The sequence below is a fragment of the Pseudomonas sp. AM8 genome, from assembly GCF_036346475.1.
Lineage (GTDB): Bacteria > Pseudomonadota > Gammaproteobacteria > Pseudomonadales > Pseudomonadaceae > Aquipseudomonas > Aquipseudomonas marginalis.
On record NZ_JAOTNX010000019.1, the window covers coordinates 1 to 85,957 of the forward strand.

General features: G+C 60.6%; 77 protein-coding genes, 4 tRNA genes and 1 riboswitch. Of the genes, 17 read left to right on the forward strand and 64 right to left on the reverse strand.

The features are described 5' to 3' along the window. Window positions 1-109: 109 nt before the first annotated feature. Complete coding sequence (locus tag V3W40_RS31420) at window positions 110-931, reverse strand: SDR family oxidoreductase (protein WP_330216321.1); 822 nt, start codon at window positions 929-931, stop codon at window positions 110-112. Between the two features lie 238 nt (window positions 932-1,169). Continuing rightward, window positions 1,170-1,649 carry a GNAT family N-acetyltransferase gene (locus tag V3W40_RS31425; protein ID WP_027607824.1) on the reverse strand — a complete coding sequence of 160 codons (480 nt, stop codon included), beginning with the start codon at window positions 1,647-1,649 and terminating at the stop codon, window positions 1,170-1,172. 199 nt (window positions 1,650-1,848) lie between these two features. Between V3W40_RS31425 and V3W40_RS31430 the strand changes: the two genes are divergently transcribed. Beyond that, complete coding sequence (locus tag V3W40_RS31430; protein ID WP_092490123.1) at window positions 1,849-2,181, forward strand: hypothetical protein; 333 nt, start codon at window positions 1,849-1,851, stop codon at window positions 2,179-2,181. Between the two features lie 51 nt (window positions 2,182-2,232). After that, window positions 2,233-2,499, forward strand: a complete 267-nt coding sequence (locus V3W40_RS31435) for a hypothetical protein (RefSeq protein ID WP_027607822.1) — start codon at window positions 2,233-2,235, stop codon at window positions 2,497-2,499. 62 nt (window positions 2,500-2,561) lie between these two features. On the opposite strand, the gene V3W40_RS31440 is transcribed toward V3W40_RS31435, so the two are convergent. The 20 genes from V3W40_RS31440 to V3W40_RS31535 form a co-directional block, all read right to left on the reverse strand. Continuing rightward, window positions 2,562-3,479 (reverse strand): PfkB family carbohydrate kinase, encoded by a 918-nt coding sequence (locus tag V3W40_RS31440; protein ID WP_065947750.1) that lies wholly within the window; start codon window positions 3,477-3,479, stop codon window positions 2,562-2,564. Then, window positions 3,472-4,938: a purine-cytosine permease family protein gene (locus V3W40_RS31445; protein ID WP_065926344.1), complete on the reverse strand. Its 1,467-nt coding sequence runs from the start codon at window positions 4,936-4,938 to the stop codon at window positions 3,472-3,474. The genes V3W40_RS31440 and V3W40_RS31445 overlap by 8 nt, the downstream gene beginning before the upstream one ends. A gap of 59 nt (window positions 4,939-4,997) precedes the next feature. Further along, a complete protein-coding gene (locus V3W40_RS31450) occupies window positions 4,998-5,999 on the reverse strand; it encodes an ADP-ribosylglycohydrolase family protein (RefSeq protein WP_330216322.1) in 1,002 nt (333 codons plus the stop codon). Then, on the reverse strand, window positions 5,996-6,709 hold the full coding sequence (locus V3W40_RS31455; RefSeq protein ID WP_330216323.1) for a GntR family transcriptional regulator: 714 nt from the start codon (window positions 6,707-6,709) through the stop codon (window positions 5,996-5,998). Before V3W40_RS31455 ends, V3W40_RS31450 begins: the two co-directional genes overlap by 4 nt. Window positions 6,710-6,779: 70 nt before the next feature. Further along, entirely contained in the window at window positions 6,780-7,340 is a 561-nt protein-coding gene (locus V3W40_RS31460) for a DUF1285 domain-containing protein (RefSeq protein ID WP_065939054.1), read from the reverse strand. A gap of 16 nt (window positions 7,341-7,356) precedes the next feature. After that, the gene (locus V3W40_RS31465; RefSeq protein ID WP_027607816.1) at window positions 7,357-7,962 is read right to left on the reverse strand and encodes a DUF4823 domain-containing protein; all 606 of its coding nucleotides are present in this window, start codon (window positions 7,960-7,962) and stop codon (window positions 7,357-7,359) included. Window positions 7,963-8,106: 144 nt separating this feature from the next. Further along, window positions 8,107-9,075 carry a GTP 3',8-cyclase MoaA gene (locus V3W40_RS31470; RefSeq protein WP_065926347.1) on the reverse strand — a complete coding sequence of 323 codons (969 nt, stop codon included), beginning with the start codon at window positions 9,073-9,075 and terminating at the stop codon, window positions 8,107-8,109. A 114-nt stretch (window positions 9,076-9,189) separates the two neighbouring features. Then, window positions 9,190-9,858, reverse strand: a complete 669-nt coding sequence (locus tag V3W40_RS31475; RefSeq protein WP_027607814.1) for a TetR/AcrR family transcriptional regulator — start codon at window positions 9,856-9,858, stop codon at window positions 9,190-9,192. A gap of 445 nt (window positions 9,859-10,303) precedes the next feature. After that, a complete protein-coding gene (locus V3W40_RS31480; RefSeq protein WP_323146244.1) occupies window positions 10,304-11,089 on the reverse strand; it encodes a TatD family hydrolase in 786 nt (261 codons plus the stop codon). Window positions 11,090-11,152: 63 nt separating this feature from the next. Further along, on the reverse strand, window positions 11,153-12,142 hold the full coding sequence (locus V3W40_RS31485) for a DNA polymerase III subunit delta' (protein WP_074847484.1): 990 nt from the start codon (window positions 12,140-12,142) through the stop codon (window positions 11,153-11,155). After that, window positions 12,135-12,767: a dTMP kinase gene (tmk, locus tag V3W40_RS31490; RefSeq protein ID WP_330216324.1), complete on the reverse strand. Its 633-nt coding sequence runs from the start codon at window positions 12,765-12,767 to the stop codon at window positions 12,135-12,137. Before tmk ends, V3W40_RS31485 begins: the two co-directional genes overlap by 8 nt. A 19-nt stretch (window positions 12,768-12,786) precedes the next feature. Then, entirely contained in the window at window positions 12,787-13,908 is a 1,122-nt protein-coding gene (mltG, locus tag V3W40_RS31495; protein WP_330216325.1) for an endolytic transglycosylase MltG, read from the reverse strand. A 1-nt stretch (window position 13,909) separates the two neighbouring features. Then, the gene (gene pabC / locus V3W40_RS31500) at window positions 13,910-14,725 is read right to left on the reverse strand and encodes an aminodeoxychorismate lyase (protein ID WP_330216326.1); all 816 of its coding nucleotides are present in this window, start codon (window positions 14,723-14,725) and stop codon (window positions 13,910-13,912) included. Further along, window positions 14,725-15,969 (reverse strand): beta-ketoacyl-ACP synthase II, encoded by a 1,245-nt coding sequence (gene fabF, locus V3W40_RS31505; protein WP_065926163.1) that lies wholly within the window; start codon window positions 15,967-15,969, stop codon window positions 14,725-14,727. Before fabF ends, pabC begins: the two co-directional genes overlap by 1 nt. Before the next feature lie 127 nt (window positions 15,970-16,096). Beyond that, window positions 16,097-16,333: an acyl carrier protein gene (acpP, locus tag V3W40_RS31510; RefSeq protein ID WP_003442511.1), complete on the reverse strand. Its 237-nt coding sequence runs from the start codon at window positions 16,331-16,333 to the stop codon at window positions 16,097-16,099. 191 nt (window positions 16,334-16,524) lie between these two features. Further along, window positions 16,525-17,268: a 3-oxoacyl-ACP reductase FabG gene (fabG, locus tag V3W40_RS31515; RefSeq protein ID WP_330216327.1), complete on the reverse strand. Its 744-nt coding sequence runs from the start codon at window positions 17,266-17,268 to the stop codon at window positions 16,525-16,527. 24 nt (window positions 17,269-17,292) lie between these two features. Next, a complete protein-coding gene (gene fabD / locus V3W40_RS31520; RefSeq protein ID WP_330216328.1) occupies window positions 17,293-18,231 on the reverse strand; it encodes an ACP S-malonyltransferase in 939 nt (312 codons plus the stop codon). 125 nt (window positions 18,232-18,356) lie between these two features. Further along, the gene (plsX, locus tag V3W40_RS31525; protein WP_074847485.1) at window positions 18,357-19,367 is read right to left on the reverse strand and encodes a phosphate acyltransferase PlsX; all 1,011 of its coding nucleotides are present in this window, start codon (window positions 19,365-19,367) and stop codon (window positions 18,357-18,359) included. A gap of 4 nt (window positions 19,368-19,371) precedes the next feature. Then, a complete protein-coding gene (gene rpmF, locus V3W40_RS31530; RefSeq protein ID WP_008152339.1) occupies window positions 19,372-19,554 on the reverse strand; it encodes a 50S ribosomal protein L32 in 183 nt (60 codons plus the stop codon). Window positions 19,555-19,567: 13 nt separating this feature from the next. Next, on the reverse strand, window positions 19,568-20,098 hold the full coding sequence (locus tag V3W40_RS31535) for a YceD family protein (protein WP_027607804.1): 531 nt from the start codon (window positions 20,096-20,098) through the stop codon (window positions 19,568-19,570). A gap of 105 nt (window positions 20,099-20,203) precedes the next feature. On the opposite strand from V3W40_RS31535, the gene V3W40_RS31540 reads away from it, so the two are divergent. Then, entirely contained in the window at window positions 20,204-20,782 is a 579-nt protein-coding gene (locus V3W40_RS31540; RefSeq protein WP_065926167.1) for a Maf family protein, read from the forward strand. Window positions 20,783-20,845: 63 nt separating this feature from the next. On the opposite strand, the gene V3W40_RS31545 is transcribed toward V3W40_RS31540, so the two are convergent. Genes V3W40_RS31545 through rluC form a run of 3 tightly spaced genes read right to left on the reverse strand, consistent with a single transcriptional unit; the run spans window position 20,846 to window position 23,459 of the window. After that, window positions 20,846-21,829 carry a S49 family peptidase gene (locus V3W40_RS31545; protein ID WP_027607802.1) on the reverse strand — a complete coding sequence of 328 codons (984 nt, stop codon included), beginning with the start codon at window positions 21,827-21,829 and terminating at the stop codon, window positions 20,846-20,848. A gap of 21 nt (window positions 21,830-21,850) precedes the next feature. Beyond that, window positions 21,851-22,513: an HAD-IA family hydrolase gene (locus V3W40_RS31550; RefSeq protein WP_074847487.1), complete on the reverse strand. Its 663-nt coding sequence runs from the start codon at window positions 22,511-22,513 to the stop codon at window positions 21,851-21,853. Then, window positions 22,500-23,459 carry a 23S rRNA pseudouridine(955/2504/2580) synthase RluC gene (gene rluC / locus V3W40_RS31555; RefSeq protein ID WP_053140114.1) on the reverse strand — a complete coding sequence of 320 codons (960 nt, stop codon included), beginning with the start codon at window positions 23,457-23,459 and terminating at the stop codon, window positions 22,500-22,502. The genes V3W40_RS31550 and rluC overlap by 14 nt, the downstream gene beginning before the upstream one ends. 768 nt (window positions 23,460-24,227) lie before the next feature. On the opposite strand from rluC, the gene rne reads away from it, so the two are divergent. Continuing rightward, a complete protein-coding gene (gene rne / locus V3W40_RS31560) occupies window positions 24,228-27,428 on the forward strand; it encodes a ribonuclease E (protein ID WP_330216329.1) in 3,201 nt (1,066 codons plus the stop codon). Between the two features lie 63 nt (window positions 27,429-27,491). Here the strand turns inward: rne and V3W40_RS31565 are convergent, their stop codons facing one another. The 3 genes from V3W40_RS31565 to V3W40_RS31575 all read right to left on the reverse strand — a co-directional run bounded on the left by V3W40_RS31565 (window position 27,492) and on the right by V3W40_RS31575 (window position 30,567). Next, a complete protein-coding gene (locus V3W40_RS31565) occupies window positions 27,492-28,079 on the reverse strand; it encodes a nucleotidyltransferase family protein (protein ID WP_330216330.1) in 588 nt (195 codons plus the stop codon). Next, window positions 28,079-29,065, reverse strand: coding sequence for an XdhC family protein (locus V3W40_RS31570; protein ID WP_315872378.1), 987 nt, complete (start codon window positions 29,063-29,065; stop codon window positions 28,079-28,081). The genes V3W40_RS31565 and V3W40_RS31570 overlap by 1 nt, the downstream gene beginning before the upstream one ends. A 170-nt stretch (window positions 29,066-29,235) precedes the next feature. Beyond that, window positions 29,236-30,567, reverse strand: a complete 1,332-nt coding sequence (locus V3W40_RS31575) for a dicarboxylate/amino acid:cation symporter (protein WP_074847492.1) — start codon at window positions 30,565-30,567, stop codon at window positions 29,236-29,238. 339 nt (window positions 30,568-30,906) lie between these two features. Here V3W40_RS31575 and V3W40_RS31580 point away from each other — a divergent pair, with 339 nt between their 5' ends. Next, window positions 30,907-31,905, forward strand: a complete 999-nt coding sequence (locus tag V3W40_RS31580; RefSeq protein WP_330216331.1) for an AraC family transcriptional regulator — start codon at window positions 30,907-30,909, stop codon at window positions 31,903-31,905. Between the two features lie 137 nt (window positions 31,906-32,042). On the opposite strand, the gene V3W40_RS31585 is transcribed toward V3W40_RS31580, so the two are convergent. Genes V3W40_RS31585 through V3W40_RS31595 form a run of 3 tightly spaced genes read right to left on the reverse strand, consistent with a single transcriptional unit; the run spans window position 32,043 to window position 34,390 of the window. Further along, complete coding sequence (locus V3W40_RS31585; protein ID WP_330216332.1) at window positions 32,043-33,389, reverse strand: ATP-binding protein; 1,347 nt, start codon at window positions 33,387-33,389, stop codon at window positions 32,043-32,045. Then, window positions 33,386-34,063 (reverse strand): response regulator, encoded by a 678-nt coding sequence (locus V3W40_RS31590; protein ID WP_017138377.1) that lies wholly within the window; start codon window positions 34,061-34,063, stop codon window positions 33,386-33,388. Before V3W40_RS31590 ends, V3W40_RS31585 begins: the two co-directional genes overlap by 4 nt. 18 nt (window positions 34,064-34,081) lie before the next feature. Next, window positions 34,082-34,390, reverse strand: a complete 309-nt coding sequence (locus V3W40_RS31595) for a hypothetical protein (RefSeq protein WP_065926176.1) — start codon at window positions 34,388-34,390, stop codon at window positions 34,082-34,084. A gap of 136 nt (window positions 34,391-34,526) precedes the next feature. Here V3W40_RS31595 and V3W40_RS31600 point away from each other — a divergent pair, with 136 nt between their 5' ends. Beyond that, window positions 34,527-35,252, forward strand: coding sequence for a 4'-phosphopantetheinyl transferase family protein (locus V3W40_RS31600; protein ID WP_330216333.1), 726 nt, complete (start codon window positions 34,527-34,529; stop codon window positions 35,250-35,252). A 105-nt stretch (window positions 35,253-35,357) separates the two neighbouring features. Here the strand turns inward: V3W40_RS31600 and V3W40_RS31605 are convergent, their stop codons facing one another. Both V3W40_RS31605 and V3W40_RS31610 read right to left on the reverse strand, forming a co-directional pair. Then, on the reverse strand, window positions 35,358-36,968 hold the full coding sequence (locus V3W40_RS31605) for an ATP-binding protein (protein WP_065926178.1): 1,611 nt from the start codon (window positions 36,966-36,968) through the stop codon (window positions 35,358-35,360). Next, on the reverse strand, window positions 36,965-37,690 hold the full coding sequence (locus V3W40_RS31610) for a response regulator (protein WP_330216334.1): 726 nt from the start codon (window positions 37,688-37,690) through the stop codon (window positions 36,965-36,967). Before V3W40_RS31610 ends, V3W40_RS31605 begins: the two co-directional genes overlap by 4 nt. 736 nt (window positions 37,691-38,426) lie before the next feature. On the opposite strand from V3W40_RS31610, the gene V3W40_RS31615 reads away from it, so the two are divergent. Further along, window positions 38,427-41,321, forward strand: a complete 2,895-nt coding sequence (locus V3W40_RS31615) for a ribonucleoside-diphosphate reductase subunit alpha (protein ID WP_065947763.1) — start codon at window positions 38,427-38,429, stop codon at window positions 41,319-41,321. Window positions 41,322-41,455: 134 nt separating this feature from the next. Here V3W40_RS31615 and V3W40_RS31620 read toward each other — a convergent pair whose 3' ends face one another. From V3W40_RS31620 to V3W40_RS31650, 7 genes are all read right to left on the reverse strand, one after another. After that, a complete protein-coding gene (locus tag V3W40_RS31620) occupies window positions 41,456-42,541 on the reverse strand; it encodes a hypothetical protein (RefSeq protein ID WP_330216335.1) in 1,086 nt (361 codons plus the stop codon). Between the two features lie 140 nt (window positions 42,542-42,681). Continuing rightward, complete coding sequence (gene flgE, locus V3W40_RS31625) at window positions 42,682-43,986, reverse strand: flagellar hook protein FlgE (RefSeq protein ID WP_065926182.1); 1,305 nt, start codon at window positions 43,984-43,986, stop codon at window positions 42,682-42,684. Between the two features lie 31 nt (window positions 43,987-44,017). Next, window positions 44,018-44,743: a flagellar hook assembly protein FlgD gene (gene flgD / locus V3W40_RS31630; RefSeq protein ID WP_027607786.1), complete on the reverse strand. Its 726-nt coding sequence runs from the start codon at window positions 44,741-44,743 to the stop codon at window positions 44,018-44,020. Between the two features lie 16 nt (window positions 44,744-44,759). Then, on the reverse strand, window positions 44,760-45,203 hold the full coding sequence (gene flgC / locus V3W40_RS31635; protein ID WP_024076985.1) for a flagellar basal body rod protein FlgC: 444 nt from the start codon (window positions 45,201-45,203) through the stop codon (window positions 44,760-44,762). 3 nt (window positions 45,204-45,206) lie between these two features. Beyond that, window positions 45,207-45,614 (reverse strand): flagellar basal body rod protein FlgB, encoded by a 408-nt coding sequence (flgB, locus tag V3W40_RS31640; protein ID WP_003175633.1) that lies wholly within the window; start codon window positions 45,612-45,614, stop codon window positions 45,207-45,209. Between the two features lie 310 nt (window positions 45,615-45,924). Then, the gene (gene cheR, locus V3W40_RS31645; RefSeq protein ID WP_065947764.1) at window positions 45,925-46,752 is read right to left on the reverse strand and encodes a protein-glutamate O-methyltransferase CheR; all 828 of its coding nucleotides are present in this window, start codon (window positions 46,750-46,752) and stop codon (window positions 45,925-45,927) included. Window positions 46,753-46,793: 41 nt separating this feature from the next. Then, on the reverse strand, window positions 46,794-47,726 hold the full coding sequence (locus V3W40_RS31650; protein ID WP_027607784.1) for a chemotaxis protein CheV: 933 nt from the start codon (window positions 47,724-47,726) through the stop codon (window positions 46,794-46,796). Window positions 47,727-47,819: 93 nt separating this feature from the next. Between V3W40_RS31650 and flgA the strand changes: the two genes are divergently transcribed. The 4 genes from flgA to V3W40_RS31670 all read left to right on the forward strand — a co-directional run bounded on the left by flgA (window position 47,820) and on the right by V3W40_RS31670 (window position 50,414). Further along, entirely contained in the window at window positions 47,820-48,584 is a 765-nt protein-coding gene (flgA, locus tag V3W40_RS31655; RefSeq protein ID WP_330216336.1) for a flagellar basal body P-ring formation chaperone FlgA, read from the forward strand. A 141-nt stretch (window positions 48,585-48,725) separates the two neighbouring features. Beyond that, window positions 48,726-49,049, forward strand: coding sequence for a flagellar biosynthesis anti-sigma factor FlgM (flgM, locus tag V3W40_RS31660; RefSeq protein ID WP_065939081.1), 324 nt, complete (start codon window positions 48,726-48,728; stop codon window positions 49,047-49,049). A 48-nt stretch (window positions 49,050-49,097) separates the two neighbouring features. Then, entirely contained in the window at window positions 49,098-49,568 is a 471-nt protein-coding gene (locus tag V3W40_RS31665; protein WP_330216337.1) for a flagella synthesis protein FlgN, read from the forward strand. A gap of 96 nt (window positions 49,569-49,664) precedes the next feature. Then, complete coding sequence (locus tag V3W40_RS31670) at window positions 49,665-50,414, forward strand: flagellar brake protein (RefSeq protein ID WP_065926185.1); 750 nt, start codon at window positions 49,665-49,667, stop codon at window positions 50,412-50,414. A 58-nt stretch (window positions 50,415-50,472) separates the two neighbouring features. Here V3W40_RS31670 and V3W40_RS31675 read toward each other — a convergent pair whose 3' ends face one another. After that, complete coding sequence (locus tag V3W40_RS31675) at window positions 50,473-51,855, reverse strand: MFS transporter (RefSeq protein WP_065926186.1); 1,383 nt, start codon at window positions 51,853-51,855, stop codon at window positions 50,473-50,475. Window positions 51,856-52,143: 288 nt separating this feature from the next. Then, a tRNA-Arg gene (locus V3W40_RS31680) sits at window positions 52,144-52,220 on the reverse strand. 326 nt (window positions 52,221-52,546) lie between these two features. On the opposite strand from V3W40_RS31680, the gene V3W40_RS31685 reads away from it, so the two are divergent. From V3W40_RS31685 to V3W40_RS31695, 3 genes are all read left to right on the forward strand, one after another. After that, the gene (locus tag V3W40_RS31685) at window positions 52,547-52,777 is read left to right on the forward strand and encodes a hypothetical protein (RefSeq protein WP_330216338.1); all 231 of its coding nucleotides are present in this window, start codon (window positions 52,547-52,549) and stop codon (window positions 52,775-52,777) included. An 11-nt stretch (window positions 52,778-52,788) separates the two neighbouring features. Then, window positions 52,789-52,968, forward strand: a complete 180-nt coding sequence (locus V3W40_RS31690; RefSeq protein WP_330216339.1) for a PA3371 family protein — start codon at window positions 52,789-52,791, stop codon at window positions 52,966-52,968. A gap of 398 nt (window positions 52,969-53,366) precedes the next feature. Continuing rightward, window positions 53,367-53,693 (forward strand): Arc family DNA-binding protein, encoded by a 327-nt coding sequence (locus V3W40_RS31695; protein ID WP_003175643.1) that lies wholly within the window; start codon window positions 53,367-53,369, stop codon window positions 53,691-53,693. Between the two features lie 106 nt (window positions 53,694-53,799). Here V3W40_RS31695 and mgtE read toward each other — a convergent pair whose 3' ends face one another. From mgtE to ltaE, 8 genes are all read right to left on the reverse strand, one after another. Next, complete coding sequence (gene mgtE, locus V3W40_RS31700; RefSeq protein ID WP_065926188.1) at window positions 53,800-55,242, reverse strand: magnesium transporter; 1,443 nt, start codon at window positions 55,240-55,242, stop codon at window positions 53,800-53,802. A 340-nt stretch (window positions 55,243-55,582) separates the two neighbouring features. Then, window positions 55,583-55,659, reverse strand: a tRNA-Arg gene (locus V3W40_RS31705). A gap of 72 nt (window positions 55,660-55,731) precedes the next feature. Then, a tRNA-Arg gene (locus tag V3W40_RS31710) sits at window positions 55,732-55,808 on the reverse strand. 108 nt (window positions 55,809-55,916) lie between these two features. Beyond that, window positions 55,917-56,007: transfer RNA gene (locus V3W40_RS31715), tRNA-Ser, on the reverse strand. 62 nt (window positions 56,008-56,069) lie between these two features. Then, entirely contained in the window at window positions 56,070-56,258 is a 189-nt protein-coding gene (gene csrA, locus V3W40_RS31720) for a carbon storage regulator CsrA (protein ID WP_003233512.1), read from the reverse strand. Between the two features lie 175 nt (window positions 56,259-56,433). Further along, on the reverse strand, window positions 56,434-57,675 hold the full coding sequence (locus tag V3W40_RS31725; RefSeq protein WP_027607775.1) for an aspartate kinase: 1,242 nt from the start codon (window positions 57,673-57,675) through the stop codon (window positions 56,434-56,436). A gap of 94 nt (window positions 57,676-57,769) precedes the next feature. Then, entirely contained in the window at window positions 57,770-60,388 is a 2,619-nt protein-coding gene (alaS, locus tag V3W40_RS31730) for an alanine--tRNA ligase (protein ID WP_330216340.1), read from the reverse strand. A 145-nt stretch (window positions 60,389-60,533) separates the two neighbouring features. Next, window positions 60,534-61,538, reverse strand: coding sequence for a low-specificity L-threonine aldolase (gene ltaE, locus V3W40_RS31735; RefSeq protein ID WP_137212976.1), 1,005 nt, complete (start codon window positions 61,536-61,538; stop codon window positions 60,534-60,536). A gap of 191 nt (window positions 61,539-61,729) precedes the next feature. After that, window positions 61,730-61,899: riboswitch (FMN riboswitch) on the forward strand. A gap of 113 nt (window positions 61,900-62,012) precedes the next feature. Between ltaE and V3W40_RS31740 the strand changes: the two genes are divergently transcribed. Beyond that, a complete protein-coding gene (locus V3W40_RS31740) occupies window positions 62,013-62,522 on the forward strand; it encodes a 6,7-dimethyl-8-ribityllumazine synthase (RefSeq protein ID WP_065926190.1) in 510 nt (169 codons plus the stop codon). Window positions 62,523-62,593: 71 nt separating this feature from the next. Here the strand turns inward: V3W40_RS31740 and astE are convergent, their stop codons facing one another. The 7 genes from astE to V3W40_RS31775 form a co-directional block, all read right to left on the reverse strand. Continuing rightward, on the reverse strand, window positions 62,594-63,598 hold the full coding sequence (gene astE / locus V3W40_RS31745) for a succinylglutamate desuccinylase (RefSeq protein ID WP_065926191.1): 1,005 nt from the start codon (window positions 63,596-63,598) through the stop codon (window positions 62,594-62,596). A gap of 11 nt (window positions 63,599-63,609) precedes the next feature. Continuing rightward, the gene (locus V3W40_RS31750; RefSeq protein WP_027607770.1) at window positions 63,610-63,900 is read right to left on the reverse strand and encodes a hypothetical protein; all 291 of its coding nucleotides are present in this window, start codon (window positions 63,898-63,900) and stop codon (window positions 63,610-63,612) included. A 38-nt stretch (window positions 63,901-63,938) separates the two neighbouring features. After that, window positions 63,939-65,285 (reverse strand): N-succinylarginine dihydrolase, encoded by a 1,347-nt coding sequence (gene astB / locus V3W40_RS31755; RefSeq protein ID WP_065926192.1) that lies wholly within the window; start codon window positions 65,283-65,285, stop codon window positions 63,939-63,941. A gap of 156 nt (window positions 65,286-65,441) precedes the next feature. Further along, entirely contained in the window at window positions 65,442-66,911 is a 1,470-nt protein-coding gene (gene astD / locus V3W40_RS31760; RefSeq protein WP_330216343.1) for a succinylglutamate-semialdehyde dehydrogenase, read from the reverse strand. After that, window positions 66,908-67,933, reverse strand: a complete 1,026-nt coding sequence (gene astA / locus V3W40_RS31765) for an arginine N-succinyltransferase (protein ID WP_027607767.1) — start codon at window positions 67,931-67,933, stop codon at window positions 66,908-66,910. Before astA ends, astD begins: the two co-directional genes overlap by 4 nt. Window positions 67,934-67,982: 49 nt before the next feature. Then, window positions 67,983-69,002, reverse strand: coding sequence for an arginine/ornithine succinyltransferase subunit alpha (aruF, locus tag V3W40_RS31770; protein ID WP_003175655.1), 1,020 nt, complete (start codon window positions 69,000-69,002; stop codon window positions 67,983-67,985). Between the two features lie 207 nt (window positions 69,003-69,209). Then, a complete protein-coding gene (locus tag V3W40_RS31775; protein WP_027607765.1) occupies window positions 69,210-70,430 on the reverse strand; it encodes an aspartate aminotransferase family protein in 1,221 nt (406 codons plus the stop codon). A gap of 303 nt (window positions 70,431-70,733) precedes the next feature. On the opposite strand from V3W40_RS31775, the gene V3W40_RS31780 reads away from it, so the two are divergent. After that, window positions 70,734-76,661: a dermonecrotic toxin domain-containing protein gene (locus V3W40_RS31780; protein WP_330216341.1), complete on the forward strand. Its 5,928-nt coding sequence runs from the start codon at window positions 70,734-70,736 to the stop codon at window positions 76,659-76,661. Between the two features lie 10 nt (window positions 76,662-76,671). On the opposite strand, the gene argR is transcribed toward V3W40_RS31780, so the two are convergent. The 7 genes from argR to acs all read right to left on the reverse strand — a co-directional run bounded on the left by argR (window position 76,672) and on the right by acs (window position 84,689). After that, complete coding sequence (gene argR / locus V3W40_RS31785; RefSeq protein ID WP_065947832.1) at window positions 76,672-77,652, reverse strand: transcriptional regulator ArgR; 981 nt, start codon at window positions 77,650-77,652, stop codon at window positions 76,672-76,674. 218 nt (window positions 77,653-77,870) lie between these two features. Continuing rightward, window positions 77,871-78,635: an ABC transporter ATP-binding protein gene (locus V3W40_RS31795; RefSeq protein ID WP_010208310.1), complete on the reverse strand. Its 765-nt coding sequence runs from the start codon at window positions 78,633-78,635 to the stop codon at window positions 77,871-77,873. Between the two features lie 27 nt (window positions 78,636-78,662). Continuing rightward, window positions 78,663-79,775: a succinylglutamate desuccinylase/aspartoacylase family protein gene (locus tag V3W40_RS31800; protein WP_065926196.1), complete on the reverse strand. Its 1,113-nt coding sequence runs from the start codon at window positions 79,773-79,775 to the stop codon at window positions 78,663-78,665. 1 nt (window position 79,776) lies between these two features. Further along, a complete protein-coding gene (locus tag V3W40_RS31805; RefSeq protein WP_053140043.1) occupies window positions 79,777-80,475 on the reverse strand; it encodes an ABC transporter permease in 699 nt (232 codons plus the stop codon). After that, entirely contained in the window at window positions 80,472-81,161 is a 690-nt protein-coding gene (locus V3W40_RS31810) for an ABC transporter permease (RefSeq protein WP_010208305.1), read from the reverse strand. Before V3W40_RS31810 ends, V3W40_RS31805 begins: the two co-directional genes overlap by 4 nt. Before the next feature lie 91 nt (window positions 81,162-81,252). Next, a complete protein-coding gene (locus V3W40_RS31815) occupies window positions 81,253-82,038 on the reverse strand; it encodes an ABC transporter substrate-binding protein (protein WP_065926197.1) in 786 nt (261 codons plus the stop codon). Window positions 82,039-82,733: 695 nt separating this feature from the next. Continuing rightward, entirely contained in the window at window positions 82,734-84,689 is a 1,956-nt protein-coding gene (gene acs / locus V3W40_RS31820; RefSeq protein ID WP_330216342.1) for an acetate--CoA ligase, read from the reverse strand. A gap of 411 nt (window positions 84,690-85,100) precedes the next feature. Here acs and V3W40_RS31825 point away from each other — a divergent pair, with 411 nt between their 5' ends. Continuing rightward, on the forward strand, window positions 85,101-85,370 hold the full coding sequence (locus V3W40_RS31825) for a DUF2790 domain-containing protein (RefSeq protein WP_027607759.1): 270 nt from the start codon (window positions 85,101-85,103) through the stop codon (window positions 85,368-85,370). Window positions 85,371-85,957 lie beyond the last annotated feature (587 nt).

The following is an 85,957-nucleotide window of genomic DNA, read 5'->3' on the forward strand; positions in this document are numbered from 1 at the left end:
CTCGGCAAATGCGAAAGTACTGAGGCCGCTGAGCACGGCGGCAGCTGCCAGTACGCGTATTGCTTTTTTCATGAACGGCACCTCTTGTTGTTATTGGGAGTGGCAAGTTCTAGTCGTGGTACATCACCGACCGCCCGCCATCGATCATCAGGCAGGTGGCATTGATAAAGGGCGCCTCGTCGGTCGCCAGGAACAGCGCCGTCATCGCCACCTCGATGGGCTGGCCGATGCGCTTGGGCGGGTGCAGGTCGAACGCACGCTGGCGTTCGGCGTGGGGGTCGGGGAAACCGTTCCAGTAGTCGACGTTGAGCTGGGTCTCGATATAGCCAGGAGCGATGGCATTCACGCGGATGCCCTTGGACGCGTATTCGATACCCAGGGCGCGGGTAAGGCCGAGCAGGCCGTGCTTGGCGACCGGGTAGGGAAAGCAGCCGGGAATGATGTGGCTGGAATGGGTGGAGGCGATATTGATGATGTTGCCGATGCCCTGCTCGATCATGTGTGGCAGCACCGTGCGGCAGCCGTACCAGGCGCCGTCGAGGTCGATGGCGAAGCAACGGCGCCAGTCTTCGTCGCTCATCTCCAGCGGGTCGCGGAACACGTTGACCCCGGCGCAATTGACCAGCACATCCACCCGGCCGAAGCGCTCAATGGCCACATTGACCAACGCCAGCCATTGCGCTTTGGAGGTGATATCGACGGGTTGGGCGTAGATCTCGGCGCCGCGTTCGCGCCAGTGGGCAGCGACTTTCTCGACCTTTTCGCCCTGGATATCGGCGATCACCAGGCGCGCCTGCTGGGCCTGGAAACACGCGACGATCGCCTCACCAATGCCCTGGGCGGCGCCGGTGATGATCACCACCTTGTTCTTCAGGCGCTCGCCGTAGGTTGGCTCGGGCACGGCGGGTAATGACAACGGTTGGGCCTGCATCGCTTCACCTGTTTTATTTTTGGTAGTGAGTGCTGATGCGGACGACTATAAACCCATCATTTGAAATATCTCAATATATAAATTTGCATCCCATATATTGAACAAAAGCAAAAAATAATGTGGGAGGGGGCGTGCTCCCGATAGCGGCACGTCAGCTACACAAAGCCTGACTGATTCACCGCTATCGGGAGCAAGCCCCCTCCCACATTTGATCTACAGTGTGTTCAAGAAGGTGGCTTCAACCGAGAGCAAAATCCCGCAGCGCATCACCTTCCATGCGATAGCGCACCCACTCCTCCTGCGGCTGGGCGCCGATGGATTTATAAAAGGCAATCGCCGGCTCGTTCCAGTCCAGCACGCTCCACTCGAAGCGCGCGCACCCGTTATCAAAGGCAATCTTCGCCAAATGACGCAACAGCTTCTTGCCCGCCCCGCCACCACGTTGTTCCGGGTTGATGTACAAGTCTTCCAGGTACAGGCAGTTGCTGCCCAGCCACGTGGAATAGCTGAAAAAGAACACCGCAAACCCAATCGGCAAGCCATCCCGCGAGCAGATCAGGCCATGGGCGGTGGCGCCCTCGCTGAACAGGCTGCGCTGGATGTCCACCACGCTGGCGATCACTTCATGCCGGGCTTTCTCGTACTCGGCGAGTTCGGTGATGAAAGTCAGGATCTGCGCAGCATCGCTGGGCACGGCGGGGCGAATCTCGATGGTCATGGGCGAGCCTTGGGCAATTTCAAAGCACACATACTAAGGCGCTTTGATGACTGATTGCAGTGCAATTTATGGGGAGCCCGGCAGCCGACACACAAAATCTTACAGGTGCCAAGGCACCGTTCGTCGCCACCCAGGCACGATCATCAAGGCACAACTGACCAATAGAGGGTAAGGACATCAATCATATGGAGACACCCTCATGAAGCATTCCAAGTTTGCCGCCCTCGCATTTGCCGGCCTGTTGTCTTCGGTTTCGCTGAGTGGTTTCGCTGCCACGTCGTCCACCGGTCCTACCAACCCGGACGCCACCAGCGAATCGCAGAAATCCATGGGCACCGGCCTGGACACCAACGGTGGTGCGGTCATCGATAACACCAATGGTGCCGACCCGCATACCCAGGGTCACGATACCCAACGCCAGGCGCCAGCGGCCGTCGGCAACGGCAAAATGGGCCCTTCGGTGAATGAGCCGAAGATCAATAAAGGTGATGACTCGAACCTGCCAGGCGCGCCGAAACAGCCTGCGCCTTAACGCATCAAATGCAATCGCAACACCCGATCATTCCCCAATGAAGAGGTACGCATGAACGTCGATAAAGACCTTGAAAAAGAAGTCCTCACCCGCCTGCTGCACGCTCATCCCCAGGGGCTGGGCAAGGAAGTGCTGGATAACTACCGCGGAGAGAAAGTGGTCGCCAGTGCGTTGGCATTTCTGCAAGACCGCGGGTTGATAAAGGATGGGCATGTGACCACCGACGACGCCGGTGAATACTCGCTGAATCTGCCGATCAAGTTGACGGCGTCGGGTGTGGACGAGGCGCGCAAACTCGAAGGTGAGACGCGCCAGTAGTCCTCATGTAAAACCCAATGTGAGAGGGAGTAAGCCTTCCTCTCACATGCTTGGGCCTATGTTCAGTCAGTAAGTAATGCGTCGACTTCAGCGGTGCCAGGGGAAGTTGCCGGGCCCCAACGCGTCACCGCCAGGGCCGCCGCTGCGTTCGCCCGCTGTGCTGCCGCAGCAGGTTTCAACCCAGCCGCCAACCCCGCAATAAACACGCCCGCATGCGCATCGCCCGCGCCATTGCTATCCACCGCCTGCACCTTGAAGCCCGGCACATGCTCGATCTGACCCGCACGCCCCACCCAGCAGCCATTCGGTCCGTCACGCACCACCAATAGCGTCTCGGCGCGCAGGTGCTGGCTGAGCGCCGGCAACGCTGCAGCGATGTCCGCCGCGCCGGTAAACGCCAAGGCTTCAGGACCATTGCTGGTCCAGATATCGATACGTGGCAACAGCGCACCCATCAAGGCCGAATCCGGCGCTTTGACCAGCGGCCCCGGATCGAACACCACCACGACTTCCCGGGGCAGTGCCAGCAGCCAGTCGATCAGCGCCTGGGCCTTGCCTTCCAGGAGCAGGCTGTAGCCACTGACGTAGACGTAGTCGTCGACACGCGGTACGACGGTGGTCAAATCCTCCTGGCTGAGTTCACCCTCGACGCCGATATGGGAAATGAACGTGCGCTCGGTAGTGGCTTCGGTCAGGGACACGCACAAGCCAGTGTCCTTTGCGCTGCTGGCCGCCAGGGCCATGTCAATGCCCTCGGCCTGCATCGCTGCGCGGGCCAGGTCGCCGAAGCGGCCAGTGCCGTGACGGCCCAGATAGACCACCGGCAAGCCATTGCGCCGCGCCGCCGCCATCACGTTGAAACCACCGCCGGCTTCGAAGCTGGCGGACTTGGCCAGAACGTCGCCGCCGGTCGCAGGCAAGGTGTCGAGGGCCATGACCAGGTCGACGATGACCTGGCCGGTGTGCAGCAATCTAGACATTAGGGCTCTCTACCAACGCCGGACGACGGTCAGCCGCGCCGCCCAGTACCGCATAAATCCCACCGGCAACCAGGAAAGTGACGATCCAGCCCAGGCCATTGTGGCCGAGCCAGGAGTCGGACAACGGCCCGGCGAACCAGATATTCTCGGCGGTGGTGCCGATGGTGGTGAAGCTGAAACCCAGCACGATGGCCACGGCCCAGGCGCCGAAGGCGCGCCATTCCACACCGCCGCGATACCAGTAGGCGCTGCTCGGGCTCACGTCCAGCAGGTCCTTGGGGCTGTAGTAGTGACGATGGATCAGGTCGACCACGAAGATCCCCACCCACGCGGTGATCGGCACCGCCAGCAACGAGATGAAGGTGATGAACGGGCCGTAGAAACTGTCGGCGATCAGCATGAAGTAGATGGAACCGGCGAAGATCGCCACGATGTCGACGATCACCGCATGCACGCGCTTGACCTTCAGGCCAAGGGTCAAGGTGGTGAGGCCGGCCGAATACACCGACAGGTTGTTCGACAGCAGCAGCCCGCCAAACGCGGTGATCAGGTACGGCACCGCCATCCAGGTGGGCAGCATGTCGCGGATCGCGATGATCGGGTCAGTGGCCGCGGCCAGGTCGTTGTTGCCAACCGACAGCAGGCCGCCGAGGGTAATCAGCAACACCAGCGGAATGCCCGCACCAAATGCCGCCGACGCCACCAGGCGCACGGCCGTGACGCTGCGGTGCTGGTAGCGCGACATGTCGGCACCGGCGTTGGCCCAGCCGATACCGGTACCGGCGGCCATGGTGCCGATGCCGATGATCATCGCGCTCAGGGGAGCCGGGGTGGCGTTGAACACCGCACTCCAGTCGATGGTGGCGCAGAGGAAACCGCCCACCAGGATATTCAACGCGCCGAACACGTAGGTGGCCCACTTCTGGATCACCAGCAAGGTGGCGTGGCCCAGGCCCGATACGGCCAAGGTCAGCAACACGAACATGCCGATGAAGATCAGGGTGAGGACCGGTGCGCTTTTCGCCTCCACCGCAGAGCCGAACAGAATTGAACACAACGACAGCAACACGAAGGCCGCCGTGGTGGTGTTGACGGTTTCCCAGCCCAGGCGCGACATCAACGACACCAGCGTCGGGCCGATATTGCCGCGCACGCCGAAGATGGCGCGGGACAAGGTCAGGCTGGGGGCACGACCGCGACGGCCGGCGATGGAGATGATGCCCACCACGGCGAACGAGCCCGCGGCGCCGAGGATCGCGACGATGATCGCCTGCCAGATGGCCAGGCCGCGAAACGCCACGAGGGTGGCGCCGAGGGGCAGGCCGAGGATGCTGATATTGGCGGCGAACCACACCCAGAACAGTTGCAGTGGATGGCCGTTGCACTCGCCTTCAGGGACCGGTTCGATACCGCGGGTTTCCAATTGCCCGGCGCTTTGGCCGGAAGAAGTGCTGCTCATGAGTGGTGCTCCTGGTGCCTGTATTGTTGTGGTTGTGGCGGATACGCGGTCTTCCTGACTCAGCGCAATGCGAGCAAGCCTTGAACCAGCGGCTGCAGATCGAGGCCGTTGACCTGCTTGACCTGTTTGATCATCGATTCGGGCCAGCACTGCAGGCCGAGGCAGGCACCGAGCATCGCGCCGAGCATCGCGGCAATCGTGTCGGTATCGCCGCCCAGGCTGGCGGCCAGGCAAAGGGCTTCGAACGCGTTCATGGCCCCCACCGCCACTTGCTGGGCGAGGGCAAACGACACCACCACCGATTCCTGGGAGGCGACGGAGGTGCCAATCAATTCATACAGCAGGTCGGCGAACAGGGCTGTGTCGCCGCTGCCGACGCTCAGGGTGCGCGCCCAACTGATACGGGTGGAGATGCGCCCGCCGGCAATCCAATGGCCATGGCCTTCCGCCTGTTGAGCCACCTGGGTGCCGATATTCAAGGCTTCACCCAAGTCCACACCGTTGATGCCCGCGGACACCACCGCCGCCACTGCCGCGGCGCTGGAGATGCCCAGGTTGGTGTTGTGGGTGACCTGGCAGGCCTGGATCACCGCCTGGATAAATCGCGCCGGGTCGCTGACATCGGCGGCGATTCCCACTGGGGTGATGCGCATGGCGGCGCCATTGGTGGTGCCGTAGCGCCCGGATTCTTCCGGGGTATGGCCGTTGAGGATCATGTCGATTGCACGCTTGGTCGACGGGCCGAGCAGATCCTGGGAGCCCTTGGCGCGCATCACCGCTTCCCAATCGATCAGGCGCCGGGCGAGCACGGCGGGGTCGATCTTGCCTCGGCCCTCGACCAGCAGCTCACCCACCAGGATCGCTTGCTCGGTGTCATCGGTGATGGAGCCCGCCGGCATATTGGGCGCGATGGGTTGGTCGGCGTCGGCATCTTCCAGGCCGGTAATGGCACCGAAGCGCTGTTGCACTTGCTCACGGCTCAGGGATTGGGTGGGCATGCCCAGGGCATCGCCCAACGCCAGGCCGTAGAAAGCGCCGAGGGCGCGGGTATTCGGGGTCATTTCGAAGATCCAAACTGCAGGTGCAGGCGAAAGTGCAGAGGGTCGAGCAGGCTTTCGACGTACTCCATGAAGCGCTCGCGGCGATCGTAGGTGGTGCGCGAGGCCTTGAGGAACACCGTGCCCACCGGGCGGCCAAGCAGCTCGGCGTCTTCATCGCTGAGGGGCTCGGCGCCGATCCACTGGTCACCTTCGGCACCGACGTAACCGTAGGCTGCCAGGGTGATGGTCAGGGAATTGTCGATCAGCCCAACGCGCGGCAGGCTTTCCACGCCACCGGACGCGGGCATCAGCGAGCGCTCAAGGGAAACGGCCGTGCCATCAGTCGTGCGGCGACGGCGGTCGAGGGCGATAAATTGGTCGGTGCCGAAGCGACTGAACAGATCGGCGCGCGTCACCGCTTCCAGGCGCAGAATATCGGTGGTCACCAGGGCCCCGGTGTCCGCCAGGGCCTGGGCCCAACCGCTGGTTTGATCCAGCGCCATGCCATCAAATGTGACGATGGAGCCCACGCCGCTCTGGGTCGCGATGTAATTGCGCCTTTTGAGTTCGGCGAGGGCTTCACGCAGCGTGCCCCGGCTGACCGCAAACTCTTCAGCCAGTTGATGCTCGCCCGGCAACAGGAAACCGTCGGCCATCACCCCTCCCTCGATACGGCGGATGAGCTCGTCGACGACGCGTTTTTTCTTATCAAATCGGACATGTCTAATCATGTACAAATTGATAACCGAAAGCGGCCATTTGCAGCAAGCGAATTATTTCAGGGAGATGAAAAAACCGGTCTCACGGCTCCAGGCCAATACGGAAAAACTCGCCGCCGCTCCATACGCCAAGCCAGTTCTGACCATTGATCGGGCGACTCACTGCCAACTCCACCAATTGGTAGAACACATTGCGATGCACCAGGGCTTCGAGGTTGGTACGCACGCGCAGATAGGGGGACGGTTCCTGGGTGACGGGATCGATCACCACCCGCAGTGGATGCTCAATATCGGCTGCAACCTGCTCGTCGACGTTGGTGGTGAAACGCAGCACCTGGCTTTCGCCCTGCCCTTCGACGTCGAGAGTAACCGCGACAAAGGGCGCATCATCGACGGTGATACCGACTTTTTCCACTGGGGTGATCAGGAAGTAATCATCGCCATCTCGGCGGATGATAGTAGAGAACAATTTGACCATCGGCTTACGCCCGATCGGCGTGCCCTGGTAGAACCAGGTGCCGTCACGGGCGATGCGCATGTCGATGTTGCCGCAGAAATCCGGGTTCCACAGATGCACCGGCGCCGGTCCCTTGCCCTTGGGCAACTGAGCCAACAGATCGTTGGCCTTGGCGGAATCGGTCATGGTGTTCTCCTTGGTGTTACTGATCGCCCATGCCCAACAGGCCTCGGGCGTACTGCGCCAAGGGGCGGGCAATCAGGTCTTCTGGCTTGTTGTCGTGGAACGTCAGTAAACCGCCACGACTGCGAATACGTGCAGTATCAATCAAATACTGGGTGCTGGTCTCGATCAACATGATCTGGATTACCCCGTTGTCCAGGCCAAGCCGGTCCAGCGCCTCTTGATCAGCCCATTCGTCGGCGTTGCCGATACGGTCATCGGCCTTGGCGAAACGGCAGTACAGCAGGTAGTGGGCACCCGCCGCACGGGCCTCGGCCATCGCCTGCTCCAGGCCTTCCGGCTGACGAGCACGACGCACCATGGGGAAGTATTCGACGAAACCGTTGAAGGCTTCCTCGGCCACCACATTCGGCCGCGGGTAGGCGCTGCCGGGCGGTACAAATGCACCCTGGGCGATAAAGACAAAGGAATCCGGCTGTATGCGCACCGAGGCGGTACGACGAGTGTCGCTGTGGTCCAGCAACCCGGCGTCGCTCATCTGATAACGGGTGCCTTCGGCCATATCGCTGACGGTCATGCAACCACTCAGCGTCAACGACGCCAGCAACAAAACCAGACTACGCATCCTAATCCTCCAGAAGCCGGTGACGGAAAACCGGCGAATGGACACGAGATGCAGAATCCGCGCCATTTGGAAACAACGCAGAACTAAATGTGGGAGGGGGCTTGCTCCCTCCCACATTGGATGATGTTTAATCTTGGGAAAGCATTATCCGCCAATGATCTTCATGATCGTCGCACCGCCGGAGAAGGCCACTTCCTGCTTATCGCCCAAGGCCTTCATCAGCAGGCCTTGCAGGGCCGGCAGCGCCTGGTGGCGAGGCTTGTCCAACAGGTCGCCGACATAGTGACGGTTGCTCGACGACAGGCAGCCATGCAGCCAGCCGGTCGACGACAAGCGCAGCCGTGAACAGGTGCGGCAGAACGGTACGCTTTCGTTGGCGATCACGCCGAAGAAGCCTTTGCCCGGCACTTCGTAGCGTACCGCCGTGGCGTCCACGGGAGCGTTGGCTTGCAGGTATTCGTGGTGTTCGCCGATCAGGCCGAGCAGTTGTTGCAGGCTGACGAACTGCTGCAGGAATGCATTGGAGTCCTTGGCCAGGTGGCCCATGCGCATCAACTCGATAAAACGCAGCTCGTAGCCACGCTCCAGACAGTAGTCGAGCAGCGGCATCACCTGGTCGAGGTTCTGGCCGCGCAACGGCACCATGTTGACCTTGATCTTGATCCCGGCAGCACGCGCCTGGTCCATGCCATCGAGCACGGTCGCCAGGTCGCCGCCACGGGCGATGCTGCGAAAGGCGCCGGCATCCAGGGTATCGAGGGAGACGTTGATACGCCGAATCCCCGCATCCACCAGCAGCGGCAGTTTGCGCGCCAGCAACTGGCCGTTGGTGGTCAGGCTGATGTCGCTGAGGCCCATGCCGCCCACGGCGCCCATGAAGGCTTCCAGCTTGGGGCTGACCAGCGGCTCGCCACCGGTGATGCGCAAGCGCTCGATGCCCGCCGCCTCGATCAGGTAGGCCACGCCACGGGCCATGGCCTCGGCCGAGAGTTCGTCCTGGGCAGCCACCAGCCGCTTGCCGTTCGGCACGCAGTAGGTACACGCGTAATTGCAGGCTGAGGTCAGGCTGATCCGCAAATTGCGAAAACGCCTGCCTTGACGATCAACGATCATGGATCACTCCGGCAGAGGATGATTCGGGCGTGCTAAAAACTGACTGATAAATCAGCTTTTAGCAATATCCTTGCCTGAGTATATTCCTGGGTTACTGCGCCTGGCAGCAAATCATTACGTGGCCGGGGTTTCGACGGGGGCCGCTTCAACCAGTGCCGGCTCGGAGCTGTGCTTGCGCTTGTTGCCCATGCGCACACCGATATCCATCAGGAACTGGAAGAAACCTTCCTGGTCTTCCAGCACATTGCTCCAGAACGGCGAGTGGTACAGCGCCACGGCGCCGTGCACCAAGGCCCAGGCGGCGCAGTAGTGGAAATACGGCGGTACGTCTTCAAGCTTGCCTTCGCTGATGCGGCCCTTGATCAGCAGGGTCAGGCGCTCGAAGTTCGAGGCGCGAATCTTGTGCAGCTCCTCGACCATCTCCGGCACTTGATGGCCCTTGACCACCTTCTCTTCCAGGCGGTCGAACAGGCGGTAGCGCTGCGGGTCGCGCATGCGGAACTCGAAGTAGGCCCGGGACAGGGCCTCCTTGTCCTTGTCGACATCGGCCGAATGCAGCAGCTCGTTCAAGTCGCGCTCGTAGTCGAGCATGAGGCGCAGGTAGATCTCGGCCTTGGACTTGAAGTGCTTGTAGATCGTGCCTTTGCCAATACCCACGGCATCCGCGATCATCTCGACGGTGACGCTGTCTTCGCCTTGTTCGAGGAACAACTTGAGTGCGGTGTCGAGAATTTCCTGCTCACGGCGGCGAAACTCACGGACCTTACGGGGTTCTTTGTGCATGAGGAAGAGGTCTGCAAAGGTCGGAATAGGGAGGGCTGCGCAGGGCCACGAATACATGGCGATACGATTTACCCAGTGCGAGGGATTATCCCGACTGAACGGTCGTTGGGCAACGTCTATGTGAACCCGCCCTGCACTTTACTTTCAAGGCGCCAACGTTTTCATGCCTATCAGTCAGAAATAATACGCAACAACTGCACCCGTGCACCTGCCCAATGAGAACTCAAGCGAAGCGCATGTATTCCAAATCTGTTTAAAAAACGATCAGTCGCGACTGGACTGAATCAGATACTGATCAATACTTGAACTGTCGGCGTGACATCTCCCCCAAGTGAAGCGCCGACCTGGGTACCGACGGACTGTGTGCCCTTGTTTTACTCCTAATGGTCTTAACCCGGATTCACCCCCCAGAACCCGGGTTTTTTTTGCCTGCGATTCAGTCGTGTCATGCGGCGACGTGGGCCAGCGGGAACAGGCGCTTGAAGTTCTCGGTGGTCTGCTCGGCAAAGCGCTCATAGGACTCACCGCGCAGCATCGCCAGGTAGTCCGCCACATCCCGTACATATTCGGGCAGGTTCGGTTTGCCACGATGGGGAATCGGCGCCAGGTACGGCGAGTCGGTTTCCACCAGCAGGCGGTCGGCTGGCACTTGGCGCGCCACGTCGCGCAGGGCATCGGCATTGCGGAAAGTGACAATGCCCGACAGGGAAATATAGAACCCCAGGTCGAGCGCTGCCCTGGCCATGTCCCAATCCTCGGTAAAGCAATGCAACACGCCGGCCTGGGGCAACGCGGCTTCGCGCAACAGGGCCAGGGTGTCGGCACGGGCACCACGGGTGTGGACGATCACCGGCTTGCCGGTTTGCCCGGCGGCCTGCAAATGCAGGCGAAACGAGGCCTGCTGCAACTCGGCGGCTTCCGGCTCGTAATGGTAGTCCAGGCCGGTTTCGCCAATGGCCACCACGCGCGGGTGATTGAGTTCGCCCAGCAGCCAGTCGAGGGCCGGGGCTTCGCCGGGCTTGAGGTCCAGCGGGTGGATACCCACCGAGCAATCCACATCGGCATAACGCTCAGCCAAGGCTTTGACGTCGGCAGCATTTTCGGCGCTGACGCCAATGCACAGGAAATGCCCTACCCCACGCTGGCGTGCAGCGTCGAGGGCAGCATCCAGGGAGCCGCCATGCTGGGCAAGGTCGAGGCGATCAAGGTGGCAATGGGAATCTACAAGCATAGGAAATTACGACTTAGGTCACGGAAAGTGTCTGGCCAACGATACACCCGTCGGCCAAGGAAATTAACGGCGGCCGAGCAAGCCAACCCACTGCACCAGCAGCGCTTCAAGCAACAGCACGCGGTTGAGGTTGGCCTTGCCGAGCACCTTCTGGCGCTGGGCGAGGATCCAGTCCTGGATAGTCAGCACCTTGTCCTGGGCACTTTTCTGCGCGAGGTATTGCACCACCTTGCGCATGTCCGGCAGGCCCAGGCCGTTTTCATCCTGGGTCAACTGGTAGCGCAGGATCAGGCTCGACCAATCACAGAACCAGTCGAACAGCAGCAGCAAGGGAATGTCCTTCCAGGCGCTTTCAGCCAACTGGGTGGCGGACAGCTCTTGCTTGAGCAGTTTTTTCACCCCATCCACAACCAGGGCGCGTTGCTCACGTACGCCCTGGGCTTGCAGCTTGACGGCCGCCAGCGGGGAACCGGCCGCCAGGGTCAGCAACTCGATCCGCTCCTCTGCGGAGCAATCCGGCAGCGCCTTCGCCAGCCATTGCAGGCTCATGGCTTCGCTGGGCAACGGGCAGGCCTGCTGTACACAACGGCTGCGAATGGTCGGCAACAAGCGGCTGGACTGGTGGCTCACCAGCAACAGCACCGTGTCGCCGGAGGGTTCTTCCAGGCTCTTGAGCAAGGCATTGGCGGCGTTGATGTTCATCGCCTCCACCGGCTCGATCAGCACCACCTTGCGCCCGCCCATCTGCGCGGTCTGCACCACGAAACTGACGAGGTCACGCACCTGGTCGACCTTGATCGCCTTATCGGCCTCCTCGGGTTCGAGCAGGTAGTTGTCCGGGTGGCTGCCGGCCTTGAGCAACAGGCAGGATTTGCACGCGCCGCAGGCTTCAAGGTTGACCGGGCGCTGGCACAGCAGGCTGGCCATGAGTCGCTCAGCCAGATCGCGCTTACCAATCCCGATCGGCCCATGCAGCAGATAGGCGTGGGCGTGCTGGGCACGGCCGGCCAACTGCTGCCAGAGACTGTCCTGCCATGGGTAGGCTTCAGCCACGGGCGCGCTCCAACAGCTTGGGTAACAGGGCGTCGATGGCCTGCTGCACCTGCGTCAACGGCTGGGCCGCGTCCAGCAGGTGGTAGCGCGCCGGTTCAGCCTGGGCGCGCTTGAGAAACGCGCTGCGCACAGCATTGAAAAAACCCTGGCCTTCCAGTTCGAAACGGTCGAGACGCCCACGGGCGCTGGCGCGGGCCATGCCCACTGCCACCGGCAGGTCGAACAACAGGGTCAGGTCGGGACGTAGATCACCCTGCACAAAGGTTTCCAACGTGGCGATACGCGCCAGGGACAAACCCCGGCCACCGCCCTGGTAGGCATACGTGGAATCGGTAAAACGGTCGCAGATCACCACGGCACCGCGGGCCAGGGCCGGACGAATCACCTCGGCCAGGTGCTGGGCACGGGCAGCGAACACCAGCAGCAGCTCGGTGTCCGGGTTCATCTGTTCTTCGCCTGGGGCCAGCAACACGTCACGGATGCGCTCGGCCAGGGGTGTACCGCCGGGCTCACGGGTCAACACCACCTCGACACCTTCAGCGCGCAAGCGGCCGGCCAGGTAATCGCGGTTGGTGCTTTTGCCGGCGCCTTCGGGGCCTTCCAGGGTAATAAACAAGCCAGTCACAGGCAGTCCTTAGTCAGAGTCATTGCGGGCTTTGCGGCGCGGCGGCATCCAGCGCGGGCTCGGCGGGTGCATCAGCAGGCGGCGCTACGTCTTCCGGCGGTTTTACCAGCGGTGCCGGGCTTGAGCGGTAATCGGCACGGCGCTTGAGCTGGAACTCACGCACAGCGGCATTATGCGCACCCAGGTCATCGGAGAAAATATGGCTGCCGTCGCCACGGGCGACGAAATACAGGCTGCTGCCCGGCACCGGGTTCAACGCGGCATGGATCGCCTCGCGGCCGACCATGGCGATGGGTGTCGGCGGCAGGCCGGCAACCATGTAAGTGTTATAGGGGTTGGCTTCCTTGAGGTGCGCACGGGTCAACTTGCCGTTGTAGCGCTCACCCAGGCCGTAGATCACGGTGGGGTCCGTCTGCAGCAGCATGCCGATCTTCAGGCGGCGTACGAATACCCCGGCAATCTGCCCGCGCTCTTCCGGCACACCGGTCTCTTTCTCCACCAGGGAGGCCATGATCAAGGCTTGATAGGGGTCGGTATAGGGCGCGTCGGCAGCACGCTTGCTCCACTCCTGGGCGAGTACATCATCCAGGCGGTTATAGGCTTTCTTCAGGAACTCGACATCGGTCATGCCGCGCACGAAGCGGTAGGTATCCGGGAAGAACCGACCTTCGGGGAACACGCCAGGATGGCCGAGCTTGTCCATCACTTCGCTGTCACTCAGGCCCGCCAGGGTCTGCACGATCTTTTCATGCTTGGCCAGGGCCGAACGCACCTGGCGGAAATTCCAGCCCTCCACCAGCGTCAGGCTGTATTGCACCACTTCGCCGCGCTGCCACAGGCCGATCAGGCCTTCGGCGGTCATGCCCGGGGTCATGCGGTATTCACCGCTGTGCAGCGGTTGACCGTCCAGGTTGAAGCGCCAATACAGGCGCAACCAGAACGCGCCGTCGAGCACGCCATCGGCTTCCAGGCGATTGAAGGTCCCGGTGGGCGTCGCCCCGGCCGGCACATCGAGCAATTGCTCCTGGGTCAGATTCAACGGCTGCTTCAAGGCAGCGTCATATTTCCACGCGGAAAACCCCAACAGCAAAGCCGCCGAGAACAGACCGATCAGCAGCAGTACAACCAGTTTTCGTATCAACTCAAATATCCAATAGCGCGCGAACAATGCCCTGCAGTTTACGGGTGAGCGGCCCAACCGACCAGCTCATCGCAGCGCACCCACGCACCGGCCAAATGCCATATACGCTGTTGCACATAAAGACTTCGTCAGCCTCCCGCAATTGCTCAAGGCTGATGTCAGCCACGGCTACCGGGATGCCCAGGGCGCTCGCCTGAGCCAGAATCTCGGCGCGCATGACGCCTGCAACGCCGCAACGATTCAGATCGGCGGTTAGTAACAAGCCATTACTTACCAGGAACAGGTTGCTGAATACGCCTTCGATGACACGCCCGGACACATCCAGCATCAACCCTTCGGCATATTCGGCATCCTGCCATTCCGCACGGGCGATCACCTGCTCGAGGCGATTGAGGTGCTTGAGACCGGCCAGCAGCGGCTGCTCGGCCAGGCGGGTGGCGCACGCAAACAGACGAACACCGTCGGCTCCATGGGCCTGGGGATAGGTAGCAGGCGGATTGCCCTGCAAGATACGACGCACTGGCGCCTCGGGGTTGATGCCATAACCGCGCAGGCTGTCGCCGCGGGTGAGGATCAGCTTGAGGACACCGTCGCCGAGAGCGGCGGCATAGGCCTGCACTTCGCTGCGGACCAACGTCTGATCCACAACGAGAGCGAGGCGCCTGCAGCCCTCATCCAGGCGTTGCAGGTGACGGTCAAGCAGCACGGGCTGCCCGGCCTTGACGGCGATGGTCTCGAACAGGCCATCACCGTACGCCAGGCCGCGATCTTTCAGGGGCACGCTGTCCGCTGGCTGACCGTCGACCCAGCTGTGCATCACTCGGCGAACCGGCGGAACACCAAGGAACCGTTGGTGCCACCGAAGCCGAACGAGTTGGAAATCGCAACGTCGATCGGCATCTGTTGCGGCTCATGCGGCACGAAGTTCAGGTCGCAGCCTTCGTCCGGCTCATCGAGGTTGATGGTCGGCGGAGCGACCTGGTCCTTGATGGCCATCACGCTGAAGATCGCTTCTACCGCGCCCGCCGCACCCAAGAGGTGGCCGGTCATGGACTTGGTAGAACTGACCGCCAGCTTGTAGGCGTGCGCGCCGAACACCGACTTGATGGCTTCGGCTTCCGCCAGGTCGCCCGTCGGGGTCGAGGTGCCATGGGCATTGATGTACTGCACCTGGTCCGGGTTGACCTTGGCATCGCGCAAGGCGTTGGTGATGCAACGCGCAGCGCCGGCACCGTCGGACGGTGGCGAGGTCATGTGATAGGCGTCGCCACTCATGCCAAACCCGATCAACTCGGCATAGATGGTGGCACCACGCGCCTTGGCGTGTTCCAACTCTTCGAGCACCAGGGCACCGGCGCCGTCGGCCAGTACAAAGCCGTCACGGCCCTTGTCCCACGGACGGCTGGCACGGGTCGGCTCGTCATTGCGGGTCGACAGCGCACGGGAGGCGCCAAAGCCGCCCATTCCCAGGCCACAGGCGGCCATTTCAGCACCACCGGCGATCATCACGTCGGCTTCGTCATAGGCGATGTTACGCGCCGCCATGCCGATGCAGTGGGTACCCGTGGTGCACGCGGTAGCAATCGCGTAGTTAGGCCCCTGCGCCCCCAAGTGGATGGACAGGAAACCGGAAATCATATTGATGATCGAGCCAGGCACGAAGAACGGTGAAATTCGACGAGGGCCGGAATCATGCAGCGTGCGGCTGGTTTCTTCGATATTGGTCAAACCGCCAATACCCGAACCCATGGCCACGCCGATGCGCTCACGGTTGGCGTCGGTCACTTCCAGGCCAGCGTTACGCACTGCCTGGAAACCGGCTGCCAGGCCGTATTGAATGAACAGGTCGAGCTTGCGGGACTCTTTGATCGAGAGATATTCCTCGACATTGAACCCCTTTACCGAGCCGCCAAAACGGGTGGAATAGGCAGAAAGGTCCGTGTGTTCGATCAGACCAATACCACTGCGGCCAGCCAGAATGCCCTGCCAACTGCTCGGCACATCCGTACCCAGTGGCGACAACATACCCATACCGGTGACTACGACGCGTCTACGCGACACAGCACTCTCCTTTTTCTAATGACGACACTTTGCTTCAGAGCTTACTTTTCATCAGCGCTAAAGAAAAAACCGCACGCCGTTACAGCAGTGCGGTTTTTCCCTAACAGCAGGCGACGACTACAAACTATTACGCCTGGTGGTTCGTAACGTAGTCGATAGCAGCTTGAACAGTAGTGATTTTTTCAGCTTCTTCGTCCGGGATTTCGGTCTCGAATTCCTCTTCCAGAGCCATCACCAGCTCAACGGTGTCAAGGGAATCGGCACCCAGGTCTTCTACGAAGGAAGCAGTGTTGACCACTTCTTCTTCTTTGACGCCCAGTTGCTCGGCAACGATTTTCTTGACGCGCTCTTCGATGGTGCTCATACCTTGTTTAACTCCTAATGGACAAATTCAGGCAGCTGGCCAGTGGGTAAGTGTATAGAAAGCCTTTTCAGCTTTTCAACTGAAAGCTTCACCCTGTACCCGGTTTGCCACCTGCCTATAAATTAAGTTGCAGCTTTATAACGGATTTTAGACAGCTCGTATGACATTTTTTTGAAGCGATCCGTCACAATTTAGCTCATGTACATCCCGCCGTTCACCGGGATTGTAGCCCCAGTCACGTATGCCGCACCGTCGGATGCCAGGAAAGCGACCACATTCGCGATCTCTTGAGCCTGGCCCAGACGGCCCAGCGGAATCTGCGTCAGCAAGCCTTCACGCTGTGCTTCCGGCAGTTCGCGGGTCATATCGGTGTCGATGAACCCTGGGGCCACCGAGTTGACCGTAATCGACCGCGAACCGACTTCACGCGCCAATGCACGGCTGAAACCTTCCAGGCCGGCCTTGGCGGCTGCATAGTTTACTTGGCCTGCGTTGCCCATGGCACCCACTACGGAGCCAATATTGACAATTCGACCCCAACGGGCCTTGGTCATGCCGCGCAAAACCCCCTTGGACAGGCGAAACAGACTGTTCAGGTTGGTATCGACCACGTCGTACCATTCGTCGTCTTTCATGCGCATCATCAGGTTATCGCGGGTGATACCGGCATTGTTCACCAGAATTGCCGGCGCACCGAACTGTGCGGTGATCTCGGCCAGTACGGCAGCCACGGACTCATCGCTGGTCACGTTCAGCTCAAGGCCGGTGCCTTGAACGCCGTTTTCCTTCAGGGTCGCGGCGATACGCTCGGCGCCCGAAGCAGAAGTGGCGGTGCCGATCACGACGGCGCCCTGACGGCCCAGTTCCAGGGCGATGGCCTGGCCAATGCCACGGCTCGCGCCGGTAACCAGTGCAACTTTACCTTGCAGACTCATGCAGGCTTCTCCTAAGTTCGGGGATCAGGCCAGCGCCGCACGAGCGGCAGCGAAGGCATCCGGGGTATTGAGGTTGGCAGTCGACACGCCGTCGGCGCAGCGTTTGTTCAGGCCAGCCAGGACTTTGCCCGGGCCGCACTCGACCAGCTCGGTGGCGCCATTGGCGGCCAGGGTCTGGACCGACTCGACCCAGCGCACAGGCTTGTAGAGTTGCTCCAGCAGGTCGCGCTTGAGGGTGTCGAGGTCGGCGGCCACGGCTGCGCTGACGTTCTGCACCAGCGGGATCTGTGGCGCCTGCCAGTTGATGGCAGCAATGGACTCGGCAAAACGCTCGGCAGCCGGGCGCATCAGCTCGCAGTGTGACGGCACGCTCACCGGCAACGGCAATGCACGCTTGGCACCCCGCGCCTTGCAGCCTTCGATGGCACGCTCGACGGCCGCCCTGGCACCGGCGATCACCACCTGGCCTGGGGAGTTGAAGTTTACCGCGCTGACCACTTCGCCCTGGGCCGCTTCGGCGCAGGCTTCGATCACGACGGCATCGTCCAGCCCCAGGATAGCGGCCATGCCGCCCTGCCCGGCCGGAACGGCTTCCTGCATCAGCTGTCCACGACGCTCGACCAGCTTGACCGCTTCAGCAAGGGTCAGGCTGCCCGCCGCCACCAGGGCGCTGTATTCGCCCAGGCTATGACCGGCCACGAAAGCCGGACGCGCACCGCCTTCGGCCAACCACAAGCGCCACAGGGCTATCGAAGCGGTCAGGATGGCTGGCTGGGTTTTATCGGTTTGATTGAGCTGCTCTTCCGGCCCCTGTTGGGTCAGCGCCCACAGGTCGTAACCCAGGGCCTCGGAAGCTTCCTTGAACGTGTCCAGGATCAGCGGGTATTGCACGCCCAGCTCGGCCAACATGCCGAGGGACTGCGAACCCTGCCCTGGAAAGACGAATGCGAGGGATGTAGACATGTAACAAGCCCCTAATGATCTGGTCGTCGGAAATGGTCGCTCCTCGGTGGGAGCGCACGAAACTGACAGATTGGATGGTCAATTGAACTGGCCGGTCACATTTAAGCATTCCCCGGCCGATTCGCCTAAGGCAACAGGTCCTCGAGACGGCCGTGCAAGCGTTGCGGCAGGTTTTCCTGGATCTCGATCACCGCCCGCGCAATCGCACTCTGGAAGCCTTCGACCCCGGCCGAACCGTGGCTTTTCACCACGATGCCCTGCAACCCCAGGAAGCTCGCACCATTATGCCGCGCCGGGGCCAGATCGGCCTGCAGGCGACGCATCAACGGCAGCGCCAGGGCGCCCACCAGGCGCGATACCAGGTTACGCCTGAACAAGGCCTCGATACGCGAGGCGATCATGGTCGCCAGGCCTTCACTGGACTTGAGCAGGATATTGCCGACAAACCCGTCGCACACCACCACATCCGCCTCGCCTCGGTACAACCCATCACCCTCGACAAATCCGATGTAGTTCAGGCCTCGCGCACCTTGCAGCAAGGTGGCGGCAAGCTTGACCTGCTGGTTGCCCTTGATGTCTTCGGTGCCGATATTCAGCAAGGCCACCCGCGGCCGGGCCACGCCCAGCGCTTCGGCGGCCACCGAGCCCATCACGGCAAACTGGAACAGGTGCTCGGCACTGCAATCGACGTTCGCCCCCAGGTCCAGCAACTGGCAATAGCCCTTCTGCGTCGGAATCGCCGCCACCATTGCCGGCCGATCAATGCCAGGCAGCGTCTTGAGCACATGCCGCGACAACGCCATCAGGGCGCCGGTGTTGCCGGCACTGACACAGGCTTGCACCTTGCCATCACGCAGCAGCTCCAAGGCCACCCGCATCGACGAGTCAGGCTTGCCACGCAGGGCTGTCGCCGGTTTCTCATCCATGGTGATGGTTTCGCTGGCTGGCGTAATCGTCAGGCGCGCGCGATCCACCGCCGGATGGCTGGCAATCAATTCTTCAAGGAGGGAGGGTTGACCGACGAGGGTCAGATGCAGCGAGGGCGTGGCAGACAGGCTGGCAATGCAGGCCTGAACAATGCTGCGGGGACCGAAGTCCCCGCCCATTGCGTCAATCGCGATGACTTGAGCAGACAAGTGATTACTCGTCAGCGCCCTTGTCGATCACTTTACGGCCACGGTATACGCCTTCTGGCGATACGTGGTGACGCAGGTGAATTTCACCGGTGGTTTTTTCTACAGACAGAGTGCTTGCCGTCAGGGCATCGTGGGAACGACGCATGTCACGGGCAGAGCGGGATTTTTTGTTCTGCTGAACAGCCATAATTGATTAACTCCTAAACGTTTGGGTCACGCTTTAACTGCGCCAATACACTGAACGGGTTGGACCGCGTTACCTCGTCCTCGCTCGGTTCGGACTCGTCATCGAGACCCGCCGGCTGCTGGCATTCTTCCGGATGATGAGCAGGCACAATGGGCAAGGCGAGCAGAAGCTCCTCCTCGATCAGTGCATGCAGATCCAAAGGATCTTCGCCCAGTTCCAGCACGTCATAACCTTTCGGCAACGACTGGGTATTCGCACCCTCCTTTACCACAGCATAACTGCACTCGCTGTGAATCGGCAGGGTGACCAGCTCAAGACAACGCTGGCAAACCATTTTGACCTCGGTGTCGATAAAACTGTGAATTACCACAGATTTACGTTCATCTCGTTCAAAAACGAATTTGGCCTGCACCGTACCGACAGTGTCGGAAAGCGGGTCGCAGAGTCTCTCCAAATCGGCCAGCAGCAACTCACCTTGAAGGGAAGTGCCACGATCAGCCAATTTGCGCGGGTCAACGTGAGGTGGAATCGGGTCATTCAACATAGGCGCAGCATTATAGGGATGCACCCAGCCATGTCAAAGGAAATTCAGCCCTGTGCGTCGGCCGGTCGCCCCGCTAGAATCGGCGGCTGCCTTGAGGAGACGTATATGCTGCCTTTATTACTCGCTTCCAGCTCGGTTTATCGCCGGGAATTGCTCAGCCGCCTGCACCTGCCATTCATCTGCAGCTCGCCGGATATCGACGAAAGCCATGCTGCACATGAGTCCGCCATCGAACTGGTCAAGCGCCTGGCCGAAGCAAAGGCCCGCGCCCTCGCCGCCAGCCACCCGGGACACCTGATCATCGGCTCAGACCAGGTCGCCGCGCTGAAAGGCCGCATCATCGGCAAGCCTCACACCTTCGAAAATGCGCGCGAGCAGTTATTGGCCGCCAGTGGCAAGCGTGTCAGCTTCCTCACCGGCCTAGCCCTGTTGAACAGCGAGACGGGGCACTGCCAGGTCGACTGCGTGCCCTTTACCGTGCACATGCGCGAGCTGGATGCAGCGCGCATCGAGCGCTACCTGCGGATCGAGCAGCCGTATGACTGCGCGGGCAGCTTCAAGGCGGAAGGGTTGGGCGTGAGCTTGTTCCAAAGCACCGAAGGGCCGGACGCAACCAGCCTGGTCGGCTTACCGCTGATTCGGCTGGTGGATATGCTACTCAGCGAGGGCGTGCAAATCCCTTAAGAACACAACCAAATGTGGGAGGCGGCTTGCCCCCTCCGACATTTATCCATACTGACTAAAATCTCAGCGCAGCGCCGGGCCCTGGAAGCCCATGTACAGCGCCAGCTTCTCAGCCACGCTGGCGCCGAGCTTCTTGGAGAAACGATCAAACGGCGACTCTTCAACGGTGAAGTCCACCAGTTCTTTCTCGCCGACCACATCCCGTGCTACCGAACTGGCACTGCCCAAACCATCGATCAGCCCCAGCGGCAACGCCTGCTCGCCCGACCACACCAACCCGGAGAACAACTCCGGATGATCTTTGTCCTTCAGGCGATCCCCACGGCCCTGCTTCACGCTGGCGATGAACTGGCGATGGGTGGTATCGAGCACTCCCTGCCAGAACTGGGTTTCATCGGCCTTTTGCGGCTGGAACGGATCAAGGAACGACTTGTGCTCGCCCGAGTTGTAGGTACGACGCTCAACCCCCAGCTTCTCCATGGCACCGACAAAGCCGTAGCCAGCCGCCGTCACACCAATGGAGCCGACAAGACTGGCCTTGTCGGCGTAGATCTGGTCGGCGGCACTGGCAATGTAATAGGCACCCGAAGCCCCCAAATCGGAAATCACCGCGTACAGCTTGATATCCGGGTGCAGGCCGCGCAGGCGGCGAATCTCGTCATACACATAACCCGATTGCACCGGGCTGCCGCCTGGGCTGTTGATGCGCAGGATCACGCCCTTGACCTTGGGGTCTTCAAACGCGGCACGCAGACTGCTGACGATATTGTCGGCGCTGGCAGGTTCCTTGTCGGCAATCACCCCCCGCACTTCGATCAACGCGGTGTAGTTGGCGCCACGGGTCGCGCTCTTTTCCATGTCCATCAGCGGGCTGAACAGCGCCAGCATGAGCAACAGGTAAGTGAAGGTCAGCAACTTGAAGAAAATCCCCCAGCGCCGCGCACGGCGTTGCTCCTGGACACTGGCCAGCAGCGTCTTCTCCAGCAGTTTCCAGCTCTTGTCGTCACCGCTTTCAGCCTTTTCAGGCGCTTTCCACTCGTCACTCATGCCATCAACCCCAGCAAAGACTTATTGGGCCCGACCGAGCCAGGCCTGCAATTCAGAAAAATGATCAATCGTGACCCTCGGCTCGTATTGCTGCAACGCCTCGGGGGACTGGGCGCCATAGCTGACTGCCACGCTGTCCATGCCGGCGTTGCGCGCCATCATCAGGTCGAAGGAAGCATCACCTACCATCAGCGCCTCACGCGGCGACACACCGCAATGGGCAAGGATCTGCTCCAACATCAGAGGGTGAGGTTTGCTGGCGGTTTCATCTGCGGCACGGGTGATGTCGAAATAATCTTCAAAACCGTGGGCACTGAGCACCCGATCCAGGCCGCGACGGGCCTTGCCGGTGGCGACGGCCAGGTGATAGCCCTCGGCGCGAAAAGCCTCCAGCGACTGCGCCACACCCTCGAACAACGGCGAAGGTGTGGCTTCCAGCGCAATGTAGTGATCCGCGTAATGCTCGCGGAACGTCACCAGTTCAGCGTCGCTGATCTCGGGGTACAAGGTGCGGATCGCCTCAGGCAAGCCCAGGCCGATAATGCCTTTGACCGCCAGGTCAGTGCACAACTCGAAGCCCGAGCGGGTCGAAGCCCTGTGCATCGACTCGACAATCCGACCGATGGAGTTACACAGGGTGCCGTCCCAATCGAAAATCAGCAGCTTGTAGTCAAGGTGCGACACTCAAACGCTCCACGGTCTTGGCCCACATCTCATCGACCGGCGCCTGCAGCTTCAGCTCGCCGCCGTCAGGCAGCGGCACGGTGAGCATGTAGGCGTGCAGGAACAGGCGCTTGCCGCCCAGGTCGCGGATTTCCTTGGAAAAACCCTCGTCGCCGTACTTGGTATCACCGGCGATGCAGTGACCGGCGTGCAGGGTGTGCACACGAATCTGGTGGGTACGCCCCGTCACCGGCTTGGCCTCGACCATGGTGGCGAAATCACCAAAGCGACGCAGCACCTTGAACAGGGTCAGGGCTTCCTTGCCCTCCTCGTCCACTTCGACCATGCGCTCGCCAGAGCGCAGGTTGCTCTTCTGCAACGGCGCGCGGACGCTCTTGATCGAGCTGGCCCAGTTGCCGCGCACCAGCGCCATGTAGCGCTTGTCCACGCCATCGCCGCGCAGGGCGGTGTGCAGGTGGCGCAACATGCTGCGTTTCTTGGCGATCATCAACAGGCCGGAGGTGTCGCGGTCCAGGCGGTGAACCAGTTCCAGCTCCTTGCAATCCGGGCGCAGCTGACGGAAGGCTTCGATCACGCCGAAATTCAGGCCGCTGCCACCGTGAACCGCAATACCGCAGGGCTTGTTGATCACAATCAGCTTGTTATCTTCGAAGACAATCGATGCCTCAAGGCGCTGCAACAGGCCCTGGGCCAATGGCACGGGCTCATCGCGCTCAGGTACGCGCACGGGCGGCACACGGACAATATCGCCCGCCTGCAACTTGTACTCAGGCTTGATGCGGCCCTTGTTCACGCGCACTTCGCCTTTGCGCAAGATGCGGTAGATCAAGGTCTTGGGCACACCCTTGAGCCTGGCCAGGAGAAAATTATCGATGCGTTGGCCGGCATATTCCGGCGAGACCTCGAGCAGCTGGACGCTGGGGGTCTGGGGGGCGGTAGTCGTCATGGCGGCGATGATAACAATTTTTTATGGAATTGAAGCACTTAATCATTACTGCTATAGTCGCGAACGCCGCCAAAAGCGGCCTGGGCAGAGGACTAGCGGCAAACTGCCGGCCCTGACCATCGCAATTCATCAGGACGCGAGGCCGTCCTACGGGGCTTTCGCCACCCTGGAAGGCTCGAGATTGTAACAAGCGCAGGTGACATGAGGCCTGAAGCGAGTGCAGAAAGCAGAGTGAATACTCGCGTTCTGCGCCGATATTTACGGCCAGTTCACAAAGTGCAGTCAGTCTTGAGCCAGACCACGGCGAATGCTTCGGAAACAACGCCTGTTAAGAGCTGAGTGAGAGCGCAATCGCCCCTTACTCAGTCTTGTTTAGCCATGAGCGTGGACTCCCCATTGGAGAACACGGTAAATGCCAACCCGCTGCGGATTCTGCGCGCGGCAGCACCCGAATTATCAGGGATACGTGTAGGGTGGAGATGCACAACCGTCGGACCGTGTAGCACTAGGCTTATATTTAGACGCTTCATCTCGTCCACAGTCGCCGGTTGATTCCTCCTCCTGACCTTAGCTTTTGTTGAAGTGGTGCCTTTGTCACCACCGCTAACAAGCAGGACGCGTCCGTCGCGATACCGGCCCAATTGGCCGATTTTGCTGGACACTGGAGTGGCCAACCACTCTTGACGCACCTGACACCGACCGTGAGAAGTCGTGTGTGCCGAACGCCGTTTCCGGCAGCCCGGAAACCGACGGTACAACATGAAAAGAATGCTGATTAACGCAACTCAACCCGAAGAGTTGCGTGTTGCACTGGTAGATGGCCAACGCCTCTACGACCTGGACATCGAATCCGGTGCACGCGAGCAAAAGAAGGCCAACATCTATAAAGGCCGTATTACTCGCATCGAACCAAGCCTTGAGGCTGCCTTTGTCGATTTCGGCTCCGAGCGCCACGGCTTCCTGCCCCTCAAAGAAATCTCCCGCGAATACTTCAAGAAATCCCCCGAAGGCCGCGTAAACATCAAGGACGTCCTGAGCGAAGGCCAGGAAGTCATCGTTCAGGTCGAAAAAGAAGAACGTGGCAACAAGGGCGCCGCCCTGACCACCTTCATCAGCCTGGCCGGCCGTTACCTCGTGCTGATGCCGAACAACCCACGTGCCGGCGGCATCTCCCGTCGCATCGAAGGCGAAGAGCGCAACGAACTGCGTGAAGCGTTGAACGGCCTGATCGCACCGGCCGACATGGGCCTGATCGTGCGCACTGCCGGCCTGGGCCGCAGCAGCGAAGAAATGCAGTGGGACCTCGACTACCTGCTGCAACTGTGGACCGCCATCAAAGAAGCCTCCCTGGATCGTTCCGCGCCGTTCCTGATCTACCAGGAAAGCAACGTGATCATCCGCGCCATCCGCGATTACCTGCGCCAGGACATCGGCGAAGTGCTGATCGACAGCGTTGAAGCCCAGGACGAAGCCCTGACCTTCATCCGCCAGGTGATGCCGCAGTACGCCAGCAAGATCAAGCTGTACGAAGACAGCGTTCCGCTGTTCAACCGTTTCCAGATCGAAAGCCAGATCGAGACCGCTTTCCAGCGCGTCGTCGAACTGCCTTCCGGTGGTTCCATCGTGATCGACCCGACCGAAGCCCTGGTGTCCATCGACATCAACTCGGCGCGCGCCACGAAGGGTAGCGACATCGAAGAAACCGCCCTGCAGACCAACCTGGAAGCGGCTGAAGAAATCGCCCGCCAGCTGCGCCTGCGCGACATCGGCGGCCTGATCGTGATCGACTTCATCGACATGACCCCCGCCAAGAACCAGCGCGCCGTGGAAGAGAAAGTCCGCGAATGCCTGGAAGCTGACCGTGCCCGCGTGCAAGTCGGCCGCATCTCGCGCTTCGGCCTGCTGGAAATGTCCCGTCAGCGCCTGCGTCCCTCCCTGGGCGAGAGCAGCGGCATCGTCTGCCCGCGTTGCAACGGCACCGGCATCATCCGTGACGTTGAATCGCTGTCCCTGGCGATCCTGCGCCTGATCGAAGAAGAAGCCCTGAAAGACCGCACCGCCGAAGTCCGCGCGCAAGTGCCGATCCCGGTCGCAGCCTTCCTGCTCAACGAAAAACGTAACTCGATCACCAAGATCGAACTGCGCACCCGTGCTCGTATCGTGATCCTGCCGAACGATCACCTCGAGACGCCGCACTTCGAAGTACAGCGCCTGCGTGACGACAGCCCGGAAGCCCACAGCGGCCAGTCCAGCTACGAAATCGCTGCCGCCGCCGCCGAAGTGGAAGAAGTCCAGCCAGCCGCCGCGACCCGCACTCTGGTGCGCCAGGAAGCCGCCGTGAAAACCGCGCCAGCCCGTGCCAACGCACCGGTGCCGGTTGAAGCCGCCGCCCCGGTTGCCGCACCCGCCGCCCTGCCTGAGCCAAGCCTGTTCAAGGGCCTGGTGAAGTCGCTGGTCAGCCTGTTCGCCACCAAGGAAGAGCCTGCGGCACCGGTCGTGGTTGAAAAACCTGCGACCGAACGCCCAGCACGCAACGAAGAGCGTCGCAACGGTCGCCAGCAGAGCCGTAACCGCAACGGTCGCCGTGACGAAGAGCGCAAGCCGCGTGAAGAACGTGCGCCTCGCGAAGAGCGCGCACCACGTGAAGAGCGTGCACCTCGCGAAGCGCGTGAAGAAACCCCGGCCGTAGCCCGTGAAGAACGTGCACCGCGTGAAGAGCGCGCACCACGTACCCCACGTGCGCCGCGTGAAGATCGCAAGCCGCGTGGCGAGCGTGAAGAACGCGTGCGTGAACTGCGCGAGCCATTGGATGCCGCCCCTGCCGTTGCAGGTGTTGCAGCCACTGCCGCTGAAGAGCGCCCAGCTCGCCAGCCGCGTGAAGAGCGTGCACCACGTGAAGAGCGCCAGCCGCGCCCACCGCGTGAAGAGCGTCAACCACGTGCCGAGCAAGCCGCTGCCGCCAGCGAAGAAGAAGAAGTACTGACCGGCGAAGAGCAACTGCAGGAAGACGGCCAGGACAACGCCGAAGGCGATCGTCCACGTCGCCGCTCCCGTGGCCAGCGTCGTCGCAGCAACCGCCGTGAGCGTCAGCGTGATGCCAATGGCAATGTGATCGAGGGCTCGGAAGAGGCCGGCGAGAACGCAGAAGGCGCCACCCACGAACCGACCGGTGCCGAACTGGCTGCCGGCCTGGCCGTTACCGCAGCGGTTGCCAGCTCGGTGATCAGCGCACCGGCTGAAGCCCAGGCGCATGAACAGGCTGAACGCGCGACTGCCACTGTTGAAGAAACCGCTGCCGTTGAAGCGCCAGTTACCGAGACCCCAGTGGTTGAAGCACCGGTCGTTGAAGCAACTACCCCTGTCGAAGCCCCAGTGGTTCCGGAAGTGGAAGTGGCACCGATCCGCGACGCCCAGCCAGAAACCGAAGTGGTTGCAGTTGAAGCCGCTCCGGTTGTTGAGCCTCAGCCAGTAGTTGAAGCCGTCGCTGAAGCCCCGGCTGTCGAAGAAGCTGCCCCGGCAGTGCGTGAAGTTCGCGAAGAACAGACCGCCTTCCAGTGGACTGCCGAGCCTGCCGCCCCGGTTGAAGCACCAGCGCCTGCACCGGTGGTAGAAGAAGCGCCTGCGCCGGTTGCCGAAGTAGTGGTTGCCGAGCCTGCGCCAGCCGTCGAGTCTGCACCAGTGGTTGTTGAAGCACCGGTGGTAGCCGAAGTCGAAGCACCAGTGGTAGAAGCGGCACCGGCCAGCGCCCTGACCGAAAACGGCCGTGCGCCGAACGACCCACGTGAAGTGCGTCGTCGTCGCAAGGAAGCTGAGGCAGCTGCCGCCGCTGCTGCTGCCGCTCCAGCCGTAGTCGAAGCTGTCGAGGCGCCAGCCCCGGTTGCTGAAACCGTGGTTGAGCACACTGCTGCTGAAGCAGTGGTAGAGCACAAGGCCCTGGAAGAAGAACACGAGCCTAAACCCCTCGTCTGATTCCATCCGCCACTAAAAAGCCCCGCCTGAGTGATCAGGCGGGGCTTTTTTTATGTCCTTTACTTAGTCCGCACTAAAATTTAACCGTTTCGGCAGATCCACATCCCACAGAACACCCGCATCTTCCACCTGCACTTCCCGCACCCGGGCACGTGCGAACAATGGCTTGCCTCCACGATCCCCGGTCAGCGCCATCAGGTCCGGACCAAAAGCGCGACCAAAGGCCACTGGATGCCCATAGTCACCCGCCTGCACCGGCACGCTGATGCCATCCTCCTCCAGCGCGTCAATCACCCGTTCAATGCTCGATGATTGGATAAACGGCATATCCCCCAACACCACCAGCCAGCCATCCGCCGAGGCGCTGGCCGCGACGGCTGCGGCGATGCTCTCGCCCATGCCGGCTGACTGCAACAGTAAGACCTGGCAGCCATACACTTCGGCCAACCGAATGACCTCCGTGCGATCCGGCGAGGTCACCAGCCAGCGCGCCACCAGGCGATCCGGCAAATTCACCAATACCTGCTCGATCACCGGACGCATCACCCCATCACGGCCCAGGCAATCGGCCAGCAACTTATCCTGGTCAGCCCCCGCTTCGGCTCGGAACCGGCTGCCCTGCCCCGCCGCCAAGACAATCGCCGTCACCATTACTCAGCAACCACCGGCAGGGGCTTTTTCTGCATCGGCGCCACGCCGTTCTTGATCGCGACAATTTCCGCCATCAACGACAAGGCGATCTCCGCCGGCGTATGGCTACCGATATGCAGGCCAATCGGCCCATGTAAACGCGCAATCGCATCCGTCGACAAACCCAGCGCCGCCAGATTCTCGCGACGCGTCTGGCTATTGACCCGCGAACCCAGCGCACCGATGTAGAAGGCACTGGAGTTCAGCGCCGTCAGCAACGCCATATCATCAAGGCGCGGATCATGGGTCAGACAGACGATGGCCGTGCGCTCGTCGGTCTGGATATTCAGCACCGCCTCATCAGGCATACCCGGCACGAAGCGGCCGTGCTGCTCTTCCCAGCCGTAGACAAACTCGCTACGCGGATCGCATATCAATACTTCGAAATCCAGCAGGCGCGCCATTTCCGCCACGTAGCGCGACAGTTGCCCGGCACCGATCAACAGCAGGCGCCAGCGCGGGCCGTAGATAGCCCGCAGGCGTTCGCCATCGAAGGTGACCACATCGGTCTTGTTCGCACTGCTCAACGTGACTTCACCGGAGACCAGGTCCAGTTCCCGCGCGACAATTTCATGCGCCTCGCAACGCTCCAGCAACTGCGCGACCCAGGCCCAGTCTTGCACCCGCTCCTCGGTCAAGCGCAGGGTGCCGCCGCATGGCAGGCCGAAACGCGCCGCCTCGTCGCGCGTCACGCCGTAGGTCACCAACTGCACCGGCGGCCCGTCGTGCGTCAGACGGCCATCCTGCAAGCGGGCGATCAAGTCGTCCTCGATGCAACCGCCGGACACCGAGCCGATCACCACGCCATCCCCCCGCAACGCCAACATGGCGCCCGGTGGACGCGGCGCGCTGCCCCACGTCTGCACAACGCTATACAACACCACCTGCTGCCCGGCGCGGCGCCATTCGAGCACGCTGCGCAGGACATTTAAATCAACACTGTCCATATATCCTCCTGCCAGTCTGCGTTTGGAACATGCCGCGTAGCGCGAATTTCATCAGTCGCTGACTCTAAGTGAAAATATTGCAAAAAAGTAATCCCGCACAAACGCAAACGCCCCGAACCAGTCGGGGCGTTTGCGGATAGCTGTCAGCGTGGGTTCACGCCATCAGCGGCTTACTTGATCACCGGTGCAGGGCCTTCGGCCACGCCCAGGTCATCTTCTTCACGGGTGTCGGAGATACTGCGACCACCGGAAGCCAACTCGCTTTGCAGTTGGTCGGTGTCCAGTTCCTTGACCCACTTGGCCACAACGAGGGTGGCAACGGCGTTACCCACCAGGTTGGTCAGTGCACGGGCTTCGGACATGAAGCGGTCGATACCCAGGATCAGCGCCAGGCCGGCAACCGGCAGGTGGCCGACAGCCGACAGGGTGGCTGCCAGTACGATAAAGCCGCTACCGGTCACGCCAGCAGCACCTTTGGAGGACAGCAGCAGCACCAGCAGCAGGGTGATCTGGTGGGTGATGTCCATGTGGGTGTCAGTCGCCTGGGCGATGAACACGGCCGCCATGGTCAGGTAGATCGAGGTACCGTCGAGGTTGAACGAGTAGCCGGTCGGGATTACCAGGCCGACTACGGATTTCTTCGCGCCCAGACGCTCCATCTTGATCAGCATGCGTGGCAGTGCGGATTCGGAGGAGGACGTACCCAGAACGATCAGCAGTTCTTCACGGATGTAGCGGATCAGTTTGATCACGCTGAAACCGTGGGCGCGGCAGATACCGCCCAGCACCACCAGCACGAACAGCAGGCAAGTGATGTAGAAGCAGATCATCAACTGGCCCAACTGCACCAGGGAACCTACACCGTAGGCACCGATGGTGAACGCCATGGCGCCCAGGGCACCGATTGGCGCGAGCTTCATGATCATGTTGATGATGTTGAACATCACGTGGGCGAAGCGATCGATGAAGTCCAGGACCGGCTTGCCGTAGGCACCCAGGCGATGCAGGGCGAAACCGAAGATCACCGAGAACATCAGCACTTGCAGGATGTCGCCGTTGGCGAAGGCGCCGACGATGGTGTTCGGGATCACATTGAGGATAAAGCCAACGATGCTCTGGTCTTTACCGGCAGTGACGTAGGCCGCCACTTTGGAGGCGTCCAGGGTTGCCACGTCGATGTGCATGCCGGCGCCCGGTTGCACGACGTTCACCACGATCAGGCCGATCAGCAGTGCGATGGTAGAAACGATTTCGAAGTACAGCAGCGCGTAGCCGCCGGTTTTGCCGACCGATTTCATGCTTTGCATGCCGGCGATGCCGCTGACAACGGTGCAGAAGATGATCGGGGCGATGACCATTTTGATCAGCTTGATGAAGCCGTCACCCAGTGGCTTGAGCGCCACACCGGTCTGCGGGTAGAAATGACCGAGCAAAATACCGATAACGATTGCAACGATCACCTGGAAATACAGGGATTTGTAGATTGGCTGACGAGTCGTCATTGCAAAATTCCTCAATCGTCCCGTGTGGCAAATATCCGCCATTGCCCACGACACTTGAATTGCGAACCCTCCTGCACTGGAGGGATTTGTTGTTTGCGAAGCCTGTAGGACCAAGCCTGCGCTGTAATCCTTATCGCAAACGCCGTGCCACTTTGCTGAAACCCCCTGGGAGCCTTAAGGCATCAGGGCTGCGGATTTCAAAGCCGCCACCAATGTGCCGAATCGGCTGGCGGATTTCCGCCACGCTGCCCAATCCCGTCCTACAATTTGGCGGATATCCGCCTTGTCGCCCTGCCGAGTGATGACTACCATCCGCCATTCCATGGACGAGGGCCCCGCATGCGTGAACGTACCATCGCCAGCCATTACGCCCGGGCAGCCCTGGGCGGTGCGCGTCGAGCCGGTTACGACTATTCGGGACTGTTGCACCAGTTGGGCATCACCCCGGAACTGTTGACCGAACCTCGCGCCCGCATTGCGCCGGAGCAATTCACCCGGCTGCTGCAAATGCTCTGGCTGGCTTTGGACGATGAGTACCTGGGGTTCGCCGACGGCCCGAGCAAACGCGGCACCTTCGCCATGATGTGCCATGCGCTGATCCACTGCCGCACCCTGGAGAAGGCTCTGGAACGCGGCTTATTATTTTATAGCCTATTCCCACAAGGCCCGCGCTGGCAGCTGACACGAGAAGGCGAAATGGCCCGCCTGAGCCTGGATGATTCTCACCTGTGGGACCCGGATCACTTCCTCAGCGAATGCCTGCTGGTGATCTGGCACCGCCTGGGCAGTTGGCTGATCGGCCAGCGCATTCGTTTGCACCAGGCCACGTTCAGCTACCCGATGCCGGCCCACGCCGCTGAATATGACCTGCTGTTCCCCTGCGCCCAGGTGTTCGGTGCCCCGCACAGCAGCCTGGTGTTTCCCGCCCGCTACCTGAGCCTGCCATTGTTGCAGGACGAACGTACCCTAAAGCATTTCCTTGAGCGTTCCCCCGCCGACCTGCTGTCACGCCCGGATGAAGGCGACAGCTTGAGCAGCCAGCTGCGACGCTTGTTGAGCCGCGACCGCACGCCCTGGCCAGACCTGGAGGCCGTCGCCCAGCACTTGCACGTCAGCCCGCAAACCCTGCGCCGACATTTGCGCGAAGAAGGCACCAGCTTTCAGGCGCTTAAGGATGAATTGCGGCGGGACATCGCCATCTACCACCTGGGGCGGGCGGATTTGTCCTTGCAGGCGATCGCCGAGCAGCTGGGGTTCTCCGAACCGTCGGCGTTTCATCGGGCGTTCAAGAAGTGGACGGGACTGACACCGGGGGCCTACCGGGCGCAGGAGAGCTAGCGCTGCGTCGTGTGTGAGGGCCTCATCGGGGCAAGCCCCCTCCCACCTTTGACTGTGCTTACAAAGTTTGATCTGCGAATAAGTTCAAAATGTGGGAGGGGGCTTGCCCCCGATAGGGCCAGCCCAGCCACTACAGTTCACAAGGCCGGAAAGTGAATCTTGAACGCCGCCCCACCCAGCGGCGAATCCCCCAGGGTCAGTCGTGCGCCGTAGCTTTCTATGATGTCCTTGACCACCGCCAACCCGATCCCCTGCCCCGGATGCTGACGGTCCAGGCGCTCGCCCCGCTGCAGGATCCGTGCACGCTGGTCCGGTGGCACTCCGGGGCCGTCGTCCTCGATGCACAACTCGAGCCCTTCGGAATTTTCCACCAGGCTGACGCGCACTTCACTCAGGCACAACCGATAGGCGTTTTCCAGCAGGTTGCCGAGCAACTCAAGCAGGGCGCCCTTCTCGATCGGTACATCGCATTCGTCCGGCAGCTCAAAGGACACCGCGACGCCCTTGTCGCGGTAGACCTTGCCCAGGGTATCGCAGAGGCTTTGCACTACCGGTTCCAGGCGCACCTGATGGCGCACCAGGCCGCTTTTGCGCAGGCTGGCACGCTGCAGCTGGTAGCCGATCTGCTGGCTCATGCGTTCGATCTGGGATTGCAGCACCCAGGCCTGGTCGCGATCTTCCGGACGTTGCGCCATGTCTTCGCTCACGCTTTGCAACACGGCGAGTGGCGTTTTCAGGCTGTGGGCCAGGTCATCGAGGGAGTCGCGGTAACGTGCCCGTTGTTCGCGCTCGCTGTGCAGCAGGCGGTTAAGGGAGCCGGTGAGACGCAGCAATTCGCGCGGGTGTTGCTCGGAGAGGCTTTCGCGGGTACCGCCTTCGATCTGGTCAAGCTCCTGGCTCAATCGCCGCAGGGCCTGCAGACCCCAGGTCAGGCCCAGCCACAGCAAGGTCAGCAGCACCAGCAGTGCCGCGCCGAAGCCCAGGTAGAGGTTTTCGCGCAGGCCTTCGAGGGTCAATTGGTATTCGCGCACCGGTTGCAGGGCCACGATACTGAACGCCGCACTCTTGCCGCCGAGCAGCCTGACCTCGACGTCGTAGACGAAGAACTCCTGGCCGTCGGCCTCGCGAATCCGCGCAAACTCATTGCCGCGCCCGTCATAGCGCGGCTTGTAGTTGATGTTTTCGTCCCGGGTGGCCCGCGAACGCCACACCAGGTGTCCTTCGCGGTCATAGATATAGCCGAGCAACCGGCTATCGGTGAGGTTGAAGCGTTCATCCGGCAACTGCGCCGGCATCAGCAGGCGATTGTTTTCCACCCGCGCGGCGGAGATCAGGGTGGTGACGTCCGACGCCAGGCGCTGCTCGATGGAATCCTGCAATGCCAGGCTGAACGCGCCCTGCATGGCGGGCAACAGGCCCAGCATAAACAGCACGGCCAGGGTGGCAGCCGCCAGCATCAAGCGCACACGGAGCGAGCGAATCAACGGCAGCGCTCATTGAACAGGTAGCCCAGGCCGCGCACGGTGTCGATCGGCTTGAACCCGGCCGGGCCTTCCAGCTTGCGGCGCAGGCGGCCGACCAGCACTTCAATCACATTCGGATCGCGCTCATCGTCGTCGGGGTAGAGCTGCTCCATCAGGCGGTCCTTGGCGACGACCTGCTGGTGATGGCGCATCAGGTATTCGAGGATGCGATATTCATAGGCGGTCAATGCCAGGGGCTGTTCATCGAGGGATGCCTGCTTGCGGTTGAGGTCCAGCAGCAAGGGCCCGGCGACGATGGTCGACTGGGTAAACCCGCTGGAGCGGCGCAGCAAGGCGTTCATCCGCGCCTCCAGCTCTTCGAACTGGAACGGCTTGACCACATAGTCGTCGGCCCCGGCGGCCAGGCCTTCGACCTTGTCCTGCCAGTTGCCGCGCGCGGTGAGGATCAGGATCGGAAAGGTCTTGGCCTGGCTGCGCAGTTGGCGGATCAGGTCCAGGCCGCCCATGCCGGGCAGGCCCAGGTCGATGATCGCCAGGTCATGGTTGAATTGACCGGTCTGGTACAGGGCCTCTTCGGCATTGGCCACGGCCTCGACCACGTGGCCGCTGTCGGTCAGGCGGGTAAACAGGTGATGGCGCAACAGCGCCTCATCTTCCACCACCAGCAATTTCATAAGGCTCTCCAAAGCAAATCAACTGTCCGACAGAGGGATATCATAGCGGCCCTGCAGGTCTTGCGGGCGCAGTTTAATACCGTTGAACCGGCCGCTCAGGTGTTCATAGCCGGCGCGATAGCTCGGCTGCGGGGTGGCCTGGCCCAGGGACTGGCCCCAGGGCGTGGGCTGACTGCCAGCATCTTCGATGCTGACGCGCTGCATCAGGATGCTGGACTTCTTGGTTTTCTCACGACCGAATGCGGCAAAGGCACCATCGGAGGCCTGAACCCCGACGGTGGCACTGAGCATGGTTAAGGCCAACATCAGCTTCTTGATCGCAGTCATGGTGTTACCTCATTACGCGTTTGGCTGTGAGGCCAGACTACGCAAGCGCCCCTGAACTCCCCCTGAACAGGCTTTGAACCTCGCCTGAATCACGGCGGGCTATCCTCTCGCCCATCAACTCGGCAAAATACCGCCCATGACCCCCCTACCCGCTTGCTGCACCCCACTCGACGCCCATTGGCCGCTGCCCGCCCCCTTGCCGGGCACGGTGTTTCTCAGCACCCGGTTCGATCCTGCATTGCTGGCACCTGGCGACTTCCAGCATTGCGCCGTGCCGCCACCGGCGAGTATCCAGCGTTCGGTGGCCAAGCGTCAGGCCGAGTTTCTCGCCGGTCGCCTGTGCGCGCGCGCGGCCCTGCAACGGCTCGATCAGATCAACTGCATCCCGGCGATCGGCGAAGACCGCGCACCGGTGTGGCCCGCCCATATCAGCGGTTCCATTACCCACAGCACCGGACATGCCGCCGCGATTGTCGGGCACAAGGCGCAATGGCGCGGGTTGGGGATGGACCTGGAGAACCTGCTGAGCCTGGAACGGGCAGAGCGCCTGGCCGGGGAAATTCTGACGGTGCAAGAGCTGCAGCGTATGGCTGATGTGCCGCGAGAACAGATCGCCTTGCTGGTGACGCTGACGTTTTCGGTCAAGGAGAGTTTGTTCAAGGCGCTCTACCCGATCGTGCAGAAGCGCTTTTATTTTGAACATGCCGAGGTGGTGGAGTGGTCTGAGGCCGGGCATGTGCGCTTGCGCTTGCTCACCGACCTGTCCAGCGAGTGGTGCCACGGCAAGGAACTATCGGCGCAATACTCAGTGAATGATGGCCAACTGTTGAGCCTGGTAGCCGTAGCAGCTGTCGAGCCTTAGCGAGGCTGCGCCACGCGCAACTCGACGTTAGATCGGTAGCGCGGCCGACGCAGCCTCGCTTGCGCTCGGCAGCTGCTACGGATTTGCTCGGCGTGGGATAAGACGTCAGGGTTTGTCTTGATCTCTGGGCCAACTCAGGCTGAAGCAGGCGCCGCCCAGGTTGTTGCTCTTGCTGATCAACGCTCGCCCGCCGTGCCAATAAATGATGCGCCGCACAATCGACAACCCCAGGCCATGCCCGCCCGAGGCACGGGTGCGGCTGTCATCCAGGCGCAGGAACGGCGTGAAGATACGCTCCCAGGCACTTTCCGGGACACCGGGCCCGTCGTCCTCCACATCGATGCGACAGCGCACCTGGCCCACCTGATAACTGATCAACACCTGGCCCTGGGCGTGGCGCATGGCGTTGCTCACCAGGTTTTGCAGGGCGCGGTGCAAGTAGCGCGGTTCGGCATCGACCCAAGCGTCATCCCAATGTGCCGACGACAGGCAAATCCCCCTGGCCACGGTCACCTGCGGGCGCAGTGGCGATAATTCGCCAATCACCTGGTCAAGCAGCGCATCGAGATCGACCCGTTGGAAAATCAACGCCGGCGCACCCTGCTCAAGCCTTGCGTAGGTGAGCATTTCATCCACCAGGCCGTCTAGGTCCTGGATATCACTGTCCATGCCTTCCAGGTACTTGCGCCGCGCTTCAGGCGTGGCGGCGTCGCCGATCATCTCCAGGCCGAAGCGCAGGCGTGCCACCGGTGTGCGCAGTTCATGGGACACCGCGCGCACCAGTTCACGCTGGATCGCCAACAGTTGCTGCAGGTGCTCGGCCATGCCATTAAAGGCCGCCGCCAGGCGCCCCACCGAGTCGGCACCCCGGGCCGGCACACGCACCTCGAGATTGCCCTTGGCGATGCGCGTGGCGGCGGCTTCCAGGCCTCGGAGCCGGCGCTCAAGCTGACGCACCAATAGATAGACAATCAGGCCGATCAGGGTCAAGCCGATCAAGGCGATCAGGACCAGCCATTGCGCCGGGTACGGGCTCATCTGGTACAGCGGGCCGAGCTCCAGCACCCAGGGCGTGCCGACCATGCCGGCAAACACGCGGATCGAATCGCCGCCCTTGCCCAGGGCCATGACCGTATCGCCCTCCGATACACGGCGGCGTTGGTCGTCGTCCATATCGGCCTGATCCAGGGTCATCAGGTGCATTTCGAAACCAAAGCCCTTGGCTTCCTTTATATCCGCCAGCCGTTGCGGCTGCTCGGCCACGGGGAAGCGCACCAGTTCATCGGCCAGCAGGTAAATGGTCGCGCGGGCCAGTTGCTCGCTGATCTGCTGCACCTCCCCCGTCAGCACCCACTGTTCCTTATCGCTGACCAGGCGCAGCACCCGGGCGGCATGGGGGCCGGTCTGTTCCACCAGCACCTGGCCGCGTTGCAGGCGGGTGCGCTGGCTGAGGTCCAGTTGGGCATCGGTGAGGCCGCGCAATTCCAGGGGGATGCCGAGCAAACGTTCCCACACGGCCAGGGCGCGCTGGCGTTCGATGGGGCTCATGGGCTGCAGGTTATCGCCCATCAAGGCAAAGGTGCCGTGGGCCAGGCGCTCGCGGTATTGGCCGCTGCGCACCTCGTTGAGCAGGTGCAGGGCCAGCACGCCAAGCAGCGCCACCAGAATCAGCGCCGCGCACATGCCGCCATAGATACGCAGGAAGATCGAGTTCACAACGGCATATCGGCAGCGGCTTCAGGGACGAACAGATAGCCTTTGCTGCGGATGGTCTTGATCAGCCGTGGGTGGATCGGGTCATCGCCGATTTTCGGGCGAATCCGTGAGATGCGCACATCAATGGAGCGGTCCTGGCCGTCGTAGCCTATGCCGCGCAGGGCGATAAAGATTTCTTCGCGGGACAGGATGCGCCCGGCATTCGCCACCAGCAGCCACAGCAGGTCGAACTCGGCACTGGTCAACTCGATACCGTCACCCTGCAGCCAGGCTTCGCGCAGGGCGTTGTCCACCAGCAGCGGGCCGAATTGCAGGCGGCGCTGGCTTTCCACGCTGGCGGGTTCGACCGGCTCACTGCGGCGCAACAGGGCCTGGATACGCGCGAGCAACAGGCGCGGGCGCACGGGTTTGCACACGTAGTCGTCGGCGCCCATGTCCAGGCCGAGCACTTGGTCCATGTCGTCGGTGCGGGCGGTGAGCATCAGGATCACGCCGTCGTAGCGTTCGCGCACTTTGCGGCAAATGCTCAGGCCGTCTTCGCCGGGCAGCATCAGGTCGAGAATCACCAGGTCCGGTTGCTCGGCGAGGATCCGCGCCGCAGCCAGGGCGCCATCACCTTCCACGGAAACCCGCAGGCCGTTGCTTTCCAGGTAATCGCGGGTCAACTCGGCGAGTCGCTCGTCGTCCTCGACGATCAGGATGTGCCAGGCTTCTTGCTCCACGGGTGATCCTCGTTGTTATAAAGGGATGCGTTGGCCGAGGAGGCCACACCTTATTTGTAATGTTTTGAGGGCATAACAGAGGCCGATTGTAGTCATGCCCAAGCCCTCTCGCACAAGCCGGGAAATCCATTCGGTGATCGCGCTTTTCTGTGATAGGGTTCGCGCCCTCAAAAATCCAACCGACTGTTTTCAACTTGGAATATTCAGTGACAAACGGCCGAATCCAGCAGTGCTGCGGCCTACACGGGTGTTCCACGTTTCATACACATTTTACCCACAACGTTATCCACAGGCAGTACGTTGCTAAGCCCCCCAAAACGCATTATCTTGTAGCTCGGCGCTAAAAAAACCCTACATGTAGGGTTTTCAGCGAAAAGACCCAACACAAATCAGACAAGAAACTCAAGCCCTTTCTTGCTCCTGTTGGGTCTAATCCAAGCATTTTTTGAAAGCCCAAACCGCTCAAGCGGATGGCAGCCGTTTTCCAGCTCCAACAGCGGAAAACGGTACGGGTGTTGCAGTGCTTGAACCTGGCAACTGTCACCCACCAGGAATACGGCCAAGGGCGTTTGAGCCCCGAACCGAAGACTTCGGCATGGAAGCGGCGCGATCAGCTCCCTTCCTCCTGTCCCGAAGTTGTTATGCCAGGCCCAGGCCTGCTGTAAGTGCTTCAGGACGGAACGGTGGGCACCGTGATGGTGCCCAAATAAATATAGAAATGTGGAGACAACCCCCCATGCAAACCGACACAACTCGCGAGAACCCGCAAGGCTCCGTGCCGCAGGCCGCTGATTCGAATATGGATCTGTCCGCCACTGCACCTGGCCAATTGCGCGTGATCAAGCGTAACGGGACTGTCGTTCCTTACACCGATGACAAAATCACCGTCGCTATCACCAAAGCGTTTCTTGCAGTTGAAGGCGGCACCGCTGCTGCCTCGTCGCGCATCCACGACACCGTTGCCCGCCTGACCGAACAGGTTACCGCGACCTTCAAGCGTCGCATGCCGTCGGGCGGCACCATCCACATCGAAGAAATCCAGGACCAAGTCGAACTGGCCCTGATGCGTGCCGGCGAGCAGAAAGTGGCCCGCGACTACGTGATCTACCGCGATTCGCGCGCCAAGGAACGTGCCGTCCGCACCCCGGCCGAAGAAGCCGCCGTGCAAGCGCACCCGTCGATCCGCATCACCCTGGCCGACGGCAGCTTCGCCCCGCTGGACCTGGGCCGCCTGAACACCATCATCACCGAGGCCTGCGAAGGCCTGGAAGAAGTCGACGGTGACCTGATCCAGCGCGAAACCCTGAAGAACCTGTACGACGGCGTGGCCCTGACCGACGTCAACACCGCCTTGGTGATGACCGCCCGTACCCTGGTTGAACGCGAGCCGAACTACTCGTTCGTGACCGCGCGCCTGCTGATGGACACCCTGCGTGCCGAAGGCCTGGGCTTCCTGGGCGTGGCCGACAGCGCCACCCACCACGAGATGGCCGACCTGTACGCCAAGGCGCTGCCTGCCTATATCGCCAAAGGTATCGAATTCGAATTGCTGAACCCGATCCTGGCCACTTTCGACCTGGAAAAACTCGGCAAGGCGATCAATCACGAGCGCGACCAGCAGTTCACCTACCTGGGCCTGCAAACTTTGTACGACCGTTACTTCATCCACAAGGACGGGATCCGCTTCGAACTGCCGCAAGTGTTCTTCATGCGCGTGGCCATGGGCCTGGCGATCGAAGAGAAGCACAAGGAAGACCGTGCGATCGAGTTCTACAACCTGCTGTCGTCCTTCGACTACATGTCGTCCACTCCGACCCTGTTCAACGCCGGTACCCTGCGTCCACAGCTGTCGAGCTGCTACCTGACCACCGTGCCGGATGACCTGTCGGGCATCTACCACGCGATCCACGACAACGCCATGTTGTCCAAATTCGCCGGTGGCCTGGGCAACGACTGGACACCAGTGCGCGCACTGGGTTCGTACATCAAGGGCACCAACGGCAAGTCCCAGGGCGTCGTACCGTTCCTGAAAGTCGTGAACGACACCGCCGTAGCGGTCAACCAGGGCGGCAAACGCAAAGGCGCCGTGTGTGCCTACCTGGAAACCTGGCACATGGACATTGAAGAGTTCATCGAGCTGCGCAAGAACACCGGTGATGACCGTCGTCGTACCCACGACATGAACACCGCCAACTGGATCCCTGACCTGTTCATGAAGCGCGTCTTCGATGACGGCAAGTGGACCCTGTTCTCGCCATCCGAAGTGCCGGACCTGCACGACCTGACCGGCAAGGCCTTCGAAGAGCGCTACGAGTACTACGAAGCCCTCACCGAATACCCAGGCAAGGTCAAGCTGTTCAAGACCATCCAGGCCAAGGACCTGTGGCGCAAGATGCTGTCCATGCTGTTCGAAACCGGCCACCCATGGCTGACCTTCAAGGACCCTTGCAACCTGCGCAGCCCGCAGCAGCACGTGGGCGTGGTCCACAGCTCGAACCTGTGCACCGAGATCACCTTGAACACCAACAAGGACGAGATCGCCGTTTGCAACCTGGGCTCGATCAACCTGCCGAACCACATCGTCAACGGCAAGCTGGACACCGCCAAACTGGAACGCACCGTCAACACCGCCGTACGCATGCTCGATAACGTGATCGACATCAACTACTACTCGGTGCCACAGGCGCAGAACTCCAACTTCAAGCACCGTCCGGTCGGCCTCGGCATCATGGGCTTCCAGGACGCGCTGTACCTGCAGCACATTCCCTACGGTTCGGACGCTGCGGTCGAGTTCGCCGACAAGTCCATGGAAGCGGTCAGCTACTACGCGATCCAGGCTTCCTGCGACCTGGCCGACGAGCGCGGCGCCTACGAGACGTTCCAGGGTTCGCTGTGGTCCAAGGGCATCCTGCCGCTGGATTCGCAACAGATCCTGATCGAACAGCGCGGTCAGAAGTACATCGACGTTGACCTGAACGAATCCCTGGACTGGGCACCGGTACGTGCCCGTGTGCAGAAAGGCATTCGTAACTCCAACATCATGGCCATCGCACCGACCGCGACCATCGCCAACATCACTGGCGTATCGCAGTCGATCGAACCGACCTACCAGAACCTGTATGTGAAATCGAACCTGTCGGGCGAATTCACCGTGATCAACCCGTACCTGGTTCGCGACCTGAAAGCCCGCGGCCTGTGGGACTCGGTCATGATCAACGACCTGAAGTACTACGACGGTTCCGTGCAGCAGATCGAACGCATCCCGCAGGAACTCAAAGAGCTCTACGCGACCGCCTTCGAAGTGGACACCAAGTGGATCGTCGACGCCGCCAGCCGTCGCCAGAAGTGGATCGACCAGGCTCAGTCGCTGAACCTGTACATCGCCGGCGCATCGGGCAAGAAGCTCGACGTGACCTACCGCATGGCCTGGTACCGTGGCCTGAAAACCACTTACTACCTCCGTGCCCTGGCCGCGACCAGCACCGAGAAGTCGACCATCAACACCGGTAAGCTGAACGCTGTGTCCAGCGGTAACCACGGTGATGATTCGGTGCTCGCCGCGCCTGCCGGCCCGGCGCCAGTGCCAAAGGCCTGCGCGATCGACGAGCCGGATTGCGAAGCTTGTCAATAAGCTGAGCCGATCCCGGGGCTGAATGCCCAGGGCTTGCTCCCCCCCGATAGACCTGGATGCAGTAGGGTTTATCGGGGTGGGTTTGCAACAAACACCGCAACGGCTTTATTTGGCGCCGGCATCCGCGGCACAAGTCATATGAAACCAAAGGCTATGCCTTCAGTTGGACGCCCTCCGACCTTCCCCCACAGCTCCTTTCTGCCGTGAACCACTGCCACCGAATGCAAAGACGTGTCGGCAGTACCGACGACCCCTTTGGCCAAATCGTCCAGGCTCACTTGCCTGACGTGGTTCTTCAAGCCCAGACGATCAAAGGCTTCCTTACTCCACTCCCCATCATTTAACGAAGCAAGCGCCTGCGCGTAAGTCATCCCCCCCTTACCATCGTTGCCTTCTTCTTGGGCGCGCTTGGCACTTACGGCAAACATAAAAATGGCTTCCTTCATCAGCTCCTTATCATCACCCTTGAAGTTCGCTGCGATGGCAGCCTGCCTCAATTCATCCTTAGTGAGATGAAGCTTATAGCCGTCCCGCATGGTTACGTCGTAGCCATCCCCAGCCTCTTTCACCTCCTTAAAAACATCAGTAGCCTTCTGACCAAAATGCATCATTGACGCTTTGATCGCAGAGACGGTTCCACAGTTACCCTCGGCCCCCTGACTAAATCCGGTAAAGACGTCCTTGGGTTTTTTACCAGGGTTATCAAGAGACAAATCGGGCCGATAATCACCGAGGTCTGCCCCCCTGAAAAGCGGACCGCCAGAATTACGTGGCCCACCACCAGAATCACGTGGCCCACCACCGAAAACACTACTGTTATTCCCGTAACCGCCACTCACCCCACCACTGCGGCCATGACTACCGCCGCCTCCCGGCGCCACACCTGACTCAGAGAACCATTCCCTTAACTGCTCCCTGAGAAACCCATGGGACGCACGAGGCGCATTAGATGTTTCATCCGCCCCGATCAACTCATTAAGGATGCCCTTGAACCTTGCATCGCCGAGCTCCTCGCGTTTTTCATAAAGTTTGTCGCGCAGCTCTCTGACAAGTTGGCTCTTGCCAGTAATTTTCGCATCCTCAAGTGCCCTGAGCAGGTTTCCGACGCTGTCCTTATGCGCAGTCGGCCCACCCCCCCAAGCCGGATACCACCCCGGTCCTACAGTATGAAAATGCGAATTGCTGCTGTGATGGCCAACCTCCGATAATAAGCTCCCCATGCCCCCTCTCCCGATGTCAGATAGCTCAATGGCTTTCGGATGATGGGTGACGCGACAGGCACAGAATGTTCCATTCGATTCTTGTCAAAAAAAAACCCCTCGATCGAGGGGTTTTTAAACAAGCGCATTACGCCATGGCATCAGGTCATCTGAATGATGGTCTGCATGATGGTGCTCTGGGTGGAGATGGTCTTGGCGTTCGCCTGGTAGTTGCTCTGGGCCTTGATCAGGTCTACCAGCTCGTTGGTCAGGTTGACGTTGGAGTTCTCCAGGGAGTTGGCCACGATCGAACCAAGGGTACCGGATTGCGGGGCATCGTAACCCGGCTGGCCCGAGGCGAAGGTCTCTCTCCAGGTGGTGCCGCCCGATGGCTGCAAGCCTTGCTCGTTGTTGAAGCTGGCCAGGGAGATCTGGCCGATGGCCTTGCTCTGCTGGTTGCTGAACGTGGCGAACATTACGCCATTGCCGTCGATTTTCAGGCCGGTGATCTGGCCAGTGGCGTAACCGTCGGTGGTCGGCGGGTTGCGGTAACTGGCGGAGTTGTACTGGGTGATATTGGCCATGTTGACGGCAATGTTTGGCGCTGTAGCCTTGTTAGCCGTCCATACGCCGTTGGTCACCGAGCCCGGGATCCAACCGGTGAGCGTCAGGGTCGTGCCCGCCACACCACCGGTGCTGATACCCGTCAGTTTACCTGCACCGTCAAAGCTCAATATCGACGGCACGGGAGCAGTAGTACCGGTGGTGGTAGGCTTGGAGCCATCCAGGTTACGACCGTCAATCAGCGTGTAGGAACTCCACTGGTTGGCGTCGGTTTTCACCATGTACTGCACCATCTCGTGGGAGTTGCCCTGGGAGTCATAGAGGGTGGTGCTGTACTGGGTGGTGAAAGTGGTGGTGTCGGTCGGGTCGAACGGCTTGGTGGTCTGGTTGATCACCGGCTCCGACGAGTTCAGGTTACTGGTGGAGTCCACTTTGGTGGACGCCTTCGGTGGCAGGTACGACAGGTTCAATTGCAGGTCGGTCAAGCCGCCTTTGATGATCTTGCCGTCGTCATCTGCCGCGTAGCCCTGCAGGCGCGAGGTACCGGTGTTGTTGGTGATGTAGCCGTCTTTGTCGGCACGGAAGGCACCGCTCCGGGTGTATTCCAGCGAGCCATCGCTGCCCTTCTGCACGAAGAAGCCACCGCCCTGGATCGCCATGTCCAGCACGCCGCCGCTGTTGTTGACGTCACCCTGGGTGAACTGCTGGGACACCGCTGCCAGGTTCACACCGTTGCCGATGCTGTTCTGGCCGGTGCCCAGTTTGGACGCGGCGTAGATATCCGCGAATTCCGCACGGGACGACTTGAAGCCAGTGGTCGCAACGTTGGCAATGTTGTTGCCGGTTACGTCCAGTTGTTTGTTGGCCGCATAGAGGCCGCTAAGGCCGATATTAAAAGACATGTTTCTCTCCCTCTGCCGTATTTAGCCGGCTCTATGTACCGATAGTCTGAATTTGCGACAGCTTGACGCTGCCCATGCCACCTGCAAGGTTCAGCAGCATTTCGCCGCCGGTCTTGCTCAACGTCACGCTGGTCACCGTTGCCGGCAACGAAGTCGCCATGGCCACCGACTCACCCTTGTCGTTCTTGGTCGTCGCCGCGAAGGTGTAGGTGCCGGCCGGGGCGACCTCACCGTTCTCGTTCTTGCCATCCCAGATAAAGTCTGACGAACCCGCGCTTTGGGCACCCATATCGATAGTGCGCACCACGTTGCCGTCTTTATCGGAGATCTTGATCGAGACGTTGCCTGTCGCCGCAGTCACCGCCACCGAACCGGTCATGCTCTTGCTCGTGTCCACCAAGGCCTTGTTGGTCTGGGTGATGATCGAGCGCCCCACCAGCGACGAAGCCTGCAGCGCCTGCGACGAGCTGAAGTTACTGGAGATCGCATTGACCGAGTCGTTCAGGGTATTGATGCCTTCCAGGCTGCTGAACTGGGCCAACTGGGCCACGAACGCACCGTTGTCCTGAGGCGACAGCGGGTTCTGGTTTTTCAGTTGGGTCACCAGCAATTGCAGGAACGCGTCCTTGCCCAGGGACTGGCTGCCTGTCGCCGTCTTGGTAGCGTCGGCGACAGTGGTGTTGTCGGTGGCGGTCTTGACCTTGGAGTTGAAAAGGTCCTGGACTGCCGTGTTGGTCGTGGTATCAACGATGGCCATTATTTGGCGCCCCTTATCACTGACCCAGGGTCAGGACCTTCTGCATCATGGTTTTGGCGGTGTTCATCATTTCCGCGTTGGTCTGAAACGAGCGGCTGGCGGAGATCATGTCTGCCATTTCCTCGACCACGTTGACGTTGGGGTAATAGACATAACCCTTTTCGTTCGCGGCAGGATGGTTCGGCTCGTAACGGGCCTCGAGGTTGCTCTGGTCTTCGACCACACCGAGGACCTGCACGCCCTGGCCGGCGGCGTCCTGGTTCTGGAACAGCGAATCGCTGCCACCGCTCTGGCCGCCCTGGAACATGGTGGCGAACACCGGGTGACGGGCGCGGTAGGTCTGGTCGATGCTCGAAGACACGGTCTCGGCGTTGGCGATGTTACTGGCGACGGTGTTCAAGCGCGTGGTCTGAGCGCTCATGCCACTGCCGGCAATATTGAAAACACTGGACAGGGACATGGCTTACTCTCCACGCAGGGCTGACATCAGCCCTTTGAATTTACTGTTGAGCAGGGTAAAGCTGGCCTGAAAGTTCACCGAGTTCTCGGCATAGGCCGATTGCTCCAGCTGGGCGTCGACGGTGTTCTGGTCGATCGACGGCTGCATCGGCGTGCGATACAGCAGCGACTCGTCACCACTGCTCAGGCCTTGTGCTTCGATATGACGGCTGTTTGTCATGTTCAAGGCGAAGGTGCCGTTCTTGGTCTTGTCCTGCTGTGCGGCGAGCACGGCGGAGAAATCCAGGTCCCGAGCCTTGTAGTTCGGGGTGTCGGCGTTGGCAATGTTGTTGGCCAGGACTTCGGCACGCTGGGCGCGGAAGCCCAGGGCTTGTTCGTGGATACCGAGCGCTTTATCGAAGCTGATGCTCATGGCGGAAACCTTTAGGCTGACCTGCTGTTCGTTAACAGGGTTATAGCAAGGCGCATGCCAATATCTGATACCCCCGTAAATCAAGGGGTTGCGAAGAGCTTGCCGGCGGCAATGCCAGAAAAGCGGCAACGGGTTTCCGCGTGGCGCCAGTAAAGCGGCAATGGGGAGTTGCCGCTTTCTACACCTTTGCCGCAGAAAAAAAGTGGGAGGGGGCTTGCTCCCGATGGCGGTGAATCAGTGATAGATACATCAACTGAACCACCGCTATCGGGGTAAGCCCCCTCCCACTTTTTTGACCGCGTACGCTTTATTACTTGGCCTGGTAGATGATTCCCGGGCTGCACTGCACCATCTGGAAATGATCCGGCAGGCCATTGAGTGCCTCGGATGCACCGAGGAACAGGTAACCGCCACGCTTGAGGGTGCCGTGGATGCGCAACAGGATGTCCTTCTTCACCTCGGCCGAGAAGTAGATCAGCACGTTGCGGCAGAACACCATGTCGAACTTGCCCAGGCTGGCGTAGCTGTCGAGCAGGTTGAACGAGCGAAACTCAACACGGTTCTTGATCGGCGTCTTGACCGCCCAACGCCCTGCCCCTTTCGGGTCGAAGTAACGTTGCAGGCGTTCCTGGGACAAGCCACGGCCCAGGGCCAGACTGTCGTACTCGCCGGTCTTGCAATTGGTGAGCATGGTGCCGGACAGGTCGGTGGCGACGATCTGCGCCCCGGCTTTAAGCTGGCCCATGTTGGTCCGCTCGAACTCATCGATGGACATCGAAATCGAGTACGGTTCCTGACCCGAAGAGCAGGCGGCCGACCAGATACGCAGGCGCTGGCCCGGGCTGGCCTTGATGGCCTCCGGCAGCACTTTGCTCTTGAGCACTTCAAAGGGGTAGGTATCGCGAAACCATAGGGTTTCGTTGGTGGTCATGGCATCGACCACCATCTCTTTGAGGCCACTGCGCGGCTGGCCCTGGATCCGTTGAACCAACTCGCCCAGGGACTTGATGCCCTGCTGCTCCATCAGTTTGTTAAGACGGCTGGATACCAGGTATTGCTTGTTTTCACCGAGCAATATGCCACAGGCTTTTTCCAGGAAGACCCGGAACTGTTCAAAATCCAAATTACCCGTAGACACTGATACCGCCTCTAAAATCGTATGACCGCCAGGGGAAAACCCTAGCCGTGATCTGCTGCCTTGATCCGGTCGACTACCCGGGATGCCAGGTCATCAGGGCGGAATTTGGCCAGGAAGTCATCGGCACCGACTTTCTTGACCATCGCCTGATTGAATACGCCCGACAACGAAGTATGCAGGATGATATGCAGTTTTTGCATGCGTGGATCGCTGCGTATCTCAGCAGTGAGGGTATAGCCGTCCATTTCCGGCATCTCGATGTCAGAGATCATCATCAAGAATTCTTCTTCCGGCTTCTTGCCTTCATCCACCAGCTTACGCAGGTAATCCAACGCCTGGCGCCCGTCATTGAGGGCGACAACGTCCACGCCGACGGTTTGCAGGCAGCGAGTCACCTGTTTGCGCGCCACTGAGGAGTCATCCACCGTCAGCACACGCAGCGAGACCGCCTTGTGGGCCGTTTCGGCGTCGACCACACCCACGGAAATCGACTCCGAGGTGGGCGCCACTTCGGCGAGGATCTTCTCCACGTCGATGATCTCCACCAACTGGTTATCGACCCGCGTCACCGCCGTAAGGTAGTGATCGCGACCAGTGCCCTTGGGCGGCGGATGGATCTCTTCCCAGTTCATGTTGACGATGCGTTCCACCGAGCGCACCAGGAAACCCTGGGTCTTGGTGTTGTACTCGGTAATGATCACGAACGGGTTCTCGCGATCCTGCAGGCCAGCCGAACCGGTGGCCAGGGCAAGGTCAAGAATCGGGATAGTCGCACCACGAATATTCGCCACACCGCACACCACCGGACTGGACTTGGGCATGATCGTCAGCTTGGGACATTGCAGCACTTCCCGCACCTTGAATACGTTGATGCCATACAGCTGCTTGCCATCCAGGCGAAACAGCAGCAACTCCAGGCGATTCTGCCCTACCAGCTGTGTGCGCTGGTTTACTGAATCCATTACTCCTGCCATGCCATGACTCCTACGCTAAAACCTTTGGCTATACCTACAAGGGCGGCGCGCCCCCAACACTAAAACGGCACGAGCTTTGCTATTTGTTGAATTATGGACATTAAAACGACAGTTTCCCGACGCCTTCACCTGACACGGTTTTGCAGATTGCTCTGCGTACCGCTGGCGCTGCTTGCCTTCAGCCTGGGCACCACGGCCCGTGCAGAGAACGTCACCTTGCCTGATCTACTTATCGGCGTCACTCAAGGCTTTCTTGAGTTCACTGTAGAAGATTATCTGGCAACCACACAGACGCCGGGGCGTTATGAAATCCAGGTCAACCAGTTGGACCCGCGTCTGCGCATGCCGATGTGCGACAAGGAATTGACAGCGACCCTGGAAAGTCCCGCCCAACCCATCGGGCGCGTAACGGTAAAGGTACGCTGCGAAGGCGCCTCGCCCTGGACCGTGTTCGTACCGGCCCAGGTCAAATTGTTCCGTGACGTGGTGGTGGTTGCCCGCCCACTGAAACGCACGGGCATCATCGGTTTCGAGGACGTTGTATTGCGTGAACGCGACATCAGCCAGATCAGCCAGGGCTACCTGACATCCCTGGACCAGGCCATCGGGCAAAGATTGACCCGACCAGTGGTCACCGATCAGGTGATTACCCTGGTGCACCTGGAACAGGCCGAGGTCATCCGCAAGGGCGATCAGGTGGTGATTTCCGCGAGCAGCGGCGGCTTGAATGTGAAAATGCCGGGCGAAGCACTGTCCAACGGCGGCATGAGCGAACAGATTCGCGTCAAGAACCTCAACTCCAACCGCGTGATCAAGGCGCGGGTGACAGCCCCAGGGCAAGTCGAGGTCGCTTTATAGATTACTGGTACAGGACGCTGGGTTTTCCTACACTGTGCACGAGAGGCCCCGTGCGGAGATTTATTGTCATTCGCGCCTAAAGTTTGTCCGGGTATGGCCGAAAACATGGCAAGCGTCCAAATACCCAGAGGTTTTTTTATCATGGTCATCGATTTCAGCCGTTTGAATAACACCCCGACGACGTCAGGCACTACGCGCACCACCAGTCCCAAGGACAACGTAGAAGCCAAGGCCCCGGCGCTGCCCGCCAAGGCAGAACAGGCCAGTGCCAGCCAGAGCGGGGAATCCGTACACCTGAGCAATGAGGCTCAACAGTTGCAGAAGGTCACTGACTCGCTGCGCGATCAACCGGTCGTCAATAAAGCCCGCGTGGCCGAATTGAAACAGGCGATCGCCGATGGCAGCTATAAAGTCGACAGCAACCGTGTAGCCAGCAAGCTGCTTAACTTCGAAGCCGAGCGCTAGGCAAAGGCCTGCGCAGGGCTTTTGGACGCTTAAAACCCAAGGCCAGCCATGCATCACGACGAACATTTGCTTCAACTGATCATTGATGATCTAGCGCCGACGCAACAATTGCTCGAGCTGCTCAAAGAAGAATCACTGGCCCTCTATGGCCGGGACATGCCGCTGCTGGAAGAAATTCTGGCACGCAAGCAGTCGTTGATCGTCCTGCTGGAACAGCACGGCAAAAAACGCAGCCAGATCCTCATCAGCCTCGGCCTGCCGGCAGACCACGACGGCATGGCGCAGTTGGCCAGCCACTCCTCGGTCGGCGATCAACTGCTGGCCCAGAGCAAAGAACTCAACCAATTGCTCGCCCAGTGCCAGGAAGCCAACCTGCTTAACGGTCAGTCGATCCAGCTTCAGCAAGCCACGACCGCCAACCAGTTGCGTATACTCCACGGCGGAGAGCCTCCGGCACTCTATAACGCCCAGGGCTCCACCTCGCGCCTGGTCAAGCCAAGCACCCGCAGCCAAGCCTGACACCGGTTTACAGCGCGCCCTATCCAAGGCGCGCCACATGCTGGCAAAATGCCGGTTCTTGCGTGTAGTCGTATTTTGTCTGGAGATGGAAGAACCGTGTTCAACGCCCTTAATGCGGAAGATGCCCCGCAGCCACCCAAGGTCCTCACCACGCCTCTGGAAATCGCCGGCACCTTGCGGATGCTGCAAGACAGCCATGATCCGCTGATCATCACTTTCCACGAACGCAGCCAGCGCTTCCAGAGCTACCTGGTGGACGTCAACCGCGACAGCAACATGCTGGCGCTGGACGAAATGATCCCCCGCGACGGCGAGCGCCACCTCGAAAACGGCGAACCCTTTCGCATCGAAGGTTTCCATGATGGCGTACGCGTCGCCTGGGAAAGCAAAGGCACCCTGACCATCAGCGAAAAAGGCGGCCACCGTATCTACACCGGCAGCCTGCCGGACGAGGTGGTCTACCATCAGCGCCGCAATGCCTTCCGCGCCGCGTTGAAGCTGGCGCAACTGGTGAATATCGAGCTGGGCGGCGAGAAACTTCAGCTGCCGGTCAACGGCAAACTGCTGGATATTTCCGCCACCGGCTGCAAATTGCGTTTTGAAGGGGATATTTCCGAGCGCCTGCAACTGGGCCAGGTCTACGACCGTTTTATCGCAGCCCTGCCGTTTGGCAGCATGACCACCGCCGTCGAACTGCGATACCTGCACTTCGAAGAAAGAATCAACACGACCTTTGCCGGCGTGCGCTTCCACAACATGAGTGGTTTGGTGCAACGCCAGGTCGAGCGCTTTGTGTACCAGCTGCAGCGTGAAGCACGACGGTTCGACAAAGACGACGATTTTTGATCCTTAACGATCGCAGAAAAAAACGGGCAGACCCTTTGGGATCTGCCCGTTTTTATTTTCAGGGGCGCGCCCTGCTCAATTCGTGAGGATGCTCGTCCGGCCCCAGGGGCTCAGGTGGCCCTTCGAAGACGGGCTCATCCACCGGCGGCTCCGGATCGACCTGCGGCTCGGGATCAGGGACAGTCTGCATCTGCTCCTGCACCACCTGCTCGTCGACCCGCGGGTCCAGCGCCGCCACCAGCGGTGAACTCGACATACTGTCGGGCATTGCCACGTGATGCAGGGGGGCATCTTCCACCTGGTGCAGATTGGTCACCGCCTTAGGCCGGATTCGCCACACCAGGATCAGCGCGCACAGACTGAAAAACGCATACAGCATCTGGCTGCCGAACAGCTTCATCACCACACCCGCCAGCAACGGCCCGACGCTGGCGCCGATACCGTAGGTCACCAGCAGCATGGCCGTCAGCGATACCCGGCGATCCCCTTCCACATGGTCGTTGGAAAACGCCACAGCCAAGGGATACAGGCAAAACTGCACGAGAGAACACAGGAAGCCCGCCACGAACAGCACCTCCAGCGGCACCTGGGTCATGATTGCCAACGGCAGTGCCGCCACCGCCAGGCACAAGGCAAAGCAGCGGATCAGCAGCGCGCGATCATAACGATCCGACAACCAGCCCAGGGGCCATTGCACCAGCAACCCGGCAAAAATGCAGCTACCCATGAACAGACCCACCTGTTCGGTGCTCAGCCCTTGCTGGGAGGCATACAGCGGCGCCAGGCCGTAGAACGAACCGACGATCAACCCCGCCCCCAACACCGTACTCAACGACTGCGGCACGCGCTTGATAAAGAAGCGCGGCTCCATCGGCGCAGGATGCAAGGCCGCCGGGTGAATGCGCCGGGTCATGGCCACCGGCACCAGGCACAGGGCGAAGCACAGCGCCACCAGCATCAGCAGCTCAAGGCCAAGCTGGGGATGCATCACCAGTATCAACTGGCCCAATACCAGACCCAGGTAGGAGGCGATCATATAACCGCTGAACACTACGCCACGCTGCTTGGCATCTGCCTGCTCATTGAGCCAGCTCTCGATGACCATGTACTGGCACATCATCCCCAGGCCCACGATTATCCGCAGCACAATCCAGGCCGGCAGCCAATCGACCAGGCCATGGCCCAGCACCGCCGCACCGACAATCCCGGCACAGGTGGCATAGGCGCGGATATGCCCGACCCGGGCAATCAGGCGATGCCCGATCTTGCCGCCCAGTACCAGGCCAAAGTAGTTGGCCGCCATCAGCGCACCCACCCAAAGGCTGTCGACATGGTCGGCCGCCAGGCGCAAGGCCAGGTAGGTACTGAGCAGGCCGGAGCCAATCAGCATCATCAAGGAGGCGAAATAAAGGGCTCGAAAAGATTTCCAGATCTGGCGCATCGGCGTTCCGAGCGGCTCCTTGCGGTGAGAGACAGGGCTATCGGCATGATAGTCCGGGGTGACCGGGTCCGGACAGGCAACATGCGCTGTTTCCGGGGATTATTTTGCTTAACAGCTCAGACGCTGTCGGATGGCGCGCAAGGTACATGGTTGCGACAAATACATCACGGCACCTGCTGTGAACCTTGATCGGCGGCAAGGTTCGACCTGCGTGCAAAAAGATCGAGCACGCACAAAAAAGCCCCGCCAGGAGGTTCTGTACGGGGCTTTCTCTATGGGCTACGAATCTGGTGTCCCAGGGCCGGTTCGAACGGCCAACCTTCCCCTTAGGAGGGGGATGCTCTATCCAATTGAGCTACTGGGACAAATGACAGCCATCAGGCCAAGGGCACTGCGACGGACGGCGTGCATGTTAACGGCCGAGGTGGGTTTTGTCATGTCGTCCGTGGGCTTTTTAAGTGTAGGCCGAGCCTTGCCCGGGCAATTGCGGTTTCGCCCCGCGAATACGGGCACCTGGCCTCATCGTGCAAAATGCAACCACCCAAAATGCCAGCATTGCAAATTGCAATCCTTCAGCCCGCCAAATCAAACTCAAGCCATTGATTTTATTGAATTAATACATTGGCACGACACCTGCAACAGTTCTCCTGCAAACCCCATTCAGCCAGTGCGTTAAACGGAGAACATGACCATGAACAGTGCCATTCTGTTAGCTCTCAACACCGTCGCCCTGGCTGCACTGGTGATGTTCCACTTTCAATCGACTGGCAGCAACGACCCCGCCCAGATCAGCCAGCAGGCAGTCCCCCACCACTTGCAACAACGTCCGCAACTGGCCGTGATGACACCGAATGCACAAGCGCCAGTACTCCTGACTCAAGGCACCCAGGCCGCGCCGGCATCTGAACACTGGGTTTTTTAAGGACGCTGATCATGAGCAAATTTGCCTGGCTGTTCCTGAGCCTGACCATCGCCACTGGCCTTATGGGCCTGAGTGCAAGCTCCCATGATGGGCAAACCAGCGCATTCGTCGCCGCCGGCGTTTTCGCAGGCCTGCTTCTGTTGACGCTCGTCGTGGGTCGCCGAATCAAATTTGACCCGGTTTTACGCTGACCCCTCCCTTCTCTGCACTGCCCTCCCCCTACCTTATGTCGCCTCGTCCTAGTAAATCGGCAAATTGCCACTAGTCTTAAAACTAAGGGCAAAAGGCCACTTTGCTATAGGATGTGCGACCTCAAACCCTGTGGTGGCCTGGACTTACGGGAAGTTCCCTCGTGGAATCACTCATGGAAAAGTTTTCCAACCAGTCCGCAAAAATGCAAATGAGTGCTGGCATAAAGCCTCTAGGCAGTTCAATATTTGTCACAGAATTGACGCCAAGGAACTGGCAAATCTGAGGCATGATGCGGCCTCTTTGCAATTCGGGTTGAACTTTGGTCGTGAGTCTTGTCTTAACACTCATCTTGCGGCCAATTCCAATAACCGCTCCCCTGAACTAACCGGTTAAATATATGCGCCCATTGAAACAGGCAATTTATTCCAGCCGTACGGCTGACAAGTTCGTCGTACGTCTGCCAGACGGAATGCGGGAACGCATTGCCGAGGTGGCTCGCAATCATCACCGCAGCATGAACTCCGAAATCATCGCGCGCCTGGAGCAGAGCCTTATTCAGGAAGGTGCGCTGGGTGACGAACTGAGCATGCGCCTGGACAGCCCCGAGCTGTCGCTGCACGAACGCGAACTGCTGCAGCGTTTTCGTCAGCTCTCCCACCGCCAGCAAAATGCCCTCGTCTCGCTTATCGCGCACGACGTAGAGGCGGCCGCAGAAGCCAATTGATCCGCCACTGAAAGCCGAAGCCAGCCCTGTGCTGGCTTTTTTTTGCCCGGGATTCACAGGGCTCGACATTCTTATCACGTAGCAGAGGGCGCCCGGCCGAGACAGATCAGAGCAGGAAGATCGTCGCCAAACCGAGGAAGATGAAGAAGCCACCACTGTCGGTCATGGCCGTGATCATCACGCTGGCGCCCATGGCCGGGTCGCGCCCAAGGCGTGCCAGGGTCATGGGGATCAGCACCCCCATCAGGGCCGCCAGCAGCAGGTTGAGGGTCATGGCAGCGGTCATCACCACCCCCAGGGACCAACTGCCGTACAGCAAGTAGGCAACCACGCCAATCACCCCACCCCACACCAGGCCATTGATCAGGCCCACTGCCAACTCCTTGCGCAGCAGGCGCGAAGAGTTGGCGGTACTGACCTGGTCCAGCGCCATGGCGCGTACGATCATGGTGATGGTCTGGTTGCCCGAGTTACCACCAATGCCTGCCACAATCGGCATCAATGCCGCCAGGGCCACCAGCTTCTCGATGGAACCTTCGAACAGCCCGATCACACGGGAGGCGATAAACGCGGTAATCAGGTTAACGGCCAGCCAGGCCCAGCGGTTATGCAGGGAACGCCAGACTGACGCAAAAATATCTTCCTCTTCACGCAAACCCGCCATGTTGAGGACTTCGGTTTCACTCTCTTCACGAATCAAGTCGACGATTTCGTCGATGGTCAGACGGCCGATCAGCTTGCCGTTCTTGTCGACCACCGGGGCAGAGATCAAGTCGTAACGCTCAAAGGCCTGCGCTGCGTCGTAGGCATCCTCATCGGGGTGAAAGCTCACGGTATCGCTGGCCATCAGGTCAGCAACCTTTTTCTCCGGATCGTTGACCAACAGGCGCTTGATCGGCAGCACGCCCTTGAGAATGCCTTCATAGTCGACCACGAACAGTTTGTCGGTATGACTCGGCAGCTCTTTCAGCCGGCGCAGGTAACGCAAGACCACTTCCAGGCTGACGTCTTCGCGGATGGTGACCATCTCGAAGTCCATCAGTGCGCCGACCTGATCCTCGTCATAGGACAACGCGGAGCGCACGCGCTCACGCTGCTGGCCGTCAAGGGCCTCCATCAACTCATGGACAACATCACGCGGCAACTCTGGAGCCAGGTCGGCCAGTTCGTCAGCGTCCATCTCCCTGGCGGCCGCCAGGAGCTCGTGATCGTCCATGTCGGCGATCAGGGTTTCACGGACCGAGTCGGATACTTCGAGCAGGATGTCGCCGTCGCGGTCGGCCTTGACCAACTGCCAGAGGGTCAGTCGATCATCCAGGGGCAAGGCTTCGAGAATGTAGGCAACGTCGGCGGAGTGCAGGTCATCGAGCTTGCGTTGCAACTCGACGAGGTTCTGGCGGTGGACCAGGTTTTCGACAAGGTCGTTATTCGGACCATCCTGGCGGTGCGTGAAATCTTCGACCACGCGCTGGCGCTGCAGCAGCTCGATGACTTGAGCCAGGCGATCCTGCAGGCTTTCTTGTGTTTTCTTTACTTCTACTTCGGTCATAGGCGAACTCCACTCCCAGCAGCGGGGCACGCCGGAAGGATCAATCAGTCAATTCATGATTGGTAAAACGGGGTACTGAGTAACTACTGGGTAAGTCCATGGAGGTATTCCATAAGCCCCGGCGGGGCTGACGGGCGCAATGATACACCGTGCGTCCGGTTTTAACGTCAAAAAACTGGAAAGAACAAGCGCTTGCGAGCCAAAGTTGAGTATTGGCCACACCTATTCAACTGCGACGCCATCACCGGAATGGAAAACACATAAGGAAGGAGAAAAAGATAAGGATCCACACAAACCCCAGACGGCAAAAAGCCCGCACTAGGCGGGCTTTTTGTTTGTATGGTGCACTCGACAGGATTCGAACCTGTGACCGCTCGGTTCGTAGCCGAGTACTCTATCCAGCTGAGCTACGAGTGCATATTGTGTTTTTAGACCAGATCACAACTGGTTGAAGCCGAGCTACCTGCATTACTGCAACTAACTCTTAAATGGTGCACTCGACAGGATTCGAACCTGTGACCGCTCGGTTCGTAGCCGAGTACTCTATCCAGCTGAGCTACGAGTGCATTTGTTGCCGCGCATTATAGGCCGTTCAATCTCTATGTAAAGCTATTTTTTCGTTTAATTTCAACAACTTAACGAAAAAACCAGATTGCAACGTACTAAGCAAATAATGGCGGAGAACGGGGGATTCGAACCCCCGACACCCTTTTGAGGTGTACTCCCTTAGCAGGGGAGCGCCTTCGGCCACTCGGCCAGCTCTCCGCAACACGGGGCGTATATTAACCACGTTCATCCCCGTTTGCAAACATAAAAAACGATAAAAATTAAAGGCTTGGTTCTTCGTCCTTCTCTTTCTTGATCCGCAAGAAGATTTCCTCGCGATGAACCGCCACCTCTTTCGGAGCGTTAACCCCGATACGCACTTGATTGCCTTTGACGCCGAGCACGGTCACGGTGATTTCGCCATCACCGATAATCAGGCTTTCTGCGCACCGACGAGTCAGAATCAGCATACCTTTCTCCTCACGCATTTCATTTCAGGAACAACAGTCTGCAAAAAAAAGGCGTTCGACCTACGACTCGATAGCCATAGCCCTAACGGCCTAAGTATTGTCGAGCGCACGCAAAAGACCATGCGCCCTACAAAAAAATGAAAGGCGCGGTAAACCGCGCCTTCCTGGCATTGCATCACTCGCCCTGTCGGGCCGGAGCATCCAGCTCAAAAGCGGTATGCAGCGCGCGTACAGCCAGCTCCAGGTACTTCTCTTCAATCACCACCGAGACTTTGATTTCCGAGGTAGAGATCATCTGGATATTGATGCTTTCCTTGGCCAAAGCCCCGAACATGCGGCTGGCAACGCCGGCATGGGAACGCATGCCCACACCTACGATCGAGACCTTGGCAATCTTGGTATCGCCGACCACTTCACGGGCGCCAATTTCGCTCGCGGTGTTCTCCAGGATTTTCAACGCCGCATCGTACTCGTTGCGGTGCACGGTGAAAGTGAAATCGGTGGTGTTATCGTGCGAGACGTTCTGCACGATCATGTCGACTTCAACATTCGCATCGCTGATAGGGCCCAGAATCTTGAAGGCCACGCCCGGGGTGTCTGGCACGCCACGGATCGTCAGCTTGGCTTCATCGCGGTTGAAAGCGATGCCGGAAATGATCGGCTGTTCCATGGATTCCTCTTCATCAATAGTAATGAGGGTGCCCGGACCCTCCTTGAAGCTGTGCAATACGCGCAGCGGAACGTTGTACTTGCCGGCGAACTCCACCGCGCGGATCTGCAACACCTTGGAACCGAGGCTGGCCATTTCCAGCATCTCTTCAAAGGTGATCTTGTCCAGGCGCTGGGCCACGGACACCACACGCGGGTCGGTGGTGTAGACGCCATCCACATCGGTGTAGATCTGGCACTCGTCAGCCTTGAGGGCCGCAGCCAGGGCCACACCGGTGGTGTCAGAACCGCCACGCCCGAGGGTGGTGATGTTGCCGTGCTCGTCCACACCCTGGAAGCCCGCTACAACTACCACGCGACCGGCTTTCAGATCAGTGCGAATTTTCTGGTCGTCAATCTGCAGGATCCGCGCCTTGGTGTGCGCGCTGTCGGTGAGGATGCGCACCTGGCTGCCAGTGTAGGACACGGCAGGCACGCCACGCTTGTTCAGGGCCATGGCCAGCAAGGCGATGGTCACCTGCTCGCCGGTGGACACGATCACATCCAGCTCACGCGGCAGCGGCTGTTGCTCGCCACTGATGGCCTTCGCCAGTTCGATCAGGCGATTGGTCTCGCCGCTCATGGCCGACAGCACCACGACCAGGTCGTCACCGGCATCGCGGAATTTCTTAACCTTGTCGGCCACCTGCTCGATTCTTTCGACAGAGCCGACCGAGGTGCCTCCAAATTTCTGTACGATCAAAGCCATTTCCAAGCCGCCTCAGCCCGTAAAGGGGCGCCTAATATCCAATCAACCAGCACAGAACAGCCCGTGACTAGACCACGGGCAGGTTAACAGTGCCTTAAATACCTGCCTCGACAAATGGCACGGTCAGGGCCAGGGCCGCGTCCAGGGCACTGGCGTCTACACCACCGCCTTGCGCCATGTCCGGACGACCACCGCCCTTCCCGCCCACTGCCGCAGCGGCTTGCTTCATCAAATCACCGGCCTTGAGTTGGCCAGTCAGGTCCTTGGTTACACCGGCAACCAGCACGACCTTCTCCTCATGGACACTGCCGAGCAGGATCACTGCGCGGCCGAGCTTGTTCTTCAACTGATCGACCAGGGCCAACAGCGCCTTGCCGTCCTGACCGTCCAGGCGTGCAGCCAGGACTTTCACGTCCTTGACGTCAACGGCCGAAGCCGACAGATCGTCGCCCGCAGCGCTGGCCGCCTTGGCTTGCAACTGCTCCAGCTGTTTCTCCAGCGCACGGTTGCGCTCCAGAACGGCGGACAACTTGTCGATCAGGTTGTCGCGACTGCCCTTGACCAGGCTGGCCGCTTCCTTGAGTTGTTCTTCAGCCGCATTCAGGTAGGCCAGGGCTGCAGCGCCGGTCACCGCCTCAATACGACGCACACCCGACGCCACGCCGCCTTCGCTGATGATCTTCAGCAGGGCGATATCGCCGGTACGGTTGGCGTGGATACCGCCACACAGCTCCACCGAGAAGTCGCCGCCCATGCTCAGCACGCGCACGTTGTCGCCGTACTTCTCGCCGAACAGCGCCATGGCGCCCTTGGTCTTGGCCGTCTCGATGTCAGTCTCTTCGGTTTCTACCGGGGAGTTCTTGCGAATCTCAGCGTTGACGATGTCTTCCAGGGCCTTGATCTGCTCAGGCTTGATCGCTTCGAAGTGGCTGAAGTCGAAACGCAGGCGCTGGCTGTCGACCAACGACCCCTTCTGCTGGACGTGCTCGCCCAGCACCTGGCGCAGCGCGGCGTGCAGCAAGTGCGTGGCCGAGTGGTTCAGCGCGGTGGCATGGCGTACGTCGGCATCGACCTGGGTGTCCACCGGCGCACCGACCGTCAGGTTGCCCAGCACCAGCACGCCGTGATGCAGGAACGCACCGCCGGTCTTGGTGGTGTCGCGTACCTCGAAACGACCGGAGGTCGAGCTCAGGAAACCACAGTCACCGACCTGGCCACCGGATTCGGCGTAGAACGGCGTCTGGTCCAGGACCACAACCGCTTCTTCGCCTTCGCTCAACACGTCGACCGACTTGCCGTCTTTATAAATGGCAACGATCCTGGCCGCGCCGACGGTCGCCTTGTAACCGGTGAATTCGGTGGGCACGTCAACCTTGACCAGGGTGTTGTAGTCCAGGCCAAAGGAACTGGCGGAACGGGCGCGCACGCGCTGGGCTTCCATCTCACGCTCAAACCCGGCTTCGTCGACGGTCAGCTCGCGCTCACGGGCGATGTCGGCGGTCAGGTCCATCGGGAAGCCATAGGTGTCGTACAGTTTGAACACGACATCGCCCGGCACCACGGTGCCTTTGAGCTCGGCCAAGTCCTGCTCCAGAATCTTCAGGCCGTGCTCCAGGGTCTTGGAGAACTGTTCTTCTTCAGCCTTGAGCACACGCTCGATGTTGTCCTGCTGCTGCTTGAGTTCCGGGAAGGCATCGCCCATCTCGGCAACCAGCGCGGCCACGATCTTGTAGAAGAAGCTGCCAGTGGCGCCCAGCTTGTTACCGTGACGGCAGGCGCGACGGATGATACGACGCAGCACGTAGCCACGGCCTTCGTTGGACGGCAGTACACCGTCGGCGATGAGGAAACCGCAGGAACGGATGTGGTCCGACACCACCTTGAGGGACGACTGGCTTTCATTGGCACAACCAATGGCTGCGGCCGACGCGCTCAACAGGTTGGTGAACAGGTCGATCTCGTAGTTGGAGTGAACGTGCTGCATCACCGCACTGATCCGCTCCAGACCCATGCCGGTGTCTACCGAAGGCGCTGGCAGCGGATGCAGCACGCCATCGGCGGTGCGGTTGAACTGCATGAACACGTTGTTCCAGATCTCGATGTAACGGTCGCCGTCTTCTTCCGGCGAGCCCGGTGGGCCACCCCAGATGTCGGCGCCGTGATCGTAGAAAATCTCGGTGCAGGGGCCGCATGGGCCGGTGTCGCCCATGGTCCAGAAGTTATCGGACGCGTAAGGCGCGCCCTTGTTGTCGCCGATACGAATCATGCGCTCGACGGGCACCCCGATTTCCTTGGTCCAGATGTCATACGCTTCGTCGTCCGTCGCGTAGACGGTCACCCAGAGTTTTTCCTTGGGCAGCTTCAACACGCCGGTCAGGAAGGTCCAGGCGAAGGTAATCGCGTCTTTCTTGAAATAATCACCAAAGCTGAAGTTACCCAGCATCTCGAAGAACGTGTGGTGGCGGGCGGTGTAGCCGACGTTTTCCAGGTCACTGTTCTTGCCGCCGGCACGCACGCACTTCTGGCTGCTGGTGGCGCGGGTGTAGGCGCGTTTTTCCTGGCCCAGGAAGCAGTCCTTGAACTGGTTCATCCCCGCGTTAGTGAACAGCAGGGTTGGGTCATTGCCTGGGATCAAGGAGCTGGAGGAGACACGGGTGTGACCTTGCTCTTCGAAGAAGCGAAGGAAGGCTTCACGGATTTCTGCGCTTTTCATAGGTTCTTCCACGGAGGCTGCGGCCAAAGGCCAGTGCGCAACATCATCAGACGGAGCGACGGCAAAAGGCCGCATTATATCGGCCCTTTGCCGGTGGTACAGCGTGTTTATGCGATAGAGAGGTTCAATTAGACGGTCTGCACACTCATTTGCGCGAAAAATCGACGAATGCCTTGAGCACTTGCTCGATCTGCGCCCGGCTCACATCCAGATGCGTCACCATGCGCAGGCGCGGCGCAGCACTCAACTTGATCCCACGCTCGGCGGCAAACGCCTTCAAGGCCTGGGCCTGGTCGCCGATCTGCACGTAGACCATGTTGGTCTGCACCGGCTCCACCGCGTAACCGGCGTTGCGCAGCTCATCGCCCAGCCATTGCGCATTGGCGTGGTCGTCGGCCAGGCGCTGCACCTGGTGATCCAGGGCATACAGCCCTGCTGCCGCCAGGGAACCGGCCTGGCGCATGCCACCGCCGACCATCTTGCGCAAACGGCGTGCCTTGGCGATCAACGCCGTGGAGCCGCACAGCACCGAGCCGATCGGCGCACCGAGGCCCTTGGACAGGCACACCGACACCGAGTCGAAATGCTGGGCGATCTCCCGTGCATCGACCCCAAGCTTGACCGCCGCGTTGTAGAGTCGCGCGCCATCCAGGTGCAGGGCCAGGCCATGTTCGCGGGTAAACGCCCGCGCCTTCGCCAGGTAGTCCAGCGGCAGCACCTTGCCCTGCATGGTGTTTTCCAGGGCCAGCAGGCGGGTGCGGGCGAAGTGGAAGTCGTCGGGCTTGATGGCCTCGAGCACCTGACTCAGGTCGAGGGAGCCATCCGCCTGCACGTCCAGCGGCTGCGGCTGGATCGAACCCAGCACGGCCGCGCCGCCGCCCTCGTATTTGTAGGTGTGGGCCTGCTGGCCGACGATGTACTCCTCGCCACGCTCACAGTGGGCCATCAGCGCCAGCAGGTTGCTCATGGTGCCGGTGGGCACGAACAGCGCGGCCGCAAAGCCCAGGCGCTTGGCCAGCTCGGCCTCCAGGCGGTTGACGCTGGGGTCTTCGCCGTAGACGTCATCGCCGCTGGCGGCATTGGCCATGGCGTCGAGCATGCCGGCGGTGGGTTGGGTCACGGTGTCGCTGCGCAGGTCGATCACAGACATGAAACAAGCCTCGAAGGGGTTCATTAAGATTCTTATGAGGATGATTACTGCGGGCAAAGCCGCGGAATATCAAGCCCCACGCGTTCTCAATCGAATACCAACCAAACAAACCGATATAGCTTATCGATACGACGCTCGTGCAGTTTATGAAAAACCATGTTAAAAACTCTCCGCCACCAGGGTTCTGGTGGCAACGTTCTCAGGGCGGGGTGCAATTCCCCACCGGCGGTAATTGCACGCAAGGTGCATAGCCCGCGAGCGCTTGGCGCCTCGAACTGCTCACGCAGGACGGCGACAAGGTCAGCAGACCCGGTGTGATCCCGGGGCCGACGGTCATAGTCCGGATGAAGAGAGAACGGGATTGGCACCTAAGGGCCGCACGCCGAGCGCATGCCTGCATGACTCGGCGGTTCGTACCCTTAAATCCCATTCGATTCATAACGCCCTGTTTTTTTCTTAAACAGGAGTCAGAACATGCAACCCACCGCAATCGACAGCAAAAGCAAAAACCATCACGGCGAGCGCGTCGCGTTTATCCAGGCCTGCTGGCACAAGGATATTGTCGACCAATCCCGCAAAGGCTTCCTCGCCGAAATGATCGCCCAGGGCTACCAGGAATCGGACATCGATTTCTTCGAAGTCGGCGGCGCCTTTGAAATGCCCCTGCACGCCAAGCTGCTGGCCAAGACCGGTCGTTACGCCGGTATCGTGGCCGCCGCGCTGGTGGTGGACGGCGGGATCTACCGTCACGAGTTCGTGGCCCAGTCGGTGGTCAGCGGCCTGATGCAGGTGCAGCTGGAAACCGAAGTGCCGGTGTTCTCGGTGTCCCTGACGCCGCATCACTTCCATGCCGGCAGCGAACACACCGCGTTCTTCCATGAGCACTTCGTGCACAAGGGCCAGGAAGCTGCACGTACATGCGCCGACACCCTGCACAAGGTGCGGGCGATCCGTCGCAGCGAGCCACGGGCGGTAGCGGTCTAAGCAACACTGCAAAACAAGATGAGGGAGGGGGCTACACCCCTCCCACATTTGGACCAGGTTAAGGCTCAGATCTACGCCAGCCCGGCCTCTGTGGTTGGCACAATCAATATCCCCGCCCGCAAGCCATTCTTCACCTTCGGGTTGGGGAAGATGATGCGCGCCCCCTCCTCCTCGATCACCCAACGGGTCTTGGCCACGTCTTCGGCCAGCAGATAACCCTTTTCCAATTCCGAAAAGTTTTCCACGTCCGCCGGCAAGTGCAGCAGGAATGCATCGCTGTGCTTGATGACTTCCCGCGACACGGCGAACAGTTTCAACCCGTCCAGGCTGTCAGTCTCAGGCTCGGTGCCTTCGATGATCTGCTTGAGGCGCAGCTCCAGGCGGGAGACATTCACGCCCTGGTTGTGCCCGAACGGCCGTGCCTTGCCCAGTTCGAGGGTGAAAGCCTCGGCCTCCAGCTGCTCATAGGTAAACGCGGTAAAGGTGATCGAGCTCTTGTTCTGCAGCAGCACCGCTTCCATGCCAGCGGCGTTCAGGCGCGCCAGTTCGTGACGCGAATGCTGGCGCCCCTCCTTCCAGGGGTACAGCGCAAACTGCTCGATCTTCGAGCCGCGGATGGCGGTGTGCAGGTCGTAATGCAGGCGCGAACGGCCAGGCAAGCTGAAGAAGCTGCGGGCCAGTTGTTCAAGCTCGGCAGCGCGCATGGCTTCGGGGCCGATGTTTTTTTCATGCCGGCCGTTGAACAGCCGGTTGACGTCCAGTTCAAGGTAACGCTCGCCGCGGCGCATGGCCTCAGGGTTGCCGAACAGGAACAGAATACGGGTGCGGGGCTTGATCTCCCCACGGGCGATGCCATGCAACAGGCGGTCGAGCAATTCGATCGGCGCGGTTTCGTTGCCATGGATGCCGGACGACAGCAGCAGGTCGCTGCCATTGTCCGTTGCCTGCGGCGGGCGCACTTCGAGTGCGCCCTCGCTGAGCCAGCGCATCTGCACGCCGTCGACAGTCAGTTGAATTTTTTGCGCCGGTTCGCGACCGGCGAGGGTCAGTTCAAGCAGTTTGCCGAGGGCGAGCATACGCAGCTTCCTTAGTGGTTGCAGCCTGGGCCATGGACGTGATCGTCGTCATCACCTTCAACGTCGGCCGGTTCCATTTCCAGTTGCAGGCTCATCAGGTTGGTGGCCAGGGGGCGCATCAACAGGTTGGCGTATTCGGCGTCGCCTTCTTCCACGTCCACGCCGATCAGCAGTTGGCCACGGCCGTCGTGCTGGATCCAGATTTCCTTGCCCTGCCAGACCACGGCGACGCGGGTGCAGGAGGTTTCCAGCTGGGTACCGTCGGTGTCTTCAAGGATCAGTTGCAGGGTGTCGGTGCTCATAAATAATTCTCAGCCATAGGGTGTAAAAAGAGGTGGCGTTAATTGATCTGGAAAGGATAAACCGAGCCCAGTTTAAGGATTTGCGTCAGTTCATCCAGTGCCGTCCGGCACTCAAGCAGCAATTGCGGGTCAGCCAGGTCGGTTTCGCGCAGGCTGTCGCGGTAGTGCTTGTCGACCCATTGGGTCAGTGTGTCGTACAACGGCGCGGTCATGATAACCCCTGGGTTCACCGCTGCCAGCTCGGTTTCGTTCAGGGCCACGCGCAGGCGCAGGCACGCCGGGCCTCCGCCGTTCTGCATGCTTTGCTTGAGGTCGAAGACTTTGACTTCGCGGATCAGCCCAGCGGACGCCGTCAGGCCTTGCAGGTACTGCCAGACGCGCTCGTTGGCGCGGCACTCCTCCGGCACGATCAGCAACATCGAACCGTCGGCGCGGGTCAGCAACTGGCTGTTGAACAGGTAGGAACGCACCGCGTCCTCGACGCTGACCTGGGCACGCGGCACACACACCGCCTGGAAGTTGCCGCCCAGCTTGCCCAACTTGCCCTGCAACTCGGCCAGCATCTGTTCGGTATTGAGGAATGCGTCCTCGTGATAGAACAGCACCTCGCCGTTGCCCACCGCGATCACGTCGTTGTGGAACACGCCGGCATCGATCACCGCCGGGTTCTGCTGGGCGTAGACCACGCCTTCATCCTTCAGGCCATGCAGGCGGGCGACGGCCTGGGAGGCTTCGAGGGTCTGGCGCGCCGGGTACTTCTGCGGGGCCGGGTAACGGGGGTCGAACGCGCTGCGCCCGAACACGAAAAACTCCACGCCCGCGTCGCCGTACTCACGGCAGAAACGCGTGTGGTTGGCCGCACCTTCGTCGCCGAACTGCGCCACCGCCGGCAACGCGGCGTGGTGGGCAAAGTGCTTCTGGTCGGCAAACATCGCCCCCAGCACGCGGCTGGTGGTGGGGTGTTCGATGCTGCGGTGGTATTTGCAATTGAGGTTGGCGGCGGTGAAATGCACGCGGCCATCTGCCGTGTCGGCGCTCGGGCTGACGGTGGCGGCGTTGGCCACCCACATGCTCGATGCCGAGCAACTGGCGACCAACAACGGCATGGCCTGCTTGGCCGCCTGCTGGATGACCTGGGCGTCGGTGCCGCTGAAACCGAGGTTGCGCAACGCCGCTACGTCCGGACGCTCCTGGGGCGCGAGCACGCCTTGCACAAAGCCCATGTCCATCAGGGCTTTCATTTTCTGCAGGCCCTGCAACGCCGCTTCCCTGGGGTTGGAATGCTGCTGGCTGTTGCTCTGGGACGCGACGTTGCCGAAGGACAAACCGCCGTAGTTATGGGTCGGCCCCACTAGACCGTCAAAATTGACTTCATAGGATTTCATCGGCGAGGCTCCACGAACATCTGTTTTTATAGGCTTCAAAAATCTTCAACACACCACAAATCCAGTGTGGGAGGGGGCTTGCTCCCGATAGCAGTCTGTCAGTTGATCAATCAGGTGACTGACACACCGCCATCGGGAGCAAGCCCCCTCCCACATTTAGATCAGCGTAATGCCGGGGGTTAGCGTGGCCGGTACCACCAGGCTTGGCGTTTCAAGCGACGCCACCGGGTACGCACAATAATCCGCCGCGTAATACGCACTGGCGCGATGGTTGCCCGAGGCCCCTACCCCACCAAATGGCGCGGTGCTGGCGGCGCCGGTCAGCTGTTTGTTCCAGTTGACGATGCCAGCACGGCTTTCCAGCCAGAATTGCTGGTAACGCGCCTCGGAATCGGACAACAGGCCCGCGGCCAGGCCGTACTGGGTGTTGTTGGCTTCGGCAATCGCCGCCGCGAAATCGGCGTAGCGGATCACCTGCAACAACGGGCCGAACAGCTCTTCGTCTTCGCGCTCGGTCACGCCGGTCACGTCGATGATGCCTGGGGTCAGCAAGGCAGCCTGGTCCTGGGGCTGGGTCATCTCCAACAGCGCCACGGCGCCATTGGCCAACATCAACTTCTGGGCCTCCATCAGGGCTTTTGCCGCCGCCAGGGATATCACCGAGCCCATGAACGGCGGCGGTTGCTGGTCGAACGCGCCGACTTCAATCGTCGCACTCACCGCCACCAGCCGCGCCAGCAGCGCATCGCCCCAGGCGCCTTCCGGCACCAGCAGGCGACGGGCACAGGTGCAACGCTGGCCGGCGGAGATAAACGCCGACTGGATGATGGTGTAGACCGCCGCATCCACGTCGGCTACTTCATCTACCACCAGCGGGTTGTTGCCGCCCATTTCCAGGGCCAGGATCTTGTCCGGACGCCCGGAGAACTGCTGGTGCAGATGATTGCCGGTACGGCTGGAACCGGTGAAGAACAACCCATCGATACCGGGGTTGGCGGCCAACGCAATGCCGGTCTCGCGCGCACCTTGCAGCAGGTTCAACACGCCCGCCGGCAAACCGGCGTCGATCCAGCACTGCACGGTCAGCTCGGCGACTTTCGGGGTCAGCTCGCTGGGCTTGAACAGTACGGTGTTACCCGCCAGCAACGCCGGGACGATATGCCCGTTGGGCAGGTGACCGGGGAAGTTGTAAGGACCAAACACCGCCACCACGCCGTGGGGCTTGTGGCGCAATACGGCGGTGGCGTCGCCCAGGGGGCCGCTCTTCTCGCCGGTACGCTCGCGGTAGCTTTGCACCGAGATCGCGATCTTGTTGGCCATGCTGGTGACTTCGGTGGCCGACTCCCACAGCGGCTTGCCGGTCTCCTCGCCGATGCAGCGGGCGATTTCATCGGCGCGGCTTTTCAGGCTCGCGGCGAAGGCTTCCAGCACGCTGATGCGCTCTTCCAGCGGGCGCCGGGCCCAGGCCGGGAACGCCTGGCGCGCGGCCTGCACGGCCGACTCGACCTGCTCGACCGTGGCGCCATTACCGACCCACAGCACCTGCTGGGTCACCGGGTTACGCGATTCAAACAGTTCACCCTGGCCAGCCAGCCAGCTACCTGCGATATACAACGAATTCATTATTTCGACTCCCGAGCAGCAGACAACGGTACGGCACGCACTTGATCACCCACCACCAGTTGCAGGCGCTTGGCGGTTTGCGGATCGACCACCAGCGTGCCTGCCGCCAGGCGCGCCGGTGCGGCGGTGATGCGGCAATCTTCGCGTTTGCGGTTATGGATCAGGAACGGCGTGGCGTCGTCCCCCGGTGTGCCGATGGCCAACACCAATGATTGGCTGTCGCGCACCGCACGGATCTTGGCGGTCTCGCACTCCACCGCCGGGCCGGCGTCGAAAATATCGACGTAGCCCTGGTAGCTGAAGCCTTCGCTCTTGAGCATGCTCAACGCCGGCTCGGTGTCCGGGTGGACCTTGCCGATCACGTTGCGCGCGTCCTCGGAAAGGAAGCAGCTGTACAACGGAAACTTGGGCATCAGCTCAGCGATAAACGCCTTGTTGCCCACGCCGGTCAGGTAGTCGGCCTGGCTGAATTCCATCTTGAAGAAGTGCCGGCCCAGGCTTTCCCAGAACGGCGAACGCCCGGCGTCGTTGGACACGCCACGCATCTCGGCGATGATCTTGTTGCCAAACAGCTGTGGGAACTCGGCGATAAACAGCAGGCGCGCCTTGGCCAGCATGCGGCCGTTGAGGCCGTTGCGGTAATCGGCATGCAGGAACAACGAGCACAGCTCGGAATTGCCGGTGAGGTCGTTGGCCAGGAACAGCGTCGGAATTTCACGGTAGATATTCAGTTCCTGGGAGGCGCTGACCGTCAGGCCGACCCGGAAGTTGTACCACGGCTCGCGCAGGCCGACGGCACCGGCGATGGCGGAAATCCCCACCACGCGGCCTTCGTCGTTTTCCAGCACGAACAGGTAGTCGGCATCACCGCGCCCGGCGTCGCCACGAAAGGTTTTTTCCGCCCAGCCAACCCGGTGGGTCAGGCGCTCTTCGTTGGCCGGCAAGGTGGTGAGGCCGGTGCCGGTGCTGCGCGCCAGATCAATCAGGGCCGGTAAATCGCTGCTGCGTACGGGACGAACGATCATGCTATCTCCTCAGACGGGCCGCTGCTGCCAGCCACCCGCGACACTCTGTTTATACCGCTACCAGGCGCACACTCGCACCTTCACCAACACCCAGGGCTTCGGCGGCTGCCAGGTCCAGGGTCACCGGCTTGCCGGGCGCGTAGTCCAGCTCCAGCATGACCGCGCGGTAATCCTGCAACTGCGCGTTGCTCACCAGGTACTGGCGGCCGACACCCTTGACCATCTCGCCGATCTTCACCGGCACCACACGGCTCTGGGCGATCGAGCGAATGCCCGAGACCCGTGCGTGCAGCGTTGGGCCGCCGTCGAAGATGTCGATGTAGTGGTCAGTCTCGAAGCCTTCGCGCATCAGGATGTCGAAGGTGATCTGCGCACGCGGGTGCACCTGGCCCATGGCTTCCTGGGCTTCGTCCGGCAACAGCGGCACGTAGATCGGGTAATGCGGCATCAGCTCGGCGAGGAACGTACGGCTTTTCAGCCCGCACAGGCGCTCGGCGGCAGCGTAGTTGAGGTCGAAGAAGTTGCGGCCGATGGCATCCCAGAACGGCGAATCACCGTTCTCGTCGCTGTAGCCGACAATCTCGGTCACCACCGAGTCGGCAAAGCGCTCGGGGTGGCTGGCGACGAACAACAGGCGGCCACGGGAATTGAGTTCCGACCACGGCGAACCGACCAGCTCCGGCACCACGTAGAAGCTGGTGAGCAGGCTGTTTCCGGTGAGGTCATGGCACTGGGAAAGCACGTGGATCTTGTTGTGGATCTTCAGCTCGCGGGAGGCGTGCACGAAGGTCTCGTTACGAAAACTGTAGAACGGCTCCGAGTAACCGGCCGAGGCGACGATGGCCGAGCAGCCGGCGAGCTTGCCGGTCTCGGTGTCTTCCAGCACGAAGAAATAGCTTTCTTCACCGTTGAAACTCACCTCGGCCGCGAAGGACGCTTCGCTGGCGGCGATCTTGTCGCTCAGGCGTTCCACATCATCCGGCAAGGAGGTGACACCAATCGGGCTGTCCGCAGCCAGACGCTGTACCTCGCCCAGATCAGCCATTTGCGCGGGGCGCATCACCAGCATGGTGTCACTCCTTAACTCTAGAACTCACAGGAAAAAAATACCGAACAGGTCAGGAACACCCCATATCTTCATGTGGGGCATATTCCAGTGTGGGAGGGGGCTTGCCCCCGATAGCGGTGTATCAGTCACCAGATGCATCAACTGACAGACTGCTATCGGGGGCAAGCCCCCTCCCACATTTGATCCGGTCCGACAGACAGATATGTATCAGGCTTGGGTCAGCGTTTTTACCGCACGCTCGAAACGATCCAGGCCTTCGTTGATGTCCGCGTCTTCCACCACCAGGCTCGGGGCAAAACGCACCACGTCGGGGCCGGCTTGCAGGATCATCAGGTTTTCTTTCTCGGCCGCGTTGAACACGTCCTTGGCCTTGCCTTTGAACGCATCGCTCAGTACGCAACCGATCAGCAGGCCCATGCCGCGCACTTCGGTGAAGATGCCGTACTGCTTGCCGATCTGCTCCAGGCGCGCCTTGAACAGGTCGTGCTTGGCGTTGACGCCGGCCAGCACCTCAGGGGTGTTGATCACGTCGATGACCGCTTCGGCCACTGCGCACGCCAGCGGGTTGCCGCCGTAGGTGGTGCCGTGGGTACCGACCACCAGGTGCTTGGCCAGGTCTTCACGGGTGAGCATCGCCGCGATCGGGAAACCGCCGCCCAGGCTCTTGGCGCTGGTGAGGATGTCGGGCACCACGCCGTAGTGCTGGTAGGCAAACAGATGGCCGCTGCGGCCCATGCCGGTCTGCACTTCGTCGAAAACCAGCAGCGCATTGTTGGCGTCGCACAGTTCGCGGGCACCTTGCAGGTAAGCCAGTTCGGCCGGCAGTACGCCGCCTTCGCCCTGGATCGGTTCCAGCACCACGGCGCAGGTCTTGTCCGATACGGCGGCTTTCAGCGCTTCCAGGTCGTTATAAGGGACGTGGGTGATGCCGGTGATTTTAGGCCCGAAACCATCGGAGTACTTCGACTGGCCACCGACGTTGACGGTGAACAGGGTACGGCCGTGGAAGCTGTTCAGCGCGGCAATGATCTCGTACTTCTCGCTGCCGAAACGGTCGAACGCCACGCGACGGGCCAGCTTGAATGCGGCCTCGTTGGCCTCAGCGCCCGAGTTGCAGAAGAACACGCGCTCGGCAAACGTGGCGTCGATCAACTTATGGGCCAGGCGCAGGGCCGGCTCATTGGTGAAGACGTTGGAGACGTGCCACAGCTTGTTGGCCTGCTCGGTCAATGCACCGACCAGCGCCGGATGGGCGTGGCCCAATACGTTGACCGCGATGCCGCCGGCAAAGTCGATCAGCTCGCGACCCGCCTGGTCCCATACGCGCGAACCTGCGCCGCGCACGGGGATGAACGCAGCAGGGGCGTAGTTGGGAACCATGACCTGGTCGAAATCGGCACGTTGCACCGGGGCTTGCTCAACGGACATCGGAGTCTCCTGAAGAGGAACGCCTGCCTGGAACTGGCGGGCGATGCAGGGATTGTAAGGACAGTTTTCAGAGCGGCCTTGCCGCCAAGCGACAACTTCTTATAGCGCCAACCCGCGATTTAGGCGGGTTTACGCCAATGCGACAAATAGCGTCGCAATGGCGCAGTTTAAACCGTGTGCCGGCTCCATGGGCAGGTGATGTTCGCGAATCCGCAGAAGCACACCGCACCAACTATCTACCGCCGTCGATCGCGTGCCGACTGGTCTGCTGAAAAGACACTCACACTGTCAAGGATCGATCCCATGCCTCCCCTCCCCGCACCCGCCAACGGCGAAGTTCGCCACACCATTGTCATGCAGGCCATTCCCCACTGGCTGGGTGAAGCCACGCCAGCCAGGCGCTCCACCCTAGGCGAAGTGTCCGGGAGTTTTCCCGACTGGTACAAAAACGCCTCCGCCACCCAGCACGCCGAACTCAAGCGTCTCAACGGCGAAGCCTGGACCCGGCAGAATCAGGTAGACAAGGCTCTGGCCGGCCTCAAAAGCCCGCAAACCTTCGGCGCCGAGCTGCTGCAACCGGCGCTGAAGCGCCAATACGGCGTCGATCTGGATGTGCGCAGCACCTGGCTGCAACTCTATGTGCCATTGACGCTTGCGGGGTTTCGGGTTCAGGCCGGGGCCTCGCGTACGTGGAGCGTTTCACTGCTCAACGCCGCGCTGCACAACTTCGAGCCCGACGAAGCACAGCCCGATGCCTACGAGCGCAACTCCGGCTTCAGCAGCCAACCCAACGCCGCCGGGCATTTCCAAAGCCTGCCGGCGGTTGACGCACGCATCACCATTGCCCAATTTGCCACCCTCTGCCGTGAATTGGATATCGGCGGGCGCTATCAGCGCTATCTCGAAGATTACCTGGGGCTGGAAAACCCTGTGGCCATGGCCGCCCTGCAATACAAGGTCGAGCAGAGCCTGAGCAGCGCGCTCAAACGCTCGCTGTACATGGCACTGCTCACGGGCGACATCCCGCAAACCGGCTACGACGCGGTCCACAGCCTGATTGATCACGGACAGCACAGCCAGATGTGGGTTGCTCATGAGCTGGTGATCATGTCCAGCCGCCTGACCGGGATCGTACTGTTTTCCCAGGACCTGGATGCAAGCCGCGAGCCGGTGCCGGTGATCGCCTATATCCCTGACGACCCGCAGCACCCCATCAAGCAATACGCCAGCACGCAGGCGTTTATCCAGGCGCTCACCGAACGGTTGCGCGCCTCGGACTTTCAGCACTTCTTCAGCCGCTTTGTCGACCATGCCGACCTGGGGCGTTTTTTCGCCGACCTCACGGGCCGCCTGAGCCAAGTGACCTGGCACTCGCATACACCGGGCGATCCGCTGCCCAGTTGGCGCGGCAGCGAGGTGGAACGAGCAAACCTGCAGTTTCGTGGCATTCCCATCAAGCAGCCGCTGTTCCATTACCTGCATCAGATGAAGTTGAGCAAACTGCTGAACGACGCGCGCAGCCAGGCCGTGAGCACCGCCAGCGCCAACCAGAAAGCGCGCTGGGAGCGCTGGGACCTGGTGCAAAAAATCGCCTCGGCACTGCTGCAAGTCGTCGCCCTGATTGCCACCCCCTTTGTGCCGCCATTGGGCATGCTCATGCTCGGCTACACCGCCTACCAATTGCTGGACGAAGCCTTCGAAGGGGTTATCGACTGGGCCGAAGGCCAGGTGCAGGAAGCCTTCGGACATGCTATGGGGTTTATCGAGCAACTGGTGCAATTGGGCCTGTTTGCCACCGGCATCCCCATCGCCCAGGGCATTCTGCGCAAAGTGCTGCCGAGTGAGTGCCTGGGTTTTCTGGATGGCCTCACACCCGTGACCAGACCCGATGGCGGCGAACGCCTGTGGAAGCCCGATCTTGAGCCTTATCGTCTCAAACAGAGCCCGCCCAGCGGCGTACGTCCTGATGAGAAAGGCGTGTACCGCTTCAACGGCAAAAACCTGCTGCAGGTGGGCGACGACTATTACACCGTCCGGCAAGACCCCATCAGCCAGCGCTATTTTGTGCAGCACCCCAGCCGTGCGTCGGCCTACCAGCCGCAGGTGATCAGCAACGGCCAGGGCGCCTGGATTACCGAGTTGGACCGCCCGCTGAGCTGGGACAGCGCCACACTGATGCGGCGTCTCGGCTACCCGGCCGAAGGCCTGGATGACGCGCGCTTGCAGCAGGCGCGCAGCGTCAGCGGTACCCACGACAACGCGCTGCGCCAGATGCACCACACCGGGCAAACGCCGCCGCCGCTGCTGGCCGATACCCTCAAGCGCTTCAAGATCGATCTAGCGCTGCAAGACTTCATCACGCAACTCAACAGCGATGACCCGCTCATCTATGGCCAGGCGGACGTTCAGACACAGTTGCAGATACTCACCAGCTACGGCCTGTGGCCCGCCTCCAAGACCTTGCGGTTCCTGGATACCCAAGGGAAAACCCAATGGGAGTTTCTTGGCCGGCCCGAAGCTAGCGTGGTACAGATCCATGAAAGCCAATTGGAAAATGGTGATCTGCTACGCGTGCTGGTGGAGAGTTTGGATGAAGCCGAGCGCAAAGCACTGCTTGAAGAACCCGCCGACCAGCCCGCCTCCCATGCGTCTATTCGCGCCGCGGCCCTGCGCAAAAAGATCGCCCGCCTTGCCCACGAAAAACGCTTCTCGCTGTTCGATTCCCGCTACCGCAGCGAAGAACATAGCCCGGGGGCAGCGCTGCAAAAAATCATCGACGCCGCCCCCGAGCCCGGCCTGCCCGTCAGCGTCGCCCATGAACTGCTGGCCAATGCCACCGGCGACGAGTTGCAAGCCATCGACCAAGGCAAGGTGCCGACGCATATAGCCGAGCAAGCCGCAGCCGCCCAACTGGATGTGCGCACCACCCGTGCTTACGAAGGGCTCTACCTGGACGCCGTCGACAACCCCGACACTCACCTGCTCGCGCTGCTGTCCCTGGAGCGCCTGCCCGGATGGTCGACGCGCATGCGCCTGGAAGTCCGGCAGTACCGTAGCGACGGCCCGTTGCTGGAGGCTATCGGCGCCGAAGACGCGCCGCTCAAGCGAATCGTCATCCATACCGAATCGGGCCGCTATACGCCTGTCGGTGAACAGGGCCCGGTGTTTGGCAACACCGATTTCTTCACCGCCATCCTCCAGGCGATCCCCGATAGCCAGCGCGACGCCCTGAACATCCACATCGGCCAGGGCGAGCGCCTGCGCCAGGCGATTGGCGAGCACGTGCTCGATCGCGAGAGGCTGCGCACCTTGCTAAGCGCAGACACTTACCGCAAACCGACGTTCGACCCCACAGTCATGCGCCTGCGTGGCGGCATGGACGGTTATCAGGCAGCAGGGCCGTCACAGCCACCAGCCGCCGAGCCGCAGCCCACGCTTGAGCAGCGCGCCCAGCACTTGCTGCCCAGCCTCCCTGCGGAACAGATCGCCGACCTGGTTCAGACCCTGGAAAGCCGTCCCGGCGGCGCCTTGGCGACCCTGATAACCCTGCAGGTCGAATACAACAAACTGGACACCGACCTCGCCGTCTGGGAACACATGACGCCCACCTTCCACCCCATCACTGAAGCACCACTGACGCCCCGGGAATACCAGTACGTGCGACGCAACCGTGCCCTGTGGGCCCAGGAGGTCAGGCGCGGCTGGCGCCAGGAAACCGCGATTGATCACTACCATGACCAACTGCTCCTCAATGGCCACAAGCTGCAACTGACGATCCCGATCTACGGCGAACTGCCCAGGCTCACGGCACGCTTCGAGCACATCAGCCTGCTGGAGCTCAAGGGGCAGCACACCGCACTGGAGATCAATGACTTCGTGCAGTTGTTCCCACGCCTGCGTCACCTGAACGTCAGCCAGTTTTACCTGGGTGGCCTTGCGCCAAGCATCGCGCAACTGCCCAGCCTCGACGCGCTGATATTGAGCGACTGCAACATTACCCTGACCGAAGAAACTCGGGTGGCCCTTGGCAGCATGACTCTCCTGAAGACCCTGGACCTGTATAACAACCCTCTGGGCCTGACGCCCAGCGTTACCCACATGGCCCACCTGCAACACTTGGACCTGAGCTACACCGGCATCCGTGATTTGCCGCCAGGCCTGCTGAACCGTCCACAGTTGGAACTGGCGGTTTTGTCCAATAACCAGATCCGCGAACTGCCTCCGGCGCTGTTCGAGTTGCCGGTAGAAACCAGCCGCAAGTTCGACCTCTCCAGCAACCCGCTGTCGGGACCCACGCTGGAGCGGGTCAAGGGGTACTACCAAAGAACCGGTGGCCGCTGGGACATTGACGCGCCCGGCACCGAAATCCAAAGCGCCAGACGCCTTTACCCAACGCTGTCGGACAATGACATCAATCAGCTCATCTTCGATTTCCCGGGCAACCTGGACGCAGGCCGCGCAGCGCTGGCGCAGCTTGAAATCGAATACCCGCGGATTCGCCAAACGCTGGCACCTTGGGCCGACGACGAGCAAGTGTCCGCCCAGGAGCGCACCTATCGCTCACTGTTCGTGGACACGCTCGAAGCCGGCTGGCGTCGGGAAACCGAGCAGGACACACGCGCCCCAGGGCGTCTCCCGCGCTTCACACTCAACCTGCCCTACCCCATCAGCGGCGATATTCCCGCCCTGAGCACGCCCTTCCCCCATGTCTCATCACTGAGCCTGTCCGGCAATGCATCCACCCTGCAGCCCAACGCGTTTCTGCGCAGCTTTCCACAGTTGGAGCGCCTGTCCATCGAGCGCTATACCCTGATGCATTTGCCCAGGACCCTGCCGCAACTGGAGCGGCTGACCCATCTGCGCCTGGATCGCTGCGCCATTGAACTGAACCCCGCCAGCGCCCAGGTGCTTTCCAGCCTGACCCACCTCCAACACCTGGACCTGGCCAATAACCGCCTGGTCTGGCTACCGGACTTCAATCGCCTGACAGCCCTGACCAGCCTGTCACTGAGCAACACCGGCCTGCGGGAAATTCCACCGGCGCTGCTGGCGGGCAACATCGCCCGGACACGGGTAGACCTGAGTCACAACGCCATCGAGCAGATTCCCGATCAAGGCTTCCAACTGCCCGCCACCCTCAGCGCAGCCTTTGACCTGTCGGATAATCCGTTGTCACGGCACACCCTCGCCCGCATCAAAACCTACTGCCAGGCCACTGGCGAGCACTGGAACGCGCCGGCCCCCCAACCCCAACTGCAACAGCTACAAGCACTGTACCCAAGCCTCAACAACCGCGAGGTCAGCCGTGTGTACTTCCAGTTACCGGGCGACCTGGACACCGTAGACCTGCACATCACGCGCCTGGATGGCGAGTATCAGGACCTGCAGGCACACCTCCAAGCCTGGGCTATGGAGGTCCCCTCCAGAGACCCACTGCTCGACACCGTGCTGGACGAGGGCGCGCGGGCCGAAGAACAAATCCGTCGCCTGGGCTTCAAGGATTTGCTCGAACGCTGCTGGCGCCGGGAGGGCGAGTTGGACGACTCCAACGGTTTCACCCGCCACAGCCATAAACTGGTGTTCCACGGCCAGTTATTGGGGGACATGCCGATGCTGAGTGCGCAGTTCGATCACGTGAGCCTGCTGGAGATCATCGGAGACGGTACCAACCAGCAAGTGGACGGTCTGCTGCGCTGCTTCCCCAACCTTGTCAGCCTGACCCTCGAACGCCACACACTGCTGGATATCCCCGCCTCGGTGTTCGGCCTCCGACGCCTGCGCTATCTGAAGCTGGCGGAAAACCATATCCGTCTGACCCGCGAGAGCAAAGAGCAGCTCTCACGCCTTATCCACCTGGAATACCTGGACCTGAGTGACAACCCGCTGATATTTATTCCCGACATCCGCAACCTTGGACGGCTAGTGTCGATCTACCTGCACAACTGCGGGCTGACACACGTGCCGGAAGGCGTCTTTGCCCTGGGCCGCCTGCGGGTGCTGGACTTGAGTGACAACGAAATCGTCGACGTGCCCAGCGACCTGTTGGAAATGCCGTTGCCACTCAACGATGACTCCGACCTCAGCGGCAACCCACTGTCCGATCAGAGCATCGAGCTGCTGCGCGACTATTACCGCCAGACAGGCTACGAACTGGGCGTGGAAGAGGCGATGTTCGACGAGTTCGGCGTGGCGCTGATGGCCCCGGGAACCCCGAGACCCATGGAGGAATAAGCGAGGATGCTCAGCCGCGCTCGGACGGCACTGACGACAACTCGAACGGGCTGCTGCTGCGCCGCTGGTTGCGATCTTCACGTGGGGTGGCGCCAAAGAAGTTGCGGTAGGCGCTGGAGAAATGCGGCCCCGACGAGAAGCCGCAGGACAGGCCGATCTGGATGATCGATTTGCTGGTTTGCATCAACATCTGGCGCGCCTTGTTCAGGCGCAGTTCCAGGTAGTACTGGCTGGGAACGCGATTGAGGTATTGCTTGAAGATCCGTTCCAGTTGTCGTCGCGACACGCACACGTGCTGGGCGATCTCGTCGGTGGTAAGCGGTTCTTCGATGTTGGCTTCCATCAGCAACACCGCCTGGGTCAGCTTCGGATGGCTGGAGCCCAGGCGATTTTGCAAGGGAATGCGCTGGCGCTCGCCGCCTTCGCGGATGCGCTCCACCACCAGTTCTTCCGACACCGCGCCCGCCAGCTCGGCGCCGTGGTCGCGGGCTAGCACCGCCAGCAACAGGTCGAGTACCGACATGCCACCGCAGGCGCTCAAACGGTCACGGTCCCAGTCGAACAGGTGGCTGGTGGCAATGACCTTAGGGAAGCGCTCGGCAAAATCGTCCTGCCAGCGCCAGTGCACAGCGGCGCGGTAGCCATCCAGCAGACCCAACTGAGCCAGCGGGTACACACCCGCTGACAAGCCGCCGATCACACAACCAGCACGCACCAACTGCTTGAGCGCAGTGCTGAGCTGGGAGGCAATAGCCGTGGGCGGTTCGTCAGCCAACAGGAACAGCTTCTGGAAACCTTCCAGCTTGCCGGCCCACGGCTCACCCGGCAATTGCCAGGCCCCTTCGGTCGCCGGTTCTGCGAGCAGAAACGACAACTCGTAGACCACATCCGGATGCACCCGCTGAGCAACGCGCAAGGCCTCCTCAGCCAGCGCAAGCGTGAGTGCTTTTGTGCTGGGCCAAATCAGGAAACCAATTTTATGGGCGGTCATGGAGTGCTATCCGGAGCGAGTAACAGTAATGAAGACAGAGGCCAATGCTAGCCCGTAAACCAACACAAAGCTCAAAAACGATAAAGACCTGCTTTCCTGTAGGAGCGAGCTTGCTCGCGAAAAACCTGAGAACACCACGGGGCATCAGGCTTCCCGCGTTATCGTTGACGATCTTCGCGAGCAAGCTCGCTCCTACAGGCGGAAAGCAGCGGCCTTGATTATTTCAAGCTGCCGGACAGGAACTGCTGCAACCGCTCGGACTGCGGGTTGACCAGCACTTCCCGCGGGTTGCCACGCTCTTCGACGATGCCTTTATGCAAGAACACCAGCTGGTTCGACACTTCACGGGCAAAGCCCATTTCGTGGGTCACCACCACCATGGTGCGGCCTTCCTGGGCCAGGTCCTGCATGACCTTGAGCACTTCGCCCACCAGCTCGGGGTCGAGGGCCGAGGTGGGTTCGTCGAACAGCATCACCTCAGGCTCCATCGCCAGGGCACGGGCGATCGCCACGCGCTGCTGCTCGCCCCCGGACATGTGGCCGGGGAACGCATCCTTGCGATGGCCCACGCCGACCTTGGCCAAATAGTGCTCGGCCTTTTCACGGGCCTCTTTCTTCGACACGCCCAGCACATGCACCGGGGCTTCCATCACGTTTTCAATCGCGGTCATGTGCGACCACAGGTTGAAATGCTGGAACACCATCGACAGGCGCGAGCGCATGCGTTGCAGTTGCTTAGGGTCGGCGGCCTTCATGGCGCCGTCCTTGTTGGCCACCAGTTTCAGCTCTTCGTTATTGAGCAGGATCTTGCCGGCGTGGGGTTGCTCCAGCAGGTTGATGCAGCGCAAAAAGGTACTTTTGCCCGAACCACTGGAACCGATGATGCTGATCACATCACCGGCCGCGGCGGCCAGAGACACGCCTTTGAGCACTTCATGACTGCCATAGCGTTTATGCAGGTCTTGGACTTCAAGTTTGTACATGCGGTCGGTTCTCACAAAAACAGGTGGTCAGTCGTTGAGCAAGCGCCCGTGACGCAGCGCTTCGCGCCCCGCCACCTTGGCCAGCCAGAAACCCGCTTGGGCATAACGTAGCCGTTCAACGGCAAACAACACCCCCGAGGTGCCTGCGCAGATAATGCTCACGCGGTCTTCCAGGGGGTCAATCACTTCAAAAATCGGCTCGCCCTTCTCGATCCAGTCGCCGGCTTTACGCAGGTAACTGATCACCCCGGCGTGGGGCGCGAACAGCAATTCGGTGCCTTCGAAGGGCACGCCTTCACACGGTTCGTGTTGCGGCGCCGGCCATTCGCCCTTGATCAGGCCTTGCTCGGCGAGAAACGCGAGGATGCCTTCGGCGTGGAAGATCGCTTCGTCACGACCGGTGTCCGCTTGACCGCCCAACTCCAAGGTAGTCGCCAGGCAGGCCAGCGGGATCTGCGCGTCAGGGAAGGCGCGGGACAGACGCAGCCACGGCAACGAGCAGGCCTCATCAAACGAGCTGCCGCCGGAATCTTCCGCGAGCAGACCGACTTTCACATTCAAGTGCGCCGACAGCGAACGCCACTGCGGCCAGTGCTGGGGCAGCGCGTACATGTGCAGTGCGGCTTCGGCGTCGCAGTGCAGGTCGAGGACGATATCGGCGCTGCACGCATGGCTCAGCAGGATGCGTTGCATGCCTTGCAATTGGCTGCTCGGCTCGGGCAATGCGTTGAGCGCATCGGCCATCGCTTGGCGAATCATACGCACGTTGGCGTGAGCATCATCCCCCAGCTTGCCTGTGAGCAACTCGGCCACCGGCTCGCTCAACTCAACGAAATCGCGGTTGAAATTCTTGCCGCTGCCCACTTCGAAACGGCCCTGGTGGCTGCCTTGCAGCAACTGGCCCAGGCCCATCGGGTTGGCCACCGGCACCAGCTCGATCACGCCGTTGAGGGCACCTTGCGCTTCAAGTTCGGCGAGGCGTTTTTTCAGCTCCCACGCGGCGCGCATGCCGGGCAATTCATCGGCGTGCAGGCTGGCCTGGATATAGGCCTTGCGCTCGCCACTGCCGAAACGGAACACGCTCAGTTGGCGCTCGCAGCCCAGGTGGCCCCAGGGCAACAGGTGATCGATACGTTCCATATCAGTGCTTCCGTGGAGCCAGGTAGCTCAGCCAGCGGCGCTCGGCCAACTTGAACAGGCGCACCAGGATAAAGGTCAGGCACAGGTAGAACACGCCGGCGGTGATGTAGGCTTCGAACGGCAGGTAAAACTGCGCGTTGACCGTGCGCGCGGCACCGGTGATGTCGATCAGGGTGACGATGGACGCGAGACTGGTGGTCTGCAGCATCATGATCACTTCGTTGCTGTACTGCGGTAGCGCGCGGCGCAGGGCCGACGGCAGCAGGATGCGGCGGTACAGCTTGTAGCGCGACATGCCCATGGCCTTGGCCGCTTCGATCTCGCCATTGGGGGTGGCCTTGAGGCTACCGGCAATGATCTCGGCGGTGTAGGCGCTGGTGTTGATCGCAAAGGCCAGGCACGCGCAGAAGGTCGCACTGGACAGCAGCGGCCACAGGAAGCTCTCGCGCACCGCTTCGAACTGCGCCAGGCCGTAGTAGATCAGGAACAGCTGCACCAGCATCGGCGTGCCGCGGATCACGTAGGTGTAGAGCCAGGCCACGCCGTTGACGACCGGTTGCTTGGACACACGCATCAAGCCCAGGGGCAAGGCGGCGAGCAGGCCGAAGAACAGCGAGATGGCGAGCAGTTTCAGGGTGGTCAGCAGGCCGCCAAGGTACAGCGGCATGGCCTCCCAGATGACGTTGTAGTCGAAGATCATAGATCAGCCGCCCTTACGCCTACCGAGTAGCGCTTCTCAAGATGACGCAAGGCCAGCAACGACACACTGGTGATCACCAGGTACATCGCCGCCACTGCGAGGAAGAAGGTAAAAGGCTCGCGGGTGGCATCAGCCGCCTGCTTGGCCTTGAACATCATGTCTTGCAGGCCCACCACCGAGATCAGCGCGGTGGCCTTGGTGAGTACCAGCCAGTTGTTGGTAAACCCGGGGATCGCCAGCCGGATCATCTGCGGCACCATCACCCGGAAAAACACCTGGAAGCTGCTCATGCCATACGCCAGGCCGGCTTCGGCCTGGCCCTTGGGGATGGCCATGAAGGCGCCACGGAAGGTTTCCGACAGGTAGGCGCCAAAGATGAAACCCAGGGTGCCGATACCGGCGGCCAAGGGGTTCAAGTCGATATAGTCGTCATAGCCGAGCATCGGCGCGACGCGGTTAAGCAGGTCCTGACCACCGTAGAAAATCAGCAGGATCAGCACCAGGTCGGGGATCCCGCGGATCACCGTGGAGTACAAGTCACCCAGCCAGGCCAACCAGCGCACCGGCGACAGGCGTAACGCGACCCCGATCAGACCCAGAACAATGGCCAAGGCCATGGACGACAAGGCGAGCTGAAGCGTCAACCATGCGCCATCGAGGATGACGGCCCCGTAGCCTTTCAACATGATTCAGGTCCTCGAAAAGGGGGATGAAAAAATGGCGCAAACCGCAGGAATTCTGTTGCTTGCGCCATTTCGGACAGATCGCTGCGACGATTTACTTGGCGTCAGCGCCGTAAATATCGAAGTCGAAGTACTTGTCCTGGATTTTCTTGTATTCGCCGTTGGCACGGATCGCGGCAATGGCTGCGTTGATGCGGTCGAGGTTTTCCTTGTCGCCTTTGCGTACGGCGATGCCGATGCCGTCACCGAAGTACTTGGCGTCGGTGAACTGTGGGCCCACGAACGCGTAGCCTTTACCGGCTGGCGTCTTCAGGAAGCCGTCTTGCAGCAGGGTGGCGTCGGCCACGGTGCCGTCGAGGCGACCGGCTTCCACGTCCAGGTAGATTTCGTTCTGCGAGCTGTAAGGCACAACAGTGGCGCCTTTAGGAGCCAAGACTTCCTTGGCGAAACGATCGTGGATCGAACCGCGTTGCACACCGATCTTCTTGCCCTTCAATTCATCCAGGCTGTCGCTGACGGTGGTGCCTTCCTTCATCACCAGTTGCGCTGGGCTGAGGTAGTAACGGTTGGTGAAGTCCACGGACTTCTTGCGGTCTTCCGTGATGGACATGGACGACAGGATCGCGTCGATCTTGCGCACTTTGAGCGCAGGGATCAGGCCGTCGAACTCTTGCTCGACCCAGGTGCACTTGACCTTCATCTCTTCGCACAGGGCGTTGCCGATGTCGTAGTCAAAACCGACGATGCTGCCATCCGGTGCCTTGGAGGCAAACGGAGGGTAGGCCGCTTCGATACCAATTTTCAGAGGCTTGCCTTCAGCGAAAGCCTGCATGGACAGCACGGACAGCGCCAGGGCGCCCAACAGCACGAGTTTCTTCATCTTGGGACTCCATCGGTATAGGGCAAAACAGCAGTATGAGCCATGGCCCACGATGCGACTGAGTGAAACCGAATAGCGGTGCTGCGTCCTACACCAATTCAACAGTGGAGACGACGAGCGAGTGATCGGCATTCTAACGACAGGCCGGAAGCCGATATTTCCTCAATGCGACAACAATTTACAGAAGCACTGAGAAAGCGGTTCCAGCACATTGACAGCCTCTGAATTTTATGCAGAGACAAAAGATATTAAACCTGTTGATGCTGCAAATTGCGGGCCTATTATTCGCAAACCCTTCTAGCACGGCAAGTGTGGCGTTTAATCTTATGGCTCGGGGTGTCTAAGGCGCGGTTTTTCGGGGCATAAGCGTAGCCCTTTGCCTCAGGTTTGGGCGATGGGTTACACATTTGTGCCACTCGGTAACATTCAGAAACCTCCTACGCGAAAAACCGATATTTATTTGACTGGTGGTCATGCGGGTCTGTCAGTTCCTCCTCCATACCCACCTTGGAATGCAATCCAAATGTGGGAGGGGGCTTGCCCCCGATAGCGGTGTTTCAGCTATAGATGAGTTGACTGACCCACTGCTATCGGGGGCAAGCCCCCTCCCACATTGGATCTCCTCCGATTTCAAGCACTCACAAAAAAGCCCCACCCGGCTCACACCGAATGGGGCTTTGTCTGACCAGCCCGCCTTACGCGACGCTCATGGTCTTGTGGGTCTCAATCAAATGCGCCACTACCCCCGGGTCCGCAAGGGTGGAAATATCGCCCAGCCCGTCGTACTCGGCCGTGGCAATCTTGCGCAGGATACGGCGCATGATTTTCCCCGAGCGCGTCTTCGGCAAGCCCGGTGCCCACTGGATGACGTCCGGCGAGGCAATCGGCCCGATTTCCTTGCGCACCCAGTTCTTCAGCTCCAGGCGCAGGGCTTCGCTGGGTTCTTCGCCATTCTTCAGGGTCACGTACACATAGATGCCCTGGCCCTTGATGTCGTGCGGCACACCCACCACCGCCGCTTCGGCGACTTTAGGGTGGGCAACCATGGCGCTTTCGATCTCGGCGGTGCCCATGCGGTGGCCGGATACGTTCAACACGTCATCCACACGGCCGGTGATCCACCAGTAGCCATCTTCATCGCGACGGGCGCCGTCACCGGTGAAGTACATGCCACGGAAGGTCTTGAAGTACGTGTCGACAAAACGGTCATGGTCGCCGTACAGGGTACGGGCCTGGCCTGGCCACGAGTCGAGAATCACCAGGTTGCCTTCGGCGGCGCCTTCGATGATGTTGCCCAGGTTATCCACCAACGCCGGCACCACACCGAAGAACGGCCGCGCGGCAGAACCCGGCTTGAGTGCATGGGCACCCGGCAGCGGGCTCATCAGGGTGGCGCCGGTTTCGGTCTGCCACCAGGTGTCGACGATCGGGCAACGGGATTGGCCGACGTTCTTGTAGTACCAGTCCCACGCTTCCGGGTTGATCGGCTCACCCACCGAGCCCAACAGGCGCAGGCTGCTGCCATCGACGCCTTCGCAGGCAGCGGTGCCGGACGCCATCATCGCGCGGATCGCGGTCGGGGCGGTGTAGAGGATATTGACCTTGTGCTTGTCGACGATCTTGCCCACCCGGGTAATGTCCGGGTAGTTCGGCACACCTTCGAACAGCAAGGTGGTCGCGCCATTGGCCAGCGGGCCGTAGACAATATACGTGTGGCCGGTGACCCAGCCGACGTCGGCGGTGCACCAGTAGATTTCGCCCGGGCGGTAGTCGAATACGCGCTCGTGGGTCAGGGCCGCGTACAACAGGTAGCCGCCGGTGGTGTGCTGCACGCCTTTCGGCTTGCCGGTGGAACCTGAGGTGTAGAGGATGAATAGCGCTTCTTCGGCGCCCATCTCTTTGGGCGCACACACGGTGCCCGCCACTTTCATCAGGTCTTCGTACCAGATGTCGCGATGCTGGTTCCACTTGATCGAACCATTGGTGCGCTTGCACACGATGACCTTCTGGATGCTGCTGGTTTCCGGGTTGGTCAGCGCGTCGTCGACGTTGGCCTTCAGCGGAATCTTCTTACCGGCGCGAATGCCTTCATCGGCCGTGATCACCACCTTCGACTTACAGTCGATGATGCGACCGGCCAGGGCCTCCGGCGAGAAACCACCAAACACCACGGAATGGATCGCACCGATGCGGGTACACGCCAGCATGGCGACCACGGCTTCGGGAATCATCGGCATATAGATGGTTACCACGTCGCCGCGGTGTACATCCTGGCCACGCAGGGCGTTGGCGAACTTGCAGACTTCTTCGTGCAGCTCGCGGTAGGTGATGGTACGGCTCTCGGCCGGGTCATCGCCCTCCCAGATGATCGCCGCCTGGTCGCCGCGCTCGGCGAGGTGACGGTCCAGGCAGTTGTAGGAAACGTTCAGGGTGCCATCGGCGAACCACTTGATGTCGACATGGTGATCGTCGAAAGAGGTCTGCTTCACCGCGGTGAAAGGCTTGACCCAGTCAAGGCGCTTGGCTTGCTCGCGCCAGAAACCGTCGGGGTTGACCACCGACTGCTGGTACATGGCCTTGTAGGTTGCCTCGTCGGTCAGCGTGTTGGCTGCTACTTCGGGGCGAACGGGGTACAGGGAAGCCGCACTCATCTTTCTTACCTCGGTGACATAGTTGTTGTTGTATGACCCAGTTGTATCCGGGGTGGGCCTATAGAACCATTCGACGATGGTAGTAACAAGACCCTACAAAATGCCCTGCTATCCCCGTTTACCGCTCTGGCCCGCAGCCTGCGGGGCTTTGCGGGTGGGTGAAAAAACCTTTATCACGGGATTGTTACAAAAACCGCCAATAGTCTTTATCAAAAGCACGGGTATATGAATATAACCCGCAGGCCTAGAATCACTTCCGCCAACCAAGGCATTGTGATTAACACAACAGTGATTAACAACGTAACAGCCCCCACGAAGGCACGTTAATCCGAACTAACCAATCCTAAGTTACACACGTGGCCTCACAAGGGCCCCGTGACCCCTTTCGCCCTGAAGAAGGTAAGTAAAGAAATGAAAGCTCTCGTAGTTATGGCCCTCAGCAGCTTGTGCGCCACCGCCGCCCTGGCCGACGAGGCCCCGACCGAGCTGGCCGGCCAGAACGCCCCGATTGTCGAGGACTACACCTATAGCACCAAGCTGGACGTGGCCAAAGTATTGTCCATGAGCACAATCCCGGAAGTCTGCGAAGTTGTGCCGGTAAAGATGGAATATGAAGACTCCCAGGGTCAGCGCCATATCCTTAATTACCATGTCATGGGTAATGGTTGCTCTAACGGATAACAACTTCGTTAGTTGGAACAGACCCGGATCTTATTCGCCGCAAGAAATCGTTCTTGCGGCAAAGAACCGGTCCTCCCTTCCCGCCCTCAAAAAGCCCTCCCCTCTTCCCCACAATAAATAGCCCACCGCCCGTCAAAAATTTCCTACCCCATCAACCCCCCGCAAACCCTCACTCTGGCTCAAATAGCCGCCTTTTTGTCTCTGATCCGAGACCATCCGCCGCAACACAAAGCCGAATTTTTCCCTATAATGCGCGGGTAAATCGGGCCTGCAATATCCCTTTACACAGGGACGAAGAGCCAGATCTTGAGCCTGCGCTGGAGTATGCATCCACCGCTCCGCCCCTCAAGCCTCATGCAGTACCCGTTACCCAATTCCGTTTATTTGCCTGCGCGAGCTGTTGCAACAAACGATTCCTTAAGATCCACCGCGGCCCGAGGGCCGTGTGAACACCCAACCATCCGGTTTCACACGGGCACCTTTGAGCCCTCACGCAGGAGACGACACGTCATGCTGAGCTGGGACGAATTCGACAAAGAAGAAGACGGTGAAGTAGCCACCAAAGGCGCCAACGCCGGCCACGCCAC

Bases quoted from the DNA above. Each gene is read 5' to 3' on its own strand.
- V3W40_RS31420 (WP_330216321.1), bottom strand. From the start codon at position 931: ATGCAGGCCCAACCGTTGTCATTACCCGCCGTGCCCGAGCCAACCTAC.
- V3W40_RS31425 (WP_027607824.1), bottom strand. From the start codon at position 1,649: ATGACCATCGAGATTCGCCCCGCCGTGCCCAGCGATGCTGCGCAGATC.
- V3W40_RS31430 (WP_092490123.1), top strand. From the start codon at position 1,849: ATGAAGCATTCCAAGTTTGCCGCCCTCGCATTTGCCGGCCTGTTGTCT.
- V3W40_RS31435 (WP_027607822.1), top strand. From the start codon at position 2,233: ATGAACGTCGATAAAGACCTTGAAAAAGAAGTCCTCACCCGCCTGCTG.
- V3W40_RS31440 (WP_065947750.1), bottom strand. From the start codon at position 3,479: ATGTCTAGATTGCTGCACACCGGCCAGGTCATCGTCGACCTGGTCATG.
- V3W40_RS31445 (WP_065926344.1), bottom strand. From the start codon at position 4,938: ATGAGCAGCACTTCTTCCGGCCAAAGCGCCGGGCAATTGGAAACCCGC.
- V3W40_RS31450 (WP_330216322.1), bottom strand. From the start codon at position 5,999: ATGACCCCGAATACCCGCGCCCTCGGCGCTTTCTACGGCCTGGCGTTG.
- V3W40_RS31455 (WP_330216323.1), bottom strand. From the start codon at position 6,709: ATGATTAGACATGTCCGATTTGATAAGAAAAAACGCGTCGTCGACGAG.
- V3W40_RS31460 (WP_065939054.1), bottom strand. From the start codon at position 7,340: ATGACCGATTCCGCCAAGGCCAACGATCTGTTGGCTCAGTTGCCCAAG.
- V3W40_RS31465 (WP_027607816.1), bottom strand. From the start codon at position 7,962: ATGCGTAGTCTGGTTTTGTTGCTGGCGTCGTTGACGCTGAGTGGTTGC.
- V3W40_RS31470 (WP_065926347.1), bottom strand. From the start codon at position 9,075: ATGATCGTTGATCGTCAAGGCAGGCGTTTTCGCAATTTGCGGATCAGC.
- V3W40_RS31475 (WP_027607814.1), bottom strand. From the start codon at position 9,858: ATGCACAAAGAACCCCGTAAGGTCCGTGAGTTTCGCCGCCGTGAGCAG.
- V3W40_RS31480 (WP_323146244.1), bottom strand. From the start codon at position 11,089: ATGCTTGTAGATTCCCATTGCCACCTTGATCGCCTCGACCTTGCCCAG.
- pabC (WP_330216326.1), bottom strand. From the start codon at position 14,725: ATGCACAGCTGGGTCGACGGTCAGCCAGCGGACAGCGTGCCCCTGAAA.
- acpP (WP_003442511.1), bottom strand. From the start codon at position 16,333: ATGAGCACCATCGAAGAGCGCGTCAAGAAAATCGTTGCCGAGCAACTG.
- fabG (WP_330216327.1), bottom strand. From the start codon at position 17,268: ATGAGTCTGCAAGGTAAAGTTGCACTGGTTACCGGCGCGAGCCGTGGC.
- fabD (WP_330216328.1), bottom strand. From the start codon at position 18,231: ATGTCTACATCCCTCGCATTCGTCTTTCCAGGGCAGGGTTCGCAGTCC.
- rpmF (WP_008152339.1), bottom strand. From the start codon at position 19,554: ATGGCTGTTCAGCAGAACAAAAAATCCCGCTCTGCCCGTGACATGCGT.
- V3W40_RS31535 (WP_027607804.1), bottom strand. From the start codon at position 20,098: ATGTTGAATGACCCGATTCCACCTCACGTTGACCCGCGCAAATTGGCT.
- V3W40_RS31540 (WP_065926167.1), top strand. From the start codon at position 20,204: ATGCTGCCTTTATTACTCGCTTCCAGCTCGGTTTATCGCCGGGAATTG.
- V3W40_RS31545 (WP_027607802.1), bottom strand. From the start codon at position 21,829: ATGAGTGACGAGTGGAAAGCGCCTGAAAAGGCTGAAAGCGGTGACGAC.
- rluC (WP_053140114.1), bottom strand. From the start codon at position 23,459: ATGACGACTACCGCCCCCCAGACCCCCAGCGTCCAGCTGCTCGAGGTC.
- rne (WP_330216329.1), top strand. From the start codon at position 24,228: ATGCTGATTAACGCAACTCAACCCGAAGAGTTGCGTGTTGCACTGGTA.
- V3W40_RS31565 (WP_330216330.1), bottom strand. From the start codon at position 28,079: ATGGTGACGGCGATTGTCTTGGCGGCGGGGCAGGGCAGCCGGTTCCGA.
- V3W40_RS31570 (WP_315872378.1), bottom strand. From the start codon at position 29,065: ATGGACAGTGTTGATTTAAATGTCCTGCGCAGCGTGCTCGAATGGCGC.
- V3W40_RS31575 (WP_074847492.1), bottom strand. From the start codon at position 30,567: ATGACGACTCGTCAGCCAATCTACAAATCCCTGTATTTCCAGGTGATC.
- V3W40_RS31580 (WP_330216331.1), top strand. From the start codon at position 30,907: ATGCGTGAACGTACCATCGCCAGCCATTACGCCCGGGCAGCCCTGGGC.
- V3W40_RS31590 (WP_017138377.1), bottom strand. From the start codon at position 34,063: ATGAAATTGCTGGTGGTGGAAGATGAGGCGCTGTTGCGCCATCACCTG.
- V3W40_RS31595 (WP_065926176.1), bottom strand. From the start codon at position 34,390: ATGACTGCGATCAAGAAGCTGATGTTGGCCTTAACCATGCTCAGTGCC.
- V3W40_RS31600 (WP_330216333.1), top strand. From the start codon at position 34,527: ATGACCCCCCTACCCGCTTGCTGCACCCCACTCGACGCCCATTGGCCG.
- V3W40_RS31615 (WP_065947763.1), top strand. From the start codon at position 38,427: ATGCAAACCGACACAACTCGCGAGAACCCGCAAGGCTCCGTGCCGCAG.
- V3W40_RS31620 (WP_330216335.1), bottom strand. From the start codon at position 42,541: ATGGGGAGCTTATTATCGGAGGTTGGCCATCACAGCAGCAATTCGCAT.
- flgE (WP_065926182.1), bottom strand. From the start codon at position 43,986: ATGTCTTTTAATATCGGCCTTAGCGGCCTCTATGCGGCCAACAAACAA.
- flgD (WP_027607786.1), bottom strand. From the start codon at position 44,743: ATGGCCATCGTTGATACCACGACCAACACGGCAGTCCAGGACCTTTTC.
- flgC (WP_024076985.1), bottom strand. From the start codon at position 45,203: ATGTCCCTGTCCAGTGTTTTCAATATTGCCGGCAGTGGCATGAGCGCT.
- flgB (WP_003175633.1), bottom strand. From the start codon at position 45,614: ATGAGCATCAGCTTCGATAAAGCGCTCGGTATCCACGAACAAGCCCTG.
- V3W40_RS31650 (WP_027607784.1), bottom strand. From the start codon at position 47,726: ATGGCAGGAGTAATGGATTCAGTAAACCAGCGCACACAGCTGGTAGGG.
- flgA (WP_330216336.1), top strand. From the start codon at position 47,820: ATGGACATTAAAACGACAGTTTCCCGACGCCTTCACCTGACACGGTTT.
- flgM (WP_065939081.1), top strand. From the start codon at position 48,726: ATGGTCATCGATTTCAGCCGTTTGAATAACACCCCGACGACGTCAGGC.
- V3W40_RS31665 (WP_330216337.1), top strand. From the start codon at position 49,098: ATGCATCACGACGAACATTTGCTTCAACTGATCATTGATGATCTAGCG.
- V3W40_RS31675 (WP_065926186.1), bottom strand. From the start codon at position 51,855: ATGCGCCAGATCTGGAAATCTTTTCGAGCCCTTTATTTCGCCTCCTTG.
- V3W40_RS31685 (WP_330216338.1), top strand. From the start codon at position 52,547: ATGAACAGTGCCATTCTGTTAGCTCTCAACACCGTCGCCCTGGCTGCA.
- V3W40_RS31690 (WP_330216339.1), top strand. From the start codon at position 52,789: ATGAGCAAATTTGCCTGGCTGTTCCTGAGCCTGACCATCGCCACTGGC.
- V3W40_RS31695 (WP_003175643.1), top strand. From the start codon at position 53,367: ATGCGCCCATTGAAACAGGCAATTTATTCCAGCCGTACGGCTGACAAG.
- mgtE (WP_065926188.1), bottom strand. From the start codon at position 55,242: ATGACCGAAGTAGAAGTAAAGAAAACACAAGAAAGCCTGCAGGATCGC.
- csrA (WP_003233512.1), bottom strand. From the start codon at position 56,258: ATGCTGATTCTGACTCGTCGGTGCGCAGAAAGCCTGATTATCGGTGAT.
- V3W40_RS31725 (WP_027607775.1), bottom strand. From the start codon at position 57,675: ATGGCTTTGATCGTACAGAAATTTGGAGGCACCTCGGTCGGCTCTGTC.
- alaS (WP_330216340.1), bottom strand. From the start codon at position 60,388: ATGAAAAGCGCAGAAATCCGTGAAGCCTTCCTTCGCTTCTTCGAAGAG.
- ltaE (WP_137212976.1), bottom strand. From the start codon at position 61,538: ATGTCTGTGATCGACCTGCGCAGCGACACCGTGACCCAACCCACCGCC.
- V3W40_RS31740 (WP_065926190.1), top strand. From the start codon at position 62,013: ATGCAACCCACCGCAATCGACAGCAAAAGCAAAAACCATCACGGCGAG.
- astE (WP_065926191.1), bottom strand. From the start codon at position 63,598: ATGCTCGCCCTCGGCAAACTGCTTGAACTGACCCTCGCCGGTCGCGAA.
- V3W40_RS31750 (WP_027607770.1), bottom strand. From the start codon at position 63,900: ATGAGCACCGACACCCTGCAACTGATCCTTGAAGACACCGACGGTACC.
- astB (WP_065926192.1), bottom strand. From the start codon at position 65,285: ATGAAATCCTATGAAGTCAATTTTGACGGTCTAGTGGGGCCGACCCAT.
- astA (WP_027607767.1), bottom strand. From the start codon at position 67,933: ATGATCGTTCGTCCCGTACGCAGCAGCGATTTACCGGCCCTGATTGAT.
- aruF (WP_003175655.1), bottom strand. From the start codon at position 69,002: ATGCTGGTGATGCGCCCCGCGCAAATGGCTGATCTGGGCGAGGTACAG.
- V3W40_RS31775 (WP_027607765.1), bottom strand. From the start codon at position 70,430: ATGTCCGTTGAGCAAGCCCCGGTGCAACGTGCCGATTTCGACCAGGTC.
- V3W40_RS31780 (WP_330216341.1), top strand. From the start codon at position 70,734: ATGCCTCCCCTCCCCGCACCCGCCAACGGCGAAGTTCGCCACACCATT.
- argR (WP_065947832.1), bottom strand. From the start codon at position 77,652: ATGACCGCCCATAAAATTGGTTTCCTGATTTGGCCCAGCACAAAAGCA.
- V3W40_RS31795 (WP_010208310.1), bottom strand. From the start codon at position 78,635: ATGTACAAACTTGAAGTCCAAGACCTGCATAAACGCTATGGCAGTCAT.
- V3W40_RS31800 (WP_065926196.1), bottom strand. From the start codon at position 79,775: ATGGAACGTATCGATCACCTGTTGCCCTGGGGCCACCTGGGCTGCGAG.
- V3W40_RS31805 (WP_053140043.1), bottom strand. From the start codon at position 80,475: ATGATCTTCGACTACAACGTCATCTGGGAGGCCATGCCGCTGTACCTT.
- V3W40_RS31810 (WP_010208305.1), bottom strand. From the start codon at position 81,161: ATGTTGAAAGGCTACGGGGCCGTCATCCTCGATGGCGCATGGTTGACG.
- V3W40_RS31815 (WP_065926197.1), bottom strand. From the start codon at position 82,038: ATGAAGAAACTCGTGCTGTTGGGCGCCCTGGCGCTGTCCGTGCTGTCC.
- acs (WP_330216342.1), bottom strand. From the start codon at position 84,689: ATGAGTGCGGCTTCCCTGTACCCCGTTCGCCCCGAAGTAGCAGCCAAC.
- V3W40_RS31825 (WP_027607759.1), top strand. From the start codon at position 85,101: ATGAAAGCTCTCGTAGTTATGGCCCTCAGCAGCTTGTGCGCCACCGCC.